Source organism: Streptomyces sp. NPDC029956, assembly GCF_055574655.1.
The window spans coordinates 60,779-174,025 of record NZ_JBVHZJ010000006.1; the positions used below are offsets into that span (position 1 = coordinate 60,779).

Annotated in this window: 103 protein-coding genes, 4 tRNA genes, 1 pseudogene and 2 riboswitches (1 of these 110 running past the window's edge); of the genes and pseudogenes, 76 read left to right on the forward strand and 32 right to left on the reverse strand. The window is 72.2% G+C overall.

Annotation, left to right across the window (positions count from 1 at the left end):
* Positions 1–106: 106 nt before the first annotated feature.
* Complete coding sequence (murA, locus tag ACZ4XX_RS06435; RefSeq protein ID WP_073913346.1) at positions 107–1,453, reverse strand: UDP-N-acetylglucosamine 1-carboxyvinyltransferase; 1,347 nt, start codon at positions 1,451–1,453, stop codon at positions 107–109.
* Between the two features lie 290 nt (positions 1,454–1,743).
* Between murA and ACZ4XX_RS06440 the strand changes: the two genes are divergently transcribed.
* From ACZ4XX_RS06440 to mycP, 12 genes are all read left to right on the forward strand, one after another.
* The gene (locus ACZ4XX_RS06440; RefSeq protein WP_030324470.1) at positions 1,744–2,304 is read left to right on the forward strand and encodes a YqgE/AlgH family protein; all 561 of its coding nucleotides are present in this window, start codon (positions 1,744–1,746) and stop codon (positions 2,302–2,304) included.
* A 30-nt stretch (positions 2,305–2,334) separates the two neighbouring features.
* Positions 2,335–2,622, forward strand: coding sequence for a DUF3039 domain-containing protein (locus ACZ4XX_RS06445; RefSeq protein WP_024761666.1), 288 nt, complete (start codon positions 2,335–2,337; stop codon positions 2,620–2,622).
* Positions 2,623–2,870: 248 nt separating this feature from the next.
* Positions 2,871–4,226 carry an extracellular solute-binding protein gene (locus ACZ4XX_RS06450; protein ID WP_468506818.1) on the forward strand — a complete coding sequence of 452 codons (1,356 nt, stop codon included), beginning with the start codon at positions 2,871–2,873 and terminating at the stop codon, positions 4,224–4,226.
* A 5-nt stretch (positions 4,227–4,231) separates the two neighbouring features.
* Positions 4,232–5,194, forward strand: a complete 963-nt coding sequence (locus ACZ4XX_RS06455; protein ID WP_468506819.1) for a carbohydrate ABC transporter permease — start codon at positions 4,232–4,234, stop codon at positions 5,192–5,194.
* Positions 5,191–6,039 carry a carbohydrate ABC transporter permease gene (locus ACZ4XX_RS06460; protein WP_468506820.1) on the forward strand — a complete coding sequence of 283 codons (849 nt, stop codon included), beginning with the start codon at positions 5,191–5,193 and terminating at the stop codon, positions 6,037–6,039. The genes ACZ4XX_RS06455 and ACZ4XX_RS06460 overlap by 4 nt, the downstream gene beginning before the upstream one ends.
* Positions 6,040–6,044: 5 nt before the next feature.
* Positions 6,045–7,709 carry a beta-N-acetylhexosaminidase gene (locus tag ACZ4XX_RS06465; protein ID WP_468506821.1) on the forward strand — a complete coding sequence of 555 codons (1,665 nt, stop codon included), beginning with the start codon at positions 6,045–6,047 and terminating at the stop codon, positions 7,707–7,709.
* A gap of 225 nt (positions 7,710–7,934) precedes the next feature.
* The gene (locus ACZ4XX_RS06470) at positions 7,935–8,810 is read left to right on the forward strand and encodes an FAD binding domain-containing protein (RefSeq protein ID WP_030324484.1); all 876 of its coding nucleotides are present in this window, start codon (positions 7,935–7,937) and stop codon (positions 8,808–8,810) included.
* Positions 8,807–10,294 (forward strand): (2Fe-2S)-binding protein, encoded by a 1,488-nt coding sequence (locus ACZ4XX_RS06475; RefSeq protein WP_468506822.1) that lies wholly within the window; start codon positions 8,807–8,809, stop codon positions 10,292–10,294. The genes ACZ4XX_RS06470 and ACZ4XX_RS06475 overlap by 4 nt, the downstream gene beginning before the upstream one ends.
* Entirely contained in the window at positions 10,291–12,615 is a 2,325-nt protein-coding gene (locus ACZ4XX_RS06480) for a xanthine dehydrogenase family protein molybdopterin-binding subunit (protein ID WP_468506823.1), read from the forward strand. Before ACZ4XX_RS06475 ends, ACZ4XX_RS06480 begins: the two co-directional genes overlap by 4 nt.
* 119 nt (positions 12,616–12,734) lie before the next feature.
* Entirely contained in the window at positions 12,735–13,211 is a 477-nt protein-coding gene (locus ACZ4XX_RS06485; RefSeq protein ID WP_468506824.1) for a hypothetical protein, read from the forward strand.
* A 44-nt stretch (positions 13,212–13,255) separates the two neighbouring features.
* Complete coding sequence (locus ACZ4XX_RS06490) at positions 13,256–14,797, forward strand: hypothetical protein (protein WP_468506825.1); 1,542 nt, start codon at positions 13,256–13,258, stop codon at positions 14,795–14,797.
* Between the two features lie 17 nt (positions 14,798–14,814).
* Entirely contained in the window at positions 14,815–16,050 is a 1,236-nt protein-coding gene (gene mycP, locus ACZ4XX_RS06495) for a type VII secretion-associated serine protease mycosin (RefSeq protein WP_468506826.1), read from the forward strand.
* A 132-nt stretch (positions 16,051–16,182) separates the two neighbouring features.
* Here the strand turns inward: mycP and ACZ4XX_RS06500 are convergent, their stop codons facing one another.
* The 4 genes from ACZ4XX_RS06500 to ACZ4XX_RS06515 form a co-directional block, all read right to left on the reverse strand.
* A complete protein-coding gene (locus ACZ4XX_RS06500) occupies positions 16,183–18,282 on the reverse strand; it encodes a serine/threonine-protein kinase (protein WP_468506827.1) in 2,100 nt (699 codons plus the stop codon).
* Between the two features lie 81 nt (positions 18,283–18,363).
* The gene (locus ACZ4XX_RS06505) at positions 18,364–20,550 is read right to left on the reverse strand and encodes a protein kinase domain-containing protein (protein WP_468506828.1); all 2,187 of its coding nucleotides are present in this window, start codon (positions 20,548–20,550) and stop codon (positions 18,364–18,366) included.
* Positions 20,551–20,625: 75 nt separating this feature from the next.
* Positions 20,626–21,477, reverse strand: coding sequence for a protein kinase family protein (locus ACZ4XX_RS06510; RefSeq protein ID WP_468506943.1), 852 nt, complete (start codon positions 21,475–21,477; stop codon positions 20,626–20,628).
* A gap of 486 nt (positions 21,478–21,963) precedes the next feature.
* Positions 21,964–22,038, reverse strand: a tRNA-Cys gene (locus ACZ4XX_RS06515).
* 291 nt (positions 22,039–22,329) lie between these two features.
* Here ACZ4XX_RS06515 and ACZ4XX_RS06520 point away from each other — a divergent pair.
* From ACZ4XX_RS06520 to ACZ4XX_RS06550, 7 genes are all read left to right on the forward strand, one after another.
* A complete protein-coding gene (locus tag ACZ4XX_RS06520; RefSeq protein ID WP_468506829.1) occupies positions 22,330–23,892 on the forward strand; it encodes an MFS transporter in 1,563 nt (520 codons plus the stop codon).
* Positions 23,893–23,943: 51 nt separating this feature from the next.
* The gene (locus tag ACZ4XX_RS06525) at positions 23,944–24,141 is read left to right on the forward strand and encodes an Arc family DNA-binding protein (RefSeq protein ID WP_037639729.1); all 198 of its coding nucleotides are present in this window, start codon (positions 23,944–23,946) and stop codon (positions 24,139–24,141) included.
* The gene (locus ACZ4XX_RS06530) at positions 24,142–24,525 is read left to right on the forward strand and encodes a type II toxin-antitoxin system death-on-curing family toxin (protein ID WP_468506830.1); all 384 of its coding nucleotides are present in this window, start codon (positions 24,142–24,144) and stop codon (positions 24,523–24,525) included.
* A 106-nt stretch (positions 24,526–24,631) separates the two neighbouring features.
* Positions 24,632–26,425 carry a DEAD/DEAH box helicase gene (locus ACZ4XX_RS06535; RefSeq protein WP_030324967.1) on the forward strand — a complete coding sequence of 598 codons (1,794 nt, stop codon included), beginning with the start codon at positions 24,632–24,634 and terminating at the stop codon, positions 26,423–26,425.
* Between the two features lie 444 nt (positions 26,426–26,869).
* On the forward strand, positions 26,870–27,511 hold the full coding sequence (locus ACZ4XX_RS06540; RefSeq protein ID WP_468506831.1) for an IclR family transcriptional regulator: 642 nt from the start codon (positions 26,870–26,872) through the stop codon (positions 27,509–27,511).
* 314 nt (positions 27,512–27,825) lie between these two features.
* Positions 27,826–29,007, forward strand: a complete 1,182-nt coding sequence (locus ACZ4XX_RS06545) for an alpha/beta fold hydrolase (RefSeq protein WP_468506944.1) — start codon at positions 27,826–27,828, stop codon at positions 29,005–29,007.
* Positions 29,008–29,016: 9 nt separating this feature from the next.
* On the forward strand, positions 29,017–29,811 hold the full coding sequence (locus ACZ4XX_RS06550) for a S16 family serine protease (protein ID WP_468506832.1): 795 nt from the start codon (positions 29,017–29,019) through the stop codon (positions 29,809–29,811).
* On the opposite strand, the gene ACZ4XX_RS06555 is transcribed toward ACZ4XX_RS06550, so the two are convergent.
* From ACZ4XX_RS06555 to ACZ4XX_RS06570, 4 genes are all read right to left on the reverse strand, one after another.
* Complete coding sequence (locus ACZ4XX_RS06555) at positions 29,744–31,147, reverse strand: MFS transporter (protein WP_468506833.1); 1,404 nt, start codon at positions 31,145–31,147, stop codon at positions 29,744–29,746. The genes ACZ4XX_RS06550 and ACZ4XX_RS06555 overlap by 68 nt on opposite strands.
* A complete protein-coding gene (locus ACZ4XX_RS06560) occupies positions 31,144–31,329 on the reverse strand; it encodes a hypothetical protein (RefSeq protein WP_468506834.1) in 186 nt (61 codons plus the stop codon). The genes ACZ4XX_RS06555 and ACZ4XX_RS06560 overlap by 4 nt, the downstream gene beginning before the upstream one ends.
* A 19-nt stretch (positions 31,330–31,348) precedes the next feature.
* On the reverse strand, positions 31,349–31,930 hold the full coding sequence (locus tag ACZ4XX_RS06565; RefSeq protein ID WP_468506835.1) for a helix-turn-helix domain-containing protein: 582 nt from the start codon (positions 31,928–31,930) through the stop codon (positions 31,349–31,351).
* Between the two features lie 173 nt (positions 31,931–32,103).
* Complete coding sequence (locus ACZ4XX_RS06570) at positions 32,104–32,571, reverse strand: Lrp/AsnC family transcriptional regulator (RefSeq protein ID WP_030324955.1); 468 nt, start codon at positions 32,569–32,571, stop codon at positions 32,104–32,106.
* Positions 32,572–32,692: 121 nt separating this feature from the next.
* Here ACZ4XX_RS06570 and hppD point away from each other — a divergent pair, with 121 nt between their 5' ends.
* Positions 32,693–33,838, forward strand: a complete 1,146-nt coding sequence (hppD, locus tag ACZ4XX_RS06575; RefSeq protein ID WP_073913408.1) for a 4-hydroxyphenylpyruvate dioxygenase — start codon at positions 32,693–32,695, stop codon at positions 33,836–33,838.
* Positions 33,839–34,052: 214 nt separating this feature from the next.
* Here hppD and ACZ4XX_RS06580 read toward each other — a convergent pair whose 3' ends face one another.
* The gene (locus ACZ4XX_RS06580; protein ID WP_468506836.1) at positions 34,053–35,552 is read right to left on the reverse strand and encodes a tetratricopeptide repeat protein; all 1,500 of its coding nucleotides are present in this window, start codon (positions 35,550–35,552) and stop codon (positions 34,053–34,055) included.
* 97 nt (positions 35,553–35,649) lie between these two features.
* Between ACZ4XX_RS06580 and ACZ4XX_RS06585 the strand changes: the two genes are divergently transcribed.
* Positions 35,650–37,017 (forward strand): FAD-binding oxidoreductase, encoded by a 1,368-nt coding sequence (locus ACZ4XX_RS06585; protein WP_468506837.1) that lies wholly within the window; start codon positions 35,650–35,652, stop codon positions 37,015–37,017.
* A 41-nt stretch (positions 37,018–37,058) separates the two neighbouring features.
* Here ACZ4XX_RS06585 and ACZ4XX_RS06590 read toward each other — a convergent pair whose 3' ends face one another.
* Positions 37,059–37,550 (reverse strand): SsgA family sporulation/cell division regulator, encoded by a 492-nt coding sequence (locus ACZ4XX_RS06590; protein WP_468506838.1) that lies wholly within the window; start codon positions 37,548–37,550, stop codon positions 37,059–37,061.
* 312 nt (positions 37,551–37,862) lie between these two features.
* On the opposite strand from ACZ4XX_RS06590, the gene ACZ4XX_RS06595 reads away from it, so the two are divergent.
* Together ACZ4XX_RS06595 and ACZ4XX_RS06600 are read left to right on the forward strand one after the other, a co-directional pair.
* Positions 37,863–39,548, forward strand: coding sequence for an RDD family protein (locus tag ACZ4XX_RS06595; protein WP_468506839.1), 1,686 nt, complete (start codon positions 37,863–37,865; stop codon positions 39,546–39,548).
* A 110-nt stretch (positions 39,549–39,658) separates the two neighbouring features.
* A complete protein-coding gene (locus ACZ4XX_RS06600; protein ID WP_468506840.1) occupies positions 39,659–40,441 on the forward strand; it encodes an RDD family protein in 783 nt (260 codons plus the stop codon).
* 55 nt (positions 40,442–40,496) lie between these two features.
* On the opposite strand, the gene ACZ4XX_RS06605 is transcribed toward ACZ4XX_RS06600, so the two are convergent.
* A complete protein-coding gene (locus tag ACZ4XX_RS06605; protein WP_468506841.1) occupies positions 40,497–40,775 on the reverse strand; it encodes a hypothetical protein in 279 nt (92 codons plus the stop codon).
* Positions 40,776–41,108: 333 nt separating this feature from the next.
* Between ACZ4XX_RS06605 and ACZ4XX_RS06610 the strand changes: the two genes are divergently transcribed.
* Positions 41,109–43,547 (forward strand): immune inhibitor A domain-containing protein, encoded by a 2,439-nt coding sequence (locus ACZ4XX_RS06610; protein WP_468506842.1) that lies wholly within the window; start codon positions 41,109–41,111, stop codon positions 43,545–43,547.
* A 133-nt stretch (positions 43,548–43,680) separates the two neighbouring features.
* Positions 43,681–43,992 (forward strand): hypothetical protein, encoded by a 312-nt coding sequence (locus tag ACZ4XX_RS06615; RefSeq protein ID WP_229313964.1) that lies wholly within the window; start codon positions 43,681–43,683, stop codon positions 43,990–43,992.
* 73 nt (positions 43,993–44,065) lie between these two features.
* Here the strand turns inward: ACZ4XX_RS06615 and ACZ4XX_RS06620 are convergent, their stop codons facing one another.
* Positions 44,066–44,665, reverse strand: coding sequence for a nicotinamidase (locus ACZ4XX_RS06620; protein ID WP_468506843.1), 600 nt, complete (start codon positions 44,663–44,665; stop codon positions 44,066–44,068).
* A 123-nt stretch (positions 44,666–44,788) separates the two neighbouring features.
* Positions 44,789–46,117, reverse strand: a complete 1,329-nt coding sequence (locus tag ACZ4XX_RS06625) for a nicotinate phosphoribosyltransferase (RefSeq protein ID WP_468506844.1) — start codon at positions 46,115–46,117, stop codon at positions 44,789–44,791.
* A 111-nt stretch (positions 46,118–46,228) separates the two neighbouring features.
* Here ACZ4XX_RS06625 and clpS point away from each other — a divergent pair, with 111 nt between their 5' ends.
* From clpS to ACZ4XX_RS06675, 10 genes are all read left to right on the forward strand, one after another.
* Positions 46,229–46,534 carry an ATP-dependent Clp protease adapter ClpS gene (gene clpS, locus ACZ4XX_RS06630; RefSeq protein WP_030222252.1) on the forward strand — a complete coding sequence of 102 codons (306 nt, stop codon included), beginning with the start codon at positions 46,229–46,231 and terminating at the stop codon, positions 46,532–46,534.
* Positions 46,534–47,115: a DUF2017 domain-containing protein gene (locus ACZ4XX_RS06635; RefSeq protein ID WP_055599780.1), complete on the forward strand. Its 582-nt coding sequence runs from the start codon at positions 46,534–46,536 to the stop codon at positions 47,113–47,115. Before clpS ends, ACZ4XX_RS06635 begins: the two co-directional genes overlap by 1 nt.
* A gap of 335 nt (positions 47,116–47,450) precedes the next feature.
* Positions 47,451–48,878, forward strand: a complete 1,428-nt coding sequence (locus tag ACZ4XX_RS06640) for an amino acid permease (RefSeq protein ID WP_468506845.1) — start codon at positions 47,451–47,453, stop codon at positions 48,876–48,878.
* A gap of 123 nt (positions 48,879–49,001) precedes the next feature.
* Positions 49,002–49,430: a M67 family metallopeptidase gene (locus ACZ4XX_RS06645; protein ID WP_468506846.1), complete on the forward strand. Its 429-nt coding sequence runs from the start codon at positions 49,002–49,004 to the stop codon at positions 49,428–49,430.
* Positions 49,423–49,556: riboswitch (cobalamin riboswitch) on the forward strand. It overlaps the preceding gene by 8 nt.
* 42 nt (positions 49,557–49,598) lie before the next feature.
* Positions 49,599–50,588, forward strand: a complete 990-nt coding sequence (locus tag ACZ4XX_RS06650) for an ABC transporter substrate-binding protein (RefSeq protein ID WP_468506847.1) — start codon at positions 49,599–49,601, stop codon at positions 50,586–50,588.
* 203 nt (positions 50,589–50,791) lie between these two features.
* Entirely contained in the window at positions 50,792–51,835 is a 1,044-nt protein-coding gene (locus ACZ4XX_RS06655) for a FecCD family ABC transporter permease (RefSeq protein WP_468506945.1), read from the forward strand.
* Positions 51,832–52,617, forward strand: coding sequence for an ABC transporter ATP-binding protein (locus ACZ4XX_RS06660; protein ID WP_468506848.1), 786 nt, complete (start codon positions 51,832–51,834; stop codon positions 52,615–52,617). The genes ACZ4XX_RS06655 and ACZ4XX_RS06660 overlap by 4 nt, the downstream gene beginning before the upstream one ends.
* Positions 52,618–52,661: 44 nt before the next feature.
* The gene (locus ACZ4XX_RS06665; RefSeq protein ID WP_315986240.1) at positions 52,662–52,778 is read left to right on the forward strand and encodes a putative leader peptide; all 117 of its coding nucleotides are present in this window, start codon (positions 52,662–52,664) and stop codon (positions 52,776–52,778) included.
* 91 nt (positions 52,779–52,869) lie between these two features.
* Positions 52,870–53,148 (forward strand): MoaD/ThiS family protein, encoded by a 279-nt coding sequence (locus tag ACZ4XX_RS06670; RefSeq protein WP_266892320.1) that lies wholly within the window; start codon positions 52,870–52,872, stop codon positions 53,146–53,148.
* 5 nt (positions 53,149–53,153) lie between these two features.
* Positions 53,154–54,104: a PLP-dependent cysteine synthase family protein gene (locus ACZ4XX_RS06675; protein ID WP_329279207.1), complete on the forward strand. Its 951-nt coding sequence runs from the start codon at positions 53,154–53,156 to the stop codon at positions 54,102–54,104.
* Between the two features lie 70 nt (positions 54,105–54,174).
* On the opposite strand, the gene ACZ4XX_RS06680 is transcribed toward ACZ4XX_RS06675, so the two are convergent.
* Positions 54,175–54,660 (reverse strand): type II toxin-antitoxin system PemK/MazF family toxin, encoded by a 486-nt coding sequence (locus ACZ4XX_RS06680; RefSeq protein ID WP_468506849.1) that lies wholly within the window; start codon positions 54,658–54,660, stop codon positions 54,175–54,177.
* Positions 54,661–54,863: 203 nt separating this feature from the next.
* Here ACZ4XX_RS06680 and ACZ4XX_RS06685 point away from each other — a divergent pair, with 203 nt between their 5' ends.
* Positions 54,864–55,616: an MBL fold metallo-hydrolase gene (locus ACZ4XX_RS06685; RefSeq protein WP_468506850.1), complete on the forward strand. Its 753-nt coding sequence runs from the start codon at positions 54,864–54,866 to the stop codon at positions 55,614–55,616.
* A 100-nt stretch (positions 55,617–55,716) separates the two neighbouring features.
* Here the strand turns inward: ACZ4XX_RS06685 and ACZ4XX_RS06690 are convergent, their stop codons facing one another.
* Both ACZ4XX_RS06690 and ACZ4XX_RS06695 read right to left on the reverse strand, forming a co-directional pair.
* Entirely contained in the window at positions 55,717–56,982 is a 1,266-nt protein-coding gene (locus ACZ4XX_RS06690) for a PTS transporter subunit EIIC (protein ID WP_468506851.1), read from the reverse strand.
* Positions 56,983–57,269: 287 nt separating this feature from the next.
* Positions 57,270–58,568, reverse strand: a complete 1,299-nt coding sequence (locus ACZ4XX_RS06695) for a PTS transporter subunit EIIC (RefSeq protein WP_468506852.1) — start codon at positions 58,566–58,568, stop codon at positions 57,270–57,272.
* Between the two features lie 197 nt (positions 58,569–58,765).
* On the opposite strand from ACZ4XX_RS06695, the gene ACZ4XX_RS06700 reads away from it, so the two are divergent.
* From ACZ4XX_RS06700 to rdgB, 4 genes are all read left to right on the forward strand, one after another.
* Entirely contained in the window at positions 58,766–59,038 is a 273-nt protein-coding gene (locus tag ACZ4XX_RS06700) for a PTS sugar transporter subunit IIB (RefSeq protein WP_073914414.1), read from the forward strand.
* Positions 59,039–59,216: 178 nt separating this feature from the next.
* Positions 59,217–59,948 carry a ribonuclease PH gene (rph, locus tag ACZ4XX_RS06705; RefSeq protein WP_015033860.1) on the forward strand — a complete coding sequence of 244 codons (732 nt, stop codon included), beginning with the start codon at positions 59,217–59,219 and terminating at the stop codon, positions 59,946–59,948.
* Positions 59,949–60,036: 88 nt separating this feature from the next.
* Positions 60,037–60,417, forward strand: coding sequence for a hypothetical protein (locus ACZ4XX_RS06710; RefSeq protein ID WP_468506853.1), 381 nt, complete (start codon positions 60,037–60,039; stop codon positions 60,415–60,417).
* Between the two features lie 8 nt (positions 60,418–60,425).
* Positions 60,426–61,028, forward strand: coding sequence for an RdgB/HAM1 family non-canonical purine NTP pyrophosphatase (rdgB, locus tag ACZ4XX_RS06715; protein ID WP_468506854.1), 603 nt, complete (start codon positions 60,426–60,428; stop codon positions 61,026–61,028).
* 54 nt (positions 61,029–61,082) lie between these two features.
* Here rdgB and ACZ4XX_RS06720 read toward each other — a convergent pair.
* From ACZ4XX_RS06720 to bcp, 4 genes and pseudogenes are all read right to left on the reverse strand, one after another.
* Positions 61,083–61,158, reverse strand: a tRNA-Leu gene (locus ACZ4XX_RS06720).
* Between the two features lie 23 nt (positions 61,159–61,181).
* Positions 61,182–61,277: pseudogene (locus ACZ4XX_RS06725) on the reverse strand (zinc finger domain-containing protein); the annotation flags it as partial.
* Positions 61,278–61,340: 63 nt separating this feature from the next.
* A complete protein-coding gene (gene proP / locus ACZ4XX_RS06730) occupies positions 61,341–62,840 on the reverse strand; it encodes a glycine betaine/L-proline transporter ProP (RefSeq protein ID WP_468506855.1) in 1,500 nt (499 codons plus the stop codon).
* A 131-nt stretch (positions 62,841–62,971) separates the two neighbouring features.
* Positions 62,972–63,445, reverse strand: coding sequence for a thioredoxin-dependent thiol peroxidase (gene bcp, locus ACZ4XX_RS06735; protein WP_030324905.1), 474 nt, complete (start codon positions 63,443–63,445; stop codon positions 62,972–62,974).
* A 152-nt stretch (positions 63,446–63,597) separates the two neighbouring features.
* Here bcp and ACZ4XX_RS06740 point away from each other — a divergent pair, with 152 nt between their 5' ends.
* From ACZ4XX_RS06740 to ACZ4XX_RS06750, 3 genes are all read left to right on the forward strand, one after another.
* Positions 63,598–63,918 carry a DUF3618 domain-containing protein gene (locus ACZ4XX_RS06740; RefSeq protein WP_266966323.1) on the forward strand — a complete coding sequence of 107 codons (321 nt, stop codon included), beginning with the start codon at positions 63,598–63,600 and terminating at the stop codon, positions 63,916–63,918.
* 46 nt (positions 63,919–63,964) lie between these two features.
* On the forward strand, positions 63,965–64,303 hold the full coding sequence (locus ACZ4XX_RS06745) for a GroES family chaperonin (protein WP_468506856.1): 339 nt from the start codon (positions 63,965–63,967) through the stop codon (positions 64,301–64,303).
* Between the two features lie 49 nt (positions 64,304–64,352).
* Positions 64,353–64,422: riboswitch (guanidine-III (ykkC-III) riboswitch) on the forward strand.
* 33 nt (positions 64,423–64,455) lie between these two features.
* Positions 64,456–64,776 (forward strand): DMT family transporter, encoded by a 321-nt coding sequence (locus ACZ4XX_RS06750; protein ID WP_093800677.1) that lies wholly within the window; start codon positions 64,456–64,458, stop codon positions 64,774–64,776.
* Here the strand turns inward: ACZ4XX_RS06750 and ACZ4XX_RS06755 are convergent.
* Positions 64,770–67,043, reverse strand: a complete 2,274-nt coding sequence (locus ACZ4XX_RS06755) for a transglycosylase domain-containing protein (RefSeq protein ID WP_468506857.1) — start codon at positions 67,041–67,043, stop codon at positions 64,770–64,772. The genes ACZ4XX_RS06750 and ACZ4XX_RS06755 overlap by 7 nt on opposite strands.
* A gap of 151 nt (positions 67,044–67,194) precedes the next feature.
* On the opposite strand from ACZ4XX_RS06755, the gene ACZ4XX_RS06760 reads away from it, so the two are divergent.
* The 4 genes from ACZ4XX_RS06760 (at position 67,195) to ACZ4XX_RS06775 (ending at position 71,185) form a co-directional block, all read left to right on the forward strand.
* Positions 67,195–67,995 carry an ABC transporter permease gene (locus tag ACZ4XX_RS06760; RefSeq protein ID WP_468506946.1) on the forward strand — a complete coding sequence of 267 codons (801 nt, stop codon included), beginning with the start codon at positions 67,195–67,197 and terminating at the stop codon, positions 67,993–67,995.
* 88 nt (positions 67,996–68,083) lie between these two features.
* The gene (locus ACZ4XX_RS06765; protein WP_468506947.1) at positions 68,084–68,860 is read left to right on the forward strand and encodes an ABC transporter permease; all 777 of its coding nucleotides are present in this window, start codon (positions 68,084–68,086) and stop codon (positions 68,858–68,860) included.
* Positions 68,861–68,881: 21 nt separating this feature from the next.
* Positions 68,882–69,904, forward strand: coding sequence for an ABC transporter ATP-binding protein (locus tag ACZ4XX_RS06770; RefSeq protein WP_468506858.1), 1,023 nt, complete (start codon positions 68,882–68,884; stop codon positions 69,902–69,904).
* A gap of 12 nt (positions 69,905–69,916) precedes the next feature.
* The gene (locus ACZ4XX_RS06775) at positions 69,917–71,185 is read left to right on the forward strand and encodes a DUF445 domain-containing protein (RefSeq protein WP_468506859.1); all 1,269 of its coding nucleotides are present in this window, start codon (positions 69,917–69,919) and stop codon (positions 71,183–71,185) included.
* A gap of 81 nt (positions 71,186–71,266) precedes the next feature.
* Here ACZ4XX_RS06775 and ACZ4XX_RS06780 read toward each other — a convergent pair whose 3' ends face one another.
* Positions 71,267–71,569: a hypothetical protein gene (locus tag ACZ4XX_RS06780; protein ID WP_468506860.1), complete on the reverse strand. Its 303-nt coding sequence runs from the start codon at positions 71,567–71,569 to the stop codon at positions 71,267–71,269.
* A gap of 256 nt (positions 71,570–71,825) precedes the next feature.
* On the opposite strand from ACZ4XX_RS06780, the gene ACZ4XX_RS06785 reads away from it, so the two are divergent.
* Positions 71,826–72,524: an aspartate/glutamate racemase family protein gene (locus ACZ4XX_RS06785; RefSeq protein WP_468506948.1), complete on the forward strand. Its 699-nt coding sequence runs from the start codon at positions 71,826–71,828 to the stop codon at positions 72,522–72,524.
* A 954-nt stretch (positions 72,525–73,478) separates the two neighbouring features.
* Here ACZ4XX_RS06785 and ACZ4XX_RS06790 read toward each other — a convergent pair.
* Together ACZ4XX_RS06790 and ACZ4XX_RS06795 are read right to left on the reverse strand one after the other, a co-directional pair.
* Complete coding sequence (locus tag ACZ4XX_RS06790; protein ID WP_468506861.1) at positions 73,479–73,694, reverse strand: hypothetical protein; 216 nt, start codon at positions 73,692–73,694, stop codon at positions 73,479–73,481.
* A gap of 99 nt (positions 73,695–73,793) precedes the next feature.
* Complete coding sequence (locus ACZ4XX_RS06795) at positions 73,794–74,798, reverse strand: SEC-C domain-containing protein (RefSeq protein ID WP_468506862.1); 1,005 nt, start codon at positions 74,796–74,798, stop codon at positions 73,794–73,796.
* Between the two features lie 63 nt (positions 74,799–74,861).
* On the opposite strand from ACZ4XX_RS06795, the gene ACZ4XX_RS06800 reads away from it, so the two are divergent.
* On the forward strand, positions 74,862–75,677 hold the full coding sequence (locus ACZ4XX_RS06800; RefSeq protein WP_468506863.1) for a class E sortase: 816 nt from the start codon (positions 74,862–74,864) through the stop codon (positions 75,675–75,677).
* An 87-nt stretch (positions 75,678–75,764) separates the two neighbouring features.
* On the opposite strand, the gene ACZ4XX_RS06805 is transcribed toward ACZ4XX_RS06800, so the two are convergent.
* Entirely contained in the window at positions 75,765–77,249 is a 1,485-nt protein-coding gene (locus tag ACZ4XX_RS06805; RefSeq protein ID WP_468506864.1) for an MFS transporter, read from the reverse strand.
* Positions 77,250–77,353: 104 nt separating this feature from the next.
* Between ACZ4XX_RS06805 and ACZ4XX_RS06810 the strand changes: the two genes are divergently transcribed.
* From ACZ4XX_RS06810 to ACZ4XX_RS06830, 5 genes are all read left to right on the forward strand, one after another.
* The gene (locus ACZ4XX_RS06810) at positions 77,354–77,884 is read left to right on the forward strand and encodes a winged helix-turn-helix transcriptional regulator (RefSeq protein ID WP_468506865.1); all 531 of its coding nucleotides are present in this window, start codon (positions 77,354–77,356) and stop codon (positions 77,882–77,884) included.
* A 76-nt stretch (positions 77,885–77,960) separates the two neighbouring features.
* Positions 77,961–78,257: a DUF6412 domain-containing protein gene (locus ACZ4XX_RS06815; RefSeq protein ID WP_329279154.1), complete on the forward strand. Its 297-nt coding sequence runs from the start codon at positions 77,961–77,963 to the stop codon at positions 78,255–78,257.
* A 128-nt stretch (positions 78,258–78,385) separates the two neighbouring features.
* Complete coding sequence (locus tag ACZ4XX_RS06820; protein ID WP_468506866.1) at positions 78,386–79,096, forward strand: YidC/Oxa1 family membrane protein insertase; 711 nt, start codon at positions 78,386–78,388, stop codon at positions 79,094–79,096.
* 156 nt (positions 79,097–79,252) lie between these two features.
* On the forward strand, positions 79,253–79,696 hold the full coding sequence (locus tag ACZ4XX_RS06825; protein WP_468506867.1) for a hypothetical protein: 444 nt from the start codon (positions 79,253–79,255) through the stop codon (positions 79,694–79,696).
* Between the two features lie 218 nt (positions 79,697–79,914).
* Complete coding sequence (locus tag ACZ4XX_RS06830; protein ID WP_030324860.1) at positions 79,915–80,772, forward strand: fumarylacetoacetate hydrolase family protein; 858 nt, start codon at positions 79,915–79,917, stop codon at positions 80,770–80,772.
* A 189-nt stretch (positions 80,773–80,961) separates the two neighbouring features.
* On the opposite strand, the gene ACZ4XX_RS06835 is transcribed toward ACZ4XX_RS06830, so the two are convergent.
* Together ACZ4XX_RS06835 and ACZ4XX_RS06840 are read right to left on the reverse strand one after the other, a co-directional pair.
* Positions 80,962–81,444, reverse strand: a complete 483-nt coding sequence (locus ACZ4XX_RS06835) for a heme-degrading domain-containing protein (protein ID WP_468506868.1) — start codon at positions 81,442–81,444, stop codon at positions 80,962–80,964.
* Positions 81,441–82,529 (reverse strand): Gfo/Idh/MocA family oxidoreductase, encoded by a 1,089-nt coding sequence (locus ACZ4XX_RS06840; protein ID WP_468506869.1) that lies wholly within the window; start codon positions 82,527–82,529, stop codon positions 81,441–81,443. The genes ACZ4XX_RS06835 and ACZ4XX_RS06840 overlap by 4 nt, the downstream gene beginning before the upstream one ends.
* Before the next feature lie 85 nt (positions 82,530–82,614).
* Here ACZ4XX_RS06840 and ACZ4XX_RS06845 point away from each other — a divergent pair, with 85 nt between their 5' ends.
* From ACZ4XX_RS06845 to ACZ4XX_RS06905, 13 genes are all read left to right on the forward strand, one after another.
* The gene (locus ACZ4XX_RS06845) at positions 82,615–83,913 is read left to right on the forward strand and encodes an ROK family protein (protein WP_468506870.1); all 1,299 of its coding nucleotides are present in this window, start codon (positions 82,615–82,617) and stop codon (positions 83,911–83,913) included.
* Between the two features lie 157 nt (positions 83,914–84,070).
* Complete coding sequence (locus ACZ4XX_RS06850; protein WP_468506871.1) at positions 84,071–85,072, forward strand: hypothetical protein; 1,002 nt, start codon at positions 84,071–84,073, stop codon at positions 85,070–85,072.
* Positions 85,073–85,122: 50 nt separating this feature from the next.
* The gene (locus ACZ4XX_RS06855; protein ID WP_468506872.1) at positions 85,123–85,890 is read left to right on the forward strand and encodes a GntR family transcriptional regulator; all 768 of its coding nucleotides are present in this window, start codon (positions 85,123–85,125) and stop codon (positions 85,888–85,890) included.
* Between the two features lie 272 nt (positions 85,891–86,162).
* Positions 86,163–87,284 (forward strand): TIGR03364 family FAD-dependent oxidoreductase, encoded by a 1,122-nt coding sequence (locus tag ACZ4XX_RS06860; protein WP_468506873.1) that lies wholly within the window; start codon positions 86,163–86,165, stop codon positions 87,282–87,284.
* A 5-nt stretch (positions 87,285–87,289) separates the two neighbouring features.
* The gene (locus tag ACZ4XX_RS06865; RefSeq protein ID WP_468506874.1) at positions 87,290–87,982 is read left to right on the forward strand and encodes a phosphonatase-like hydrolase; all 693 of its coding nucleotides are present in this window, start codon (positions 87,290–87,292) and stop codon (positions 87,980–87,982) included.
* Positions 87,979–89,040, forward strand: coding sequence for an ABC transporter ATP-binding protein (locus ACZ4XX_RS06870; RefSeq protein ID WP_468506875.1), 1,062 nt, complete (start codon positions 87,979–87,981; stop codon positions 89,038–89,040). Before ACZ4XX_RS06865 ends, ACZ4XX_RS06870 begins: the two co-directional genes overlap by 4 nt.
* Positions 89,033–89,887: a 2-aminoethylphosphonate ABC transporter permease subunit gene (locus ACZ4XX_RS06875; RefSeq protein WP_468506876.1), complete on the forward strand. Its 855-nt coding sequence runs from the start codon at positions 89,033–89,035 to the stop codon at positions 89,885–89,887. The genes ACZ4XX_RS06870 and ACZ4XX_RS06875 overlap by 8 nt, the downstream gene beginning before the upstream one ends.
* Positions 89,874–90,671 (forward strand): ABC transporter permease, encoded by a 798-nt coding sequence (locus ACZ4XX_RS06880; RefSeq protein WP_468506877.1) that lies wholly within the window; start codon positions 89,874–89,876, stop codon positions 90,669–90,671. Before ACZ4XX_RS06875 ends, ACZ4XX_RS06880 begins: the two co-directional genes overlap by 14 nt.
* A 37-nt stretch (positions 90,672–90,708) precedes the next feature.
* A complete protein-coding gene (locus ACZ4XX_RS06885) occupies positions 90,709–91,767 on the forward strand; it encodes a 2-aminoethylphosphonate ABC transporter substrate-binding protein (RefSeq protein ID WP_468506878.1) in 1,059 nt (352 codons plus the stop codon).
* A 212-nt stretch (positions 91,768–91,979) separates the two neighbouring features.
* A complete protein-coding gene (locus ACZ4XX_RS06890) occupies positions 91,980–93,518 on the forward strand; it encodes an alkaline phosphatase family protein (protein WP_468506879.1) in 1,539 nt (512 codons plus the stop codon).
* A gap of 79 nt (positions 93,519–93,597) precedes the next feature.
* Positions 93,598–94,377 (forward strand): HAD-IIA family hydrolase, encoded by a 780-nt coding sequence (locus ACZ4XX_RS06895; protein ID WP_468506880.1) that lies wholly within the window; start codon positions 93,598–93,600, stop codon positions 94,375–94,377.
* 74 nt (positions 94,378–94,451) lie between these two features.
* On the forward strand, positions 94,452–95,150 hold the full coding sequence (locus tag ACZ4XX_RS06900) for a PT domain-containing protein (RefSeq protein ID WP_468506881.1): 699 nt from the start codon (positions 94,452–94,454) through the stop codon (positions 95,148–95,150).
* Complete coding sequence (locus ACZ4XX_RS06905; protein WP_468506882.1) at positions 95,147–95,821, forward strand: class F sortase; 675 nt, start codon at positions 95,147–95,149, stop codon at positions 95,819–95,821. The genes ACZ4XX_RS06900 and ACZ4XX_RS06905 overlap by 4 nt, the downstream gene beginning before the upstream one ends.
* 683 nt (positions 95,822–96,504) lie before the next feature.
* Here the strand turns inward: ACZ4XX_RS06905 and ACZ4XX_RS06910 are convergent.
* A tRNA-Lys gene (locus tag ACZ4XX_RS06910) sits at positions 96,505–96,578 on the reverse strand.
* Between the two features lie 184 nt (positions 96,579–96,762).
* Between ACZ4XX_RS06910 and ACZ4XX_RS06915 the strand changes: the two genes are divergently transcribed.
* The 7 genes from ACZ4XX_RS06915 to ACZ4XX_RS06945 all read left to right on the forward strand — a co-directional run bounded on the left by ACZ4XX_RS06915 (position 96,763) and on the right by ACZ4XX_RS06945 (position 107,041).
* On the forward strand, positions 96,763–98,145 hold the full coding sequence (locus ACZ4XX_RS06915; protein WP_468506883.1) for a peptidoglycan-binding protein: 1,383 nt from the start codon (positions 96,763–96,765) through the stop codon (positions 98,143–98,145).
* Positions 98,146–98,992: 847 nt separating this feature from the next.
* Positions 98,993–100,735, forward strand: a complete 1,743-nt coding sequence (locus tag ACZ4XX_RS06920) for an SPFH domain-containing protein (RefSeq protein ID WP_468506884.1) — start codon at positions 98,993–98,995, stop codon at positions 100,733–100,735.
* Positions 100,736–100,863: 128 nt separating this feature from the next.
* Positions 100,864–101,457 (forward strand): lytic polysaccharide monooxygenase auxiliary activity family 9 protein, encoded by a 594-nt coding sequence (locus ACZ4XX_RS06925; protein ID WP_468506885.1) that lies wholly within the window; start codon positions 100,864–100,866, stop codon positions 101,455–101,457.
* A gap of 140 nt (positions 101,458–101,597) precedes the next feature.
* Positions 101,598–103,274, forward strand: a complete 1,677-nt coding sequence (locus tag ACZ4XX_RS06930) for an AMP-binding protein (protein WP_468506886.1) — start codon at positions 101,598–101,600, stop codon at positions 103,272–103,274.
* Between the two features lie 151 nt (positions 103,275–103,425).
* Entirely contained in the window at positions 103,426–105,048 is a 1,623-nt protein-coding gene (locus tag ACZ4XX_RS06935; protein WP_468506887.1) for a serine/threonine-protein kinase, read from the forward strand.
* 95 nt (positions 105,049–105,143) lie between these two features.
* Positions 105,144–106,448: a sensor histidine kinase gene (locus ACZ4XX_RS06940; protein WP_468506888.1), complete on the forward strand. Its 1,305-nt coding sequence runs from the start codon at positions 105,144–105,146 to the stop codon at positions 106,446–106,448.
* Entirely contained in the window at positions 106,379–107,041 is a 663-nt protein-coding gene (locus ACZ4XX_RS06945; protein ID WP_468506889.1) for a response regulator, read from the forward strand. The genes ACZ4XX_RS06940 and ACZ4XX_RS06945 overlap by 70 nt, the downstream gene beginning before the upstream one ends.
* Positions 107,042–107,198: 157 nt before the next feature.
* On the opposite strand, the gene ACZ4XX_RS06950 is transcribed toward ACZ4XX_RS06945, so the two are convergent.
* Positions 107,199–107,272 (reverse strand) — tRNA-Lys (locus ACZ4XX_RS06950).
* Positions 107,273–107,398: 126 nt separating this feature from the next.
* Positions 107,399–108,157: an IclR family transcriptional regulator gene (locus ACZ4XX_RS06955; protein WP_468506890.1), complete on the reverse strand. Its 759-nt coding sequence runs from the start codon at positions 108,155–108,157 to the stop codon at positions 107,399–107,401.
* 434 nt (positions 108,158–108,591) lie between these two features.
* On the opposite strand from ACZ4XX_RS06955, the gene ACZ4XX_RS06960 reads away from it, so the two are divergent.
* Together ACZ4XX_RS06960 and ACZ4XX_RS06965 are read left to right on the forward strand one after the other, a co-directional pair.
* A complete protein-coding gene (locus ACZ4XX_RS06960; protein WP_468506891.1) occupies positions 108,592–109,665 on the forward strand; it encodes an LLM class flavin-dependent oxidoreductase in 1,074 nt (357 codons plus the stop codon).
* A gap of 297 nt (positions 109,666–109,962) precedes the next feature.
* On the forward strand, positions 109,963–111,657 hold the full coding sequence (locus ACZ4XX_RS06965; RefSeq protein WP_468506892.1) for a glycosyl hydrolase family 18 protein: 1,695 nt from the start codon (positions 109,963–109,965) through the stop codon (positions 111,655–111,657).
* A gap of 211 nt (positions 111,658–111,868) precedes the next feature.
* Here the strand turns inward: ACZ4XX_RS06965 and ACZ4XX_RS06970 are convergent, their stop codons facing one another.
* Positions 111,869–113,247 carry the 3' portion of a putative bifunctional diguanylate cyclase/phosphodiesterase gene (locus ACZ4XX_RS06970; RefSeq protein WP_468506893.1) on the reverse strand. The gene runs 604 nt beyond the window's last position, so 1,379 of the gene's 1,983 nt are visible here — the last part of the coding sequence; its start codon lies beyond the right edge, outside the window; its stop codon occupies positions 111,869–111,871.

Consider the following 113,247-nt stretch of genomic DNA (forward strand, 5'->3'; position numbering starts at 1 on the left):
CTCCCCCGTCTCCTCCTGGCCTGCCTCTGGTGTCTCCCCCCCCCCCCCCCTCCCCCCCCCCCCCCCCCCCCCCCCCCCCCCCCCACGGCCGGTCGGACCGGGCCGGTCAGACCAGCGCGCTGCCCGGGAGTTCGACCTTGGCGCCGAGCTCGACGAGCTTCTCCATGAAGTTCTCGTAGCCGCGGTTGATCAGCTCGATGCCGTGCACCCGGGAGGTGCCCTGGGCCGCGAGCGCCGCGATCAGGTACGAGAAGCCGCCGCGCAGGTCGGGGATGACCAGATCGGCGCCCTGGAGCTTCGTCGGGCCGGACACGACCGCCGAGTGCAGGAAGTTGCGCTGGCCGAAGCGGCAGTCGGAGCCGCCGAGGCACTCGCGGTACAGCTGGATGTGAGCGCCCATCTGGTTGAGCGCGGAGGTGAAGCCGAGCCGGGACTCGTACACCGTCTCGTGGACGATGGAGAGGCCGGAGGCCTGCGTCAGGGCCACGACCAGCGGCTGCTGCCAGTCCGTCTGGAAGCCGGGGTGCACGTCCGTCTCCAGGTGGATCGCGTTGAGCGAGCCGCCCGGGTGCCAGAAGCGGATGCCCTCGTCGTCGATCTCGAAGGCGCCACCCACCTTCCGGTAGGTGTTGAGGAAGGTCATCATCGAGCGCTGCTGGGCGCCGCGCACGTAGATGTTGCCCTCGGTCGCGAGCGCCGCGGACGCCCAGGAGGCCGCCTCCAGGCGGTCCGGGAGCGCCCGGTGGGTGTAGCCGTCGAGGCGGTCGACACCGGTGATCCGGATGGTCCGGTCGGTGTCCATGGAGATGATCGCGCCCATCTTCTGCAGCACGCAGATGAGGTCCTCGATCTCGGGCTCCACGGCGGCGTTCGACAGCTCGGTGACGCCCTCGGCGAGCACCGCCGTCAGCAGCACCTGCTCGGTCGAACCGACCGAGGGGTACGGCAGCCGGATCTTGCAACCGCGAAGACGCTGCGGGGCCTCCAGGTACTGCCCGTCGTCCCGCTTCTCGATGGTGGCGCCGAACTGGCGCAGCACGTCGAAGTGGAAGTCGATGGGCCGGCCGCCGATGTCGCAGCCGCCGAGGCCCGGGATGAAGGCGTGGCCGAGGCGGTGCAGCAGCGGGCCGCAGAAGAGGATCGGGATGCGGGACGATCCGGCGTGGGCATCGATGTCGGCGACGTTCGCCGACTCGACGTGCGTCGGGTCGAGGACGAGCTCGCCGGGCTCCTCGCCCGGACGGACCGTCACACCGTGCAGCTGGAGCAGCCCGCGGACCACCCGGACGTCACGGATGTCGGGCACATTGCGCAGGCGGCTGGGGCCGCTGCCGAGCAGCGCGGCGACCATCGCCTTGGGCACGAGGTTCTTCGCGCCGCGGACGCGGATCTCGCCCTCCAGCGGGGTTCCGCCATGGACGAGCAGTACATCGTGGCTGTCTGTGCCGGTCATGAATCTCGCGTTCCGGAGTGGGGTCGGTCGGGTGGCCAGTGAAAAGGGTAAGGGTCCATGAGACCTCTCCTGGGTGTCTCGGGGGGCCTGTCAGATGTAATGAATTCGGCACAACACCCTCTGTTCCCATGATCTTGCGGAGCGTCACCGTCCGCTTGTGTCGCCCGGGCGCCGCCGCGGGCCCGCCCCGTCCCCTCTGAACTGCGACGGTCGGCGAGTTCCGGACATCGCGCCCTTCCGTACCGTCCGAGACCGCCCGCGAACGCCGAAGATGCGGGATCATGTGTCGCATGACCGAGGTGTCCTCGCTCACAGGACGGCTGCTCGTCGCCACCCCCGCCCTCGCGGACCCGAATTTCGACCGCGCGGTCGTGCTGTTGCTCGACCACGACGACGAGGGCTCGCTCGGTGTCGTCCTCAACCGGCCGACACCGGTGACCGTCGGCGACATCCTCGCCCCCTGGGCGGGCCTCGCCGGCGAACCCGGGGTGGTCTTCCAGGGCGGCCCCGTCTCCCTCGACGCCGCGCTCGGCGTCGCCGTCATCCCCGGCGACGAGGGGCCGCTCGGCTGGCGCCGGGTGTACGGGGCGATCGGACTGGTCGACCTGGAGACCCCGCCCGAGCTGCTCGGACCGGCCCTCGGCTCGCTGCGGATCTTCGCCGGATACGCGGGCTGGGGCCCCGGCCAGCTGGAGACCGAGCTCGGCGACGGAGCCTGGTACGTGGTCGAGTCGGAGCCCGGTGACGTCTCCTCTCCGCAGCCGGAGACGCTCTGGCGGCAGGTCCTCCGGAGGCAGCGCGGCGAGCTCGCGATGATCGCGACGTACCCGGACGATCCCTCCCTCAACTGAAGGCCCCGGCTTTCAGTACCCTTGGCCCTTATGAGCACTCTCGAGCCCGAGCGCGGGGCAGGTACGGGAACCCTCGTCGAGCCGACGCCGCAGGTGTCCCACGGTGACGGCGACCACGAGCGCTACGCCCATTACGTCCAGAAGGACAAGATCATGGCGAGCGCCCTCGACGGCACGCCCGTCGTGGCGCTGTGCGGAAAGGTCTGGGTGCCGGGGCGCGACCCCAAGAAGTACCCGGTCTGTCCGATGTGCAAGGAGATCTACGAGTCCATGGGCGCCGGCGGTGGCGACAAGGACAAGGGCGGCAAGGACAAGTAGAGGTGTCCTGACGTCCGGGAATGTCGGGGGCGGCCCCCGTCGCGCGTACTTCGGTACGGGTGACGGGGGCCGTTTCGTGTTCCGGCGCCCGGAGCCGTTGCGCAGGATGCATCCGCCGGTCACGGAGTGGTTGAGGTGGTCGAGACCTCTTGTCGGCTCACCGGAGGCGCGCCTAACCTCACGCGTGTTGTGCAGAACGAAACGCGCATTGCGCATGTTGCAACGCACGCATCCGGAGGGGATCCGTCATGAAGCTTCCTGCCCTCCCCCGAGCTCTCGGCTTCGCTCGAGCAGGGGGGACCCCCATCACCGCCCGCGGCACCGCCGCGGCCGCCGCACTCCTGCTGGCCGGCCTCACCGCCACGGCCTGCGCGCCCCAGACGTCCGACGGCAAGGCCACGGCGGACGAGAAGACCGGCACCCTGCGGGTCTGGCTCTTCCAGGAGGTGAGCAACAAGCCCAAGGAGCAGGTCGTCACGCAGGCCGTCGCCGCCTTCGAGAAGAAGCACCAGGGCGCGAAGGTCGAGGTCGAGTACATACCCGTCGAGACCCGCGCCCAGCGCGTCAAGGCCGCCTTCAACGACCCCGGGTCGGCCCCCGACCTCATCGAGTACGGCAACACCGACACCGCCGGATACGTCAAGGACGGCGGACTCGCCGACATCAGCACCGAGTTCGGCGCCTGGGACGAGGCCAAGGACACCGACCCCACCGCCAGGCAGTCCGTCACCGTCGGCGGAAAGATCTACGGCGCCCCGCTGTTCGTCGGCCTCCGCGCCCTCTACTACCGCACCGACGTGTTCGAGGAACTCGGCCTCACCGCCCCCAAGAGCCAGGCCGAACTCGTCTCCACCGCCAAGAAGATCCGCAAGGCGAAGCCCGAGCTGTACGGCATCGCCGTCGGCGGCGCCTACACCTACGGCGCCATGCCCTTCGTCTGGGCGGCCGGCGGCGAACTCGCCACCGAGAACGGCGACTCGTACACGTCGGCCATCAACAGCGAGGCCGCCCGCAAGGGCATCAGCACCTACACCTCGCTCTTCGGCGACGACAACTGCCCCGCCGCCAAGTGCGCCCAGATGGGCGGCAACGCCACCGTCACCGCCTTCGCCTCCGGCAAGGCCGCCATGGCCATCGGCGGCGACTTCAGCCACGCCGCCGTCGAGGCCGGCACCGTGAAGGGCAAGTACGCCGTCGTCCCGCTGCCCGGCACCACCCCCGGCTCCATCGCCCCGGCCTTCGCCGGCGGCAACAACATCGGCGTCCTCAAGAGCACCTCCCACCGCAGCCTCGCCGTCGAGCTCCTCAAGTCCCTCACCGGCAAGGAGACCCAGGGCAGGCTCTTCGACGCGATGGGCTTCCTCCCCACGTACACCGACGTCCGGACCGCCGCCGCCCGACGGCAGCCCTTCGTGAAGCCCTTCATCGACACCCTCGGCGCCGGCACCAGGTTCGTCCCCGCGTCCCCGGGCTGGGGCCAGATCGACGCCTCCCTCGTCCTGCCCACGATGTTCCAGGAGGTCGTCAGCGGCCGTAAGGACGTCAAGGCGGCGGCCGACGACGCCGCGAAGAAGATGGACGCGGCCTTCGCGCCGGCGGGCTGAGCCGCATGACGACCCAGCTCACCGTCGCCGAGAAGCGGCCGGGGGCGACCACGCCCCCGCCCCCCCGGCCGGCCGGGCGCGGCGGCCCCAGGGGCCACCGCCCCTGGACCCCCTGGCTGTATCTGCTGCCCGCCCTCGCCGTCCTCGGCGGACTCCTCGTCTACCCCGTCTACCAGCTCGGCCTGATCTCCTTCCTGGAGTACACCCAGGCCCAGGTCAGCGGCGGCGAACCGACCTCCTTCAAGGGCTTCGGCAACTACACGACCCTCTTCGCCGACCCCCAGTTCTGGCAGGTCCTCCTCGCCACCGTCCTCTTCGCCGGCGCGTGCGTCGTCACCACGCTCGCCGTCGGCTGCGCCCTCGCCGTACTCCTCACGCGCGTGCGTGCCCTGCCGCGGTTCGTCCTGATGATGGCCGCGCTCGGCGCCTGGGCCACGCCCGCGATCACCGGCTCCACGGTCTGGGTCTTCCTCTTCGACCCCGACTTCGGCCCCGTCAACAAGCTGCTCGGGCTCGGCGACTTCTCCTGGACGTACGGGCGGTACAGCGCCTTCGCCCTCGTCCTCCTCGAAGTCGTCTGGTGCTCCTTCCCGTTCGTGATGGTCACCGTCTACGCCGGCATCAAAGCCATCCCGTCCGAGGTCCTGGAGGCCGCCGCCCTCGACGGCGCCTCGCAGTGGCGGATCTGGCGCTCGGTCATGGCACCGGTGCTCCGGCCGATCCTGGTCGTCGTCACGATCCAGTCGATCATCTGGGACTTCAAGGTCTTCACCCAGATCTACGTGATGACGAACGGCGGCGGCATCGCCGGCCAGAACCTCGTCCTCAACGTGTACGCCTACCAGAAGGCCTTCGCCTCGTCCCAGTACAGCCTGGGCTCGGCGATCGGCGTCGTCATGCTGCTGATCCTGCTGGCCGTGACCCTGGTCTACCTGCGCCTGCTGCGACGCCAGGGAGAAGAACTTTGAGCGCCCCGACCGCCTTCCGCATCCGCCGCCCCGGACGCCTGGCCGCCGAGGCCGTCACGCTGCTCGTCGCGGCCGCCGTCGCCTTCCCGCTGTACTGGATGGTCCTCTCGGCCTTCAAGCCCGCCGGTGAGATCCAGTCCACCGAGCCCCGGCCGTGGACGCTCTCCCCGTCCCTCGACTCGTTCCGGCGGGTCTTCGAACAGCAGGAGTTCGGCCGCTACTTCCTGAACTCGCTGATCGTGGCGGGCACGGTCGTCCTCGCCTCCGCCCTGATCGCCTTCCTCGCGGCGACGGCCGTCACCCGGTTCCGCTTCAGGTTCCGGACGACGCTCCTCATCATGTTCCTGGTCGCCCAGATGGTGCCGGTCGAGGCCCTCACCATCCCGTTGTTCTTCCTCATGCGGGACGCCGGCCAGCTCAACACCCTCGGCTCGCTGATCCTCCCGCACATCGCGTTCTCGCTGCCGTTCGCGATCTGGATGCTGCGGGGCTTCGTCAAGGCGGTTCCGGAGGCCCTGGAGGAGCAGGCCCAGATCGACGGGGCGAGCCGCACGCGGTTCCTGTGGCAGATCCTCTTCCCACTGGTCTTCCCCGGCCTCGTCGCCACCAGCGTCTTCTCGTTCATCTCCACCTGGAACGACTTCCTCTTCGCGAAGTCGTTCATCATCAGCGACACCTCGCAGTCGACCCTCCCCATGGCGCTGCTCGTCTTCTTCAAGCCCGACGAGAACGACTGGGGAGGCATCATGGCCGGCTCGACCGTGATGACCGTCCCCGTCCTCGTCTTCTTCGTACTCGTACAGCGCCGCCTGGTCTCGGGACTGGGCGGGGCGGTGAAGGACTGACGCGAATGACCACCGACCCGTACCCCGGCACGGACCTGATCCCGGCACCGCTCCTCCAGGAGGTCCGCGGGGACTCCCCGGGCCGCTTCCCGCTCGACGAGCGGACCACCCTCGACGCCGGACCCGGCACCGGGTCCACCGCCCGCTGGCTCCGCACCGTCCTCGGCGCCGCCACCGGCCTGCCGCTCGCCGACGGCCCCGGCCCGCACGCGGTCCGGCTGCGCGTCAGCGAGGACGTGGAGCGGGAGTACGGCCCCGAGGGCTACCGCCTCACCACGGAGGACCCCGACGCCGCCGTCGTCATCGAGGGCGGCGGCCCCGCCGGGGTGTTCTGGGGCGCCCAGACCCTCCGCCAGCTGCTCGGCCCCGAGGCGTACCGCAGGGCGCCCGTGGGCGGCGGCCCCCGGGACCTCCCGTACGTCACCGTCGAGGACCGGCCGCGCTTCGGCTGGCGCGGCATGATGCTCGACGTCTCCCGGCACTTCATGCCCAAGGACGACGTCCTGCGCTACCTCGACCTGCTCGCCGCCCACAAGCTCAACGTCTTCCACTTCCACCTCACCGACGACCAGGGCTGGCGCATCGAGATCAAGCGCCACCCCCGGCTCACCGAGGTCGGCTCCTGGCGGGCCCGCAGCAAGTGGGGCCACCGCGCCTCGCCGCTCTGGGACGACACCCCGCACGGCGGGTACTACACCCAGGACGACATCCGCGAGATCGTCGCGTACGCCGCCGAGCGGCACATCACCGTCGTCCCCGAGATCGACCTCCCCGGCCACTCGCAGGCCGCGATCTCCGCGTACCCCGAACTCGGCAACACCGACGTCGTCGACACCGCCGCCCTCACCGTCTGGGACACCTGGGGCGTCAACCCCAACGTCCTCGCCCCCACCGAGACCGTCCTGCGCTTCTACGAGGGCGTCTTCGAGGAGATCCTCGACCTCTTCCCGGCGGCCACGTCCCCCTTCGTCCACGTCGGCGGCGACGAGTGCCCCAAGGACCAGTGGAAGGCCTCCCCGGCCGCCCAGGCCCGCATCGAGGAGCTCGGCCTCGCCGACGAGGACGAGCTCCAGTCCTGGTTCATCCGCCACTTCGACCGCTGGCTCGCCGCCCGCGGCCGGCGGCTCATCGGCTGGGACGAGATCCTGGAGGGCGGCCTCGCCGACGGCGCCGCCGTGTCGTCCTGGCGGGGGTACGCGGGCGGGATCGCCGCCGCCGAGGCCGGCCACGACGTCGTCATGTGCCCCGAGCAGCAGGTGTACCTGGACCACCGTCAGGCACCGGGCGAGGACGAACCGATGCCCATCGGCTACGTCCGCACCCTGGAGGACGTCTACCGCTTCGAGCCCGTCCCGCCGGGCCTCTCACCGGAGGCCGCCGCCCACATCCTGGGAACCCAGGCCAACGTCTGGACCGAGGTGATGGAGAACCGGTCCCGCGTCGACTACCAGGTCTTCCCGCGCCTCGCCGCCTTCGCCGAGGTCGCCTGGTCCGCGCTGCCCGCACCGGAGGCGCGCGACTACCCGGCCTTCGAGCACCGGATGCACACCCACTACGGGCGTCTGGACGCCCTCGGCGTGGACTACCGCCCGCCCGCCGGGCCCCACCCCCGGCAGCAGCGCCCCGGGGTCCTGGGACGCCCACTGGAGGGGACGCCCCCGATCGTGTGAGGGACCCGACATCCCCCTTCACCCAAGAGCGGCGAAACGGAAGTTACCGTCACTCGACGGGGCGTCCCGGACGGAACAGTCCTTCGCGGGCCCTCGCGCCGGACCGCTCGGAAGATGTGCCAGAGTTGCCACGTCCGGCCTGTGAGCACGTACGGTACGCCCACACGCAGGCGCGACCGCCGGGCACATTCGGGGACCACCGGGACACCGGGAAGGGGCAGCGGGTTGACCACGCACGCACCACAGACGGCGCAGTCCGTGACGCTGCCCGCCTCGCTCGACGAGGCCGTGGCGGCGCTCACGGCCATGCCGGCCGCCGTCCCCGTCGCCGGTGGCACCGACCTGATGGCAGCCGTCAACAAGGGGCAGCTCCGCCCCGCCGGACTGGTCGGCCTGAGCCGCATCAACGAGATCCGCGGCTGGCAGTACCAGGACGGCCACGCACTGCTCGGCGCGGGCCTCACCCACGCGCGCATGGGCCGCCCCGACTTCGCCGCCCTCATCCCCGCCCTGGCCGCCGCCTCCCGCGCCGCCGGACCGCCCCAGATCCGCAACGCGGGCACCCTCGGCGGCAACGTCGTCACCGCCGCGCCCACCGGCGACTCGCTGCCCGTCCTCGCCGCCCTTGAGGCCGACCTGGTCGTCCTCGGGCCGCTCGGCAGCCGCGAGATCCCCGTCTCCCACCTGTTGGCCGGCCGCGACCTGCTGGCCCCCGGCGAACTCGTCGCCTTCGTCCGCGTCCCCCTGCTCCACGCCCCCCAGGTCTTCGTCAAGGCCACCGGCCGGACCGGCCCGGCCCGTGCCACCGCCTCCGTCGCCGTCGTCCTCGACCCGGCCCGGCGCGGCGTGCGCTGCGCGGTCGGCGCCGTCGCGCCGATGCCGCTGCGGCCGCTGGAGGCCGAGCGCTGGATCGCCTCGCTGGTCGACTGGGACAACGACCGGGGGCTCGCCCCCGAGGCGCTCGCGGCGTTCGGCGAGTACGTCGCCGCCGCGTGCATCCCGGACCCGCCGGGCGACGAAGTGTTGCCCCCGGCCGTACTGCACCTGCGGCGCACCGTCGCCGCACTCGCCCGACGGGCACTGGGGAGGGCACTGTCGTGAGCAACGAACAGCAGCGTGAGCAGCAGCATTCCGGCGGCTGGGAGCCGATCCCGCAGAGCGAGGGGTACGACGGGGACGCCACCGCGTTCGTCCAGCTGCCGCCCGACTTCATGCTGGACGGCGTCCCCCTGGAGGCGCCCGGCCACGGCTACGTGCCGCCGATGATCACCCCGCTGCAGCCCCTCACCCCTGCCGTGACCGACCCGTCGGCGACGGGCACGTGGAACGTCCACCTGCCGACGCAGGCGGAGCAGACGCAGTACTTCGACGGCACGGAGTACGCGGAGCAGGGCGGCTACGGCGAACGGGCCGGCCAGGGCGGTTACGCCGACGGCCGGGGCGGGTACGGCGACCAGGCCGGTCAGGGCGGCTACGCCGACGACCGTGCCGGGCACGCGGAGTACGCCGAGCACTTCGAGCAGGACCCGCACGCGACGTCCGAGTGGCGCTTCACGGAGGTGCCGGAGACGGCGCCGCCCGCCGCCTCCGGCAGCACGGGGCAGTGGGATATTCCGGTCGTACCGGACATGTCCGAGGTGGCCGAAGAGGCGGGCCGGTCCGCGGAGTCGGGCGACTTCGCCGCCTCGGCCGTCAGGCCGTACGCGGAGGCCCCGGCGACCCTGCCGGGCGGCGCCCCGGCCCCGTGGGCGCTGCCCGAGGAGCCGGCGACCGAACCGGCCGCGGAGGCCGTGGCGCACACCGCCGAGACCGACGGCGCAGCGGCCGAGGAGCCGGGCGAGGGCGCGGAGCCCCCGTCGGCCGAGGCCGAGGCGCGGGAGACGGACGGCGAGCCGGACACGGCCGACCCGTCCGGCCGGACGCCGGAGGCGGACGCCGCCCCCGAGTCCGCCGCGGCGATCCCCGCCCCCACCGCACCCGCCACGTCCGGCGCGAGCCTCGCCGCCTCCACCGACAGCGACGAACACCCCCACACCTCGTACACCCTCCGGGTCAACGGCGCCGACCGGCCCGTCACCGGCTCCTGGATCGGCGAGTCGCTGCTCTACGTCCTGCGCGAGCGCCTCGGCCTCGCCGGGGCGAAGGACGGCTGCTCGCAGGGCGAGTGCGGCGCGTGCAACGTGCAGGTCGACGGCCGGCTCGTCGCCTCCTGCCTGGTCCCCGCGGCGACCGCCGCCGGCAGCGAGGTGCGGACGGTCGAGGGCCTCGCGGTCGACGGGGAGCCGTCGGACGTGCAGCGGGCCATGGCCGCGTGCGGCACCGTCCAGTGCGGCTTCTGCATCCCCGGCATGTGCATGACCGTGCATGACCTCCTCGAGGGCAACCACGCCCCCACCGAACTCGAGACCCGCCAGGCGCTCGCGGGCAACCTGTGCCGCTGCTCCGGCTACCGGGGCATCCTCGAAGCCGTACGGGACGTCGTGTCCGAGCGCGAGGCGAGCGCCGCGGCCACCGCGTCCGAGGCCTCCGACGAGACCCGGGTCCCGCACCAGATCCCCCACCCGCACGACGGAGGCATGGCGTGAGCGACGCGATCACCGCCGTTCCCACGATCCCGGTCCTGGACACCCCCGGGACCCTGGGCCAGGAGCCGGCCGCGCACGGCCTCGGCACCTCGCTTCCGCAGGCCGAGGCGAGGGCGAAGACCGAGGGCACCTTCCCGTACGCCTCCGACCTGTGGGCCGAGGGGCTGCTCTGGGCCGCGATCCTGCGCTCCCCGCACCCGCACGCGCGCATCGTCTCCGTCGACACGAGCGCCGCCACCGCCATGGCGGGCGTACGGGCCGTGGTGACGGCCGCGGACGTGCCGGGCGCGGCGACGTACGGCCGACGGGTCGCCGACCGGCCCGTGTTCGCCGCCGACCTGGTCCGGCACCACGGCGAGGCGATCGCCGCCGTCGCCGCCGACCACCCCGACACCGCCCGGCTCGCGGCCGCCGCGATCGCCGTCGAGTACGAGGTCCTCGACCCGGTGACGGACCCGGAGAAGGCGTTCGCGGCCGAGGCGCTGCACCCCGACGGGAACCTGATCCGGCACATCCCGCTGCGCTTCGGCGACCCGGACGTGACGGGCGAGGTCGTCGTCGAGGGCCTGTACCGGATCGGGCGCCAGGACCCGGCGCCGATCGGCGCCGAGGCGGGCCTCGCCGTACCGCGTCCGGACGGCGGGGTCGAGCTCTACACCGCCTCGACCGACCCCCACACCGACCGGGACCTGGCCGCCGCCTGCTTCGGCCTTCCGCCCGAGCAGGTCAAGCTGGTGGTGACCGGCGTCCCCGGCGCCACCGGCGACCGCGAGGACCCGGGCTTCCAGATCCCGCTCGGCCTGCTGGCGCTGCGCACCGGCTGCCCGGTCAAGCTCACCGCCACGCGCGAGGAGTCCTTCCTCGGCCACGCCCACCGGCACCCCACCCTGCTGCGCTACCGCCACCACGCGGACGCGGAGGGACGCCTGGTGAAGGTGGAGGCCCAGATCCTGCTCGACGCGGGCGCGTACGCCGACTCCTCGTCCGAGTCCCTCGCGGCGGCCGTGGCCTTCGCCTGCGGCCCGTACGTCGTCCCGCACGCCTTCGTCGAGGGCTGGGCGGTCCGTACGAACAACCCGCCGTCCGGCCATGTGCGGGGCGAGGGCGCGATGCAGGTGTGCGCGGCGTACGAGGCGCAGATGGACAAGATCGCGGCGAAGCTGGGCGTGGACCCGGCGGAACTGCGCATGCGGAACGTGATGTCGACCGGCGACATCCTGCCGACGGGCCAGACGGTGACCTGCCCGGCCCCGGTGGCCGAACTCCTCGCCGCCGTACGCGACTTCCCGCTTCCCCAGCTCCCCAAGGACACCCCCGAGGGCGAGTGGCTGCTGCCCGGCGGCCCCGAGGGCGCGGGCGAACCGGGCGCGGTGCGACGGGGCGTGGGCTACGCGCTGGGCATGGTGCACATGCTGGGCGCGGAGGGGACCGACGAGGTCTCGACGGCGACCGTGCGGGTCCAGGACGGGGTGGCGACCGTCATCTGCTCGGCCGTGGACACCGGTTCGGGCTTCTCGACGCTCGCCCGCCAGATCGTGCAGGACACGCTCGGCATCGACGAGGTCCACGTGGCTCCGGTGGACACCGACCAGCCGCCGGCGGGACCCGCGGCCCACGGCCGCCACACCTGGGTCTCCGGCGGGGCCGTGGAGCGGGCCGCGAAGATGGTCCGCACCCAGCTTCTCCAGCCGTTGGCCCACCAGTTCGGCATGTCGACGGAGCTCCTCCAGATCACCGACGGCAAGATCACCTCGTACGACGGGGTGCTGTCGACGACCGTCACGGAGGCGATGGACGGCAAGGAACTCTGGGCCACCGCCCAGTGCCGCCCGCACCCGACGGAGCCGCTCGACGAGGCGGGCCAGGGCGACGCGTTCGTCGGCCTCGCGTTCTGCGCGATCCGCGCGGTGGTCGACGTGGACATCGAACTCGGCGCCGTACGCGTCGTGGAGATGGCCGTCGCCCAGGACGTCGGCCGCATCCTCAACCCGGCCCAGCTCGCGACCCGCATCGAGGCGGGCGTCACGCAGGGCGTCGGCGCGGCCCTCACGGAGAACCTCCGCACCGCCCGGGGCATCGTCAGGCACCCGGACTTCACCGGGTACGCACTCCCGACATCCCTGGACGCCCCGGACATTCGCATCGTGAAACTCGTCGAAGAGCGGGACGTCGTCGCGCCGTTCGGTGCGAAGGCGGCGAGCGCGATCCCGGTCGTCACCTCACCCGCCGCAGTGGCCTCAGCGGTGCGCGCGGCGACGGGCCGCCCGGTCAACCGCCTCCCGATCCGCCCCCAGGCAGCGGTGGCCGTGCCCAATTCGTAACTCTGTGATGTCCGTTGCTTGTGCAACCCGGAGGTGCGCGGTGTCGTCCTTCCTGGCTACAGTGAACTTCTGGACTTTGTAGGGCACGCAGGGTTGTCCAACGGGGGAGGAGCGCGGGCATGGAAGCCTACGCGGACGGGGGCGGGTACGGAATGCAGGCGATGAGCGCCGATGCGGTGCGCTACAACACCGAGACGATGACCGAGTTCAAGGCGAGCATCGACGGTCTGATCGACACGCTCACCTCCTCGGCAGCCGACAAGGGCAAGTTGAACGCCGAGCCGATGGTGCGCGCCCAGTTCGGCGGAGGCGGCGCGTCCTGGAGCGAGGCGCACGGCGTCCACACGTCGTACACGACCGTCCTCAAGCAGCTGACGGACCTCTCCGGCCTGTTGCAGGACTGCCTGGAGGGCCTCGGTATCGCGGTCGTCGCGTCCAAGGACGGCTTCGAGCAGATGGACGACGACATCAAGCAGAAGATGATCCGCATCCATCAGCGGACCGAGGACGCCAAGGCGACGGCCGACCGTGAAGCAGGTCGTGTTCCGGAAGGCCAGGGCAGCCAGGGCACCGAGAGCGACAGCCCCTTCAAGTAGGGCGGCGCGGACAGATCACAGGGGACACGGGGAAGAGGCGAAAGATGAGTCGTGCACACGAAGGCGGAGGCGGCGGAGGCGGCACCACCGACTTCCAGTCCATGACGCACCAGCAGATGCTGGACTGGCTGGACGAAGCCAGCGAGCCGGGTGTGAGGCTCGCGGGCGACCGCTTGAAGGAAGCGGCCGAGCAGCTGCACAAGATCGCCGACCAGCTCAAGAACCGGACCGGCCGGGTCGACTGGAAGGGCGAGGCGGAGAAGGCGTTCACCGAATGGGCTGAGAGCGTGGTGAGCTCGACGCGCTCGCTCGGCGACTACAGCTCCCACTCGGCCGAGTGGATGCACCGCACGGCACAGGCCATCGCCAGCGCCAAGAGCGCCACGCCGCGCTACACCTCCCACGAGTCGGCCAAGGCGAACCTGGAAGCGGCACAGAAGTACCGCAACGACCCCGACTCGGCGACGGTCGCCCGGAACGCCCAGAGCTCGATGTCCGCCAGCGAGGACCTCCAGGCCATTCTGGACAAGGAGAGGGCGAACAAGCAGGCGGCGGCGGACGAGATGAAGAAGCTCTCGTCCACGTACCAGTGGTCGAGCTTCCAGATGACGAACGTCCAACCGCCGACGTTCCCGCCGCCGCCGGGGGAGTTCGTGCCGGCGCAGGACGATGTCCGGCGTGGCGAGACCGGCGTCGGATCGTCCCCGCAGAGCGACCGCTCCACCGCGACGAACACCGGAACGACGCACATCGCGCGTCCGCAGCAGCAGGACACCCGGACCGGCACCCCCGACACGAACGTCGTCCAGCCCACTGACGACCCGACCAGGCCCACGCAGCCCCCGCACGTCACGCGCCCCGACGTCCGACCCGACGTGCCCGTGGACCTCGGCATCGACAGCGTCGACACCAAGACGCCGCCGACCACACTGCCGGGACCCACGACGCAGACCCCGGGCACGCCGCCCCCGATCACGAAGCCGGACGGCAGCGCGCCTCCGTTCGTGCCCACGACCGGCCTGCCCCCGGTCACGTCGAAGGGCGGCCCGGGAACGCTGCCTCCCACCGGTCCCGTCACCGGCGGCACGCGCAACCCGATGACCAGCACCGGCCCGCGCGGACTGCCGACCGGCCCCGGGCCCATGGGCGGTACCCGCGAGGGCATCAGCGGCGGCAAGGCCGTGCCCCACACCAACGGACGTCCCCAGACCGGACTCCCGCGCAGCACCGTCATCGGCACCGAGCCCGGCGGCCGCAACGGCACGGGCATGGGCCGCGCGCCCATGGGCGGCGGCATGGGCGGCCCGATGGGCGGCGGCATGGGTGCCGGTCAGAACGGCATCACCGGCGGACGCCGTCTCGCCGGCGAGACCGGCGGAACCGTCGGCGGCAAGGCGCAGCGCGCCAGTGCCACCGGCGGCGGCGCGCGTCCCTTCACGCCCGGCGGCTCCGGCCTCGTGCGCGGAGGCTCCACGCAGAAGCCCGGCGACCGCGAGGAGACGAACGGAGAGCGTCCCGACTACCTGGTCGAGGACGAAGAGACCTGGCAGCAGGGGCGCCGCGTGGCGCCGCCCGTCATCGACTGATCAGCGCGAGGAAGCAGATGCGTACCAGCAGTATTCGTCGGAGCCGTGCCCGAGCCACCGCCTCGGCCGCCTTGGGGATGCTGCTGGTGGGCATCGCTTCCGTTCCCGCTCACGCGGCGGGTGTCAGGGACCGGCAGTGGCACCTGGACGCCTTCGGCGCCGAAGAGATCTGGCAGGTCAGCACCGGTAAGGGCATCACGGTCGCCGTGATCGACAGCGGTGTGGAGCAAGGGAACCCCGACCTGAAGGGCCAGATCCTCAAGGGCAAGGACTTCGCCCCGGACGAGGAGGGCGACGAGTTCACCGACTACACCGGACACGGCACGGGCATGGCCGCTCTCATCGCGGGCACAGGGGCCTCGAGCGGAGCCTTCGGCCTGGCCCCCGGTGCCAAGATCCTTCCGGTGCGCGTTCCCCGACTTGGCGCCGGGGACGGCACCATGGCGCAGAGCGAGAAGGACTTCAACCGCGACGTTCCCCCGGCGATCAGGTACGCGGCTGATGCCGGTGCCAAGGTCATCAACGTCTCTCTCGGCACGACGGCGGGTTCGCAGGCACTCACCGACTCGGTGAAGCACGCCCTGGACAAGGGAGCGCTGGTCTTCGCCTCGGTCGGCAACACCGGCGACAAGGCCAACAAGCTGGAGTACCCGGGGGCGACCCCCGGTGTCGTCGGGGTCGGCGCCGTGGACAAGAAGGCGACCCGCATCCCGATGTCCCAGTACGGCTCCCAGGTCGACATCGTGGCCCCCGGCAAGGACATGGTCGCGGCCTGCAGCGGTGGCCGGGTCTGCACGACGACCGGTACCAGTGACTCCACCGCCCTCGCCTCCGCGGCCGCCGCGCTGATCTGGTCGAAGCACCCCGACTGGACCAACAACCAGGTCCTGAAGGTCATGCTCAACACCATCGCCAAGCCCTCCGGGGGCGAGGCGCGCAGCGACTTCATCGGCTACGGCGCCGTCCGGCCGCTGCGGGCGCTGAAGACCCCCGGCGATCCCGGTCCGGCCGACGTCCGGCCCATCAAGGACCTTGAGGAGACCTTGACGGCCACGCCCTCCGCGTCGGCGTCCGCCTCGGCGGACTCGACGACTTCCGCACCCTCCACCCCCGCGCCCGCGCCCGCCCCGGGGACCCAGGCGTCGAGCGACGACGGCGGCGACACCGGCCTCTGGATCGGCCTCGGGATCGGCGCGGTCGTGTTGATCGGTGCCGCGATCGCCGTGCCCGTACTCCGTTCGCGGCGCGGCTGAACCGACCCGTACGGGAAGGGCCGAGAGGCGGTCCGCACCGGCCACCACGGCGGCGCGGCCGCCGTGGTCGCTCTCCCCTCCAGCGGCTGCCGCCGGTGAAGGAGCGGTCGTGACGAGGGTGAGGGCGTCGGCTCAGGTGCCGAAGACCGGCATGGCCGCGATCATTCCCCCACGGGCGACGAAGACGCGGTGGGCGTCACTCACGAGCTGGTAGGGGCCCTGGCGCTCCATCTGCAAGGTGAACAGATGGTCGCCGGTGGTCTTGTTGACCACCGTGACGGTGCTGTCGTCCGCCTCCGGGAGCCAGACGGTCACCCCTTCCACGGCGGGCGCGGTGATGGTGGTGCCCTGGTGGTCCATGATCTGGGTCCAATCGGGGCTCGCGACCGGGTAGCCGGGCACGGCACGGAGAAGGCGGGCGTTGTACCCGTTGACCGCGATGACGGAATCGCCGTCGGCGGTCGGATTGCCCCAGCCCACCTCCCGCCCGCTGATGCCGGAAGCCTCCTCCTTCCAGAGGAAGTCGCCGCCGTCGAGGCGCCTGGCCATCAGGTTGGGGCCGCCGAGGTACACGGTGTCGCCGCTGATCGAGGGGGCCTGGCCGTGGGTGCCCTGGCCTTTGAGCTGCCAGGCCGTCTCGCCGGTGGCGGTGTCGAGGACGGCGACGTGTCCGTCCCTGCCGTGGATCACGAGCCGCTTCCTGCCGACGGCCGCCTTCGCGGGACCGGAGGCGGACCGGGGGGACGTCATGGGGCGTGTCCAGGTCGTGGCGAGCGTCCAGGCGTCGACGGCGCAGAGCTCGTTGTCCTTCGTCACCAGATAGACGTGGGTGTCGTCGGCGGCGAGGACGGCTTCGACGTCGGACCGGGTCTCCCAGACGTGGCTGCCGGTGGAGGCGACGAAGGCGTGCAGGACGCCGTTCCCGTCGGCGCCGACGACGAGCCGGTCGGCGACGGAGACATGACCGGCGTCCGCGTCGATCTCCTCGGCCCGCCACCGCTCTTTCCCGTCCGTGACGGAGAGGGCGAGCAGCCCGCCCGTCTTCGCGTGCATCAGCACCACGTCCCTCACCGGGAGCAGCGTCCTGCCCTCGGGGGCGGCGACGTCGAGAGGGCCCCACAGCGTCTTCGGGGCCTTGCCCTGCGTGCTGTCGATGATCGAGATGAAAGCGGCCTCGGGAGCCGCCGCGGCCGGGGGCACGTCAGCGGTCGGGGACTTCACTCCGTCCCGGCTCAGCCACCAGGCCCCCGCTCCGCCGCCCGCACCCAGCACAGCCACGCCCGCCACCGCAGCGGTGAGGAAGCGGCGCCGGGACGGTGCGGCGGGTACGGCGGTGTCCGCGGGTGCCGTGAGGCGCCTCGTGGCCGTCTCCCGCCGTTTGATGTCGTCGGCGAGCGGACCCTTGCGCCAGGCGCGGTCGGCGCCCTTCGGCGGGGCGAAGGCCTCCGCGACCTGCGGGGGCGCGGGGCGGTACGCCGGGTCCTTCGCCAGGCACGGGCCGATCAGGTCCTGAAGCTCCGGCGGGACCAGGCTCAGGTCCGGTGCCCCGTGCACGACCTCGTACTGGACGGCCGGCACGTGAGCGCCGTCGAAGGCGCGACGACCGCTCGCCGCGTAGGCGAGCACCGCGCCGAGGGAGAAGACGTCCGAGGCCGGGCCGACCCGCTGGCCGAGGACCTGCTCCGGAGCCCCGTACCCCGGGGTGACCGGGATCTGGCCCGTCGTCGTCAGGGTGAGGCCGTGCTCGGGGCGGGCGATGCCGAAGTCGATGATCCGCGGGCCGGTCGAGGTGAGCACGATGTTCGCGGGCTTCAGGTCGCGGTGGACGAGGCCGGCCGCGTGGATGTCGTGCAGGGTGCGGGCGAGCTGGGCGGCGAGGGCGCGGACCGCCGGCACGTCCATGGGGCCGTACGCCCGGACCGCCTCGTCGAGCGTCGGCCCGGCGAGGAACTCCGCGGCGATCCACGGCCGTCCGCTTTCGGTCTGCGCCCCGAGGACCCGGGCCACGCCCTTGCTGGTGACCGCCCGCGCCATGTCGGCCTCGCGGACGAAGCGCTGGGCCAGGTGCTGGTCGTGGGCGAGTTCGGGGCGGAGGACCTTGACGGCGGCGGGCGTTCCGTCGCCGTCCCGGCCGACGTACACCTTGCCCATGCCGCCCTCGCCGAGGACACCGAGGAGGCGGTACGGGCCGAGCCGGAGCGGGTCACCGGTGGCGAGGGGCTGAGTGGTCACGTGAGCTTCCAGATCGGTGGGAAGGGCTGGACGGCGGGGCGGGACTGAAGGGCAGGGCGGGGCGGGGCGGTGGAAGGTGGATCAGGCGAAGGGGATGGCGACGACGGACGACGCCCCGGCCCCGACGATCCGGGTGCGCGTCTTGTCGACGACGTACCGGGTGGCATCCGTCGAGAACACCCAGGCCGATCTGCGGGTCGTCCGGTCGATCGCGCTCAGACCGCCCCGGACGGGCGCGTACACGTACTTCGTCCCGACCACCGGGACCATGAGGAGCTCCGGGGTCAGGCTGCGGCCCGAGGAGGATTCCGTCCAGCGCTTGTCGCCCTTGTCGGCGCCGACGACCACGAGTCCGCGGCCGGCTTCGTTCGCGTGGACGAGGCCGTCGGCGACGGCCGGCAGCCCGTAGAGGGAGCCACCGCCGTACTCCCAGGCAATTTCGCCGTCGGTGAGGCGCAGCGCCCGCAGGCGGTCGCCGCCGAGGTAGAGGTGCCGGTCGTCGGTCGCGAGCTGGCCGGGCCTGAAGCTCTGGGATTCCTCCATGGGGAGGGATCGCTGCCACAGTTTTCTGCCGGTCCGCGCATCCCGCACCTGGACGACGAAGGACTCCAGGTCGCCGCTGTTCTTGCCGAGGACCAGCCGGTCACCGACGATCTGGGAGAGCCAGGGACGGACGCCGTCCCACGCGTAGGGGTGGCGCCATGCCTCCTTGCCCGTGCGGAGATCGACGGCGATCAGGTGCCAGCCGGTCTCCCGCTGCTCCAGGGTGTCCGACTGCGTACCGAGCCGTGAGGCGGCGAAGAGCCGTCCGCCGGAGGCCGTGAGGAGATCCGTGCCGAACTGCGAACCGTCGAAGCCCTTGAGCTCGATCGTCCGGGCGGCCTCCTTGCCCGTGCGGGGTGCGATCGTCCGGATGCGCAGGACGCCCGGACCGTCGTTGGGGCCGTCGGACATGTAGAAGTACGTGCCGTCCGTGGCGACCTGCTGGGGGTCCACCATCGAGTCGGTCCACAGCTCGGCGCCGTTCCGCGGGTCGAGGGCACGGAAGGAGACGGTCTCGGTGAACCCGACGACGTCCCCGGCGAGCAGCTGCGTCGTGTTCTCCTCACGGTCGAGGGACTCTCCCCGCCAGACGGGCGCAGGCGCGCCGTCCGAGGCCGTCTTGGCGGGGATCGCGGTGGGGCCGGCGGGAGCGGGGGCGCCGGTGGACGGGGTGTCGCCGTCCCGCGATCCCAGCCACGCCCACACGCCACCCCCCGCACCCGCCACTCCGAGCAGTGCCCCGCCGCCCACCGAGAACAGTCGTCGCCGGGAGATCGCCGCACCGGCCACCGTCTCCGCCACCGCCGGACCCTCCGAGCCCGCCGGGGCCGGCAGGCGGTGGGGGGCGTGGAGCCAGACGTCCGTGGCCCGGCGGGCGATGTCGGTCAGGAGCAGGGGCGGGAGGTGGTCGGCGAACTCGCCGTGGCCGTCGTGGAGTCGGTCGACCAGGGTGCCGGTGGTGGGGCGGGCCGAGGGGTCCTTCGACAGGCAGGCCGTCAGCAGGGGGAGCAGTGCCTCCGGTACGCCGGTGAGGTCGGGCTCCGCGTAGCGGACGCGGTACAGGAGGTCGGCGGCGGAACCCGTGCCGAAGGGGCCGTGGCCGGTCGCGGCGAAGACGAGGACGCCCGCGAGCGCGAACACATCGCCGGCGGGCGGGTGTTCCTGCCCGCTCGCCTGCTCAGGCGACATGAAAGCGGGCGTGCCCGCCGCCGCTCCCGTACGGGTCAGATGGTCGTCGCCGGCCGCCCGCGCGATGCCGAAGTCGATGATCTTCGGGCCGTACGCGGTGACGAGGACGTTCGAGGGCTTGAGGTCCCGGTGGACCACGTCCGAGGAGTGCAGCTGGGCCAGCGCCCCGGCGAGCGCCGCGCCGAGGGCGCGGACCGTCGGCTCGGGGAGCGGGCCGCCGAGCGCCACCGCGTCTTCGAGCGGCGGGCCGAGGACGTACTCGGTGGCCAGCCACGGCGTCTCGGCCAGCGGGTCCGCGTCGACCACGGCCGCGCCGTGACGTGCGCCGATGATCCGCGCCGCGTCCGTCTCCAGGCGGAAACGGGCCCGGAACGCCGGGTCGGTGGCGAGCCGCGCGTGCACGGTCTTCAGGGCGACGGTACGGCCGCCGGGCGTGCGCGCCAGATAGACCGTGCCCATGCCGCCGGAGCCGAGGCGGGCGATGAGTCGGTACGTGGCGACCGCGGCCGGGTCGTCGTGGGTCAGGGGCGACAGCATGGATGACGTCCGTCAGGTCCGGGGGAGGGCGGGAGGAGGGGGAGGGAAGAGGGGGCGAGGGGGCGCGGTCGGGCTTCAGGCCCTTGCCGGTGCCGGGAGTTCGGCGGCGAGGAGTTCCGAGGACTGGCGGGCCAGTGCCGCCACCACCCGGCCCGGAAGCCAGCCCGGGGCGAGGAGCGAGCCGGCCGAGTTCAGGACCGTCCCGTGCGCCGTCGGCGGGGCGAGTGCGGTCATCAGGGCGGCCGCCGTCGGCCGGTCGGCCGGGTCGCGGGCCAGGCAGGACGCGATCACCGGGCGCAGGGCGGACGGGAGTTCGTCCCGTTCGGGCACGGTGTGACCGGTGGCGGCGTACGCGAGGACCGCGCCGAGCGCGAAGACGTCGCCCGGCGGGCGCGGGCGGCCTCCCGAGGCCTGTTCGGGGGCGAGTGCCCCCGGGTCGAGGCCGGGCAGGCCGGTGCGCGGCTCGCCGTCGGCCGAGGCGGCCCGTACCGCGCCGAAGCAGGTCAGCCGGGGCCCGTCCGCGGTGAGCAGGACGGCGGCCGGGGACACCCCGGCGTGGGTGAGGCCCTGGCCGTGCGCGGCGGCCAGCGCCTCGGCGAGGGTGGCGCCGAGGGCGCGGACGGTGGCCTCGGGCAGCGGGCCGCCGTGGACGGCGAGTGCCACGGGCAGCGGGAGCGCCGGCACGTACGGGCTCGCGTACCAGGGGGCTTCGCCGGGGCCGGCCAGGTTCGTCACCGGGGCGATCCACGGGCCGAGGAGGCGCCGGGCGGCGTCGGCCTCCGCCGCGAACCGGGCGGGATCGGTGCCGGGGAGCGGGGCGCTGAGCAGCACGGTGTGCTCGCCGTCCTCGGTGCGGGCCACGAACCGGCGGCAGGGCAGGGCGGTCCGGGGCGGATCGAGGCGGGTGATCAGCCGGTACGGGCCGATCCGTCGTGCGGAGTCCTGGCGCGCGGATGCCTGCGACGCCGGCTCCTGCCGTACGGAGTCCTGCCGTACGGGCTCGTCCCGCGCCGGTTCGTGCAGCGCCGGTTCGTGCTGTGCGCGCGACTGTTCCACCGTTCGTGCCCCCCGTCGTCCGTGCGCCCGTGGTGACGGGGCGGGGACGAGCCTATCGAGGCGCGGGGGCGAGGCCGAGGCGAGGGGAGCGCTCGGGAGGTGCGGTGGAGGCGGGCCGTGGAGGCCGGGCGTCCGGGAAGTCCGGGCTGTCCTGATTGCGAACGTGAAGTGGGTGCGCGAGCAGGGGAAGATCCCGCACGAGCGGGTGATTCCCGGCGGGCAGCGCTCCCGCGCGGAGGCGGAGGGCCGCGGTCGGCGCGTTCCGTGGGGGCGGAACTTGCTGGGGTGAATCCGGAGCGAGCGCTGTCGCGGGGGTGCGGGTGCACGTCTTCGGGCTCCGCCGGGACAGCGGATCAGTGGAGACCGTGATCGGATTCGAACCGACGTAACCGGCTTTGCAGGCCGGCCCCTCAACCACTCGGGCACACGGTCGTGTGGTGCAACGAGTACGACCGTAGGCGGGGGGCGGGAGGGGCTCAAGGGGTTCCGGGGCCGTGCCATGCGACTGCAACGGCACAGCCACACGGCGTTCACACTCGGGCGTCCGCCGCGCCTCCGTGGTGCCGTCCAGGGCGCCGCGGCGGTGCGTCCGTCGCGCGTTCGCGGTGTGTCCGCCGCGCCTCCGTGGTGCGCCCGCCGTACATCCGTCGTACGTCCAAGGACCGAGTCCCTCCGGGACTCCTGACAGGGGTCATTTGCTTCTTCACCTCTTACTCTGGGGGAATGAGCGCCCTCGAACCCCGTGACGCCGAGGCGGACGCAGACATAGCCGCCGACGCCGCCCGGAGACCCGGACCCCTTGCCCCGCACGACGTCGGCACCGTCGGCACCGTCGACACGGTCGACGCCATCGACACCGTCGTCACCCAGGGGTCCGTCCTCGACACCAAGGGGTCCGTCCTCGATCCGGCCCACCGGGCGCTCAGCATCGGCATGGTCTCCGTCGTCCTGCTCATCGCCTTCGAGGCGACCGCCGTCGGCACGGCCATGCCCGTGGCCGCCCGCGAGCTGAACGGCATCCCCCTCTACGCCTTCGCCTTCTCCGCCTACTTCACCACCAGCCTCTTCGCCATGGTCCTGGCCGGACAGTGGTCCGACCGCCTCGGGCCGCTCGCGCCGCTCACCGCAGGCATCAGCGCCTTCGCCGCCGGGCTGCTGCTCTCCGGGACCGCCGGCGCCATGTGGATGTTCATCCTCGGGCGGGCCGTCCAGGGCCTCGGCGGGGGGCTCGTCATCGTCGCGTTGTACGTGGTCGTCGGCCGGGCCTACGCCGAGCACCTCAGACCCGCGATCATGGCCGCGTTCGCCGCGAGCTGGGTCGTCCCCTCCGTCGTCGGACCGCTCGCCGCCGGAACGATCACCGAGCACCTCGGCTGGCGCTGGGTCTTCGTCGGCATCCCCGCCCTCGTCGTCTTCCCGCTGGCCCTCGCGCTCCCCGCGATCCGCCGCACCGCCTCGGGACCGGCCGACCCGACCGCGCCCGTCGCGCCCTGGGACCGGCGCCGGATCAGGCTCGCGCTCGGCATCTCGGCGGGTGCGGCGCTCCTCCAGTACGCGGGCCAGGAGCTGCGCTGGCTGTCCCTGCTGCCGGCGGCGGCCGGCATCGCGTTCCTCGTGCCCGCGGTCCGCGGGCTCCTTCCGCACGGCACCTACCGGGCGGCCCGCGGACTGCCGTCCGTCGTCCTGCTTCGCGGCATCGCCGCGGGTGCCTTCATCGCGGCCGAGTCCTTCGTGCCGCTGATGCTGGTCACCCAGCGGGGCCTGAGCCCCACCCTGGCCGGGCTCTCCCTGGCCGCGGGCGGCCTCACCTGGGCCCTCGGCTCCTGGATCCAGGCCCGGCCGTGGACGGAACCGTACCGGGAACGGCTCGTCGTCCTCGGCATGGTCCTGGTCGCGATCGCCATCGCGGCGGCGCCGAGCGTGCTGATCACCGCGGTGCCGGTCTGGGTGGTCGCGGCGGCCTGGGGGCTCGGCTGCCTCGGCATGGGGGCGGTGATCGCCTCGACGAGCGTGCTGCTCATGAAGCTGTCGGCGCCCGAGGAGGTCGGCGCGAACTCCGCCGCCCTGCAGATCTCCGACGGCCTCTCGAACGTCCTGCTCCTCGCCGCGGGCGGCGCGGCCTTCGCCGCGCTCGGCGGCGGCGCGGTCGGCCACGCCGTCACGTCGTCCGCGTCCACGGGCTCCCACCCGGGGGCCTTCGCGGCGGTCTTCCTGCCGATGGCGGGGGTCGCGGCGGTGGGGGCGTGGGTGGCGACGCGGCTGCACGCGGCGCCGGTGCGGGCCTGACGCGATTCGGTACCACTCTGGCCCCATTCTTGATACCTTTGCGGTATGGCAATGAACCTGCGTCTCCGCGACGACCAGCAAGAGGCACTCAAGCTCCGCGCTGAGGAGGAGGGCCGCAGCATGCACGCCATAGTGCTTCAGGCGATCGACCGCTACCTGGAACAGGAGGTCGATCGGGAGGCTGTGCGCAAGCTCGGCGCCAAATACGCGCTGCGCCACGCGGAGCTGCTGAAGCGGTTGGGGGAGTAGATGAAGTACCTGACGGCCGAAGAGGTCCTCGAACTGGCGGACCTCGCCTGCGCCGGGCAGCAGATCGCGGTGCGCGATCTCGGCCTGCTCAAGTCGGCGGTACACCGCCCCCAGTCGCAGATGTACGGGATCGAGGCGTACACCGACCTCTTCGAGAAGGCCGCCTCGCTGCTCCAGTCGCTCGCCGTGAACCACCCCCTGGTGGACGGCAACAAGCGCATGGCGTGGATGTGCACGGTCGTCTTCCTCGACCTCAACGGCCGGGAGATGGTCGACGTCGACCAGGAAGAGGCGTACAAGCTGGTCATCGAAGTGGCCTCCGGCGAGCTGGAGGATGTGACCCTCATCGCGCGGCGGCTGCGCGGCCTCCACGAGGCGACGTGAGCTGAATCGCAACCGGGCCCCACCGGCCCGGTTTCATACGACGTTCCGGCCGGGCCGCCGGTAAGGTGGCCCGGTTGTCATATCTGGACGAGCGTCGAACCCGGAGATCGTGACTACTACCACCACCTCCTCCCATCACCTTTCTCCCGCCTTCCCAGGACGGGCCCCGTGGGGTACCGCCGGCAAGCTGCGCGCCTGGCAGCAGGGCGCGATGGAGAGATACATCCAGGAGCAGCCCCGTGACTTCCTCGCCGTCGCCACACCCGGCGCCGGCAAGACCACCTTCGCGCTGACCCTCGCGTCATGGCTGCTGCACCACCACGTCGTGCAGCAGATCACCGTCGTCGCGCCCACCGAGCACCTGAAGAAGCAGTGGGCCGCCGCCGCCGCGCGGATAGGGATCAAGCTGGACCCGGACTACAGCGCCGGGCCGCTCAGCAAGGAGTACGACGGGGTCGCCATCACCTACGCCGGTGTCGGTGTCCGCCCGATGCTGCACCGCAACCGGTCCGAGCAGCGCAAGACCCTCGTCATCCTCGACGAGATCCACCACGCCGGAGACTCCAAGTCCTGGGGCGAGGCATGCCTGGAGGCCTTCGAGCCCGCCACGCGGCGCCTCGCGCTGACCGGCACCCCGTTCCGTTCCGACACCAACCCCATCCCCTTCGTCACGTACGAGGAGGGGAACGACGGCATCCGGCGGTCCTCCGCCGACTACACCTACGGCTACGGCAACGCCCTCGGCGACGGCGTCGTCCGGCCCGTCATCTTCCTCTCCTACAGCGGCAACATGCGCTGGCGCACCAAGGCCGGCGACGAGATCGCCGCCCGTCTCGGCGAGCCGATGACGAAGGACGCCGTCTCGCAGGCCTGGCGGACCGCCCTGGACGCCAAGGGCGACTGGATGCCGAACGTCCTGCGCGCCGCCGACCAGCGGCTCACCGAGGTCCGCAAGTCCATCCCCGACGCGGGCGGCCTCGTCATCGCCTCCGACCAGGACTCGGCCCGCTCGTACGCCAAGCTGATCCGTGAGATCACCGGCACCAAGGCCACCGTCGTGCTGTCCGACGACACCGGCGCCTCGAACCGCATCGACGAGTTCAGCGAGAACAACGACCGCTGGATGGTCGCCGTCCGCATGGTGTCCGAGGGCGTCGACGTGCCCCGCCTGGCCGTCGGCGTGTACGCGACGACGATCTCGACCCCCCTGTTCTTCGCGCAGGCCGTCGGCCGTTTCGTGCGTTCGCGCAGGCGCGGCGAGACCGCCTCGGTGTTCCTTCCCACGATCCCCAGCCTCCTCGGTTTCGCCAACGAGATGGAGGTCGAGCGCGACCACGTCCTCGACAAGCCCAAGAAGCAGGGCGAGGAGGACCCGTACGCCGAGTCCGAGAAGGAACTCGCCGAGGCGGAGCGCCAGCAGGACGAGGACACCGGCGAGCAGGACATGCTGCCCTTCGAGGCGCTGGAGTCCGACGCCGTCTTCGACCGCGTCCTCTACAACAGCGCCGAGTTCGGCATGCAGGCCCACCCCGGCAGCGCCGAGGAGCAGGACTACCTCGGCATCCCGGGCCTCCTCGAACCCGACCAGGTCCAGCTGCTCCTGCAGAAGCGCCAGGCCCGGCAGATCGCGCACAGCCGCAAGAAGCCGGACGACGAGGCGGACCTGCTCGAACTCCCCGCCGAGCGACGCCCTGTCGTTTCCCACAAGGAGCTCCTCGAGCTGCGCAAGCAGCTCAACACCATGGTCGGCGCGTACGTCCACCAGACCGGCAAGCCCCACGGTGTGATCCACACGGAGCTCCGCCGGGTCTGCGGCGGGCCCCCGAGCGCGGAGGCCACCGCCGGGCAGATCCGCGAGCGGATCAAGAAGGTGCAGGAGTGGGCCACCCGGATGCGGTGACCCCGTTCCGTGCCCCCTGAGCGTGGCTGAGGCCCGTACGACGGCGTTCGTACGGGCCTCACTCGTCCCACGGCGGCGGAACCGGTGAAGGAACCGCGGCAGGACCGGCGTCGGAGACCGGCCCCCACGGTCGGCCTCCGGGCCCTTCCACGCTACGTGCACGACAAAGCCGATCTTGTCCGCCAAAGTCCCGCATGCGACCGACGAAGGTCCCGAACCGTCTCTATTCGCTCGTCGGCGCCCGGATTCTGGACGAGGTCTTCCGCTGAGCGGAGCGGGTCGCTACTGTCCCGGCTCAAAAGCAATCGCCCCGTGGCAGCGCCGCCGCGGAGCGCAGCCGGTGTACCCCTTCCTGCCGGCGGCCTCTGACGTGCGTCGCCGACGGGACCGGTGACGCGACCCCCGTGAGAGCCCGCCGCCACTCACTCCGAAGGAGAGGGCGTCGTGACCGCGGAGACCTCCCAGACGCTCGACCGGGGACTCAGAGTCCTCAAACTGCTCGCCGACACCGACCACGGCCTGACCGTCACCGAGTTGTCCAACAAACTCGGTGTCAACAGGACCGTCGTCTACCGTCTGCTCGCCACCCTGGAGCAGCACGCCCTCGTCCGCCGCGACCTCGGCGGACGCGCCCGCGTCGGCCTCGGCGTGCTCCGGCTCGGCCGCCAGGTCCACCCCCTCGTGCGGGAGGCCGCGCTCCCCGCGCTGCGCTCGCTCGCCGAGGACATCGGGGCGACCGCCCACCTGACACTCGTCGACGGCGCGGAGGCACTCGCGGTCGCGGTCGTCGAACCGACCTGGACCGACTACCACGTCGCCTACCGGGCCGGATTCCGCCATCCGCTCGACCGTGGCGCGGCCGGCCGCGCCATCCTCGCCGCCCGGCAGGGCGGCCTGATCGAACCGGGCTACACGCTCACCCACGGCGAGCTGGAGGCGGGTGCGAGCGGCGCGGCCGCCCCGCTCGTCGGCGTGACGGGTGTCGAGGGCAGCGTCGGCGTCGTGATGCTCGCGGACGCGGTGCCGGAGCGGGTCGGGCCCCGGGTGGTGGACGCGGCCCGGGAGGTCGCGGACGCGCTGCGCTAGGGCGCGCGGCGGCCGGGAGCACGGCGGCCGGGCGCGCGGCCCGAGGGCGGGGCCGTCAGTCGTCGGTGCCGCCCTACGGCGTCGTGCCGACGACGAGCATGCCCAAGGGGCTTTGTCCGTGGTGGACCGATCGGCCTGTTCTCGTTGTCGTGATCAGGCCTGCCGCTCTCAAGGCCGCCGCCAGACCCCCGGCCCCGGCGCTTCCCGGGATCCGGGGATGGGCGACGCCCAAGACACCCGATCACCTGCTCGGTGGCCACGCACCCGCCCGCCGTACCGTCGCCAAGGGAGCCCTCGCCGGGGCCGCCGCCCTGCTGCTCGGCACCGGCACCGCCTCGGCCACCCCCGCCCCGCGAAGCCTCGTCCTCCGGCTGCCCGCCCCCACCGGCCCCCACGCCGTAGGCGCCACCGTCCGGCACCTCGTCGACCCCTCCCGCAACGACCCGTGGGCGCCCGCCATCGGTGTGCGGGAGCTGATGGTCACCGTGTTCCGGCCGGCCGCCTCCGGCCGGGGTCTCCCGCGACTGCCGCACCTCACCCCCGATGCCGCCGACGTGTTCACCTTCCTCGCCCATCTGGTCCGCCCGGCCCTGCCAGAGGCCGGGGTCGACTGGGCGGCCACCCTCACCCACGCCCGGACCGGCGCCCCGCCGCTGCCCGGCCGGCGCCCGGTGCTGGTGTACAGCCCCGGCGGCGGGGACTCCCGCGCCCTTGGCAGCTCCCTCGCGATCGACCTCGCATCGCACGGCTGGACCGTCGTCACCGTCGACCATCCCGGTGACGCGTCCGAGGTGGAGTTCCCCGACGAGCGGCCGGGGCGCGATCGGATCCGGACCACCGTCCTCCGCCCCGATCTCGACGCCGGGACCTTCCGCACCATGATCGACACCAGGGTCGCCGACCTCCGCTTCGTCCTCGACGCCCTCGGCCTCGACCGGGTCGGGCTCTACGGGCACTCCGCGGGCGGCACGGCCGTCGCCCAGGCGCTCCACGAGGACCCGAGAGTCGCCGCCGCCGTGAACCCGGAGGGGTACCTGGACCTGATGGACGGCGCGCTCCTCCCCGTCGCCCGCGAGGGCACGGACCGGGCGCTGCTCCTCGCCGGCACCGACGGCTTCCGCGACGCGCGCCTCGACCGCTCCTGGTCGGCGCTGCTCGCCCACGGCGGACCCGTCGCCCGCCGGCAGCTCGCCGACAGCCACCACTGGGTCTTCACCGACTACGCGGCCCTGGTGCCACAGCTTCGGGCCGCCGGTCTGACGACCGCCGCCGGGCGCGCCGAGATGGTCGGCACCGTCGACCCCCGGGTCTCGGTGCCCGCCGTACGGAAGCTCGTACGGTCCTTCTTCGCCCGCCACCTGCCCGTGCCCGGGTCCAGGCCCGTGCCCGGGTCCAGGCCCGTGCCCGGGGCCGGGGCTGGGGTCGTGCCGGGGTCCGGCCACGGGCACGCGCCCGGCTCCGCGCCCCCGGCCCGGTGGGGGCGGTCGCCCCAGTAGATTGGAGGCGTGCTCTCCAGTCTCTCCCGTCCCAAGGCGCTCGCGGTCTGCGCGCTGCCCGTCGTCGCGCTCTTCGCCGTCGTCGGGCTGGCGCCGCTGCCCTTTGCCATCGCGCAGCCCGGTACGACCGCCGATGTGCTCGGCAAGGACAAGGGGCAGGAGGTCATCACGATCACCGGCGCCCCGGTCCGGCCCTCCGAGGGGCAGCTGCGGATGACGACGATCGTCGCGACCGGGCCGTCCACGGACGTGGACCTCGGGGACGTGACCGACGCCTGGTTCCGTGCGGACCGGGCCGTCCTGCCGCGCGACTCCGTCTACCCCCCGGGGAAGTCCGACGCCGAGGTCGAGAAGCACAACCTCGGCCAGATGAAGGAGTCGCAGGACGCGGCCACGCTGGCCGCCCTCGACCACCTCGGCGAGGACCCCGACAAGGTGAAGGTCACGCTGCACCTCGCCGACATCGGCGGGCCCAGCGCCGGGCTGCTGTTCTCCCTCGGCATCGTCGAGAAGCTCGACGGCGACGGCGCCGGCGGTGACCTCACCGGGGGCCGGATCATCGCCGGTACGGGGACCATCGACCCGGACGGCACGGTCGGCGCCGTCGGCGGGGTCTCGCTGAAGACCCAGGCCGCCGCGCGGGACGGGGCCACCGTCTTCCTCGTACCGAAGGCCGAGTGCTCGGACGCCCGGGCCGAGCAGCCGGAGGGGCTGCGGCTCATCCCCGTCACCGCGCTCAGCGACGCGGTGGCGTCCCTGAAGGCCCTGGAACAGGGGCAGGAGTCGAAGGTTCCGTCCTGCTGACCGCGTCGCCACGGGAAGGCGGGCCGTCCTCGGGTGTGCGCTCCGGCGGCGGGGCGTTCATGGCCCGCCAGGCCGGGAAGACCAGCGGGGAGAGCGTGGCGAGGAAGTAGAGCCCGCCGATTCCCAGCAGCGTCGCCGTCAGGCCGGCGCGCTCGACGAGGAAGCCGGCCGTCAGACCGCCCAGCGGCGTCGTCAGGAGCACCCCCGCGGTGCTCGCGCCCATGACGCGGCTGCGCAGGGCGTCGGGGACCTGCTCGTACATCACCGTGGTCAGGATCGGGTTGAGGACGCCGACGCCGAATCCGGCCGCCGCGAGCGTCACGAGCAGGGGCGCGGTGGTGTCGGTGAGCGCGGCCACCACGTACGGCGGGGCGCCGCCGAGCAGGAAGCCCGCCGTGAAGACGGCCCGGCGCGGGAAGCGCTGCCCGACCGCCCCGTAGAGCAGGGCACCGGCCAGGGCGCAGCCGCCGAAGACCGACACGAGCAGGCCCTGGGTGGCCGGACCGCCCAGCTCCTGGCGGGCGTGGACCGGAAGCAGCACCGAACTCCAGCTCTGGCTCAGGCCGTTGGTGACCATCACCATGACCGTGATGCCGAGCAGCAGCCGCGCGCGGAACAGGAAGGCGTACCCCTCGCGGAGATCGGACCGGTAGCGGGCCGGGGAGAGGCGGGGGCCGTCCCGCACCGGTTCCGCCGAGGGCACTCCGCGCAGGCCCGCGGTGACGAGCAGCGCGGAGAGGCCGAAGGTCGCCGCGTCGAGGACCAGGACCGTGTCGGCGCCCATGAACGCCACGAGGAGTCCGGCGATCGCGGCGCCCGTCATCCGGGCCCCCCGCGCCACGGCGTCGTACAGGCTGGCGGCCCGGGGGAGCGAGGTCCCGGCGCGCCGGGCGAGATCGGGGACCAGGACGTGCCGGGCCATCTCCCCGGGAGCGTGGAAGAGGCCGGTGACGGCCATCAGGGCGCACAGCATCCAGAACTCCAGGACTCCGGCGCGGTGCAGCAGCGGGATCGCGGCGAGCGCGAGCCCGCAGACCAGGTCGGAGGCGATGCTGACCCGGCGGCGGCCGATCCGGTCGATGACCGGGCCTCCGGCGATCGCGGAGACGAGGACGGGCAGGGCCGCGCAGAAGGCGACGAAGCCCGCTTTGCCGGGGCTTCCCGTGGTGTCGAGGGCGAACCACGGGACGCCGATGAGCGTGAGCGAATTCCCTGTGATGGATACGGCGTTGGCGGTGAGGACGGTCGTGAGGGGGGCCCGGTCCCGCGTCGTGGTGCTGGCCCTCCCCGTATCCGGCTCCGTCGTGTCCGCGTCTTGTCCCCCCGGAGTGGTCATGCGGCCAGGGTGACCGGGCGGTGGTGTGCGGGTGTGGCCAGGCGCAGGCCCAACTCGACGAGGCACCAGCCGAGTTGGACGCGGAGGGCGGGGCCGGGGACGCGCGGGGCGGTGGTGGCGGCCTCGCGGTGGAGTTCGGTGGCGCGCAGCCGGTGGAGCTGGAGGTGAATGTCGGCGTGCATGGCTCCGTGGTTCCTTCCGTCAGTTCTCGTACTGCGGGAACGCGTGCAGATGGATCCGTACGCGCTTGGCGTCGGGCGCGTCGGCTTCCTCGATGTCCCGGTAGCTCGCGATGAGCGCGTGCATCCTCTGGTCGAGCTCGCGGAGCTTCTCGGGGGGCAGGCGCAGGGTGAAGTCGCTCATGTCGGACACACCGAGCCAGGCGTCGTCCCAGTCGTGCCGAGTGCCGAGGTAGGTGCTCAGCTCCTGGGTGTGGATGGTCGCGATCTCGTGGACGTAGAGGTCGAGGGCGCCGCGGACCTCGGGGTCCGGGTTCCGGGAGAGCGTCTCGTCGACCGTCACGCCCTGCTGGGCGGCCTTCCACCACCGCTCCCGTCCCTTGCCGCGCGTCGGGTCGTCCTCGACGAAGCCGTGGGCCGCGAGCTGGCGCAGGTGGTAGCTGGTCGCGCCGCTGGACTCGCCCAGTCGCTCGGCGAGCCCGGAGGCGGTGGCGGGGCCGTGGGCGCGCAGGGCCCGCAGCAGCCGGATGCGGAGGGGATGGGCGAGCCCGCGCAGGGTGCGCGGGTCCAGGGGGCGGGTCGGGAACGCTTCGGGCTCGGGCATGGTCCGAGCGTAGAGTTGCAAAGGACTGGTTGCAAGGGATTCTTTGCAACCAGTCCTTTGCAGTCGCTTCCTCGTGTCCGGCCGCCCTGCTCCTGCGCGGCCGTGCGTCTGCGGCTCGTGCGCCACCTGCTCCCGAGCCGCCGTGCTCCCGAGCCGCCCTACTCCTGCACCGCCTACTCCTGCGCCGCCTGCTCCACCAGCGGGATGATCCGCAGCGGCACCGGGTTCTCCATCACGATCGCCGTCGACGCCCGCATGATCCCCTCGAACGCCACCACCTTGTCGATCACCCGCTGGAGGTCCGCGTTCGAGCGGGCGACGAGGCGGCAGAGCATGTCGCCGTGGCCCGTCGTCGTGTGCAGCTCCAGGACCTCCGGCACCGTCGCCAGATGCCCCCGGACGTCCGCTCCCTGCCCCTGCTTGATCTCCAGGGTCGCGAACGCCGTCACCGGATAGCCGAGCGCCGCCGGGTCCACCTGCGGCCCGAAACCCCTGATCACCCCGCTCGCCTGGAGCCGGTCGAGCCGAGCCTGCACCGTCCCCCGGGCCACCCCGAGCCGCCGGGAGGCCTCCAGGACCCCGATGCGCGGCTCGCGCGCGAGGAGCGTGATGAGCCGGCCGTCCAGATGATCGATCGCCACAGCGGTCTCCCCATGGTCAGGATGTACAAGTCGCACGGCCATACTCGCCCGTCACTGTGCAACATGACCAGTAGATCAGCGAACTCTTGCGCACCTTGCAGAACGGCGGGACATTGCTGCCATGACTGAGACCATCGATCACACCCCCTCCACCGCGCGGCAGGCCGATCCCTTCCCCGTGAAGGGAATGGACGCGGTCGTCTTCGCCGTCGGCAACGCCAAGCAGGCCGCGCACTACTACTCCACGGCCTTCGGCATGAAGCTCGTCGCCTACTCCGGACCGGAGAACGGCACCCGCGAGACCGCCAGCTACGTCCTCACCAACGGCGCCGCCCGGTTCGTGTTCACCTCCGTCATCAAGGTCACGACCGACCGGGGCCGCTTCCTCGCCGATCACGTCGCCGAGCACGGCGACGGCGTCGTCGACCTGGCCATCGAGGTGCCGGACGCCCGCGCCGCGTACGCCTACGCCGTCGAGCACGGCGCCACCGGCCTCACCGAGCCGCACGAGGTCAAGGACGAGCACGGCACCGTCGTCCTCGCCGCCATCGCCACGTACGGCAAGACCCGCCACACCCTCGTCGAGCGCTCCGGCTACGACGGCCCCTACCTGCCGGGCTTCGTCGCCGCCAAGCCGATCGTCGAGCCGCCGGCCAAGCGCACCTTCCAGGCCATCGACCACTGCGTCGGCAACGTCGAGCTCGGCAAGATGAACGACTGGGTCGGCTTCTACAACAAGGTCATGGGCTTCACGAACATGAAGGAGTTCGTGGGCGACGACATCGCCACCGAGTACTCCGCCCTCATGTCGAAGGTCGTCGCGGACGGCACCCTCAAGGTGAAGTTCCCGATCAACGAGCCCGCGATCGCGAAGAAGAAGTCGCAGATCGACGAGTACCTGGAGTTCTACGGCGGCGCCGGCGTCCAGCACATCGCCCTCGCCACCAACGACATCGTCGCCACCGTGCGCGCGATGCGGGCCGCCGGTGTCTCCTTCCTCGACACCCCCGACTCGTACTACGACACCCTCGGCGAGTGGGCCGGCGAGACCCGTGTGCCCGTCGAGACCCTGCGCGAGCTGAAGATCCTCGTCGACCGCGACGAGGACGGCTACCTGCTGCAGATCTTCACCAAGCCGGTCCAGGACCGCCCGACCGTCTTCTTCGAGATGATCGAGCGCCACGGCTCCATGGGCTTCGGCAAGGGCAACTTCAAGGCGCTGTTCGAGGCCATCGAGCGCGAGCAGGAGAAGCGCGGCAACCTCTGACACCCGTTCGCACGGTGAGGGGCCCGGGGCCACGCCCCGGGCCCCTCACCGTGCGCCACCGACCGGGCCGTCCCGGGCACGCGGCCGACGCTGTGTCCGGACGGCGGCCCTCGGCGTCCCGGCGGGACACGGGGCCTGCCCGGGACGCCGTAAATCCTTCCCGCCCGCCGGCCCCCGCGCGGGTTTCGCCGCCGAGGCCCGCGCGTGCGGACCCCTACGCGGGCTTGCCCGCCTGCGCGGGTTCGGCGGGCGCCGCGGGTTCGGCGGGCTTCACGGGCTGTGCAGGCTTCGCGGGCTTCTCCGGGGTGCGTGACCCCTCCCGCCGCGGCTTCTCCGGCTCCGGCTCCGGCTCCGGGCGGAGTTCCCTCGGGAGTTCGTCCGACGGCTCGCCGAGCGCCGCCACCGCCTCCTCCGCCCTCGGCGCGAGCAGCGGCGAGAAGTGCGGGTTGATCCGCAGCGCCTCCGCCAGGTGCCGCCGGGCGGGGCCGTGCTCCTCCAGGGCCCGCTCGATCTCGCCCCGGTGGTACGAGAAGAGGGCGCTCCGCAGGCCCTCCTCCGTGGCCCGTGTCGCGTACCCCAGCGCCTCCTTGGGCGCACCCGCCCGGTACAGCGCCCACCCCAGCGCGTCCGCGACCCGCACCGAGCGGTGCCCGCGCGCCCACTCCGCCCGCATCCGGGCGACCGCGGCCGCCGCGTTCCCGTGGTCCGCGTCGAGCAGCGCCAGGGTCACCTCCCCGCCCGCCCACGTGCCGGTCCGCAGCCGCTCGTACAGCGCCCGCGCGTCCCCGTTCAGGCCCAGCGACTCGGACAGCTCGCCGGCCTCCAGGACGTACTCCGGCAGCGGCAGCCGGGCCAGCGCCGCCCGCCAGTCCCGCAGTGCCTCGTCGGTGCGGCCCAGCGCCGTCAGCGCCCGCGCCCGGCCCGCGAGCGAGGGCCCGTGGTCCCGTACCTGCGTCAGCGCCTCCCCGAACCGCGCGAGCGCCTCGTCCGGTTCGCCGCGCTCCCACGCCAGGTCCCCGACCCGTGCCAGCGCGGCCGCCTTGTCCGGGGCCGTCTCCGCGAGCGCCACCGCGTCGAGGGCCGCCGCGTCGGCGTCCTCGCGCCAGCCCCGGTCGCGGAAGGTCTGCGCGGCCCGGGCCCGCACCACCGCGCCCGCGTGGAGCCCCTCCAGGGTCTCCATCGCCTTCCGGGCCGCCTGGTAGTTCCCGAGACCGTTGTACGCGTCCATCAGGACCGGGTACGCGGGCCAGCGGCGCGGATCCGCCTTCCGGACCTTCTCGCCCCATTCCACGGCCGACTTCCAGTCGCCGCGCGCCCCCGCGAGCGCCCCCAGGCCCAGCTGGGCCGCCGTGTTGCCGCGCGCGGCGGGCCGTTCGGCCAGCGAGCGCCGCAGCGCCTGCTCGGCGCGCGGATAGTCCCGTACGTCGCCGAGGCGCGCGCCCCGCTCCGTGTACGCCGCGCCGAGCTCCGCCCAGGACGCGTCGTCGTCCGGGTGGCCGCGCAGCCACTTCTCCCGGTCGGTGATCAGCGCGGCCAGGTCCGGGAGCGCGGCCTGCGCGCCCGCGTGGGCCGCGATCGTCGCCCGCTCGGCCGGACCGGGCGGGGGCGGCGGCCCCTGGTCGAGGAGCTCGGGGACGTAAAGGAGTGCCGTCGCCGCGAGCACCGCGCCCACTCCGGCCGCGAGGACCGTCCTCGACACGTTCTGCGTCTTCATGGCGCTCACTGTGGCCCGCGCGTGCCTGTACGAAGAGCACACGAAGCGCCTGCCCCGGCGGGTTCACACCGATGGCCCCGGGTGCCACGCTGGAGTCATGGACGATCTTCTGACGCGGCTGCGCGCCGGGCTGCCCGCCGAGGCGCTGCTCACCGATCCGGACGTGACCGCCTCCTACGCGAACGACATGGCGAGCTTCTGCGAGGCCGGCGTTCCGGCGGTCGTCGTGCTCCCGCGCACCGTCGAGCAGGTGCAGCACGTCATGCGGACCGCGACCGAACTCCGCGTCCCCGTCGTCCCGCAGGGAGCCCGCACGGGCCTCTCCGGCGGCGCCAACGCCTCCGAGGGCTGCATCGTGCTCTCCCTGGTCAAGATGGACCGCATCCTGGAGATCAACCCGGTCGACCGGATCGCCGTCGTCGAACCGGGTGTCGTCAACGCGGTGCTGTCACGGGCCGTCGCCGAGCACGGCCTCTCCTACCCGCCGGACCCGTCCAGCTGGGAGACGTGCACCATCGGCGGAAACATCGGCACGGCCTCCGGCGGTCTGTGCTGTGTGAAGTACGGGGTGACGGCCGAGTACGTCCTCGGCCTCGACGTCGTGCTCGCCGACGGCCGGCTCCTGTCCACCGGCCGCCGCACCGCCAAGGGCGTCGCCGGCTATGACCTCACCAGGCTCTTCGTCGGCTCGGAGGGCAGTCTCGGCATCGTCGTCCGGGCCGTGCTCCAGCTGAAGCCGCAGCCTCCGGCGCAGCTCGTGCTGGCCGCCGAGTTCCCCTCCGCGGCCGCCGCCTGTGCGGCCGTCTGCACGATCATGGAGCGCGGGCACACCCCGTCGCTGCTCGAACTCATGGACCGCACCACCGTCCAGGCCGTCAACAGGATGGCGCGCATGGGTCTGCCCGACACCACCGAGGCGCTGCTGCTGTGCGCCTTCGACACCCCCGACCCGGCCGCCGATCTGGCCGCCGTGGGGGAGCTGTGCGCGGCTGCGGGCGCCACCGAGGTCGTCCCGGCCGCCGACACCGCCGAGTCCGAACTCCTCCTCCAGGCACGCCGGCTCTCCCTCACGGCCCTGGAGACGATCAAGTCGGCGACGATGATCGACGACGTGTGCGTGCCGCGGACGCGGCTCGCCGAGATGCTCGCCGGCACGGCGGCGGTCGCGGAGAAGTACGACCTGACCATCGGGGTCTGCGCGCACGCCGGCGACGGCAACACCCATCCCGTCGTCTGCTTCGACCACACCGACGAGGACGAGTCGCGGCGCGCGCGGGAGTCCTTCGACGAGATCATGGCGCTCGGGCTCGCGCTCGGCGGCACGATCACCGGCGAGCACGGCGTGGGCGTCCTCAAGAAGGAGTGGCTGGCCCGGGAGCTGGGGCCGGTCGGCATCGAGCTGCAGCGCGGGATCAAGGCCACCTTCGACCCGTTGGGGCTGCTCAACCCCGGAAAGCTGTTCTGACGCGGCGGCCCCGTGAGGTCGCGGTCGCACGGGTGCCGGGCTCACTGCTCGCCGTCCTGCGACTCGTCCGAAGGCCACGGGTCGCGCAGCCACAGCTCGTCGGCGATCACGGTGGTCGCCAGGAGTTCGGCGAGTCCGTCGTCGATGCCGAGGCGCTCGGACTCGGTGCCCGGCGGCACCGCGCGCAGGGTCCGCTCCAGCCAGGCGGACACCTGCGCGGAGGGCGCCTCCAGCAGGGCGTCGCCGTCGGGGGAGGAGAGCGCCATCAGGATGACACTGCGGCCGTCGACCTTCGTGGGCCAGATGCGCACGTCGCCGTGCCCGCAGGCCCGGAACACGCCCTCGACCAGGAGTTCGCGCGCGAACGTCCAGTTGACCGGGTGGTCGGTGCCGATGTGGAACGTGATGTGGACGGCGTACGGGTCGTCCGTGCGGTAGGCGAGCCGGGCGGGGACGGGGACGGCACGCTCGGGCGAGAGCACCAGCTTCAGCTCCAGCTCGCGCTCGACGGTGTTGTTGTCGGTGTTCTGCATGGTCGTACTCCCTCTCGCCGGCCGGCCCCGTGCGGGCCTTCGTCTGGAGAGAGCGGCGTACCCGCGGCTCATTACGCGACTTCGGGAAGTTTTCTCGGGAAGTTTTTTCCGGGCAGGGGTACGGGGAGCATGTACCGGCCCGAACATCACCGGGAGTGATCGATTCCGGTATGCGTCCTCCTCGAAGGCGGGCTTTCTCACGGGCTCTTTGTTCCCTCGGGGGCGTTCTTCGTTACTGTCCTCCTTGGGCGCGGCACGCCCGGCACGCGGCCGCGCGGATCAAGGGCGTTGTGACTGAACGGAGTCGGGGCAGTGGCTACTCCTCCTGGAGGCGGCGGAGAGGTACCGCAGGCGGGGTACTACCCGGACCCGTCCATTCCCGGGTACATCCGGTACTGGAACGGGGGCGCCTGGGTTCCCGGCACGAGCAGGCCCGCGCCCACGGACGGTGAGGTTCCGGCCGGTCCGCCGGCCTCGGCGATCCCGGACGGCCCGATCCTGGCCTCCGGCCCGGCGCCCGCACCGGTCGCCGCGCAGCCGGCCCGGCCCGAACCGGAACCGGTCCAGCCGCACCAGCCCGCGCAGCACCGGCCGCAGCCGTTCCAGGACGAGCCGGCGCAGCAGCCGCAGCCGTTCCAGGACGAGCAGCAGCACCGGCCGCAGCAGCCGCAGCAGTTCAGGGACGAGCAGCCGCAGCCGCAGTCGCAGCAGCCGTACGAGCAGCAGTCTCAGCAGCCGTACGAGCGGCAGCTTCAGCCGCAGCGGCACCAGCTCCCCGAGCAGCCGTACCAGCCGCAGCCGGCTCCCGAGCCGGAGCCCGCGCGTCCCGCCGCATCCGTACCGGCACAGTCCCAGGCGCCCGCGCAGCAGCTTCCCGCGCAGGACCGGTCACCCGCCCTGGCCCCCGTACCCACCGTGGAGGAGACGGGGCCCGTCTTCTTCGACGAGGAGCCGGCTCCCGCGGAACCCGCCTCGGCCTGGCAGGCGGACACCTCCCGCCAGACCGGCTTCGGCGGCGACCTCGACCAGAAGGTCTCCTGGGGCGCGCCCCGGACCCCCGACCCGCGCACCCCGGCCGACTGGCCGGTCGCCGGTGCGGGCGAACCCGAGCCCGAGAACGCGGCGCGGTCCGCCGCCCCGGCGGCGGACCCCCGGGCCACCGGGGGAGCGGCGCGCCTCGGCGGGATGCCGGTCACGCCGATCCCCGCGCCCGCGCCCGCCGCGGCGCCTCAGCAGCCGCAGCCGGCCCCGCAGGCACCCCGGCCCCGGCCGGCGGCTCCCCGGCCGGCCCCCGAGCCTGCCGCGGCCGCCGCCCCGGCGCCCGCGCCCGCCCCCGTACAGCAGGCGTCCGTCCCGGCCCCGGCGCCCGCGACCCCCTCCTGGGCCCAGCAGGCGCAGCCGCAGGCCCAGGCGCAACAGCCGCAGCCCCAGACCGCCCAGGACCCGCAGCAGCCCGTCGTCCCCTGGAAGCCGCCCGTCGACGACCTGTTCGTGCAGGCGGCCCGCGCGCAGGCCTCCGCGCGCCCCGCCGGGCTCGGCCGGAGGCTGATCGCCCGGTTGATCGACACCCTCGTCCTGGGCGCGCTCGTCGGCGCCGCCGCCTTCCCGTTCGTGACCGCCGCCCTCGACCACATCAACGGCAAGATCGAGGCGGCGAAGCAGTCCGGCGTCACCGTCCAGGTGTGGCTCGTCGACGGCACGACCTCCGTGCAGTTCGGCATCGCGCTGGCCGCGTTCTTCGTCATCGGCGTCCTGTACGAGGCGCTGCCCACCGCCAAGTGGGGGCGCACGCTCGGCAAGAGGCTGTGCGGGATCGAGGTGCGGGACATCGAGGCGCACCAGCCGCCGCGGTTCGGGGCGGCCCTGCGCCGCTGGCTCGTCTACAGCGTCCTGGGGCTGCTGGCCATCGGCGTCCTCAACGTCCTGTGGTGCCTCTTCGACCGCCCCTGGCGGCAGTGCTGGCACGACAAGGCCGCCCGTACGTTCGTGGCCCGCTGATCCGCGGGCCGCTGGCCCCCGGCCGGACCGGGTGACCCCCGGCGGCCTGGGGTCCCCCGAACGGGCGGTGATTCCTTGCGGGGGCGCCCGGCCCGGGATGCACTGCCCCCATGAGCACCGATCAGCCGCCGCCCGGCCAGCCGCCCGAGGAGGACCCGTTCCTCAAGAGGCCGCAGGAGCCTCCGCCGCCCTCCGCCGGCCAGCCGCCGCCGTCCGGACCGCCCCCGGAAGGGCCGCCGCCGGGGGGCCCGCCCCCGGAAGGGCCGCCGCCGGGAGGTCCGCCGCCCGGGAGTCCGTACGGACCCACGGGCGGTTCGCCGTACGGTTCCTCGGGCGGCTCGCCGTACGACAACGCGCCGCCGCCGCCCCCGTACGGCGGCTACGGCGCCGGGTACGGAGGGACCGATCCGCTCTCCGGGATGCCGCCGCTCGCCGAGTCGGGCAAGCGCATCATCGCCCGTGTCATCGACTGGCTGATCATCGCGATCCCGCTGGCGATCATCGGCATCCCGTTCAAGATCTACTCGCGGGCGACCGAGGACGGCAGCGACTTCGGCGACACGGTCAACAGCCTCAACGGCGGTAGCCAGCTGGTCTTCCAGCTGATCACGATCGTCGCGTACGTCGCGTACGACACGGTGATGGTCGCCAAGAACGGCCAGACCCTCGGCAAGAAGTGGATGAAGCTGCGGGTCGCGATGCTCAACGACGGCTCGACGCCGCCGATGAGCCAGTCGCTGCTGCGCGCGATCGTGCTGTGGCTGCCGGCCCTGGTCTGCTGTGCCTGCCTGTGGCCGCTGCTCCTGCTGATCCTGATCCTGGTCGACAAGCCCTACAAGCAGGGTCTGCACGACAAGGCGGCGAAGACGGTGGTGGTCTCCGTCCCGCAGTAGCCGGACCGACGTCGTCCGCGTGAGCCCGGCGGAGGCGACGTATGACGGACGAGGGTCACGAACCGGTCCGGGTGTCGACTCCCGCGCCCACGCGCGCGGTCGGTACCCGGACCTCTTCGTGTGCGGCGGGTGCCGGAGTCGGTGCGGCGGTCTTGACGCCCGCCGTCCGCAGGGGCATCGTCACCGCCACGAGCAGTCCGAGCAGCAGGCCGGCGAGACAGATCACCGTGATCCCGAGCGTGTTCGTCGTGCCGGAGAGCAGCAGCAGGGCGACGGTCGCGAGAACGACGGTGGCCGAACCGTAGGTGAGTTGCGCGGCGTTCGGACGCTGCATGACACGTACCGCCCTCTCAGGACAACGGTTCGACTCTAAGACCGTGGATGCCCGGGCGGAACCGAAGTAAGCGTGACCTCACCCACGATGCGGGGGCACGGGGTGCACGGGGGGCGCACGGAGTCACGGGTCGTGTGATTTTTCCCCGCGGGGCGCCTGCCGATCGTCCGATAATCGGAATTCCACTCCCGCATAGTGCAGTTGGTATGTGCAAGTCAAGATCTGTCTTTTCTTGCTTCCCTCCGGTCGAATGTCGTCACTTGTGACGCGCGACCCGCCGGACGGACACCCCACCTTCGGTCCGTAGCGCGGGCGCCGGGGAGGACATATCAAGTGACCAACAGACGACGGGCGATCAGAACGTCCGCAGTTGTTGTGGCGCTCGCGGCCACCGCCGCCACCGCCTCGACCTTCACCACCGCATGGGCCGACAATCACAGCAGTGTGAACCCGGCCGATGTCCGTCACGACCCGGCGCCCGGCGCCGGGATCGACAAGACGGCGGTCGACCACGACCTCGAGGGTCCCTTCAGCGAGCAGCAGGAGCAGCAGCGCAAGGCTGCCCTGGAGCAGGTGCTGAGTGGCGAGTCGAAGGTGGAGCGCCGAAACGGCTCCCAGGTCGTCAAGCTCGACGACAAGAAGTTCGTCGAGCTCGGCCGTGAGAAGACCGACAAGATCTTCACGATCCTCGTCGAGTTCGGCGACAAGGTGGACACCACCACCCTGGTCGACCGTGCGGACGACGAGACGACCGAGCCGAAGCCGAAGTTCGGCGGCACGCCCGGTCCCCTGCACAACCAGATAGCCAAGCCGGACCGTGCGCACGACAACTCCACGGACTGGAAGGCCGACTACAACCAGCAGCACTTCCAGGACCTGTACTTCGGCACCGGCAAGGACGCCAAGGGTCAGGCCAAGCAGTCGCTGAAGACCTACTACGAGAAGACCTCGTCCGGCCGTTACTCGGTCGACGGCAACGTCTCCGACTGGGTCAAGGTCGAGTACAACGAGGCCCGTTACGGCTCGAACTACTGCGGCAACAGCAACTGCTCCAACGTCTGGGACGCGGTCCGCGACGGCGTCACCGCCTTCGTGGCCGACCAGAAGGCCAAGGGCCGCACCGACGCCCAGATCAAGGCCGACATGGCCCAGTACGACCTCTGGGACCGGTACGACTTCGACGGCGACGGCAACTTCAACGAGCCCGACGGGTACATCGACCACTTCCAGATCGTCCACGCGGGCGAGGACGAGTCGGCGGGCGGCGGCGCCCAGGGCGGCGACGCCCTGTGGGCCCACCGCTGGTACGCCTACGGCACCAACGCGGGCAAGACCGGCCCGGCGAACAACAAGGCCGGCGGCACGCAGATCGGTGACTCCGGCATCTGGGTCGGCGACTACACGATGCAGCCGGAGAACGGCGGCCTCGGCGTCTTCGCGCACGAGTACGGCCACGACCTCGGTCTGCCGGACCTGTACGACACCTCCGGCCGTCCCGGCGCCGAGAACTCGACCGGCTTCTGGTCGCTCATGTCCTCCGGCTCCTGGCTCGGCCGCGGCAAGGACGCCATCGGCGACCTGCCCGGCGACATGAACGCCTGGGACAAGCTGCAGCTCGGCTGGCTGAACTACACCAAGGTCGCCAACGAGGCCCGCAAGTGGAACTCCACCCACAAGCTGGGCGTCGCCGAGTACAACACCAAGAACCCCCAGGCGCTCGTCGTCGAGCTGCCGAAGAAGGCCGTCACCACCGATGTCGTCGCGCCCGCCGAGGGTGCCACGCAGTGGTGGAGCAACATGGGTGACGACCTCAAGAACACCCTGACCCGCTCCGTCGACCTGACGGGCAAGACGTCCGCCTCCCTGAAGCTCAAGGGCTGGTACGACATCGAGCTCGACTACGACTACCTCTACACCGAGGTGTCGACCGACGGCGGCGCCAACTGGACGGCCCTGGACGGCACCGCCGACGGCAAGGCGCTCCCGCGCGACGCCAGCGGCGCCCCGGCGCTGACCGACGTCTCGGGCACGCACAAGGAGCTCGTCTACGGCCTCGACGCCTACGCGGGCAAGAAGTTCGACCTCCGCTTCCGCTACCAGACGGACGGCGGCGCCGGCGGCAAGGGCTTCACGGCCGACGCCATCACGCTGACCGCCGACGGTGCCACCGTCTTCTCGGACGGCGCCGAGAACGGTGACAACGGCTGGGCGGCCAAGGGCTTCTCGCGGGTCGGCAAGGGCTTCACGAAGGAGTACGAGCAGTACTACATCGCGGAGAACCGCCAGTACGTCTCGTACGACGCCACCCTCAAGGTCGGCCCGTACAACTTCGGGTTCACCGGTGACAAGGCGAGCTGGGTCGAGCACTACCCGTACCAGAACGGCCTGCTCATCTGGAAGTGGGACCTCTCCCAGAAGGACAACAACACCGCGGTCCACCCGGGCCAGGGTCTGATCCTTCCGGTCGACTCCCACCCGACCCCGCTGAAGTGGAAGGACGGCACCCTGATGCGCAACCGCGTCCAGGCGTACGACTCCACCTTCGGCACGTACAAGACCGACGGCCTCCTGCTCCACAAGGCCGACGTCGCGGCGTTCGTCCCGTCGCTGCCGGGCAACCCGGTCTTCGACGACCGCAAGGGCACGTACTGGCTCCAGGAGACGGCGCGCGCCGGTGTCCAGGTAACTGACACCAACACCAAGATCCAGGTCGTCAAGGAGCCGAAGAACGGCGAGACGATCACGGTCCGCGTGGGTCCGTCCACGAAGTAATCGGTAAAACCGCAGGTCAAAGCGTGATCGGCCGTCGCCCCTCTAGCGGGCGACGGCCGATCGTGTTTAGGTGCGTCTGACGCTTCAGACCGATGTTCTTATTGACAGTCGATCCACGGGGGAGTGGTTCCGCATGCCCAACGGAGGGTTCTGCAAGTTGCCGGGAGGCAGCGTGGTCGTCGCGATAGGGCTGCCCAGCCCGGCCCGCGACGGCGCCAGCGTCCGCTTCCTGGTCCACGCCGCGAACCGTGCCCGCGCCCTGACCCGGCTGCGGAACCTCGGGCTGCGGGCGGTCTACCTCCGGGGCAACAGCGAACCGCCCACCCCGGACGAGATCACTGCCGTCCTCCACCACCCCGACGGCCTGCTGTGGAGATCCGCGCCCGGCGCCGCCCAGGAGCTCTGGCACCCCGTACGGTCCCTCCCCAGGGAACCGGCGGCCTGAGCCCCCGACCGTTCCCCCGCGGGGCCGCCCTCAGGGCCCCCGCGGGCTGCCGGCCGGACCCTCGCGCGACCGTTCAGGCCACCACGGGCTTGCCGGTCAGCACCACGCCCGCCGCCCGCAGCTCCTCCAGGGCCCGGTCCGTCGTCTCCTTCGCGACGCCGGCCGTCAGGTCGAGCAGCACATGGGTGCGGAAGCCCTCACGGGCGGCGTCCAGGGCCGTCGCCCGCACGCAGTGGTCGGTGGCGATGCCCACCACGTCGACCTCGGCGACCTCCCGCTCACGGAGCCACTCCGCGAGCGTCCGCCCGTTCTCGTCGTGCCCCTCGAAGCCGCTGTACGCCGCGTCGTAGGCGCCCTTGTCGAAGACGGCGTCGATCGCCCCGCTGGCGACGGCCGGCGCGAAGTTCGGATGGAAGCCGACCCCCTCCGTGCCGGCCACGCAGTGCACCGGCCAGGAGGTGACGTAGTCCGGCTCCTCACCGGCCGGCGCGAAGTGCGCGCCCGGGTCGACGTGGTGGTCGCGGGTGGCGACCACGTGCCGGTAGGCGCTGCCCGCCGTCTGGCCGACCAGGTCGGTGATGGCGGCGGCGACGTCCGCGCCGCCGGTCACCGCGAGGCTGCCGCCCTCGCAGAAGTCGTTCTGAACGTCCACAACGATCAATGCGCGGTGCATGGCGGGTGTCCTTAGCGCGTCGGGGAGGGGTGGGACCGAGCCTAGAGACTCGGCCCGCCCACCGGGAGGGGGCGGGTCCGGTCTCCGTGGGGCTCCGGGACCTGTGCGGCTCTAGGCCAGGGCCTAGATGTACTCCGTCGGCAGCACCGGCTCGCCCCGGGAGAGCTGGATCGCCGACATCGGCAGCCCGGTGCGGGCCGCGATGTGCCGGGACCGCGCGGCCTCCAGGGGTTCCCGGGCCACCACGTCGCCGCCCTTGACCAGCTCGACCAGGAGCTGGTGGTCGGCGAGCTCCGGCGGCACCGGGCCGACGCCCACGACCTCCGCCTCCGCGACGCCGTACGCGTCGGGCCGGCGGGCCGCCCACTTGCGCCCGCCGACCGAGGCCTTGCCGCCGAGGGACTTCTTGGCGACCGGGGTGAGCGGGGCCCTGAGGTCGGCCGAGGAGGCACGGGCGACCAGCTTGTAGACCATGGAGCAGGTCGGGTGGCCGCTGCCGGTGACCAGCTGGGTGCCCACCCCGTACGCGTCGACCGGGGCCGCCGCGAGAGAGGCGATGGCGTACTCGTCGAGGTCCGAGGTGACGACGATCTTCGTGTCCCGCGCGCCCAGCTCGTCGAGCTGCTGCCGCACCCGGTGGGCGACGAGCAGCAGGTCGCCGGAGTCGATCCGGACGGCGCCGAGCTCGGGCCCCGCCACCTCGACGGCGGTACGCACGGCCTCGGCGACGTCGTAGGTGTCGACGAGCAGGGTCGTACCGCGGCCGAGGCTCTCGACCTGGGCGCGGAAGGCGTCCCGCTCGCTGTCGTGGAGGAGGGTGAAGGCGTGGGCGGAGGTGCCGACGGTCGGGATGCCGTAGCGGAAGCCGGCCGCGAGGTCCGAGGTGGAGTCGAAGCCGCCGACGTACGCGGCGCGGGAGGCGGCGACGGCCGCCAGCTCGTGGGTGCGCCGGGCGCCCATCTCGATCAGGCGGCGCCCGCCGGCCGCGGCCGACATGCGGGAGGCGGCGGCGGCGATGGCGGAGTCGTGGTTGAGGATGGAGAGGATCACCGTCTCCAGGAGCACGCACTCGGCGAAGGAGCCCTCGACCCGCAGGACGGGTGAGCCGGGGAAGTACACCTCGCCCTCGGGGTAGCCCCAGATGTCGCCGGTGAAGCGGTAGCGGGCGAGCCATTCCAGGGTCGGCTCGTCGACGATGGCGCGCTCGCGCAGGAAGCCCAGGACGGCGGGGTCGAACCGGAAGTTCTCGACGGCGTCGAGGACCCGGCCGACGCCCGCGAGGACGCCGTAGCGCCGGCCCTCGGGCAGTCGCCGGGTGAAGACCTCGAAGACCGAGCGTCGGTCGGCGGTGCCGCCCCGGAGGGCTGCCTGGAGCATGGTCAGCTCGTACTGATCGGTGAAGAGCGCGGTCGACGGCACGTCCACCGGCAGCCCAAGGTCCGCAGCGTTCATGTCAGCGATGCTAGCGCAGAAATCGTCAGAGTGACGAATAGTGGGGCGGGCGAGTGACGGGCGGGTGACCCGTTTGTGCGACGGGCCCTCCGGGGTGGCAGCATGGGGTGAGTGAGCGTCGCGCCAATTGAGATCGAACGTACGGAATCGGCCGAGGAGGTCTCCGCGGTCGTCGAACCCGACGTGCCCTGGGTGACCCTCGTGCACAACGATCCGGTCAACCTGATGAGCTACGTGACCTACGTCTTCCAGGCGTACTTCGGCTATTCCAAGGACAAGGCGCACAAGCTGATGCTCGACGTGCACCACAAGGGCCGCGCGGTGGTCTCCAGCGGCACCCGCGAGGAGATGGAGCGCGACGTGCAGGCGATGCACGGCTACGGGCTCTGGGCGACCCTCACCCAGGACCGCGGCTGATGGCCGGCCACTTCGAGACCCTGCCCGGCGGCGGCGCGGCCGTCGCCCTCGACGACGTCGAGATCTCCATCCTCCGCTCCCTCGCCGTCCAGCTCATGGAGCTGATCGGACCGGGCGACGAGCCCGCCAAGGACGCCGACCCACTGGCCGCGCTCTTCGCCGAGGGCCCCAGCAAGCCGCCGTCCGACCCCGCCCTCAAGCGCCTCTTCCCCGACGCGTACGGGGACGACAGCGAGGAGCTGCGGGCCGCCGCCTCCGACTTCCGCCGCTTCACCGAGAACGACCTGCGGGCCCGCAAGCGCGAGGACGCCCTCGTCGTCGTCCGCGCCCTCGACGCGCTCTCCGCCGACGCGGCGGGCGAGGGCGGCGCCGTCCTGAAGCTGACCCCGGACGAGTCCCGCGCCTGGCTCGGCGCGCTCAACGACCTCCGGCTGACCATCGGCACCCGCCTGGAGGTCACCGACGACGAGGGCGAGCAGCTGTACCGGCTGCCGGACTCCGACCCGCGCAAGCCGATGGTGATGGCCTACCTCTGGCTGGGGGCGCTCCAGGAGTCCCTCGTCGAGACCCTGATGTCCTGACGACACCCCCCTCCGGACATCCCGCGGTGACGGGATGTTCGCTCAGCGGACGCTCAAATCCGGATAACGAATGCGTTATCAGAGCGTCCGCTTCGGCGTCTTGAGTCCCTTTCGCCCGCCGCATTTCGTGGCGTGCGCCACACCCGACTCCCTCGATCGCGTCCCACCCCGTGATAAATCTTCACGACCGCTCGGGGACGCCACCCCTGTTCCCGAGGGCGCTTGGACCGGCTGACCGCCGGTAGCACTCCATCCACATCCGGGGGGATCAGGATCTGATCCGCGGCAGACGCACTCGCAGTCGCGCGGATCAGCATGGAGAAAGGCGCACCACCATGACCTCTGTGCAGGTCGACAAGCAGCACGACGGCACCGACGGGGCCGTGGACGGCGGCGAGGGCTACCAGCGTGGCCTCGGCGCACGACAGATCCAGATGATCGCGATCGGCGGTGCCATCGGCACCGGCCTCTTCCTCGGCGCCGGCAAGGCCATCGCCAAGGCGGGACCCAGCCTGATCCTCGCGTACGCCATCGCGGGCCTGGTCATCTTCTTCATCATGCGCGCCCTCGGCGAGCTCCTCATGTACCGCCCCGTGTCCGGCTCCTTCGCGGAGTACGCACGGGAGTTCGTCGGTCCGTTCTGGGGCTTCGTGACCGGCTGGACGTACTGGCTCTTCTGGGTCGTCACCGGCATCACCGAAGTCACCGCCGCAGCCACCTATATGACGTACTGGTGGGACATCCCGCAGTGGATCTCCGCACTGGTCTTCACCGTGATCCTCTACGGCGCCAACCTGATCTCCGTGAAGCTCTTCGGTGAGCTGGAGTTCTGGTTCTCCATGGTCAAGGTCACCGCCATCATCGGCATGATCCTGATCTGCGCCGGCATCCTCACCATCGGCTTCTCCGACGCCGGCGACACCGCCTCCGTCACCCACCTGTGGGACCAGGGCGGCTTCTTCCCCACCGGCATCGGCAACACGCTGATGACCCTGCAGATCGTGATGTTCGCGTTCCTCGCCGTCGAGCTGGTCGGCGTCACCGCCGGCGAGTCCAAGGACCCGAAGACCGTCCTGCCCAAGGCCATCAACACCGTGCCGTGGCGCATCGCCGTCTTCTACGTCGGCGCGCTCATCATGATCCTGTCGGTCGTCCCGTGGACCGAGTTCCAGCCGGGCGTCTCCCCGTTCGTCGCCGCCTTCCAGAAGATGGGCCTCGGCGTCGGCGCCGCCATCGTCAACTTCGTGGTGCTGACCGCCGCCCTCTCCTCCTGCAACTCGGGCATGTACTCCACCGGCCGCATGCTGCGCGACCTCGCGCTCAACGGCCAGGGCCCGAAGGTCTTCACGAAGCTCACCAAGAGCGGCACCCCGCTGCTCGGCCTGACCTTCTCGGCCTCGCTGATGCTGGTCGGCGTCTGGATCAACTACGTCGCCCCGGGCAAGGCCTTCGAGTACGTCGTCTCCTTCGCCACCATCTCCGGCATGTGGGCCTGGATCATGATCCTGGTCTGCCAGATCCGCTACCGGGCCAAGGCCAACCGCGGCGAGCTCCCCGAGTCCACCTTCAAGGCCCCGGGAGCCCCGTACACCAGCTGGTTCGCGCTCCTCTTCATCGGCATGGTCATCGTGATGATGGGCATCGACGAGGGCGCCCGCGTCTCGCTGTACGCCGCCCCGGTCTGGGGTCTGATCCTCGGCGTCTCCTACCTGGTCCTGAAGTCCCGCAACCCCGAGGGCGCAGCCTTCGCCAAGCGGTCCTGACCGGACCCCACGGGCGGTCGCCCCGGGTCGTCCCCAAACGACCCTGACCTCGATCGTCTCGGCATACGGGCCGTTCCGTACCACTCCCCGGTACGGAACGGCCCGTCGGCTTATCCTGTCGCCATGCTGACCATCACCCGGGCCCTGTACGACCAGATCGTGGACCACTCCCGCGCGGACCACCCCGACGAGGCCTGCGGCGTGGTCGCGGGACCGGTCGGCACCGGCCGCCCCGAGCGGTTCATCCCCATGCTCAACGCCGCCCGCTCGCCCACCTTCTACGAGTTCGACTCCGCGGACCTGCTCAAGCTCTACCGCGAGATGGACGACCGGGACGAGGAGCCCGTCATCGTCTACCACTCGCACACCGCGACCGAGGCCTACCCGTCCCGCACGGACATCTCGTACGCCAACGAGCCCCAGGCCCACTACGTCCTCGTCTCCACCGCGGACAGCGACGGCGCCGGCCCCTTCCAGTTCCGCTCCTTCACGATCGTCGAGGGCGTCGTGACCGAGGAGGAGGTCAAGGTCGTCGAGGAGTACGACGCCTGAGACACTGGCCGGGACCTACGGGCGGCAGGACCCAGGAAGCCGGTGCGAATCCGGCACGGTCCCGCCACTGTGACCGCCTCCTCCGGGAGACGGAAGCCAGGAACTGACCTGCCGCCTTCTCACCACCGATCGGGGACGTGGAAATCCCCGGAGGAGGCACGTTCCGTCATGTCCTGGCCCCGCCGTACCCGGCTGCCCCTGGCGCCCCTGCTGTCCGCCGCCGCCCTGCTCCCGATGCTCGCCGCCTGCTCGGCCCCCGCGGCGGAGACCCCCGCCGCCAAGGCCGGCCCGGGATTCCCGTACACCGTCTCCAACTGCGGTGTGAAGACGACGTTCGAGACCCCGCCGAAGCGCGCCGTCACCATGAACCAGCACGTCACCGAGGTCATGCTCGCCCTCGGCCTGGAGAAGTCCCTCGTCGGCACCGCCTACCTCGACGACGCGGTCCTCCCCGCCTACAAGAAGGCGTACGACTCCGTCCCCGTCCTCGCGAAGGAGTACCCCTCCAAGGAGGCCCTGCTCGCCGCCGACCCCGACTTCGTGTACGGCGGCTACTCCTCCGCCTTCGCGAGCAAGGACGGCCGGAGCCGCGACGACCTGAAGCGCGCGGGCATCGACACCCGGCTCAACACCGAGTACTGCCCTTCCGGTTCGCCCTCCGTCGACGACCTCTACCGCGAAGTCGACGAGATCGGCCGCACGTTCGGCGTCCGCGACCGGGCCGAGAAGTGGGTCCGGGAGGCGAGGACCACCGTCGCCGCCACCGAGAAGCGCCTCAAGGGCACGGCACCCGTCTCCGTCTTCGTCTACGACAGCGGCGACAAGACCGCCTTCACCGCGGGCGGCAAGGGCATCGGCAACGAACTCATCACCCGCGCCGGCGGCCGCAACGTCTTCGCCGACCTCGACAAGCCCTTCGGCGACGCCACCTGGGAACAGGTCGTCGCCCGCCGGCCCGAGGTCGTCGTCATCTACGACTACGGCTCCACCACCGTCGAACAGAAGAAGAAGCGGCTCCTCGACGACCCGGCACTCAAGGACGTCCCGGCGATCAAGAACCGCCGGTTCGCCGTGATGCCGCTCTCCGACACCGTCCTCGGCGTCCGCGTCCCCGCGGCCGTCGACAAGCTGGCGGCCCAGCTCCACCCGGCCCGATGAGCGCGGGGGCCCGCGCCGCGGGCACATCACCGGGAGAGCGGCCCGCGCCGCCGTCGGGAGAACCGTCCGTGCCGCCGCCGGGGGAACCGCCCGCGCCGCCGCGGATCCCGCCGCGCCCCGAACCACCGGACGAGCCCGCCGCCAAGCCCGCCCAGCCGGCCAAGCCCGCCGGGCGGGCCGGTGCCGGGCGCTCCGGCCCGGCCGTGCGGGCGGGCGGCGGGCCCCTGCGGTACACGGCCGTGGTCGCCGGGCTGGTCCTCGCCCTCGCCGCCGCGGCCCTCGCCTCGCTCGCCCTCGGCTCCGTCCGCATCCCGCCCGGCCAGGTCCTCGACGCCCTCACCGGACGCGCCGCCGACCCCTCCCCGTACCGCACGATCGTCCTCGACGTACGACTGCCCCGGGTCCTGCTCGGGGCGGTCGTCGGCGCCGGACTCGCGGTCGTCGGCGCCGTCCTCCAGGCCCTCGTCCGCAACCGGCTCGCCGACCCCTTCCTCCTCGGGATCTCCTCCGGCGCCTCCGCCGGAGCCGTCCTCGTCCTCGTCGCCGGCGGGGGAGCGGGCCTCGTCGGAGGCGTGACCACCACCCTCGCCCTGCCCGCCGGCGCCTTCGCGGGCGCTCTGCTCGCCCTCGTCCTCGTCTACGGGCTCGCCCGCCGCGGCGGCACGCTGACCAGCACCCGGCTCGTCCTCGCCGGGGTCGCCGTCTCCTACATCCTGTCCGCCCTCGCCACCCTGCTCCTGGTCGTCGCCGGACGCCCCGAGCAGTTCCAGGAGGCCATGTACTGGTCCCTCGGCGGCCTCGGCAGCGCCCGCTGGGACACCCTGGCCCTGCCCGCTGCCGTCCTCGCCGTCGGCGTCGGCGCCCTCCTCGCCCTGGCCCGCCCGCTCGACCTGCTCCTCGTCGGCGAGGAGGGCGCCACCGTCCTCGGCCTGGACACCGCCCGCTTCCGCGCCGCCGTCTTCGTCCTCGCCTCCCTCGTCACCGCCGTCATGGTCGCCGCCAGCGGAGCCGTCGGCTTCGTCGGCCTGATGGCCCCGCACGCCGCCCGGCTCGCCGTCGGCGCCCCGCACCGCAGGCTCCTCCCGGTCGCCGCGCTCGGCGGAGCGCTCGCCCTGGTCCTCGCCGACCTCGGCGCCCGGACCGTCGCCGCACCCCAGGACATCCCCGTCGGCGTCCTCACCGCCCTCACCGGCGGCCCGTTCTTCCTCTGGCTGATGCGCCGTCGCCCGGAAGGGGCACCGCAGTGACCGAACTGAGCCTGCACGGCCTCTCGTACGAGAACCGCCTCCGCTCCGTCGACCTCACCGTCCGCCCCGGCGAGACCGTCGGCCTCATCGGACCCAACGGCAGCGGCAAGACCACCCTCCTGCGCTGCGTCTACGGCACCCTCACCCCCACGGCGGGCCGCGCCCTCCTCGACGGCGACGACCTCCACACCCTGGGCCCCAAGGCCCGCGCCCGCCGCATCGCCACCGTCCCCCAGGACAGCGCCCTCGAGTTCGAACTCACCGTCGCCGAACTCGTCGCCCTCGGCCGCTCCCCGCACAAACGGTTCTGGGAGGGCGACACCGGCGCCGACCGGGAGCGTGCCGAGGAAGCCCTCGCCCGGGTCGGCCTCGCGGACCTCGCCGACCGGCCGTACCCCACCCTCTCCGGCGGCGAGCGCCAGCGGGCCCTGGTCGCCCGCGCACTCGTCCAGGACCCGGCCCTCCTCGTCCTCGACGAACCCACCAACCACCTGGACATCCGCCACCAGCTGGACGTCCTCGCCCTCGTCCGTACCCTGGGCACCACCAACCTGCTCGCCCTGCACGACCTCAACCTGGCGGGGGCGTACTGCGACCGGATCTACGTCCTGGAGCGCGGAAGGCTCGTCACCGGCGGCACCCCCGCCGAGGTCCTCACCCCCGCCCTGCTCGCAGCCGTCTACGGGGTGGATGCCGAGGTCATCCCGCATCCGAGGACGGGGAGCCCCACCGTCCTCTTCCAGCACCGTCCGGCAGGCGGGCAGGAATCATCCACCATGTGAGATCACATTCCGAAACCCGGACCGGGAATCGATACGATGAGCCCATGGTTTCCCACGACGTGAGCGAAGAGACTCCGGGCACCGTGCTGCTCGTCGCGCGCCTGCACGTCGACCTGTGCCGCCTCGCCAGCGCGATCTGTTCGTCCCGCGCTGCGCTCTGAGCGACCGGCCGAGCGCACTTACGTACGACCCCCTCCGCGCGGGGGCCCCAGCAGCGCGCCCATCACGCCACTTCCGACAGGAGCCCACGCCATGGCCATCGAGGTCCGCATCCCGACCATCCTCCGCACCTACACCGACGGCCAGAAGGCCGTCGAGGGCAGCGGCGGCACCCTCGCCGAGCTCTTCGCCGACCTGGAGTCCCGCCACACCGGGATCGAGGCCCGCATCGTCGACGACGGCAAGCTCCGCCGCTTCGTCAACGTCTACCTCAACGACGAGGACGTCCGCTTCCTCGACGGCATCGACACCAAGCTCACCGACGGCGACAACGTCACGATCCTGCCGGCCGTCGCCGGTGGCATGGTCTGATCCACATGCGCTACGACTCCTCGCTGGCGGCGGTCGGCAACACGCCGCTCGTCCGCCTCCCCCGGCTCTCGCCCTCGGACGACGTCCGCATCTGGGCGAAGCTGGAGGACCGCAACCCGACCGGCTCGGTCAAGGACCGCCCCGCGCTCCACATGATCGAGCAGGCGGAGAAGGACGGCCGCCTCACCCCCGGCTGCACCATCCTGGAGCCGACCAGCGGCAACACCGGCATCTCCCTGGCCATGGCCGCCAAGCTCAAGGGCTACCGCATCGTCTGCGTCATGCCCGAGAACACCAGCGAAGAGCGCCGCCAGCTGCTCTCCATGTGGGGCGCGGAGATCATCTCGTCCCCCGCGGCGGGCGGATCGAACACGGCGGTGCGCGTCGCCAAGGAGATCGCGGCCGAGAACCCGACCTGGGTGATGCTCTACCAGTACGGCAACCCGCACAACGCGGGCGCCCACTACGCCACCACCGGTCCCGAGATCCTCGCCGACCTGCCCTCCATCACCCACTTCGTGGCGGGCCTCGGCACCACCGGCACCCTCATGGGCGTCGGCCGCTACCTGCGCGAGCAGAAGCCCGACGTCAAGATCGTCGCCGCCGAGCCGCGCTACGACGACCTCGTCTACGGCCTCCGGAACCTCGACGAGGGCTTCGTACCGGAGCTGTACGACGCCTCCGTCCTCACCACCCGCTTCTCCGTCGGCTCCGCCGACGCCGTCACCCGCACCCGCGAACTCCTCCAGCAGGAGGGCATCTTCGCGGGCGTGTCGACGGGCGCCGCCCTGCACGCGGCCATCGGCGTCGGCAACAAGGCGGTGAAGGCGGGCGAGAGCGCGGACATCGCCTTCGTCGTCGCCGACGGCGGCTGGAAGTACCTCTCGACCGGCCTCTACACGGCGGCCACCACGGAAGAGGCGATCGAGGCGGTCCAGGGCCAGCTCTGGGCGTAGGCCCTCGCGCCCCGAGCCCAGCCGCGCCCGGGCCTCCGTGCCCGCACCCGGCAGCCGGCCCCGCACAGCGCTAACGCGCCAGATGGCGGACCTGGTCCCACAGGACCGGGTCCGCCGTTCCCGCTCTCCGCCGGAAATCCGAGACCGGCACCTCGCGCAGCTCGTCCGTCTCCAGGAAGCTCGGCCGCCCCTGCGCGTCACCCACCGCGCCCGGCGGCAGTGCGATCACACCCGGCCGCTCGTCGTGGTACCTGCTGGTGATCTTGGCGACGAGCGCGCTGTCCCCCCGTACCGACAGCACGAGACAGGGCCGGTCCTTCGACCCGGGCCCGTCCTCGAAGGGCACGTCCGCCCACCAGATCTCCGCGGCCCGCGGCAACCGCGAGGGAGCCTTCCGCGGCCCGGTGGGCCGACCGGGCGGCCTGGTCGGCGGCCGCCGCTGTCCCGACGGACGTCCCGAAGGGCGGCGCGACGACCGCCGCCACCCGTCGGCGAGCGCCACCACCAGTGCGATCACCACGACCGCGACCAGCGCGGGCCACCACGACGTGTCCATACCTCAAGACGGTACCGGCGCGCGGCTCACTCCGCCGACGCGGCCCACCATCCATCCGAACCGGTGACAGAGCCCGTGAGTTCGCCCACAACGGGCCACCGCAAAGGAGCGACAGGCCCTGGAGCGCCTTACGCTCGACAGACCGCACAGCCTCCCCCTTCCTCAGCGCGCTTTCCGTATCCGTCCACGGAGGTTCACGCTCCATGAAGCTCACCGTCGTCGGCTGCTCCGGGTCGTTCCCGTCCGCGGATTCGGCCTGTTCGAGCTACCTCGTCGAGGCCGACGGCTTCCGGTTGCTCCTCGACATGGGCAACGGCGCCCTGGGCGAGCTGCAGCGACACATCGGTCTGTACGACCTCGACGCGATCTTCCTCAGCCATCTGCACGCGGACCACTGCATCGACATGTGCGGGTACTTCGTCGCCCGCTACTACCGGCACGAGGGGGGACGCTGCGACGCGATCCCCGTCTACGCCCCGGAGGGCGCCGAGCAGCGCCTGACCACGGCGTACGCGGACACCCCCTCGCCCAGCTCGATGAGCGAGGTCTTCGACTTCCGCACCCTGAAGTCGGAGGCGTTCGAGATCGGTCCGTTCTCCGTCCGTACGGAGAAGGTGTGCCATCCGGTCGAGGCGTACGGCATCCGGGTCGAGCACGGCGGCCGCTCGCTGACGTACTCCGGGGACACCGGGGTCTGCGAGTCGCTGCACAAGCTCGCCGAGGGCACCGACCTCTTCCTCTGCGAGGCCTCCTTCACCCACGGCAAGGAGGACATCCCGGCCCTCCACCTCAACGGCCGCGAGGCGGGCGCCGAGGCGACCCGCTCGTCGGTGGGCCGGCTCGTCCTGACCCACATCCCGCCGTGGACGGACGGCGAGCAGAACCTGGCGGACGCCCGCCAGGTCTACTCGGGCCCGTCCGAGCTGGCACGACCGGGCGCGGTCTACGAGGTCTGAGCGCCGTCCCCTTCCCCGTGACGTGAAGGGGACGGCGCGACAACGGGAAGGGCCCCGGAACCTGGGGGTTCCGGGGCCCTTCCGTGCTGCGGGGTGAGGCTCACGCCTTGGTGAGGTCCTCGATCTCCTCCTCGGGCTCGCGGCCCGGGGTCATGATGTTGAACTTGGTGATCGCGAAGCGGAAGACCACGTAGTAGATCGCCGCGAAGGCCAGACCGATCGGGATGATCAGCCACGGCTTGGTGGCGTACGTCCAGTTGAGGAAGTAGTCCAGCGCGCCGGCGGAGAAGGTGAAGCCGTGGTGGACGCCGAGGGCCGAGGTGATGACCATCGAGGCGGCCGTGAGCACCGCGTGGATCACGTACAGCAGCGGCGCCAGGAACATGAACGCGAACTCGATGGGCTCGGTGATGCCCGTGACGAACGAGGTCAGGGCGAGCGAGAACATCATGCCGCCGACGACCTTGCGGCGCTCGGGGCGGGCCGTGTGGGTGATCGCGAGGGCGACGGCCGGGAGCGCGAACATCATGATCGGGAAGAAGCCGGACATGAACTGGCCGGCGGACGGGTCGCCGTGGAAGAAGCGGGGCAGGTCGCCGTGCCAGGCGGCGCCGGTGGAGTCGGTGAAGGTGCCGATCTCCTGCCAGGCCACGGTGTTCACGAACTGGTGCATGCCGACCGGGAGCAGACCGCGGTTGATCGCGCCGAAGATGCCGGAGCCGAGGGCGCCGAGGCTGGTCATCCAGTTGCCGAAGTCGGTGATGACGTTGCCGACGGGCTCCCAGAGGAGACCGAAGAGCACACCCATGATGGTGCCGACGAAGGCCATGAGGATCGGGACGAGGCGGCGGCCGTTGAAGAAGCCGAGCCAGTCGACCAGCTTGGTGCGGTGGAACCGCTGCCAGACGATGGCGCCGAGGAGACCCATGATGATGCCGCCGAAGACCTTGGGGTCGTTGTACGTCGCAGCGACGTCGACACCCTTGTTCGCGGTCGTGTTGACCACGGCCTCGGAGACCGGGAAGGCCTTCAGGACGCTCGAGTAGACGAGGAAGCCGACGAGGGCGGCGAGGGCGGTGGAGCCGTCGGCCTTCTTGGCGAAGCCGATCGCGATGCCGACGCAGAACAGCAGCGGCATGTTGGCGAAGACCGCGTCTCCGGCGGAGGCGAAGACCGTGGCGACCTTGCCCCAGCCGAGGCCTTCGGCGCCGAACACGTCGGGCTGGCCGAGACGGAGCAAGATACCCGCGGCCGGCAGAACGGCGATCGGCAGCTGCAGGCTGCGACCGACCTTCTGCAGGCCCTGGAACAGGCCGGATCCGCGCTTCTTCGCGGGAGCGGCGGCCTGGGCGGTGGCCGTACTCATCAACTTCCTCCAGTAAGGCAAGGCGCCGCCAGAGGACAGTGAAAAGGGGGACGGCGACGTCTCGTGGAACGCGGTGGTCTGGACCGCGTGGTCTACACCAATGAGTGGTGTAGACCAGTTGTAGCACGTGAGACTTAGATAAGGAACCTGCGAATTTTGTGTGCTCAGCCATAGCTGGAAATGCACGACATAAGGCCCCCGGACCGTCAGGTCCAGGGGCCTTGCGCGGGTCTTACGGGAGGGGCGAAAGCCTCGAAACGGTCAGGCTCTGCGGGGTGACCGCAGCGCTACTTGACGTTCTCCCGCTCCATCTCGTCCCCCACCTCGTCCGGCTCGCGGCCGGGGGTCTGGAGGTCGAACTTGGTGATCGCGAACCGGAAGATCGCGTAGTAGACGATCGCGAACCCGAGGCCGATCGGAATGATCAGCCACGGCTTCGTCGCCAGGTTCCAGTTGATCACGTAGTCGATCAGTCCCGCCGAGAAGCTGAAGCCGTCCTTCACCCCGAGCGCCCACGTCACCGCCATCGACACACCCGTCAGCACCGCGTGGACCGCGTACAGCAGCGGCGCGATGAAGAGGAACGAGTACTCCAGCGGCTCCGTGATACCGGTGACGAACGAGGTCAGCGCCACCGACAGCATCAGACCGCCGACCTCCTTGCGGCGATGCGGCTTCGCACAGTGGGTGATCGCCAGCGCCGCCGCCGGCAGCGCGAACATCATGATCGGGAAGAAGCCCGTCAGGAACTGGCCGGCGTTCGGGTCGCCCGCGAGGAACATCGGGATGTCACCGTGGACCACCGTGCCGTCCGGCTTCTCGTACGTGCCGAACTGGAACCAGATGGGCACGTTCAGGAACTGGTGCAGACCGATCACGAGCAGCGCCCGGTTCGCCACGCCGAAGATGCCCGCACCCCACTCGTCGAGCCCGACCAGCCAGTCGCTGAAGCTCTCCAGGGCGTCGCCGATCGGCGGCCAGATCCACAGACAGATCGCGGCGAAGGCGATCGCCACGAACGTCATGATGATCGGGACGAGACGGCGGCCGTTGAAGAAGCCCAGCCAGTCGACCAGCTTCGTCCGGTGGTAGCGCTGCCACAGGTACGCGGTGAGCAGGCCCATCACGATGCCGCCGAAGACACCGGGGTTCTGGTACGTGTAGCCGGCGAAGGAGTCGTCGACACCGAGGCAGCCGCCGCCGATGTCCTTCGTGCCCGTCGGGCAGTCCTTCGGGAACTGGCGCAGCACCGTGTAGTAGACGAGGAAGCCCACCACGGCCGCGAGCGCGGTCGAGCCGTCCGACTTCTTCGCCATGCCGATCGCGACACCGATGCAGAACAGCAGCGGCAGACCGAGGCTCCCGTCGAGAAGCGCACCGCCCGCGCCCGCCATCACCTTGGCGACGTTGTCCCAGCCGAGACCTTCCGCACCGAACACGTCCGGCTGCCCGAGCCGGTTGATGATGCCCGCGGCCGGGAGGACGGCGATGGGGAGCTGGAGGCTGCGGCCCATCTTCTGGAGCCCCTGGAAGAGTCCGCCCCACACGGACTTCTTCGGCTGCGCCGCAGCGCTGTCGGTACTCATCGGCGTCCTCCCTGCCCGGAACGACCCGGGTCCGCGTCTCGTTGCACACTGGTGTAGACCAGTTGCGATAGGCTCCCCGGAGCCCACTGAGGACAGGCCGCCGGTGATCGTCATCTTTCGACAGAACGGCGGCACTCGCTCGCGAAGTTGGGCCAACCGTGGGTTACCGTGACAAAGCGGACCACAGGTGCGCCGAGATTCGCGTACGCGCGAACGGAACGGACAGGGAGAAACACATGGCCAGCAAGGCTGAGAAGATCGTCGCCGGGCTCGGCGGCATCGAGAACATCGAAGAGGTCGAAGGCTGCATCACCCGCCTGCGCACCGAGGTCGTGGACCCGTCCAAGGTCGACGAGGCCGCCCTCAAGGCCGCAGGCGCCCACGGCGTCGTCAAGATGGGCACCGCGATCCAGGTCGTCATCGGCACCGACGCCGACCCGATCGCCGCCGACATCGAAGACATGATGTAAGCAGCCGCATCAGCTGAAGGGCCCGTTCCGGCAGGGGAACGGGCCCTTCGTCATGCCCGCCGCCGCGCCGCCCGCCGGCCGCCGGGTGACCGCCGCCACCGACCATGACCAGCCATCACCGCCACCGGCGGAACGGACCCTTCACCCCGACGGGTCCCGACGCGGCTAGGCTCGCCCCATGTCTCGTATCGACGGCCGTACCCCCGAACAGCTCCGCCCCGTCACCATCGAACGCGGATGGAGCAAGCACGCCGAGGGCTCCGTCCTCATCTCCTTCGGCGACACCAAGGTCTTCTGCACCGCCTCCGTCACCGAAGGCGTCCCGCGCTGGCGCAAGGGCAGCGGCGAAGGCTGGGTCACCGGCGAGTACTCCATGCTCCCGCGCGCCACCAACACCCGCGGCGACCGCGAATCCGTCCGCGGCAAGATCGGCGGCCGCACCCACGAGATCTCCCGCCTCATCGGCCGCTCCCTGCGCGCCGTCATCGACTACAAGGCGCTCGGCGAGAACACCATCGTCCTCGACTGCGACGTCCTCCAGGCCGACGGCGGCACCCGCACCGCCGCCATCACCGGCGCCTACGTCGCCCTCGCCGACGCCGTCGCCTGGGCCCAGACCAAGAAGCTCGTCAAGGCCGGCCGCAAGCCCCTCACCGGCACCGTCGGCGCCGTCTCCGTCGGCATCGTCGACGGCGTCCCCCTCCTCGACCTCTGCTACGAGGAGGACGTCCGCGCCGACACCGACATGAACGTCGTCTGCACCGGCGACGGCCGCTTCGTCGAGGTCCAGGGCACCGCCGAGGCCGAGCCCTTCGACCGCAAGGAGCTCAACGCCCTCCTCGACCTCGCGTCCGGCGGCTGCGCCGAGCTCGCCGAGATCCAGCGCAAGGCACTCGAAGGAACCCTCTGACCCCGCACTGCGTCCTGACGGGCGGGCACCCGGGTACGATCCCGTGCGCCCGCCCGTCCGCACGTACGTACCTGGGGGAGGACCCGCCTTGAAGCGCCGTCTCGCACTCGCCGTGGCCGCGGCCGCCGCACTCACCACCGTCCTGAGCGGCTGCGGAGCCCTCGACAAAGCAATGGACTGCGTCAAGACCGCCGACGCGATAGCCACCTCGGTGAGCAACCTTCAGCAGGCGGTCTCCAACGCCTCGAACGACGCCACCCAGATCGAAGAATCCCTCAACTCCATCTCCACGGAACTGGGCAACCTCAAGAACACCACGGACAACGCCGACCTCTCCAAGGCCGTCGACGACCTCACCAAGGGCGTCGACACCGTCCGCACCGCCGTCAAGAACGGCGACACCACACCGGACATCACCCCCGTCACCGACGCGGCCACCGAGATCGGCAAGGTCTGCACCCCGGGATAATCGGTGGCATGACCCGTCTGATCCTCGCCACCCGCAACGCGGGCAAGATCACCGAACTCCACGCGATCCTCGCCGACGCAGGTCTCGACCTGGAACTCGTCGGCGCGGACGCGTACCCGGAGATCCCCGACGTCAAGGAAACCGGCGTCACCTTCGCCGAGAACGCCCTCCTCAAAGCCCACGCCCTCGCCCAGGCCACCGGCCTGCCCGCCGTCGCCGACGACTCCGGACTCTGCGTCGACGTCCTCAACGGCGCCCCCGGCATCTTCTCCGCCCGCTGGTCCGGCACCCACGGCGACGACCGCGCCAACCTCGACCTCCTCCTGGCCCAGCTGTCCGACATCGCTGACGAACACCGAGGCGCCCACTTCGCCTGCGCCGCGGCCCTGGCCCTCCCCGACGGCACGGAGCGCGTCGTCGAAGGCACGATGCCGGGCACCCTCCGCCACGCCCCCGTGGGCACGAACGGCTTCGGCTACGACCCGATCCTCCAGCCGAAGGGCCACGAGGTGACCTGCGCGGAACTGACCCCGGCGGAGAAGAACGCGATCAGCCACCGAGGCAAGGCGTTCCGGGCGCTGGTACCGGTGGTGAGGGAGCTGCTGGGCTGAGCCCAAGCGGAAGGGCCTGCTGCCTTCGATTCCCAGGCAGCAGGCCCCTTCTACTGGTACGCCCGGTCGGATTCGAACCGACAACACATGGCACCTAAAGCCATTCTCTCTTCCATTGGAGTACGGGCGCGGGCCATCCTGCTCACTGTACCGCTACCCTCCACGACACCAGGTGTCGGCGGTTGCATGGCAGTTGGGGCACGGCAGGCGCAGGTTCTCGCGCCGGTCGTCACTCCGGTCGCCGTTGATGCGGCCGAACGGAACGGCCCGCACCGGGACGTTCGGTGCGGGCCGTTCCGGCGGGCGGCGGGGTCAGAACCTCGGTTCCGGGGCCTGGGCCATCACCAGTTCCGCCGCTTCCTCCGGGGTCTCCACCGACGGCGGGGAGCCTTCCAGGGGCTGCCGGGCCGTCTCCTTCATGCAGGCGACCGCGACCACTCCGACGAGCGCCGCGCCCATCGCGTAGTACGCGGGCATCAGATTGCTGCCGGTCGCGCCGATGAGGGCCGTGATCACCAGCGGGGTCGTGCCGCCGAACAGCGACGCCGACAGGTTGTAGCCCACGGAGAGGGAGCCGTAGCGGACGTCCGTCGGGAAGAGCGCCGGGAGCGCCGCCGACATCGTGCCGAGCATGCAGACCAGCGACAGGCCGAGCATCAGCATGCCCGCCGTGATCGCCGGGACGCCGCCCTGGCGAATCAGCAGGAAGGCGGGAAGCGACAGGAAGAGGAAGCCCAGCATGCCCGCCATCAGCACCGGCTTGCGTCCGAAGCGGTCGTTCAGGCGGCCGACCTGAGTGATGATCAGCATCAGCAGGACCATCACGAGGAGCAGGATCAGCAGGCCGTGCGTCTCGCTGTAGCCGAGTTCGTCGGAGAGGTACGTCGGCATGTACGACAGCAGCATGTAGTCGGTGATGTTGTACGCGCCGACCAGTGCGATGCACAGGATCAGCGTGGGCCACTGCTGCCGGAAGATCTTCGCCAGGTCACCCTTGGTCGAGGTCTCCACGGTGTCCGCCGCCTCGGAGGCGCGCGCCGACTCGTTCTCCAGCTTCTGGAAGGCGGGCGTCTCGTCGAGCCGCAGCCGCAGGTAGAGGCCGACGAGGCCCAGCGGTCCGGCCACCAGGAACGGCACGCGCCAGCCCCATGCCTCCATGGTGTCGGTGCCGAGCCAGGTGGTGAGCGCGGTGACGAGGCCTGCCGCGCCGACGTAGCCCGCGAGGGTGCCGAACTCCAGGAAGCTGCCGAAGTAGCCCCGGCGGCGGTCGGGCGCGTATTCGGCGATGAAGGTCGAGGCGCCGCCGTACTCGCCGCCGGTGGAGAAGCCCTGGAGCATCCGGAAGAGGACGAGGAGGGCCGGTGCCCAGAAGCCGATGGAGGCGTACGACGGGATCAGGCCGATCGCGAAGGTACCGACGGCCATGAGGATCATCGTCAGGGCGAGGACCTTCTTACGGCCCAGTCGGTCACCCATCGGGCCGAACACCATGCCGCCGAGCGGGCGGACCAGGAAGGCGACCGCGAAGGTCGCGAAGGACGACAGCAGCTGGACGGTGTCGTTGCCCGACGGGAAGAAGACATGGCCGAGGGTGACGGCGAGGTAGGCGTAGATGCCGAAGTCGAACCACTCCATGGCATTGCCCAGCGAGGCCGCCTTCACCGCCCGCTTGACGGCCGCCTCGTCGGTGACCGTGATGTCGGTGCGCCGCAGTCTCGGCTGCCGTCGCCGGGTGACGGCCTTGAACAGCTGCGGGTGGCGCTTCTGGGCCTCGGGATCAGCGACGGGGCCGTCTCGGTCTGTGGCCGGCATGGCCGTACGTCCTCTCTCCGGGAAAACTCCAGAGGACCTTCTGCACGGTCATGCCGTTCACAAACGGGAGTCGCCCCGGATTGGGACGTCCGTCACGTTCCCGGGGCGGCGGTTCGGGCCTCGTCGGCGGTTCAGGCCTCGATCGAGAGGTCCCTGAGGATCTTGGCCACGTGGCCCGTCGCCTTCACGTTGTAGAAGGCGTGCTCGACCTTGCCGTCCTCGTCGACGACGACCGTCGAGCGGATCACGCCCGTGACGACCTTGCCGTACAGCTTCTTCTCGCCGAAGGCGCCGTAGGCCTCGAGGATCTCCTTCGACGGGTCGCCGACCAGGGTGACCTTCAGGTTCTCCTTCTCGCGGAACTTCGCCAGCTTCTCCGGCTTGTCCGGCGAGACGCCGATGACGTCGTAGCCGGCCGCCGCGAGCACGTCGAGGTTGTCCGTGAAGTCGCACGCCTGCTTGGTGCAGCCGGGCGTCAGGGCGGCGGGGTAGAAGTAGACGATGACCTTGCGGCCCTTGTGGTCCGCGAGGGAGACCTCGTTGCCGTCCGCGTCGGGCAGGGTGAAGGCGGGTGCGGTGTCGCCGGGCTGCAGTCGCTCGCTCATGGCTGGCTCTCCTCGGGATGGTTCGCGTACGCATTCAGAGCCTAATGGGGGTCGGGGACAGCCCGGCGGCGGCAGAGCTGACAGACTGTCCACAAGGACCGATCAACGACCGGATCACGACCCACCCGGATCACGACTACGGAGGCAGCGCGGTGTCGGAGGCCAGGACCCCTGCGCAGATCGAGGCGGACATCGTCCGCCGGCGCGAGCAGCTCGCCGTCACTCTCGACGAGATCGGCATTCGGATGCACCCGAAGACGATCATCGGGGACGCGAAGGCCAAGGTCGCCTCGACGGTCGACCAGACCGCCGGACGCGCCTTCGTCGCCGTCAACCGGGTCGTCTCGGACGTGAAGGCACGTTTCACCCATGAGGACGGCGCTCCCCGACTGGAGCGTGTGGTGCCGGCGGCGCTCGTCGCCGTCGCGGTCATCGGGCTGCTCGCCGCCTCCTCCCGCAAGGGCCGGGGATGACCCCTCCCGGCCTCGGGTGCCGTACCGGGGCGGGTAGGTTCACCCCGTGAGCGAGAACACGCACGACAAGCTGCCCATCCGGATGCTCCACGACCGCGTTCTGGTGCGCACCGACTCCCCGGAGGGGGAGCGGCGCTCCGGCGGCGGCATCCTGATTCCGGCGACCGCCGCAGTCGGCCGTCGCCTCGCCTGGGCCGAGGTGGTCGCGGTGGGTCAGAACGTCCGGACCGTCGAGATCGGCGACCGGGTGCTGTACGACCCCGAGGACCGTGCCGAGGTCGAGGTGCGGGGCGTGGCGTACATCCTGATGCGGGAGCGTGATCTGCACGCGGTGGCCGCGGACCGTTTCCAGGGGGCGACGGACTCGACCGGGCTGTATCTCTGAGCCTTTGTGCCTCGGAAGGCCTTGGTGACCATGGTCACCAAGGCCTTCCGCCGTTTTTTGCTAGCCTGGAGACACCCGACGAGACGCGCCGTACCGGGATTCCGACAAGACGACGCACCCCTGTTGTTCCGTCTCGCGGAGGTGTTGTCGTCATGGCCTGGGTTCTTCTTGTCGTCGCGGGTCTGCTGGAAGTCGGCTGGTCGATCGGGATGAAGTACACCGACGGTTTCACGCGACTCTGGCCCAGCGTGTTCACCGGCGCCGGGATCGTCGCCTCGATGGTGCTGCTCTCGCACGCGGCGAAGACCCTGCCGATCGGTACGGCGTACGGCGTGTGGGTGGGTATCGGTGCGGCCGGTGCGGCGGTGCTCGGCATGGTGGTGCTGGGTGAGCCGGCGACCGCCGCCCGGATCTTCTTCGTCTGTCTGCTGCTGGTCGCCGTCGTGGGTCTGAAGGCGACCTCGGGTCACTGACCGGGGGTGCCGCGAGGCGGCCGGGGGCCGCGTGTCGCCGCTCCCGGGCCCGCCTCGCCCAGCTCGTACGACTCCTCGGGGGCCTCAGGAGCGGCGGAGGCCTCAGGGGCACCAGAGGCGTCAGGGGCGGCCGAGGTGTCGGGAGCGCCGGAGGCGTCGGGGGCTGCGGAGGCGGCGGCTGCATCAGGGGTGTCGGGTGCCGGCGGGACCGGCGGCAGTTCCTCCGCCCCCGGCATCAGCTGGAGTTCGAAGTCCCGCGGTGCCGTTCCCGCCAGTGCCTCGCGGGTGAACCGGGCCCAGATCTCGGCGGGCGCTCCGCCGCCGCTGAGCCGGGACTGTCCGAGCGCGCCGTACAGGGATTCCTGTCGGCCGGATTCGGGGTCCTGGCCCATCAGGGCGACGACCGTGGCGAGTTCCGGGGTGTAGCCGGCGAACCAGGCGGCCTTGTCGTCCTCCGCCGTGCCCGTCTTGCCCGCGGCCGGGCGTCCGGCGGCCTGTGCGGCCGTTCCGGTACCCGTCTCGACGACGCTCCGCAGGATGGCGGTCGTGGTGTCGGCGGCCTCCCGGCTCACCGCCTGCCGGGATTCCGGGGTCGGTACGGCCATCCCCTGGCCGTCCCTGCTGAGGCCCTCGACGAGGGAGTAGGACCCGTGGCGGCCGTGGGCGGCGAGGGTCGCGTACGCCGTCGCCATGTCCAGGACGCTCGCCGTGGCGGGGCCGAGCGCGATGGAGGGGGAGGCGGTGAGGTCGGGGGTGGAGCCGGGCAGGCCGAGGGCGACGGCGGTGCGCCGTACGTGTCCGGGGCCGACGTCGACGGCCATCTGGGCGTACACGGCGTTCACCGACAGGTCGGTCGCGGCGCCGACGGGGATCTCGCCGTAGTTCTCGTCGTCCTCGTTGGCGGGGTCGTACGGGGTGCCGTCCCAGCCTTCGACCGGGCGCCGGTTGCTTCCGTCGTACACGGTGTACGGGGTGATCGGTTCGCCCTGCTGGGTCTGGGCTCCGCTCTGGACGGCGGCGGTGAAGACGAAGGGTTTGAAGGTGGAGCCGACCTGGTAGTCGCGCCGGGTGGCGTTGCTGACGTACTGCTGCGTGTAGTCGACACCGCCGTACAGGGCGAGGACCTTGCCGGTGGCCGGGTCGACGGCGGCGGCGCCGACGCGTACGTACCGGTCGGCGGGGGTCCTCGCCGGGTCGAGCCGGGACGTGACGTGCTCCTCGACGGCCTGGACGAGTGCGTCCTGCTTGGCGGGTTCGAGGGTGGTGGTGATGCGGAAGCCGCCGCCGGCGAGGGTCTTCTCGTCGACGACCCCGTGCTCGGTCAGGTACTCCTCGACGGCCTGGACGAGGTAGCCGCGCTGTCCGGAGAGGCCGGTCGCGGGGCGGGCGGTCTGGGGGGTCGGGAAGCGGGCGGCGGCGCGGTCGGCGCGGGTGAGCCAGCCCTCGGTGACCATGCCGTCGAGGACGTAGTTCCAGCGTGCGACGGCCTTGGCGCGGTTCTCGGGGTGGGTGGTGACGTCGTAGGCGCTGGGGGCCTTGAGCACGGAGGCGAGGTACGCGCCCTCGGCGGTGTCGAGGTCCTCGACGTCCTTGCCGTAGTAGGCGCGGGCGGCGGCCTGGAGGCCGTAGGCGTTGCGCCCGAAGTAGCTGGTGTTCAGGTAGCCCTGGAGGATGTCCTCCTTGCTCTTCTCGCGGCCGAGCTTGATCGCGATGAAGAACTCCTTCGCCTTGCGGGAGAGCGTCTGTTCCTGGCCCAGGTAGTAGTTCTTGACGTACTGCTGGGTGATGGTGGAACCGGACTGGCGGCCCTTGCCGGTGACGGTGTTCCAGGCGGCGCGGACCATGGCCTTGGGGTCGACGGCGCGTGAGGTGTGGAAGTCACGGTCCTCGGCGGCGAGGACGGCCTGCCGGACGGTGAGGGGGACGCGGTCGAGCCGGACGTTCTCGCGGTTGACCTCGCCGTCGCGGGCGAGGGTGCTGCCGTCGCGGTAGAGGTAGACGTTGGACTGGGCGAGGGCGGCGGAGTTCGCGGGTGGGATCTCCACCAGCAGGTACCCGGCGGCGAAGGCGCCGGCGAGGAGCAGGGTGCCGAGGAGCAGAAGTCCGAAGAGGGTGCGCAGGAGGCGGCGGGGACGCCGCTGCGGTGTGCTCGGTGTGCTCGGTGTGCTCGGTGGGGGAGTGGAGAGGGTGGGGTCCCTCGGCTCCCAGCCCGTGGGGCGGGCCGGCCGGGGGGCGTCGGAGTCGCTCGTACCGGAGGAAGGGGGCATGGCAAGTCATATTGCCCCTTAGGGGACGAAACTCCTGAACGCGACCCGAAGGTGACGGGAAATCCGGTCGCGGCGCGCTGCCGCCCTTCGCTAGGGTCGTGCGCTTCGGCGTTTTTCGGTGCGTTACGGACCAGGGAGGAGAAGCCGCATGCTGCGGCTGTACGCGACGGTGGCCGTGGGCGGCTTCCGGCGCCACGCCACCTACCGGGTGGCGACGGCGGCGGGGGTGTTCACCAACACCGTCTTCGGCTTCGTCCTGTCGTACACGTACATCGCCCTCTGGGACGAGCGCCCGCACCTCGGCGGCTACTCGATGGACGACGCGCTCGCGTACGTGTGGATCGGGCAGGCGCTGCTCACGGTCTGCGGGATGATGGGCGGCGGCTTCGAGAACGAGCTGATCGAACGGATCAGGACCGGCGACATCGCGGTCGACCTCTACCGCCCGGCCGACCTCCAGACCTGGTGGTTCTCGGCGAATCTGGGCAGGTCCGGCTACCAGCTGCTCGGCCGGGGGATCGCCCCGATGGCGGTCGGCTGGCTGGCCTTCCGCTTCACCCTGCCGGCCGGACCGGGCTCGTGGCTCGCCTTCCTGGTGGCGGTGGCGCTCGGTTCGACGGTCGGTTTCGCGCTCTGGTACGTGGTGGCGATGAGCGCGTTCTGGCTGCTCGACGGCCAGGGCATGGTGCAGGTGGCCTGGCTGGGCGGCCTGTTCTTCTCGGGGATGCTGCTCCCGCTGAACGTCTTCCCGGGCGCGCTCGGCGAGGTCGCGCGGGCACTGCCGTGGGCGTCCCTGCTGCAGGTGCCGGCCGATGTCTACCTCGGGACGTACCAGGGCTGGGGCCTGGCGGGGGCGTACGCCTTCCAGGGCGGCTGGGCGCTGGTGCTGCTGGCCCTCGGCCGGGCGGCGCAGGCGGCGGCGACGCGGAAGGTGGTGGTGCAGGGTGGCTGAGCTGACACGTACGCGCGTGCGGACCGGCGACGCGTACGTCCCGGGTCCCGCCCCCGGCGGCCTCGGCGACGCCTGGCGGACGTACCGGATGGTCGCGGGGATGTGGATCCGCTCGACGATGGCGTACCGGGCGTCCTTCCTGATCGCGCTCCTCACGAACTTCTGCGTCACCTTCTTCGACTTCGTCGCGATCCTGCTGATGTTCGGTCAGGTGAAGGGCCTGGGCGGCTTCACCTTCGCGGAAGTCGCCCTGCTGTACGGGACGGCGGGCACGGCGTTCGGGATCGCGGACCTCGCGATGGGCTCGCTGCAGCGGATGGGCGCGCGGGTCAGGGACGGCTCGCTGGACACGTTCCTGATGCGCCCGGCGCCGCTGCTCGCGCAGATCGCGGGGGACAAGTTCGCGCTGAAGCGGTTCGGCCGGGTCGTGCAGGGCCTGCTGGTCCTGATCTGGAGCCTGTGCCTGCTGGACGTGGCGTGGACGCCGCTGAAGGTGCTGCTGCTGCCCGTGGCGGTGCTGAGCGGGGCGGTGATCTTCGGGGCGGTGATGGTCGTCGGCGCGTCGGTGCTGTTCTGGATGCAGGACGCGGCGGAGGTGACGAACTCGTTCACGTACGGCGGGAACACCCTCCTCCAGTACCCGCCGACGATCTTCGCGCAGGACCTGGTGCGCGGTGTGGTGTACGTCGTACCGCTGGCGTTCGTGAACTGGCTGCCGGCGCTGTACGTGCTGGACCGGCCGGCCCCGGCGGGGGTGCCGGAGTGGACGGCGTTCGCGTCGCCGCTGGTGGCGGCGGTGTGCTGCGGGGTGGCGGGGCTGGCGTGGCGGGCCGGGGTCCGCGCGTACCGATCGACGGGAAGCTGAGGGCGGAAGGTGGGACAGACGGTGGGGCAGACGGCGGCGACGGACGCGGCGACGCGCGCGACGACGGATCCGTTCATCGAACTGGAGAACCTGGAGAAGGTCTTCACGGTCCGCAGAAAGGCGGGCCTCCTCCGCCGTGAGAAGAAGGAGGTCAGGGCGGTCGACGGCATCAGCTTCGCGGTCGAACGCGGGGAGATGGTCGGCTACATCGGCCCGAACGGCGCGGGGAAGTCGACGACGATCAAGATGCTGACGGGCATCCTGACCCCCAGCGGCGGCCGGCTGAGGGTCGCGGGCATCGACCCGGCGCGCGAGCGCACCCGACTGGCCCAACGGATCGGGGTGGTCTTCGGCCAGCGGACGACGCTCTGGTGGGACCTGCCGCTGAAGGACTCGTACCGGCTGATGCACCGGATGTACCGCATCCCCGACGCCCGCTTCCGGGAGAACCTGGACCGGTGCGTGGAGCTCCTGGAACTGGGGGAACTCCTCGACGTGCCGGTACGGCAGCTGTCGCTGGGCCAGCGGATGCGCGGGGACATCGCGGCGGCGCTGCTGCACGACCCGGAGGTCCTGTACCTGGACGAGCCGACGATCGGCCTGGACGTGGTGTCGAAGGCGAGGGTGCGGGAGTTCCTGCGCCACCTGAACACCGCCCAGGGCACGACGGTCCTCCTGACCACCCACGACCTCACGGACATCGAGCAGCTGTGCTCGCGGGTGATGGTGATCGACCACGGGCGCCTGATGTACGACGGGGAACTGTCGGGCCTGCACGCGGTGGGCGAGAGCGAGCGGCTCCTGGTGGTGGACCTGGAGCGGGAACTGCCGCCCATCGACGTCCCCGGCGCCCGCTTCGTACGGTCGGAGGGCCCCCGTCAGTGGCTCGCCTTCCCGGCCACCGCATCGGCGGCCCCCCTGGTGGCTGCGGTGGCCGCGACGTATCCCCTCCTGGACCTCTCGGTGCGGGAGCCGGACATCGAGACGGTGATCGCGAAGATGTACGGGGGAACTCGGGAAGAGCGCCGGGAGTCCCTGATGTAGGAGGTCGGGCCCATGGTGAGTTTTTCGTACACGGCGGCGGACGAGGAGAAGAGCAGAGGCGTCCGCCGCATGAAGTCGCTGGCGACGGCGCTGCTCCTCGTCGTGGCGGTGATCTACGCCCTGGCGACCTGGGCGGAGAACGCGGGCTGGGGGGCCTGGACGGGCTATGTCGCGGCGGCGGCGGAGGCCGGCATGGTCGGCGCGCTGGCGGACTGGTTCGCGGTGACGGCCCTCTTCAGGCGCCCCCTGGGCCTGCCGATCCCGCACACGGCGATCATCCCGACGAAGAAGGACCAGCTGGGAGCGTCACTGGGCCAGTTCGTCGGCGAGAACTTCCTGTCGGCCGACGTCGTACGCGGCAGGCTGGCCGCGCTCTCCGTCGGGCGCAGGCTGGGCGACTGGCTGGCGGACCCGGCGCACGCGGACCGGGTGACGGCGGAGGCGTCCACCGCCCTCAGGGGCGCGCTCACCGTCCTGCGCGACTCCGACGTGCAGGCGGTCGTGGGGGAGGCGATCACCCGGCGGGCGGAGGCGGCGGAGATCGCGCCGGGCCTGGGCAAGACGCTGGAGAAGATCGTCGCGGACGGGGCGCACCGCCGGGCCGTGGACCTCGTGTGCACCAGGGCTCACGACTGGCTGGTCACCCACGGCGAGTCGGTGATGGACGCCGTCCAGGGCGGCGCCCCTGGCTGGACGCCCCGCTTCGTGGACAGGCGCATCGGCGAACGCGTCTACAAGGAGCTCCTCCGCTTCGTCACGGAGATGCGGGACATGCCGGGCCACCCGGCGCGCGGCGCGATCGACCGTTTCCTGAGCGACTTCGCGGCCGACCTCCAGGCGGACACGGACACCCGGGCCCGTGTGGAACGCCTGAAGTCGGACCTCCTGGCCCGCCCCGAGGTCCAGGACATCATCGCCTCGGCCTGGTCCTCGGTCCGCAACCTGATCATCGCGGCGGCGGAGGACGACCGGAGCCAACTCCGGCTCCGCGCCCGCGCCTCCCTGATCTCCCTGGGCAACCGCCTGTCGACGGACACCCGCCTCCAGAAGAAGGTGGAGGGCTGGGCGGAGGACGCGGCGGCCTACGTGGTCACGACGTACCGGCACGAGATCACGTCCCTGATCACGGACACGGTCGCGGGCTGGGACGCCACCCAGACGTCGAAGAAGATCGAGGCGAACATCGGCCGCGACCTCCAGTTCATCCGCATCAACGGCACGGTGGTGGGCGCACTGGCGGGGCTGCTGATCTACACGGTGAGCCATGGGGTGGGCGGCTGAGGGAGCCGACCCGGCGCAACCCTGCTCGCGGCCGCCGGCCACCCCCGGCGAGGGGTCGGCTCCGGCGGCCGCTCCCGAGCCTCAGCCGCGGTCGCGGGTGACGGCCCAGGAGGCGGCGGCCATGCCTCCGGCGACGGAGAACACGGCGGGCCAGGCCCCGATCTTCTTGGCGAGCGGATGGGACCCGGCGAAGGCGGCGACGTACGCGGTACCGAGCCCGGCGGCCACCTTGGCCCCACCGACCTGCTGCCACTCCCGCGCGGCGACCCCGCCGGCCACGGCGAGCACCGCACCCCCGAGGGGCCGCTTCTTGGTCCACCGGGCAACGGCATAACCACCGACGAGCCCGGCGGCGGCCACGACGGGGGAGGGGATGCGGGGCATGAGGGGGCCTTTCGGTCGGGGAGTCGTCCTTCGAGCCTACGAGGGAGGGGGGACCCGCTCCCAGCCGGGCACTGATTGCGGCTCGTCGGGGCGATGGCGGACGAGTCCGCCGGGTCGGAGAACGGGCGTTCCGGCGCCGGGCAGGCCGCTCGGAGGGACTGTTTTGCGGTTCAACGGCCGCTGACTCCAACTGAGGCTTATGGGTGGGGGTCTGTCATGCTCAACTCCTTATGCGGGAAAGGGGCGTGACGTGGCGATGAAGACGATCGGGCTGATCGGCGGGATGAGCTGGGAGTCGACAGCGGAGTACTACCGGTTGTTGAACGAGTTCACGCGTGATCGCCTCGGTGGGCTCCACTCGGCGCGGTGCGTGCTCTACTCGGTGGACTTCGCGGAGATCGAGAAGCTGCAGGTCCAGGACCGTTGGACGGAAGCGGGCGAGATCCTGGCCGAGGCCGCGCAGGCTCTCGAAGCGGCCGGCGCGGAGATGATCCTGATCTGCACCAACACCATGCACAAGGTTGCCGACCAGGTCGAGACGGCGGTTTCGGTCCCGCTGCTGCACCTGGCCGATGCCACCGCCGAGGCGGTAAGGGCGTCGGGCCTGCACCGAGTCGGTCTGCTGGGCACGGCGTTCACGATGGAGCAGGATTTCTACCGAGGCCGCCTCGAAGCAGGCGGACTTGATGTACGAATCCCGGAGGCTGACGGGCGAGCGATCGTTCACCGAGTGATCTACGAGGAACTCTGCCTGGGTGTCGTACGGGAAGCGTCACGCGCCGCGTATCAGAAGGTCATCGCGGACCTGGTGGCCCGCGGTGCGGAGGGCATCATCTTGGGCTGCACCGAAATCGAGCTTCTCATCGGCTCCGAGGACAGCCCCGTACCGGTCTTCCCCACGGCAAGGCTCCACGCCGCGGCTGCGGTGCGCGCAGCTCTTTCCGGCAAGGGGTAACGGGGGACGGGGGCTTCGCAGGGCTGCGGTACAGGTCTACCTCGGGTGCGGCCGCCCTCTTTCCGAGTGTGGCGTCCTCCGTCACCGCGTCAAGGGCGCCTTCGGCGTCGCTGCGCGATGGGCTGCGCCCACCCTTGACCCGGCGGCGGAGGCCGCCTTTTCACACTCGGAGGGCGCCCGGGGGGCGTGGCCACGCGGGGCTTCGGGCAGTGGCCACTCGCCGCCTGCGCATGCCGGCCGGTGGGTGGGGGCTTGGTTTGTGGTCGGGGTCGGTGGGCTGGTGTCGGTGGGTTCGGGGTGCGCGGTCGTTGAATGGGGCGGCTGGGCGGCGCTTAGCGGCCGGCCGAAGTCCTCGGGTGGGGATTCAGGCCCCGCTGGTCGCTGTTGGTGGGTGGTGGGAGCCGGTCGGGGGAGTTTCCTGCACTTTCACCGCCCGAAAAGGGCGATTAGCCTCGTCTGTCCTCATATCCCAGGGTGTATTACTCGGAGTAATGCGCAGTTACTCACGCCCCACCCACCAGGAGTGACCAGCGGGGCCTGAAGCCCCACCCCGGACAACCGAAACTCGCTGAACCGAGCCCGGCCGCCCCATCCAACAACCGCGCACCCCGAAGCAAGGGGGAGGCGCCCCTCACCCCCGCCGCAAACCAAGCCCCCACCCACCGACCGGCACACGCCCTCCCACGCCGACCACTGCCCGAAGCCCGGCGTGGACCCCGCCCCCCGGACCGCCCTCCGAGAGTGTCTTCGCTCCTGGAGGTGGTGGGTCAAGGGTGGGCGCAGCCCATCGCGCAGCGACGCGACCGCAGGGAGCGCCCTTGACGCACCACCGGAAGGAGCGACTCTCGAAAAGAGGGCGGTCCCACCAGAAGCCCCCACACCCGGCCCACCCCAAGGGCCGACCTCGCCCGAAGCCAGGTGGATGCCGGGCCACTTGCCTCCCGCTTCCCCACCTCAGCGCTCGCCTTCGGGCAGGCCCTCCAGGATCCGACGCACTGTGTCAGACACGTGCGTGGCGAGCACCCGAGGCGAGGACGCAGGGCCGACGACATCGTCGATGGCATGCCAACCACGATCCGTGAGCCCCTTGAGCTGCGCTTCAAGCCGGAGCGTTATCAACTGCTCGTAGAGACCCGAAATCGGCTCGCTGGAATGCGACAGCTCACCCAACGTCTTCCCCTCCCCTGATCGACCTCCCCATTGGTATCAGGCGTCACAGAGATGGTGATCGCGATGCGTCGATTAAGTGCCCGGTGCGGAGAACTTCCCTCACCCCTGCTCCGCGCCCCCGTGGCACTCCCCATACGCGTTCCCCGACCCGCACCAGCACCCCTCGCCCCGCGCCGGCGGCCACCCCGTCGCTCTGCCCCGGGCTGCCAGGGTCGTCGCGTACTGGGGCAGCAGGTCCGCGTTCGACGGGGGAGTGGATTCCGAGGCTGCGAAGGCTTCGTACGAGGGGACCGTCGCGCGGACGATGCCCAGGTTCGGGGTGCCCGCCTGGGCGAGTTCGCGGAGGGAGGCCTCGATGTCCGTCAGGTGGGCGCGGTACGTGGGGTACTCCGCCTCCAGTTCCGGGTACGCCGCCAGCAGCTCGTCCAGTTCCGGTTCCGGCCAGTGCAGGACCGCGACCGGGAACGGGCGGGAGAGGGCCGTCCGGTACGTGCCCAGTTCCGAGCGGAGGCGGGCGATCTCCGCCTGGAGTTCCACCGGGTCCGAGGAGCCGAGCGACCACAGGCGCTTCGGGTCGTGGAGTTCGTCCAGGGGGACCGACGCGGTGTGGAGCAGGTCCGCCCGGTCGTCCCAGTCGTCGTGGGGAAGCGCCAGCATGCGGCGGATGCGGTGCCGGGTCGTGAGGAGGGACTGCGTCGCGTGGGGGAGGTCCTGCGCCGTGACCAGCAGCGCCGCCGCTTCCGTCAGCGTCTGCTCCGCCGCCTCCAGTTCGTCGTGCGCCTCCAGCGTCTCCGCCGTGATCTCCCAGGGAGCCGCCTCGTCCGGCCTGGCCCGTCGCACGCCTTCGATGATCGCGCGGGCCTCGGCCTCGTGGCCGTACTCCCACAGGTTCGCCGCCTTGAGCGCCCTGATGAGGAGCGGGTTCACGGGAGAGGAGGAGAGCAGCGTGTCGTAGAGGGCCGTCGCTGCCTGGCGGTCGCCCGCCAGTTCCAGGTGTGCCGCGGCCTGGAGGTACAGGGGTTCCCGGTCTCCCGGGTACTGCGCTGCCGTGCGCAGCAGGCGCTCGGCTTCGGTGGTGTGGGCGGCAGGCGTGTCGGGGCGCATGCTGTCCACCGTACTGCTGTACGGGCCTGGAGAGTTGGCGCCTCAGCGCTTATCGTGCCCCGCGTGCGGGCCAGGGTGGGGCAGCGGGTGCCGGTCGTCGTCCAGTCGCGAGGGCGGCGCCGTAACGGTGCGCGTGTGCTGTGGGTGTGTGCCGAGACCGTCGTCACCTGTGGCGTTGTCGTCCTGCTTCTCGTGGTGCACCAGCTCTGGTGGACCAACCGGCAGGCCCGCGCCGAGGCCCTTCAGCAGGTACGGGTCCTGGAGCGGGAGTGGGACATCTCTCCCCCTGTCCCCGACGCCACCACGGGGGCCGGTGGTCCCGCCCGTACCTCTGATCCCTCGTCCCGTACCGGCGTTCCCCCCGTCGAATCCGTCGCCCCCTCCGCCGAGCCGGACCGTCCCACCGCCGATCCCGTCCCGGGCGGACCCGGCACGGCCGCCTCCGCCGCCTTCGCCGTGCTCCGTATTCCCCGCCTCGGCCTCACCGTCCCCGTCGCCCACGGCGTCTCCAAGCGGTCCGTCCTCGACAAGGGGTACGTCGGGCACTATCCCGGCACCGCCGCCCCCGGCCGTACCGGGAACTTCGCTCTCGCCGGGCATCGCAACACCCATGGCGAGCCGTTCCGGTACATCAACCGGCTCGTCGAGGGGGACGTCGTCTCCGTGCGGACCCGGGGTGCCACGTACACGTACCGCGTGGACCGGATCCTGCCCCGGACCGCCCCGCGTGACGTGGGGGTCGTCCGGGCCGTGCCCCGGTCGATCGTCAAGCCCTCGTACGGGTACGAAGCCCCCGGCGCCTATCTCACCCTCACCACCTGCACCCCCGAGTTCAGCAGTGCCTACCGGCTCGTCGTCTGGGCGAAGTTGGTCCCGTAGTCAGGCTCGGCCGGGTGATCGGACGCCGGCCCCACCTGCCGTGGCTTCTCCTCCGTACCGATCGCGCCCAACCCCCTCTGGAGGAGTTCACCGACGCTGCCGTCGGCCGAGCGTCAGCGTGAGTCCCGCGCCCGCCAGGGCCAGGGCCGCCGCCACCACGACCGCCGTGTCCGGGCCCGCCGTCGCCAGTGCCAGCATCAGGGCCACGCCCGCGGAGGAGCCGATGTAGCGGGCGGTGTTGTTGGCGCCCGAGCCCATCGCCGCGCGTTCCGGCGGTACGGAGTCGACCGCGAGGCGCGGCAGGGCGGCGTTCAGGAGGCCGCTGCCCGCGCCCGCCACGAGGAGGCCCGGGAGCAGACGGGGCCAGGAGCCGGCCGGGCCCTCCAGGCCGCCGAGCAGGGCCAGCACCCCCACCGCCGACAGGAAGAACCCCAGGGCCAGCTGGTACGGGGCGGAGAGACGGCTCGCGAGCCGGCGGGTCTGCAGCGCCACGACGAACGCCGTGCCCGACCAGAGCACGAACAGCCACGCCGCGCCCAGGGGGGACATCCCGGCACCGGACCCGTTCCCCGTCCCGTCGCCCTGGAGCAGCGCGGGCACCACGCTGAACAGGCCGATCACCGCCAGGCCCGTGAACAGCGCCCCCAGCGTCGACGCCAGGAACGCCGGCCGCCGCAGCAGCGTCAGATCCACCATGGGCGTACGGTTCCGCCGCTCGACCCGCACGAACAGCGCCGTCAGGGCGAGGGAGGCGAGCAGCAGGAGGCCCACCGGGGGGCGCAGCCAGCCGTCCCGGCCGAGGGTGAGCGCGGTGAGCAGCGCCGCCAGGGCCAGGCCGAGGGCCGTCGCGCCCGCGATGTCGGGGCGGGCGGGCGAACCGCCGGACTTCTCCGCCGCGCGGGCGCCCGAACCGCCGGACTTCTCCGCCGGCCTGTCGGTCGGCAGCAGGCGCGACCCCGCTGCCGCGATCACCAGCGCCGCCCCGCCCGGGACCCCGTACGCGAGCCGCCAGTCCACCAGGCTCAGCGCGCCCGCGAGGAGCGGGCCCAGTGCGATGCCGGCGCTGACGGACGCGCCCCAGATCCCGGTCGCCCTGATCCGGTCCCGGCCGGCCGGGTACGCCTGGGCCAGCAGGCCCAGGCTGCCCGCGAGGACGGCCGCGCTCGCCGCGCCCTGGGCGATCCGGGCCGCGGTGAAGGTGGCCGTGGAGCCCGCGAAGGCACCGAGGGCGGTGGTGAGGCCGAGGGCGAGGGTGCCGAGGAGGAAGACCCGGCGGCGGCCGTGCGCGTCGGCGAGGCTGCCGGCCACCAGGAGGAGGACGGCGAGGCCGAGCGGGGTGCCGTTGAGCAGCCAGGCCCGGGCGGAGTGCGGGGTCCCGAACGCGGCGGCCATGTCGGGGAGGGTGAGCATCGGGGCCGTGTAGTTCATCAGCGCGACGGCGGTTGCCGCGGCGGTGACGGCGAGCGTGGCCCCGGGACGGGTGCGGGTGGTGGTGTGGGGGCTGGTGTGGGTGTCGGTGCGGAGGTCCTGGGGTGGGGCGGGGGTGTGGCCGGTGGACGCGGGCTGCGGCATGGCGGGACCTTTCCACCTGTCGGTTCGGTGAACGAACTAAGTGCTGGACCTCCAAGGTAACAGGAAGGTTCGGTCAATGAACCTGCAAGGGTTACGATGGCCCCATGGCTCTCGGCAAGGACTACTCCCACCAGCAGTGCTCCATCGCCCGCGCCCTCGAAGTCATCGGTGAGCGCTGGACCCTGCTCGTCGTGCGCGACGCCTTCTACGGCATCCGCCGCTACAACGACTTCCTCGTGCACCTCGGCGCGCCCCGCGCCGTCCTCGCCGCCCGCCTCCAGGCCCTCGTCGAGGCCGGCGTCCTCGAACGGCGGCGCTACCAGGACTCGCCGCCGCGCGACGAGTACGTGCTCACCGACCGCGGTCTCGCCCTCTGGCCCGTCCTGCGCTCACTCGGCGCCTGGGGTCGGGCCGAGGTGCCCGGAGCCGTCGCGGTACGTCACTTCCACCACGCCGACTGCGGCACCGAACTCGGCCCGTACGGCGAGTGCCCGGCCTGCCGGGTCCCCGTATCGCCCGCCGACGTCGAGATGCGGCCCGGTGCCGGTCTCGACCGGGATCCGGCGGACCCGGTCAGTCGCGCCCTGCTGGCACCCCGTCGGCTCCTCGTCGCCCTGGACCACACGAAGGGCTGAGTCGGGGAACTCCCGGTGCGCCTCGCACGTCCTCTCGGTGGGAAAGCGTTGAGCGACGAGAGGAAGGAGGCACGGAATGACGACCAGGAGCCTGGCTCTGCGGGTCCTCGCGCCGCTGTTCTTCCTGCTCGCCCTCGCCGATCTGCTGCTCTCCGACGGTGGTGGCGTCTCCGCCGCCGTCGCGCTCGCCGCGACCACCGTCGTCTGCGCCCTGTTCGGAGCCCGGACGGCCCCGGCCGTGCCGCCGACCGCCGTGCGCACCGCCATCCGCGACCGCGAGCGGCGCACCGCCTTCCTGCCCCAGCGCGATCCCGACGCCGCGGGGCGTCGCAGACCCCGCGCTCCCGGCCGTCCCCTCCTGACGGCCGCGTAGGGAGCCCCCGCACCACATCACCCCGGACACGCTCGCCCGGACCTGCTCATCGGGCATCCCCCACGCGGATCCGTCATGCCGAGACCCACATCTCCCCGGCACGACGAGACCCCACGGAGGGCTCCCCCATGTCCGTCTTCGCTTCCCTGGTCGAGCGGCTCGCCGCCCTGCTCGAACCGCTCTTCGCCACCACCGCCACGGCCGCCGCGATCGTCCTCTTCACGATGCTCGTACGGCTCGCGGTCCACCCGTTGTCCCGGGCCTCCGCCCGCGGGCAGAAGGCGCGCACCCGGATCGCGCCGGAGCTCGCCGCGCTCCGCAAGAAGCACGCCAAGAACCCCGAGCGGCTGCGGAAGGCGGTGACGGAGCTGCACGCACGGGAGAAGGTCTCGCCGTTCGCCGGGATCCTGCCCAGCCTGCTCCAGGCGCCCGCGTTCCTGCTGATGTACCACCTGTTCTCCGGTGACCGGATGTCCGGGCACACCCTGCTCGCCGCCCCGCTCGGCGACCACTGGGCCGACGCCCTCGCGCACGGCGGCCCCTTCGGCCCGGCCGGCCGGGTCTACCTGGTGCTCTTCGCGCTGGTCGCCGCCGTCGCCACGTACACGTACCGGCGCACGAAGGCGCAGCTCGCCGCCCAGCCCCTGGACCTGGGCCAGCCCACGCCGGGCGCGGGCGCCATCGCCAAGGTGATGCCGCTGCTCTCGTTCGCCACCCTGATCACGGTCGCCGTGGTCCCCCTCGCCGCCGCCCTCTACGTCGTCACGAGCACCACCTGGACGGCCGTCGAACGCACCCTTCTCTTCCGGGAGAAGGAAGCCCGGCTGGTGACCGCCTGAGCGGTGCGGCGGGGAAATCGGATCGCACGACCCCAGCTCCGCGGGCGAGGATGCGACGGGGCCGGCCCTGCAGTACCCCCGCCGCCCCGCAGTACCGCGCCCCTGCGGTACTGCGTCCCTGCGAGGGCCACCCTCACACCGCCCGGAGGTCCGACCGTGGGTTCCAGAGACGCCGGCATCGACTTCACCTTCACTCGGCCGACCACCGCCCGCGCCGTCGTCGGCGCCCTGGCGGCGGAGGGGTGGCGCGCGGAGGAGGTGGACGGCCATGTCCCGTACATGGTCAACGACGCAGACGGCATGTACGAGTGGTTCGACGGCACGCCCGACCGTCTCGACGAGGTGCTCACGGCGCTGGACGCGCCCGAGAGCGTGCCGTACGCCGTTGCCCTCAACGTCCTCCACGGGGAGGCGGAGACGGGCGGCCTGCTCCTGTTCCATCCCCGTCGCACCGACGTCTCCTTCAGCCCCACCATCGACCGCCGGAGCCTTCCCGCGGCGCCGTGGTTCACGGACCTCGCCTGGTACCTGCGGGCGCTCGTGCCCGCCCTCGTATCCGTGGGGCTCCGGGGGTACGAGGCCCGCGAGGTTCGGTACTGACCGCGGTGGACGGCGACCGGGGAAGCAGGCCCACGCAGCCCTTCGCGGAGCCCTCCGCGCCGCTTGCTACTCGTGCGTAAGGGTCCAGTGGCTGAACGGGGTCTTGCAGAGTGACCCGTTGTCTTGGAGGATCGACCAATCCTCCGATGGCCGCACTCCATCGGCCGGGGTACCTCAGGGCCCTTTCCCGGGCCCGCCTCGACCACAGGGAGAAGTCCATGAAGCTGCTGCGTGTCGGCCCGCCGGGAGCCGAGCGTCCCGCCCTGCTCGACCAGGACGGGACGCTCCGTGACCTGTCCGCGCTGGTCGACGACATCGACGGCAGTCTGCTCGCCGACGCCTCCGCCCTCGACCGGGTGCGGGCCGCCGCCGGTGCCGGAGTGCTGCCCGCGCTCGACGCGACCGGGCTGCGCGTCGGCCCGCCCGTCGGTCGGATCGGCAAGGTCGTGTGCATCGGGCTGAACTACCACGGCCACGCCGCCGAGACGGGCCAGGCCACTCCGGCGGAGCCCGTGGTCTTCCTCAAGGCCGCCGACACCGTCGTCGGCCCGGACGACACCGTGCTCGTACCGCGCGGCTCGGTGAAGACCGACTGGGAGGTGGAGCTCGCGATCGTCATCGGCCGCACCGCCCGCTACCTGGAGACCGACGAGGAGGCCCTCGCGCACGTCGCCGGGTACGCCGTCGCCCACGACGTCTCCGAGCGCGAGTTCCAGATCGAGCGCGGCGGCACCTGGGACAAGGGCAAGAACTGCGAGACGTTCAACCCGCTCGGCCCCTGGCTCGTCACCGCCGACGAGGTGCCGGACCCGCAGGCGCTCGGCCTGCGTCTCTGGGTCAACGGCGAGCTCAAGCAGGACGGCCACACCTCGGACCAGATCTTCCCCGTCGCCGAGGTCGTCCGGTACGTCAGCCGGTTCATGACCCTCTACCCGGGCGACATCATCAACACCGGCACCCCCGCGGGCGTCGCCATGGGACAGCCGGAGCCCAAGCCGTACCTGCGCCCCGGTGACGTCGTCGAGCTGGAGGTCGACGGCCTGGGCCGGCAGCGGCAGGAGCTCAAGAGCGCCTGACCGCCGACGGCGTCGTTCCTTCGGGAAGACGGCGGCGTCCCGCGTGGAGCGCCGCCGTCTTCGGCTCCTGGAGCGGTGGCCACCACCGCCCCGCCGGCGAGCTCTCCGAGACCGGTGCCGGCACCGGGAAGATCGTCACGGGCGCCACCGCCGTCGGTCTCGCCCTCGGCGGCGGCGCGCTCGTCCTCGTCAGCCGGCGGCGGAGGCGTACGAGCCGAGCAGGCGTTCCAACGCCTCGACGACCATGGCGTGGTCCTCCGCCTGCGGCAGCCCCGAGACCGTGACCGAGCCGATCACACCCGCGCCCTCGACGGCGACCGGGAACGCGCCGCCGTGCGCCGCGTACCGGTCGGGGTCGAGGCGCGAGGACGCCTCGAAGGTCGTCCCCTTGGCGCGGAACCGCGCGCCGACCAGGAACGAGCTCACGCCGTACCGCTCGACGACCCGGCGCTTGCGGTCGATCCAGGCGTCGTTGTCCGCGCTCGACCCCCGCAGCGCGCAGTGGAAGAGCTGCTGCGGTCCGCGCCGGATGTCGATCGCCACCGGCGCCTCGCGCTGGCGTGCCATGCCGACGAGCAGGCTGCCGAGCGTCCAGGCGTCCTCGTACGTGAACCGGGGGAGGACCAGCCGGGCCTCCTGCGCCTCCAGCTCGCTCACCTCCTGGGCGCTCACAGCGTCACCGTGGTTCCCTCGCGGGCCGACCGCTTCGCCGCCTCCAGGACGTCGAGCGCGGCCGCGGCCTCGTGGGCCGTCACCGGGTTCTCGCCGGTGCCGCGCAGGGCGGCGGCGACGGCCGCGTAGTACGCCGGGTAGTCGCCCGGCACCGACTCGACCGGGGTCCCGCCACCGGTCAGCGGCGACTCGCCGGAGCCGAGCCGGCCCCACAGTTCCTCCGGCTCCGCGCCCCACACCGAGCCCGGCGCCGGGCGCAGCCCCTCGCGGAGGGCCGCCTCCTGCGGGTCGAGGCCGTACTTCACGAAGCCCGCGCGCTGCCCGAGCACCCGGAAGCGGGGGCCCAGCTGGGCGGTGGTGGCGCTCACGTACAGGTGCGAGCGGACGCCGTTCGCGTGGGTGAGCGCGAGGAAGGTGTCGTCGTCGGCCTCGGCGCCCGGCCGGCGGACGTCCGACTCGGCGTACACGGAGACCACCGGGCCGAAGAGGACCAGGGCCTGGTCGACGACGTGGCTGCCCAGGTCGTAGAGCAGGCCGCCGATCTCCGACGGCGCGCCGGACTCGCGCCAGCCGCCCTTGGGCAGCGGGCGCCAGCGCTCGAAGCGGGACTCGAAGCGCTGGACCTCGCCGAGCGCCTTCTCGTCGAGGAGCCGGCGGAGGGTCAGGAAGTCGTTGTCCCAGCGGCGGTTCTGGAAGACGGAGAGCAGCAGTCCCCGCTCCTCGGCGAGGGCCGCGAGGGTGCGGGCCTCGGCGGCGGTCCCGGCCAGCGGCTTGTCGACGACGACCGGCAGGCCCGCCTCCAGGGCGGCCGTGGCGATCGCGACGTGCGTCTTGTTGGGGGAGGCGACGACGACCAGGTCGAGCTCGTCCGCCGCCCCGTCCGCCCACAGCTCCTCGGGTGTGGCCACGACCCGGACGCCCGGGTACGCGGCGCGGGCCTCGGCGGCCCGTTCGGGGTTGCCGGTGGTGACGGCGGCGAGGACGAGGTCCTCGGACGCGGCGATCAGCGGGGCGTGGAAGACGGAGCCCGCGAGGCCGTAGCCGACGAGGCCGACGCGGAGGGGAGTGCGGGGGGTGCCAGTCATGCCCCTCACTTAAGCAACGGTGTTGCCAAAGTGCAAGCGACAGCGACAATGGGCAGGTGGAGACGGACCTGATCGGAGTGATGGAGTGAACGTGCCGGCCCTGCGCAGCCCCAACGCGGCGCTCGTGCTCGACCTGCTGCGCACCGCGGGCGGGACCGGCATCAGCCGCCTCGAGCTGGCCGAGCGGACCGGTCTCACCCCGCAGGCCGTCAGCAAGATCACCGCACGGCTCCGGTCCGAGGGCCTCGCCACGGAGGCCGGCCACCGCGCCTCGACCGGCGGCAAACCCCGCACGGTCCTGCGGCTCGTCCCCACCGCCGGGTACGCCGTCGGCGTCCACCTCGACCGCGACGAGCTGACCACGCTCCTCACCGACCTCGCGGGTGCGGTCGTGGCCCGGCGCACGCGCGCCCTGGACCTGGGGGCGGGGGCGGGGCCCGTCCTGGACGCGGTGACGGAGGAGGTACGAGCCGTGTCGGCCGGCCTCACCGTCCGGGCCGACGCCCCCGAACCGGCCCCGGCCCGCGCTCAGGGGGGACATCCCGCCCTCGCACCCGAACCCACCCTCGCACCCGGACCCGAACTCGCACCCGAACCCGAACCCGGACCCGCCCTCGCACCCGAACCCGAACCCGCACCCGGACCCGGACCCGCCCTCGCACCCGAACCCGGACCCGCCCTCGCACCCGAACCCGGACCCGGACCCGCCCTCGCACCCGCACCTGCTCCCACCTCCGCCCCCGCCCCGACCCCCGTGCTCGGCGTCGGCGTCGCCATGCCCGGGCCGCTCGACCATCGCGCGGGAGTCCCCGGCCGCGTGACCGGTTTCCCCGAGTGGGAGGGGCACCCCGTCCGCGAGGAACTGGCCCGGCGCCTCGGACTGCCCGTCGTCCTCGACAAGGACACCAACGCCGCCGCCCTGGGCCTCGCCGTCCGCCCCGCCGCCCCCGACTCCTTCGCGTACGTCCACCTGGGTACGGGGCTCGGCGCCGGCCTCGTCCTCGGCGGGGCGCCGCTCCGGGGGGACAGGACGGGCGCCGGGGAGCTCGGCCATCAGACCGTCCAGCTCGACGGGCCTCCGTGCGGCTGCGGCGGGCGCGGCTGTCTGGAGGTGCTGTGCCTCGCGGCGGTCGCGCGCGGCGACGACGCCGGGGCCGCGCGCATCCTCGGTGCGGGCGCGGCCAACGTCGTACGGCTCCTCGACATCGACCAGGTCCTGCTCGGCGGCCGACTGGTCCTCGCCGCGCCGGAGGTGTTCGCGGGCGGCGTGCGGGAGGTCCTCGCCGGGCTCGGCCTGGTGGCCCCGGTGCGCGTGGCGGGGGAGCGGGACGCGGTGGCGGAAGGGGCCGCGTGGCTGGTCCTCGCCCCGATCTTCGGTAAGTAGGCGGAGAGGTAAAGCGGAACGTACGACAGTAGGCCGATCGGGCGGATCGGCCGGGCCGTCCGGGGGCGGACCCGGTGTCGCTCCCCGGCCCCCGCCCCCGCGGCATGGCAGCGTCGCGGCCGACCCGTACGTCCGCGAGCAGCAAAGGCCCGGCCCCATGGCATCCGCCCCCCTGCGACCGCGCAGCCCCCGCGCCCTCACCGCGGCAGCCGCACTGGCGGTCACCGCGACGGCCCACCTGGCCCTGGCGTCCCCCGCCCTGGCCGCACCGCCCCCCTCGGTGCCCCCGGCGACGTCTCCCGCCCCGGCGCAGGCCGCCCCCGACATCCCCGCTCCCGATCCCCCCGCCCCCACCTGCGGCACCCCCTCCGGCTCGGCCTTCCCGCTCGACACCCGGATCCACGGCGGTCCGGAGGAGTACCCTGCCGGCGGCCGACTCCAGGAGTGGAAGCTCGACCTCACCAACACCACCGACGCCACCTGCTCGGGCATCCACCCCGTGCTCGTCCTCACCGACGAGCGGCGGGTGCTGCGGCCCGAGCAGATCCGGTTCGAGTTCTACGACGAGGGGGCCGCGCGCTGGCGGCCGGTGACCTTCGAGACGACCGACCAGGCCGAGAACGTCGGCGTGTTCACCGGCTCGAACGGCTCAGGCATCTCGGGCGGCTCAGGCGCCTCGGAGGGTCCCGGCAGCTCCGGCGACTTCGGCGGCTTCATGGTGTCCGCGGGCCGGACCCTCACCATCCCCGTTCGGCTCGGCTTCCGCGCGGAGGCCGCCCCCGACGAGGTCGTCGTGAACGCCGCGGTCGTCCAGCGCCGGGGCGTCGACGGCGACTGGGTCGGCGAGTCCGGCGACTACCGCCTGAGCGTGGTGCCCGCCGCCCCGGACCGCTCCACCGGACCCGACGAGCCCGCACCTGACACATCCGGCACCTCCGAACCGACCGCCCCCTCCCGGTCGCCCGGGGCGACACCCCGTCCGCCGGGTTCCACCGTCGAGGACCCGGAAGGCCTCGTACTCGCCGGCCCGGACCGCGAACTCGCCGACACCGGAAGGGAGTCGGAGGAGTACGCCGTGCTCCTCGCCCCTCTCGCCGCGGTCCTCGTCCTCCTCGGTGCCGTCCTCGTCCGTGCCGTCCGCCGGTCCCGGCACCGGTGAGTCATGCCCCGTACACCTTCCCGTTCACCCCCGTCTGCGACCATCCCCCGGTGAGCTACCAGAACACCCCCGGCACTCCGGGCGCCCCCGTGAACTCCGGCGTCCCGGAGCACGGCCGCGTGCCCAAGTACTACGCCGTCAAGGCCAAACTCGCCCTGATGGTGGACGAGTTGGGGGAAGGCGGGTTGCTGCCCACTGAGCGCGACCTCGCCGTCCGGTACGAGGTGTCCCGCGAGACCGTCCGGCAGGCGCTGCGTGAACTCCTCCTGGAGGGAAGGCTGCGCCGCCAGGGCCGGGGCACGGTCGTCGCGGGCCCCAAGCTCGAACAGCCCCTCTCGCTCGCGAGCTACACGGAGGGCGTCCGCAGGCAGGGCCTCCGGCCCGGCCGCAGCCTCATCTCGCTCGACCGGTTCCCCTGCCCGGAGGCGCTCGCCCCCGAGGTCGGTGCCGAACGCGGCGATCCCGTCTGGCACATGGAGCGCGTGCTCCTCGCCGACGACGAGCGCGTCGGTCTGGAGAGCACGTACGTCTCCGAGGCCCGCGCCCCGCACCTGGACACCGAGTTCGACCCGGACTCCTCCTTCTACTCCTACCTCCACGACCGCCTGGGCATCTCGTTCGGCGACGCCGACGAGCGCATCGAGACGGTGCTCGCGACGCCCCGCGAGGCGCTCCTCATCGGCACCCCGCCGGCGCTGCCGATGCTGCTGCTCCACCGCGTCTCCCGGGACACCGCCGGGCGGCCCCTGGAGCGGGTCCGCACCCTCTACCGCGGTGACCGGTTCAGCTTCACCGCCCACCTGGGACGGCAGGGCTGACCGACGGGGTGACCGACGGGCCGAGCGGTGCGCCGAACACGCCGAACACGCCGAACACGCCGAACACGCCGAACACGCCGAACACGCCGAACCCCGAGCGGCGCGCCCGGCGCGTAGACCCGAGCGGCGCGCGTCGAACGCCGAGACCACCACAACCCACCCCTCTTTCATCACGGGAAGGTAACGGGTCTGGTCCAAGCTTGTCGGGCCGTTCACCGTCCCGTCGCCCACCGGCCCCGTCCGGGTCACCCGTTCCCAGGACCGTCGACGGCATGAAGGTGATCGTCGTAGGAGCCGGCGTGGTGGGAACCATGCACGCCTGGCACGCAGTGGAACGCGGCCATGAGGTCGTACACATCGAGCGCGAGGCCGAGGCGCGCGGAGCGTCCCTCCGCAACTTCGGCCAGATCTGGGTGAGCGGACGGGCGGGCGGAGAGGAGCTGGACACCGCCCTGCGCGCCCGGGATCTCTGGGAGGGCATCGGCGCCCGGGTCCCCGGGCTCGGCTTCCGCGCCATCGGCTCGCTCACCCCCGTACGGAACGAGCTGGAGCTCGCCGTCGCCGAGGCCGCCGTGGCCCGCCCCGACGCCGCCGCCCGCGGCTACAAGCTGCTGACGGCCGACGAGGCCCGCGCGGTCAACCCGGCCCTGCGCGGCGCGTTCGAGGCGGCGCTCTGGTGCGAGCGGGACGCGGCCGTCGAGCCGCGCCTCGCGCAGCTCGCCCTCCGTGAGGCCCTCCTGGCCACCGGGAAGTACACCTTCCTGCCGAACCGCGAGGTCCGGGACGTCGTGGGGGAGAACGCGGTCCGCGACGACCGAGGCGACGTGCACCGGGGCGACGCCGTCGTCCTGTGCACCGGCGCCTCGCTCTCCGGCCTCGTCCGCGAGGTCGCCGGCGAGATACCCGTCCGCCGCGTCCGGCTCCAGATGATGCAGACCGAGCCCCTCGGCGAGGCGCTCACCACCTCCGTCGCCGACGCCGACTCCTTCCGCTACTACCCGGCCTACGCCTCCGAGGCCCTGGACTCCCTCCGGGCCGCGCAGCCGCAGGACCCGACCGCCGCCGCCCACAGGATGCAGCTCCTGATGGTGCAGCGCCTCGACGGCGGACTGACCATCGGCGACACCCACGAGTACGAGCACCCCTTCGCCTTCGACACCCTCGAAGACCCCTACGAGCACCTCACCCGCGTCGTCGAGTCCTTCCTCGGCCGTCCGCTGCCGAAGATCGAGCGGCGCTGGGCCGGGGTGTACGCGCAGTGCGTCGACACCAGCCGGGTCGTGCACCGCCAGCGGGTCCGCGACGGCGTGTGGCTGGTGACCGGGCCCGGTGGCCGCGGCATGACCTGCTCACCAGCCATCGCCGAGACGACCGCAGACGAACTGGGCTGGTGAACCACATGAGCACGCTGAACAACCGCACGCACGACCTCGTCGTCCTCGACATGGCCGGCACCACCGTCGCCGACGGCGGCCTCGTCGAGCAGGCCTTCACCGCCGCCGCCAAGCGCCTCGGCGAAGACCCGGCCACGATGATCGACCATGTCCGCGCCACCATGGGCGAGTCCAAGATCTCCGTCTTCCGCCACCTCTTCGGCGGCGACGAGACCCGCGCCCGGCAGGCCTGCCTCGCCTTCGAGGAGGCGTACGGCGAGCTGGTCTCCGGCGGCCGCATCGCCCCGATACCCGGCGCGGCCGAGGCCGTCGCCGAGCTCAAGGACCAGGGCCGCACGGTGGTCCTCACCACCGGCTTCGCCCGGGTCACCCAGGACGCGATCCTCGACGCGCTCGGCTGGCGGGACCTGGTCGGGCTCACCCTCTGCCCGGCGGACGCCGGCGGCCGCGGACGCCCGTACCCGGACATGGTCCTCGCGGCCCTCCTCCGCACCGGAGCCGTGGACGACGTCCGCCGGATCGTGGTCGCGGGCGACACCTCGTACGACATGCTCAGCGGCGTCCGCTCCGGCGCCGGGCTCGTCGCGGGCGTCCTGACGGGCGCGCACGACGAGGCGGCGCTCAGGGAGCACGGCGCGACGCACGTCCTCGCCTCGGTCGCCGGACTTCCCGCGCTGATCGGGGAGTCGGAAGCGTGACCAGCGGCATCCGCTTCGACGCCGTGTCCGTCGCGTACGGCGGCACCACCGTGCTCGACCGGCTCGACCTGACCGTCGAGCCCGGCGAGGTCATGGCCCTCCTCGGGCCCTCGGGTTCCGGCAAGACCACCGCGCTGCGGGCCGTCGCCGGGTTCGTGCGGCCGGCCTCCGGGCGGGTGCTCATCGGCGACCGTGACGTGACCGGCCTCCCGCCGTACAAGCGGGGGATCGGCATGGTCGTCCAGCAGTACGCCCTCTTCCCGCACCTGCGGGTCGACGCCAACGTCGCCTTCGGCCTGAAGGCCCGGAAGGCACCCAAGGGCGAGATCCCCGGCCGGGTCGCCGAGGCCCTGGAGATGACCGGCATGGCGGCCTACGCCCACCGGTACCCCCGGGAGCTCTCCGGCGGCCAGCAGCAGCGCGTCGCGATCGCCCGCGCGCTCGCCATCCGGCCCCAGGTCCTCCTCCTCGACGAGCCTCTCTCCGCGCTCGACGCCCAGCTGCGCTCCGGAATGCTGGCCGAACTGGCCAGGCTCCACCGCGAGTTGCCGGACGTGTCGATCCTGTACGTCACCCACGACCAGGTCGAGGCGCTCACCCTCGCGGACCGGATCGCCGTCATGGACAAGGCCCGGCTCCAGGACTGCGGCACCCCGCAGGACCTGTACCGCAGGCCGCGTACGGAGTTCACGGCCTCGTTCGTCGGCAACGCCAACCTGCTGCCGGTGACGGTCGGCAGGGACGGCGTCGTCTTCGACGGGACCGAGCTGAAGGTCTCCACCGAGGGCATGGCCGGTCCGGTCCCCGGCGCGGCCGCCACCCTCTGCGTCCGGCCCCACCTGGTCGGCCTCGGGGACGGGCCGAACGCACTGCGCGGCCGGATCGGCGAGGTCCAGTGGCGCGGCTCCACGCACCGGCTGTACGTCGAGGTGGGCGGGCACCGGGTGAAGGCGGACGTCCGGGAGCTGCGGGAGACGCCCCTGCTCGGGACCGAGGTGACGCTGCACTTCGCGCCCGAGGACGCGGTGCTCCTCGGGGCGGGGGTGTCGGATGGCTAGCGCCGTGAGCCCCGCCGCCCCGGCGACGGCGGACGCGCGGACGCGCCGCGCCACCCCCGTCTGGGTCTGGGCGCTCCCGCCCGTCGCCGTGCTCGCCGTCGTCTTCCTCTACCCCCTCGCGCTCGTCGTCCAGGAGTCCCTGGCCCCCGGCGCGTACGGTGACGTCTTCGCCTCCGCGTCCTTCCGCGACGCCCTCGTCACCACCGTGTGGCTGGCCGTCGCCTCCACCGTCGGGTGTCTCGTCCTCGGCTTCGTGCTCGCCGTCGTGATCGCGTTCGTCCCGTTCCCCGGCGGGAAGGCGGTGTCGAAGTTCATCGACGTCTTCCTCTCCTTCCCGTCCTTCCTGATCACGCTCGCCCTGCTGTTCCTCTACGGCACGGTCGGCATGGCCAACGGCGTCTGGACCGACGTCACCGGGGACCCTTCGGGCCCCTTCCGGTTCCTGACCACCCCGTGGGGCGTCCTGCTCGCCGAGATCACGTACTTCACCCCGTTCGTGATGCGGCCGCTGCTCGCCGCCTTCTCGCAGATGGAGACGGCTCAGCTGGAGGTCGCGTCCTCGCTCGGGGCCCGGCCGCTGCGGATCGTCCGGCAGGTGATCCTGCCCGAGGCAGTCCCGGCGCTCGCGGCCGGCGGCAGCCTCGTCCTCGTCATGTGCCTGAACGAGTTCGGGATCGTGCTCTTCACCGGCGCCAAGGGCGTCACGACCCTCCCGATGCTCGTCTACAGCAAGGCGATCCTCGAATCCGACTACGCCGCCGCCTGTGTCGTCGCCGTCGTCAACGTCGCCCTCTCCGTGGGCCTCTACGTCCTCTACCGGGGGGTGAGCCGCCGTGCTGGTGCATAGCCGTACGGGCAGGTGGACGGCCTGGGCCGCGTTCGCCGTGCTGTTCGTCCCGCTCTTCGCCCTCCCGCTCCTGGTCATCGTCGCCGCCTCGTTCGCCACGAACTGGTCCGGCGCCTTCCCCTCCGGGCCGACCACCGAGCACTACGCGGCCGCCGTCCGCGGGGAGTCCCTCCAGGCCCTCACGACCAGCCTGATCACCGCCGTCACGGCGAGCCTGATCGCGCTGACCGTCGGCACCTGGGCCGCGCTCGCCGGAGCCGCGCTCGGCAGGAAGGGGAAGAGGGTCCTCGACGCGCTGTTCATGCTGCCGGTCGCCGTGCCGTCCGTGGTCGTCGGCCTCGCCGTCCTCGTCGCCTTCTCGCGGCCGCCGGTGCTCCTCAACGGCACCCGATGGATCGTGATCCTCGCGCACACCGTGCTCGTCACGGCCTTCGCCCACCAGTCGGTCTCGGCCGCGATCCAGCGGCTCGACCCCGCCTACGAGCAGGCGGCGGCCAGTCTCGGCGCCCGCCCCTCGTACGTCCTGTTCCGCGTGAGGCTGCCGCTCCTGCTGCCGTCCCTGAACGCGGCCGCCGGACTCTGCTTCGCGCTGTCCATGGGCGAGCTGAGCGCCACGATGATGCTCTACCCGCCGGACTGGATGCCGCTCCCGGTGCTCGTCTTCACCGCCACCGACCGCGGTTCCCTCTTCACCGGCTCGGCGCTGGCCGTGGTCCTCATGACCGCGACCCTGCTCGCCCTGCTCGCCGTCTCCCGCATCCGTACCAAGGCCTCCTTCCGCTAGCCACGCCCCGTCACCGTCAACAGGAGAACACGACGTCATGCGTACGTACGCCAAGCCGATCGCCGCCGTCACCGGCTCCCTCGTCCTCGCCGCGGGCCTCACCGCCTGCGGGGGTTCCACCGCCGCATCCGACGAGAAGACCGTCACCGTCTACAGCGCCGACGGCCTCAAGGGCGAGGCGGGCGACGGCTGGTACGACAAGGTCTTCGCCGACTTCGAGAAGAAGACCGGCATCAAGGTCGAGTACGTCGAGGGAGGCTCCGGGGAGATGGTGCAGCGCGCCCTCCGTGAGAGGAGCAACACCCAGGCCGACGTCCTCGTGACCCTGCCGCCGTTCATCCAGCAGGCCGGCTCCAAGGGCCTGCTCCAGAAGTACACCCCGCAGGGCGCCGACCAGGTCGGCGGCGGCGACAAGGCGAGCGACGGCACCTGGACCTCGGTCGTCAACAACTACTTCGGCTTCATCCACAACACGAGGGAGCTCCCCGCCGCCCCGAAGAGCTGGGAGGAGCTGCTCGACGCGAAGTTCGAGAACAGGCTCCAGTACTCCACCCCGGGCGTCGCGGGCGACGGAACCGCCGTCCTCATCAAGGCGATGCACGACTTCGGCGGCCAGGAGCCGGCCATGGAGTACCTGAAGAAGCTCCAGGCCAACAACGTCGGTCCGTCCTCGTCCACCTCCAAGCTCGCCCCCAAGGTCGACAAGGGCGAACTCCTCGTCGCCAACGGGGATGTGCAGATGAACTTCGCCCAGTCCAAGTCCATGCCGAACCTCGGCATCTGGTTCCCGGCCAAGGGCGCGGGCAGGCCCACCACCTTCGCCCTGCCCTACGCGGCCGGCCTGGTGGACAAGGCCCCGCACACCGAGAACGGCAGGAAGCTCCTCGACTTCATGCTCACCGAGGGCGCCCAGCGCGAGGTCAGCGCGGTCGGCGGCGGCTTCCCGGCCCGCAAGGACGTCAAGGCCACCGACGCCAACGCCATCGAACTGGCCAAGCTGATGGAGGGCGTCGAGGTCTTCGAGCCGGACTGGGCCGACATCGACAAGAACCTCAAGACGTACGTCGACGCGTGGAAGTCGGCGACCGGCAGCTGACTGGCGCCCGTCGCCCGTCGCCGCCCGTCGCCCGTCGCCGCGTGTCGCCACCGTCGCCGCGTGTCGCCACCAAGAGTTCACCGCACGACCCTGGAACGCCCCCGTACATCGCGGAAGGATAACGGGTACGGACCGACGATCAACGCCCCTGAGAAATCAGGGGCGTTGGCGCATGGCCGTACCCATCGACCCCGCTCACGGAGGACTCCGACATGCCGATCACCGGCATCTCCCGCCGCACCGTGCTCGCCGCCGCCGGTGCCACCGCGGCGGCCGCCGCCACCGGCCTCGCCGCCGCCCCCGCCGCCCGGGCCGCCGCCGCGCCCACGCTTCCCGACGGCACCAGCAAGGACAAGGTGCTCGTCGTCGGCATGGACGGCCTGCGGTACGACCGGATCGACGCCGCCAAGGCCCCGCACCTCAAGTCCCTGATGACCAACGGCACATACGGCCGTTCCCTGCTCTACGCCAACCCGATGGCCGCGACCTCCTCCGGCCCCGGCTGGTCGACGATCTCCACCGGCGTCTGGCCCGACAAGCACGGCGTCAAGGACAACACCTTCACCGGCAAGAACTACGGCCGCTACCCCGGCTTCCTCGCCCGCCTCCACCAGGTCCGCCCCGACCTCTCCCTCTTCGCCGCCGTCGACTGGCCCGAGCTGGACACCCACGGCACCGTCACCCCCGGCGCCGACGCCAAGCTCGTCTACGACAACGACTACGCCGTCAACGACCTCGTGATCACCGACATCACCGAGGACATCCTGCGCAACCAGAACCCCGACGTCCTCTTCGTCTACTTCGGCGAGACCGACGAGATCGGCCACAACAACGGCGCCGCCAGCCCCAGGTACCTCGACGCGATCGACGTCCAGGACGGCTACCTCGGCCGGCTGCTCACCGCGATCAAGGCCCGCCCGGCGTACGCCACCGAGCGCTGGACGGTCATCGTCACCACCGACCACGGCCACACCGACGGCGGCGGCCACGGCGGCTCCTCCATCGAGGAGCGCCGCACCTTCGTCCTCGCCCAGGGCCCCGGCATCGCCGCCGGCGCCCGCCCCGTCGACACCCGGCTCGTCGACGTCGCCGCCACCGTCTTCCGCCAGCTCGGCATCACCCCGGCGGCCTCCTGGGGCCTCGACGGCAAGCCGATCCAGGACCGCTCCACCGACCCCTTCGACAGCCTGTACGGGTCGCTGACCGGCCGCGTCGACGAGACCGGCATCCCCGCCGGGGTCCTCGGCTTCACCCGCACCGCGCCCAGCGGCTGGTCCGTCATCGACAACGCCATGGGCACCGGCGGCGTGACCGAGTGGCGCGGCTGGTCCTTCGCCACCGACGAGTTCTGGTCCCGCTCCCAGCGCGACCAGTCCCGCGAGCTGAACGTCCGGGCCCGGGGCGTCTTCGCCGTCGCCGACTCCGACGAGTGGGCCGACAGGGCCTTCTCCGGTACGTACGACTCGACCCTGGTCACCCCGGCGTACAGCGTCTCCGGCGCGACCGGGGCCACCCTGGACTTCACGACCCACTACCGCCAGGAGGGCAGCCAGACCGCGCAGGTCCAGGCCGTCTTCAACGGCGGCACCCCGACCGTCGTGAAGAGCTACACCGCCGACGTGATCTCCCAGCCCCAGTCCCTCACGGTCGCCGTCCCGTCCGGCGCGTCCAGCGTGAGCTTCCGCTTCCGCTACACCGGTTCCAACAACTGGTACTGGGTGATCGACGGGGTCAAGGTGACGGCTTCCTGATTAGGCTGGGGGCGTCGCCACAGCGCTGTCGCGGCGCCCCCAGCACACCGCACGTCTGTACGGCAGGAGTCCCGCACCCATGGCAGAGCGCAAGCCGATCGAATCCTGGCTGACCGACATGGACGGCGTCCTCATCCACGAGGGCGTGCCGATCCCCGGCGCCGACGCGTTCATCAGGAAGCTGCGGGAGACCGGGAAGCCCTTCCTGGTCCTCACCAACAACTCGATCTACACGGCCCGCGACCTGCACGCCCGCCTCGCCCGGATGGGCCTGGAGGTCCCCGTCGAGAACATCTGGACCTCGGCGCTCGCCACCGCCAAGTTCCTCGACGACCAGCGCCCCGGCGGCACCGCGTACGTGATCGGCGAGGCGGGACTCACGACCGCCCTCCACGACATCGGCTACGTCCTCACCGACCACGACCCGGACTACGTGGTGCTCGGCGAGACCCGTACGTACTCCTTCGAGGCGATGACCAAGGCCGTCCGGCTCATCAACGCCGGCGCCCGCTTCATCTGCACCAACCCCGACGAGACCGGCCCCTCCCTCGAAGGCCCGCTGCCGGCCACCGGCTCCGTCGCCGCGCTCATCACGAAGGCCACCGGCAAGGACCCGTACTTCGCCGGCAAGCCGAACCCGCTCATGATGCGCACCGGCCTGAACGCCATCGGCGCCCACTCCGAGACGAGCGCCATGATCGGCGACCGGATGGACACCGACATCCTGGCGGGCCTGGAGGCGGGCATGCAGACCTTCCTGGTCCTCACGGGCCTGACCGGCGAGGCCGAGATCGACCGCTTCCCGTTCCGCCCGTCCAAGATCGTGAAGTCGATCGCGGACATCGTCGACCGGGTGTAGCGGCCGCGCGCCGGCGCCCCTGCGGATGCGAGAAGCCCCGATCCGGGTGACCCTGCCAGTATCAGGAGGTCACGATGCGTTCAGGTCCCATTGCTCTCCGTGCCGCAGGGGCGGCCCTGGTACTCGTGCTGGCACCCACGGCCGGCAGCGCGTACGCCCACGACGGGGTGAAGGTCACCGTCACCCCGTCCACCGCCTCGCCCGGCGCCGACATCGACGTCCGCGTCCAGGGCTGCAAGGGCACGACGGGTGCCGCGAAGTCCCCGGCGTTCGTCGCCGACGCCGCACTCACCGGCCGGGACGGCGGCGGCGCCCCGCTGTTCGGCGACACCACGATCAAGACCCGGCTCGAGAACGGCACGTACAAGGTCAGCGTGACCTGCGACGGCCACGACCACCCGGACGTCGGCACGGTGCGCGTCGAGCGCCACAAGCCCACGCACGAGCCGACCCGCAAGCCCACGCACGAGCCGACCCGCAAGCCCACGCACGAGCCGACCCGCGAGCCCACGCACGAGCCGACCCGCGAGCCGACCCACCACGCGAGCCCGATCGCCCCGGTCCGCGCGGGCGGCGGCGGCACCGCCGCCTTCGCCGCCCCGGCCGCCCCCGGCGTCGCCCAGACCACCAGCGAGAGCGGCCTCGGCACCCCGTACACCCTGCTCGGCCTCGGTCTTGCGGCCGTCGCCGCCGTGGCCGTCGCCTTCCGCAGCTCCCGCCGCCGCGACGCGGAAACCGGTACGGGCACGGGCTCGGGGCCGGGTACGGAATGACGGCGCCGTCCGGCTCCCGCCCGGCGGGCACCGGGCGACTCGTCACCGGCGTGGCCTGGGCGCTGCTCCTGCTCGGGCTCTGGCTCTGGGGCCGCGAGGTCACCGAAGGACCCGGGGGCAGCTCCGCGCCGACCACCGGCGACATCGCCGCCGTCGGCCGCCCGCTCGGCGTCGCCCTGCCCCCGGCGCGCGACCCCCTCACGCCCGTCACGCCCCAGCGGGTCGAGGTCCCGTCCCTCGGCATCGCCGCGCCCGTCGTGGCACGCGGCCTCGACAGCACGGGAGCGATCGACCCGCCGCCGTACGAGATGCCGCACACGGTCGGCTGGTTCGGCTCCGGCACCCGGCCGGGCGCCGCGGGCCCGGCCCTCCTCGTCGGCCACGTCGACACGGAGACCCGGCCGGCGGTCTTCTACGGGCTGAGCGCGGCCCGCCCCGGCGCGAAGGTCCGCATCACCCGTACGGACGGATCGGTCGCCGAATTCACGGTGGACGACGTCCAGGTCTACCCGCGGGAAGACTTCGACGCGAGCAAGGTCTACGGGGCGCGGGTCCCGCACCGTGCGGAACTGCGCCTGATCACCTGCGGCGGCACGTTCGACCGGAGCGCCAACGCCTACACGGCCAATGTGGTGGTCTCGGCCTACCTGACGGCAGCGACAACCACCTGACCCCACGGCCCCCGCGCGCCCATGCCGTGGTCGTCCACCTGGTCCGCCGCCCCGAGCTGTCCGGGGGGACCCCCAGCGGGACGATCGCCCGCACAGCGGTGGGGTGGGGTGCGGGTCCGCACGGGGGCGGGTGGGGCGAAGCCCAGTGGCGCCGCCCGCATGGGGGTGGCACGGGGGGCCTCGCCCTGTCGGGCGCGGGTTCGTACGGGGGCGGCGAGGCGCGGGTCCGTACGGTCGGGGCGAGGCGCTCCCTGAGCGGCCGCGCCGCGGACCCGGTCCCGGTCGGCGGCGCGCGTCCCGCAACCGCCGCCGACCGGTCCGGTCCTCCACCGCAGGGCTCACGGACGCGGGAGGAGTCCGGTGCCGCCGCGGGAGGTCGAGGTTCCGGACACTGTAGAGGCCCCGCCCCGCCCGGCCCAGAGGGCCGTCGCGTCCCGATGCTCACGACCGCTCGCCACGCGCCGTGAGAAGAGCCGGGTTCCCGCTCCAGGCCCTCGCGCGTCGCGGCGTCCTCCCGGCCGGCCTGCCAGGCCCCGGGGCATCCGCCCCGCCCGCGCCCGACGCACCCCCCGGTCGAGTCCCACCCCGGGAACTGACCCACCCCGCCCAGCAGTTCGCGGAGTGAGAAGGGTCGGGAACGACCAAGACCCCCTCACCATCGGTGAGGGGGTCTTGACTCTGCGTGCGCCGCCAGGGACTCGAACCCCGGACCCGCTGATTAAGAGTCAGCTGCTCTAACCAACTGAGCTAGCGGCGCCTGCTGACAGAGAGAACTCTACCTGACGTCCGGGTGTGCTCCTGACCAATAACGGTCGCCTCCGGCCTGTCGGATGGTCGTATCAGGCCTTCGAACCGTCAAAATGCGATTTGTCCAGACAGTTGAGACACTGACGCCCAAAACCAAGGGTCAAAAGATCTTGACGAGTGTGGAGGGGAATCGCATGAGCGTGCCGGTCTTCGAGGAGTTCGAACCCGCGGTCGACTGCGGCTGCCCGGGGTGCGTCCGGCAGCGGCGTGACCTCGCGCTTCGTCCGCCCGTCAGGGCGGGCGGGCATCCGGCGGCGCACGGCGCGCGCCGCGCCCTGGTCCTGGTGACGGCCGCGGGCGTGGTCCTCGGCGGTGGTGGGGCCGCCGAGGCGACGGCCCCACCACCGCCCTCGGCCCCGTTCGTCCCGGCGGACCTCGCAGAGGCGCCGGCGGACGCGTCCGCGCGGGTCGCCCATCCCGAGCCCGACACCCCGCAGGGCGGCCGCGGGCCGCTGCACGGAGCGCCGGGTCCCGGCGGCCAGCCCTCCCCGAACGCGAATCCGACGCCCAGTCAGGTCTCGACGGGCACCCTGCGGAAGTCGACCCGGGCGGAGATCATCAACCGCGCCAAGCTGTGGGTGACCGCCCAGGTCCCGTACTCCATGGAGAAGTACTGGTCGGACGGCTACCGCCAGGACTGCTCGGGCTACATCTCGATGGCCTGGAACCTCCGCAGCAACGAGTGGACCGGCAGCCTCGACCGTTTCGCCGACCGCGTCGACCGCACCGAGCTCCAGCCCGGCGACATCCTGCTCTTCCACAACCCGGCCAACCCGACGCGCGGCTCGCACGTCACGATCTTCGGCGGCTGGACCGACTACACCCACACGTCCTACGTCGCGTACGAGCAGACCAAGCCGCGGACGCGGAAACAGGCGACGCCGATGGCGTACTGGGAGAACTCCCCCCGCTACGTGGGCTACCGCTACAAGGGCGTGGTCAGCGCCGGCGGCACCGGGGGCACCGCGGGCGGGGCGGCCTCGACGGCGACGCCGTACCCCGGCACGGCGATGTTCGGCACCGGTGCGAACAACGCGTACGTCACCCAGCTCGGACGGCTCCTCGTCGACCGCGGCGGCAAGAAGTACTACAGCAAGGGGCCCGGTCCGAAGTGGGGAGCGGCGGACCGTCGCGCGACCCAGGCCTTCCAGCTGGCGCAGGGCTGGAAGGGCAAGGAGGCGGACGGCCTGCCGGGCCCGGACACCTGGAAGCTCCTCGTGACCGGCGGGGGCAAGAGCATCGGCGGTTCGAGTGGTTCGAGCGGGTCGAGTTCGAATGCGACGGGATTTCCCGGGCGTGGCTCCTTCCGTCCGGGCCAATCCAACGCATATGTGGAGAAGCTGGGCAAACAACTGGTGAAGCGGGGCTTCGGCAAGCACTACCTGTCGGGACCCGGTCCGCGCTGGACGGAGGCGGACCGCCGCAACGTCGAGGCGTTCCAGCGGGCACAGGGCTGGCGCGGCGCAGCGGCCGACGGCTACCCGGGCCCGGAGACCTGGCGGCGCTTGTTCCGATGACCCCGAGAGCATGAGGTGGACCCGAATGACGGCATCGACCCCCAACCCCGCGGATTCCGGCGCGGCGGCCTCACGTGACGCGGCCCGCACCGCCCGCCGCCTGACGGACGGCACCCTCCCGCGGACGTCCCCTCCCCAGGGCGCACCCCCGGGCACCCCGGGCACCCCGTCGACCCGACGGGAGACGCCGACGGAGCCGGGGCGGTCGACGCAGCCGGCACCGCCGGGGGAGCAGGGGGAGGGCGCGCCGGTGGCCGGCGCACCGGTGGAGGGCGGCGCCCCCTCGGCGAGCGTCGAGGCGGCGGGTGCGGTGAACCCTCCGGCGGCGGACGCCGGTGCCGCGTCGACACCGGCCGGGGGTGACGCGGCACCGGCGTCCCCATCGGACGGTGCGCCGGAAGCCCCTGTGGCGGACGCGTCGGGTCCGTCGGCGTCTCCCGCCGCCGGAGCACCTCCGGCCGCCGATGAGCCGGGGACCTCGCGGCGCAGGGTTCCGGTGTGGCCCGAGCCGGGGGCGAGAGGTGGCGCCGCGGCGGAGGCGGCGGCGAGGCCGGACGCCCCGGCCAGCCCGGTCGGCACGGCACCGGGGCACGGGACGGGGCAGGTCGGTACGACGCCGCCCGGTGACGGCGTGAGGACTTCCGGCGCGCTCCCGGTCCGCCCGGCCGGCTCCGAGCTCCCGGCCGGCTCCCCGCTCCCCACCGGCTCCCGGCTTCCGACGGGCTCCGCGCTTCCGGCCGGCTCCGCGCTTCCGGGCAGGTCCGCTTCCGGTACGGCGACGGGGGCGCCGGCCGCCCCGGGAACCGCCCCGGGCGCAGCCCCGGAAACCGCCTCCGGACCCGCACCAGTGGTCTCGCGAGTCCAGCCCGTCCCGCCCGCCTACCCCGGCACCACGCCCTCCGGGGCGGGCAAGCACGCCCGCCCCGCATCGCCCGTCACCTTGAAGGCCGTCGTCACCGTGCGGTCCGGTGGTCCTTCGCCGGTCCCTGTCGCTGTCCCCGCTGCTGTCCCTGCTGCTCCCGTCGCGGTCGCCGCGCCGACCGCCGCACCCGGCACCGAGCCCGGCCGTTCCGACCGTCCCGCCGGCCGCCCCGTCACACCCGACTTCGGGCGGATCGCCGGGGCCGGTGTCGGTGCCGTCGCCGTGCCCGTCGCCGCCGTCGTGCGGGTCGCGCGGCGGAAGAACGTGATCGGGGCCGAGACCACCGGGTCGATCCCGGTGCACCTCCTCTTCCGCGACGAGCCGGGGAACGCCGTGCCCTTCGCGGCCGGTGAGGACGACGGCGGTCCCGACACCGTCGCCATGGCCGCGCCCACCCCCTCCCGGACGGGTACGGGCCCCGCCATCCCCGGCCCGTCGAAGGTCCAGGCCGAAGGCCAGGCGCAGCCTCAGGCGGACGCCGCCGGGACCAGGGCGGCGAACCAGGGCACGTCCCGGCAGAAGCCGAAGTTCCGGCTGAACGCGAAGCGCGACGCGACGCCCGGCGCGCAACCCGACGTCCGGCTCGACGCGCCCCCCGGGGATCGCCCCAGGACCCGGGCCGCCAAGGCATCCGCCACCAACGCCACCAACGCCACCACCGCCGCCAAGGCATCCACCGCCAAGGCCGCCCCCGCCACCAAGGCCCACGCCTCCGCCGAAGCCCCCGCCCGGGCCTCCGCCTCCCGGCCCGCGCCCACCGCCGACCCCGCTCTCGTCGAGCGCCCCGGGCCGGTGCTGCCCGGGTGGGTCGGGGTCGTCGGCGGCGCCCTCGCGCTCGCCGCGTGCGCGGCGGTCGTGTGGTGGACCGGGGCCGTTCCCGCGGAGGCGGCCCGGATGCTGCGGCTGCCGGAACGCCCGTACAACGGGATCCATCTCGGCCAGTGGGCGCTCCTCGCGCTCGGCGTCGTCCTCACCCTGTTCGCGCTCGGCGGGCTCGGCCGGGGCCGGGTCGGCTACGCCTGGGTGCTGACCCTGTTCGGCGACTACCGCGGCACGGTCCGCCGTACCGGTCTGGTCTGGGTCAGCCCGCTCCTGCTGCGCCGCCGCGTCGACGTACGGCTCCGGCACTGGCGCAGTGAGCCGCTGTCGGCGGTGGACGCCAAGGGCACCGCGCTCGATGTCACCGTGCTCGTGGTGTGGCGGGTGCGGGACACCGTCCGGGCGGCGCTCGGTGTCGACGGGCACGAGGACTACCTGCGGGAGCAGGTGGAGGCGGCCATGGCCCGGGTGCTGTCGCAGCTTCCGGCGGACGCCTTCCACGAGGACGCTCCCACGCTCCGGGACGCGGAGGCCGTCGGTGAGGCGCTGACGCGGATGCTGTCGGCGGAGTGCGCTCCGGTGGGTGTGGACGTGTTCTCGGCGCAGCCGACGCGGATCGAGTACGCGCCGGACGTGGCGGCGGCGATGCGCAGGCGCCGGATCGCGGCGATCGACGCGAAGCACCGGGACAGCGTGCTGACCTCGGTGGTGGACGCGGTGGACGACGTGGTCCACCGGCTGACCAGTCGTGGTCTGGTGGAGCTCGACGACTACGAGCGCAAGGCGCTGGTCAAGGACCTGACGGTGGCGTTCTACACGGGTCGGACGGGTCCTGTAGAGGGGGCGTGAAGGGATGGACATGTTCAACTTCCGTCCATACCTTGGTACTTGGTCCAGACCAAAATCGGTACGACGTACCACCGCACGCGTGCGCGCACGGCCCAACGGAACTCCCCCACGTTCTCCTGGAGCGAAGCATGCGCAAAAAGTCAGTCGGGGCGGCGGTGGTGGCGCTCGGCGTCGCCGGCGTCACCCTGTTCGCCACCGGTAGTGCCGGCAGTCACGGCTACACCGACTCGCCGATCAGCCGCCAGAAGCTCTGCGCCAACGGCACCGTGACCAACTGCGGCTCCATACAGTGGGAGCCCCAGTCGGTCGAGGGCCTCAAGGGCTTCCCCTCCGCCGGTCCCGCCGACGGCAAGATCTGTTCCGCCGGGCTCACGCAGTTCGCCCAGCTGGACGACCCCCGGGGCGGTGCGTGGCCCGCGACGCAGCTCTCGGCGGGCCAGAGCTACAGCTTCCGCTGGCAGTTCACGGCCCGGCACCGCACCACGGACTTCAAGTACTACATCACCAAGAACGGCTGGAACCCGAGTCAGAAGCTGACCCGGGCCATGCTGGACCCCCAGCCGTTCCTGACCGTCCCCTACAACAACCAGCAGCCGCCGGCGACCCTCTCGCACTCCGGGACGATCCCGGCGGGCAAGACGGGCCGCCATCTGATCCTGGCGGTGTGGACGATCGCGGACACGGCGAACGCGTTCTACGCGTGCTCGGACGTCAAGTTCTGACGCCCGGGCGGCTCGGTGACCGTTCCTGACGGTCACCGAGCGGCCGCTCCCGACGGCCGCCGAGCGACCGTTGCCGGCGGTCGTCGAGGGGTCGTTCCCGCCCGTTCATTTCTGATGGATCGTCAGCTACAGTCCGGCCCATGAGGGGTGCGGACACCGTCGCGGAACTCGTACGGCGCCAGTGGGGCGACCACCGGATCGGGCTGAGGGACGAGCACCACACCCTCACCCACCACCAGGTCGCCGCCGGCGCCGCCGCGCGGGCCGCACTGCTCGTGGACCTGATGCCACCCCTGCCGGGGGGCGAGCCGCACCTCGGCATCCTGCTCGACAACACGCCGGAGTACCCGCTCTGGCTCAGCGCGGCGGCCCTCGCGGGGGCCGCCGTCGCCGGGATCAACCCCACCCGGCGCGGCGCCGAACTCGCCCGGGACATCCGGCACACCGCGTGCCGGGTCCTGGTCACCCAGCGCGCCCACCTGCCGCTCCTCGACGGTCTCCCGCTGCCCGGCGTGCGGATCCTGGTCACGGACACCGACGCGTACCGGGAACTCCTCGCGCCGTACGGGTCCGCCCGCCCGGGCGACGCGCGCCTCGGCCCCGTGCGCCCCGACAGCCGCTTCCTGCTCTCCTTCACGTCCGGCTCGACGGGAGCGCCGAAGGCGGCGCTCTGCAGCCAGGGCCGACTTGCGGCGGCCGGTGCCTCGCTCGCGGCCCACTTCTCCGTCGGGCAGGACGACGTCCACTACGTCTGCATGCCGATGTTCCACGGGAACGCGGTGATCGCGGACTGGGCGCCGGCACTGGCCGCCGGGGCGGGGGTGGCCTTGAGGGCCCGCTTCTCGGCCTCCCGTTTCCTCTCGGACGTACGAGACTTCGACGCCACCTACTTCACCTATGTCGGCCGGGCGGTGCAGTACCTCCTGGCGACCCCGCCCACCCCCGAGGACCACGCGCACCGGCTCCGCCTCGGCTTCGGCACGGAGGCGGGGGCGGTGGACGCGGCGCGCTTCCGGGAGCGCTTCGGGGTGCCGCTCGTGGAGGGGTACGGCTCCTCGGAGGGCGGCGCGTCGATCCAGCGGACCCCGGACACGCCGACCGGCGCGGTGGGCCGGGCGGCACCGACGGACGACCTGCTGGTGGTGGACGCGGAGACGGGCCGGGAGTGCGAGCCGGCCCGTTTCTCCCCGACGGGCCGGCTCCTCAACGCCGCCGAGGCGGTCGGAGAACTCGTCAACCGGGGCCGCAGCGCCTTCGAGGGCTACTGGCGCAACCCCGACGCGGAGGCGGCCCGGCTGCGCGACGGCTGGTACTGGACGGGAGACCTCTTCTACCGGGACGCGGACGGTTACCTCTACTTCGCGGGCCGTACGGACGACCGGCTGCGGGTCGACAGCGAGAACCTGGCGGCCGCGATGATCGAACACATCCTGGCCCGCTGGGACCGGGCCGCGGGGGTCGCGGTCTACGCGATACCCGACCCCGTGGCGGGGGACCAGGTGATGGCGGCGCTGGCGCTGCGGGAGGGAGAGGTCTTCGATCCGGCGGAGTTCGCCGCGTTCCTCGCGGCGCAGCAGGACCTCGGGACGAAGATGCCGCCGCGCTTCGTCCGGGTGATGCCAGGACTCCCCCTCACGGCGACGAACAAGATCCACCGGGTGGCACTCCGCCGCGCCGCCTTCCTCTGCCCGGACCCCGTCTGGTGGCGCCCCACCCCGACCGCCCCGTACGAACCCCTGACCGACGCGGCCGCCGCCACCCTCCGGGCCGAGTACGCCCTCCACGACCGCGCCCCGTCCCCTGACCACCACCGCTGAACCACCGGGCGCGCCGCCGGTCTTCGGCGCTGCGCGCGCCCGGAATCGAGAACCCTGACGGCGGGTCCCGGAGCCCCTCCGCCTACGCTGCTGCCATCGGCCGGCGCCGCCGCCGGTCGCGGGATACGGGGGACCGGTGCAGAGGGACGACATGACCGAGGTGTTCCAGCCACTCCAGGCGGACGATCCGCCCGTGGTGGCGGGCTACCGCCTCGCCGCCCGGCTCGGCGCGGGCGGCATGGGCCGGGTCTACCTCTCGCACACACCGGGCGGCCGTCCGGTGGCGATCAAGGTCGTCCGGCCGGAACTGACCGACTCCCCGGCCTTCCGGCACCGGTTCGGCCGGGAGATCAAGGCGGCCCGGCGCGTCCGGGGCGCGTACACCGCCGAGCTGATCGACGCCGACGCGGACGGCGTACCGCCCTGGCTTGCGACGCTGTACGTGCCAGGCCCGTCCCTGTCCGAGGCCGTCGCCCGGCGCGGGCCGCTGCCCGTGCCGGCGGTGCTGTGGCTGATGGCGGGGGTCGCCGAGGCGCTGCAAGCCATCCACGGCGCGGGAATCGTGCACCGTGACCTGAAGCCGTCGAACGTACTGCTGGCCGCCGACGGCCCACGAGTGATCGACTTCGGCATCTCGCTCGCCTCCGACATCTCCTCGCACACGGCGACCGGCACCACGATGGGCACGCCCGCGTACATGGCCCCCGAGCAGGCGTCCGCGGGTGAACTCACGCCGGCGACGGACATCTTCGCGCTGGGTCAGACGGCGGCCTTCGCGGCGCTGGGAGAACCGCTGTACGGCGAGGGCCCGTCCGTCGGCGTGCTCTACCGCATCGTGCACTCCGCACCCGACCTGTCCCTCCTTCCCCCGCAGCTCCGTCCACTGATCGCCCGATGCCTGGCCGCCGCTCCGGAGGAGCGGGCCACCCCGGCCGAGGTCGTCGAGTGGTGCAGGCAACGACTCGGGCGGGACGCCGACGCGGGCGCGGGCCCGGCCGTCTGGCGGGAGGTCACCGGACCCGAGCCCACGGTGCCGGATCCGGTCCCCGACCCCACCCCGGTGCACACGCTGCCGCTGGTCCCGCGGCCACGGCCGGGGACGTGGCCGCCCGCGCCGGACGAGCGGCCGACGGGACCGGACGAACGACGGTCCCGGAGGCGGCGCACCGCGCTCGTCACGGCCGCCGCCGTCACGGCGGGCGCCCTCCTCCTGACCGGCCTGACCTGGACGGTCATGGACGCCGCGGAGCGGATCCGCGACCGCGGGGCGTCCGCGAGCACGACTCCCCCCGGCGCGACGGAGCCGTCCGGTACGCCGAAGAAGGACGGTCCCGCCGCGAAGGACGGCGGCCGGACCCACGAGGCGTCGCGGCCCTCCCCGACCACCCCCGAGGCGCCGCAGGCCGTCCCCTACCCGTTCCGGATGCTGACCGAGGAGAACTCGATGAGCATCAAGGAGCCGGTCGAGCGCACGAACCGCAAGGGGGACATCCGCCTCGTCTGCAAGGACTCCTGCGCTCTGGAGAGCAGCGCCAGCCGCATGCAACTGCGGGCGAGCAAGCCGGGGGCCGGTCTCGAAGAGTGCCGCACCACCCTCGACTCCGAGCCGACCCGCAGTCTCGAGCTGTCATGGGCGGCGGCCGGCAGTGAGATCTGCATCGAGCACCCCTCGGGAGACATCGCCCTGTTCGTCATCCAGGTGAAGTCGACGGCGCTTCCGCAGCGCGGGATCAACTTCGTGACCGGTGACCTGACGGTCTGGCGCGCGCCCTGAGCCTCGGGCCGGGGGCATCCTGAGAAGAGCGTCCCGCCCCCGTGGCCCGCCCCCCGGTCCCGCCGCCTAGGCCCTGTCGGCCTAGCGTGGGCCTCATGGACCCCCGTACCCCCTGGCAGGCGCTCACCCGGCCCCGGTTCCCTCTCGGCCCCTGGCCCTGGCGAGCCGTCGTGTACCTGGCGACCGGCGCGCTCCTCGGGGCCGCCGTGTGCGCCGTGTTCGTACTGCTCGGGCTGTTCTCCGTCCTCCTCGTGGGGCTGCCGCCGCTCCTCCTCTCCGGCCTCGCGCTCGGCGGCATCGAGCGCCGCCGCCTCCGGCTCGTCGACCTCGACCCCGTATCCGACCCGCACCGGGTCCCCACCGCCCCCGGCCTCGCCGCCTGGCTCCGGCTCCGGGCGGGGGAGCAGGCGACCTGGCGGGAGTTCGCGTACGCCCTGCTCCTCGCCACCGTCCTGTGGCCGCTCGACCTCCTCGCCGTCGCCGTCGGCATCGGCCTGCCCGTGCTGCTCCTCGGCGCTCCCGTCCAGCTGGCCGTGAACGGCGAGGAGGCCAAGGTCGTCAAGGCGTACCTGGTGTCCTCCTATCCGGAGGCCTTCGCCGCCGCCCTCCTCGGCGCCCTGCTCCTCGTCGCCCTCGCCTACCCGCTCGCCGCCGTCGCCGGGGCCCGCGCCGCCCTCGCCCGTGCCCTGCTGACCCCTCGCGAGTCCACGGAGCGGGGGGCGATCGGCGAGGTCATCGCCTCCCGCGCCCGGCTCGTCGACGCCTTCGAGGCCGAGCGGCGCAGGATCGAGCGCGATCTGCACGACGGCGCCCAGCAGCGCCTGGTCGCCCTCACGATGACCCTCGGGCTCGCCCGGCTCGACGCCCCGCCGGGCGGTCCGCTCGCCGACCAGCTGGCGAAGGCGCACGCGGAGGCCGGGCAGGTCCTGACCGAGCTGCGCGAGCTGATCCACGGCATCCACCCGCAGGTCCTCGCCGACTACGGTCTCGGTCCGGCCCTCGCCGACGCCGCCGACCGGTCCGCCGTGCCCGTCGCCACGGACGTCGTACTGCCCCGGCTGCCGGAGTCCGTCGAGAGCGCCGGCTACTTCGCCGGCTGTGAGGCCCTCGCCAACATCGGCAAGCACAGCGGGGCGAGCCGGGCCTCGATCACCGCCCGGCACACCGACGGTGTCCTCCGGATCGACGTCGAGGACGACGGGCGCGGCGCCGCGGACCCGGCCGGGGGGACCGGTCTCACCGGCCTGGCCGACCGGATCGCCGTCCTCGATGGCACACTGACGATCATGAGCCCGCCGGGCGGGCCGACCCTCCTCCGAGTGGAGATCCCATGCCCCGCACTGAGCGAACGCTCCGCGTCGTCCTCGCCGAGGACAGCGTCCTCCTCCGGGAGGGACTGATCGGGCTGCTGGCCCGTTTCGGCCACGAGGTCGTCGCCGCCGTCGGGGACGCGGACGCGCTGCGCGAGGCGGTCGCCGCCCACGACCCGGACATCGTCGTGACCGATGTCCGGATGCCGCCCGGCTTCCAGGACGAGGGGCTGCGCGCCGCGGTCGCGCTCCGCGCCGCGCGTCCCGCCCTGCCGGTCCTCGTCCTCAGCCAGTACGTGCAGCGCAGCTACGCCGCCGATCTCCTCGACGCGGGCGACGGCACGGGCGTCGGCTATCTGCTCAAGGACCGGGTGGGCCAGGTGGAGGAGTTCCTGGACGCGCTGGCCCGGGTCGCGGACGGCGGGACGGTCGTCGATCCCGAGGTCGTACGGCAGCTGCTCCGCCGGCACCGCGATCCGCTGGAGGCGCTGACCCCGCGCGAGCGCGAGGTCCTGGGACTGGTCGCGGAGGGCCATTCGAACGGCGCGATCGCCCGCCGTCTGGTCGTGACCGAGGCCGCCGTCGGCAAGCACATCGGCAACATCCTGGCGAAGCTGGATCTGCCGCCGGCCGAGGACACCCACCGCCGGGTCCTCGCCGTCCTGACCTACCTCCGGGCCTGAGGGCAGGGAAGCCGGGGGCCGGGCGGCCGGGCGGCCGAGGGAGGGGACCGGGGACCCGGATGCCTGGGGACCCCGGGACGACCGGGCCCACCGAAACCACCAGGACCACCGGGACACGAAGAAGCCCCCCGCTTTCGCGAGGGGCTTCTTCTGTCTGTGCGCCGCCAGGGACTCGAACCCCGGACCCGCTGATTAAGAGTCAGCTGCTCTAACCAACTGAGCTAGCGGCGCCTGCTGACAGAGAAAATACTACCTGGTCCCGCGGGGTGCTGATGACCACCCCGCGGGGCCGCGCCGCAGGGACCCCCGAATGGCCCGGTTGCCGCGGATCTCTCGGCTTCCCGGGTCCCGGGTCCCTCAGATCGCCAGTGCCATGACCACCGGCGCCGCCCGCCGGTTCAGCGTGTCCGCCGCCGAGCGCAGCCGGTGGGCGTGCTCGATCGGCAGGGAGAGGGCCAGGCAGCCCACGGCGGAGCCGGCCGTCAGCGGAACGGCCGCGCAGACCGTGCCCACCGCGTACTCCTGGAGGTCGAGCACCGGGACGGTCGGCGGCTGGCTGTCCAGCTTGGAGAAGAGGATCCGCTCGCTGGTGATCGTCCGGGAGGTCAGCCGGGCGATCTTGTGCCGGGACAGGTGGTCGCGGCGGCCGTTCTGGTCGAGCTGGGTGAGCAGGCACTTGCCGACCGCGCTGGCGTGCGCGGCCGAGCGGAAGTCGACCCACTCGTTGACCTTGGGAGTGCGCGGACCGTCGGCGAACTGGGTGATCTTCACCTCGCCGTCGATGTACCGGCTGATGTAGACCGCCGCGCCGACGGAGTCGCGCAGCTCGGTCAGGGTCTCCTGGAGCTTCGCCTCCAGGGCTTCGCGGCGGGTCAGACCGGAGCCGAGGAGGACGAGGGAGTCCCCGATGACGTACGCGCCGTCGGCGACCTGCTCGACGTACCCCTCACGGCGGAGCATGAGGAGCAGTGAGGAGAGGTGGGCCACGGGCAGGCCGGATTCGCGCGCGATCTGGACGTCCGTCACTCCGCCACCGTGCCGTGAGATCGTCTCGAGGACGCGCAAGGCGTATTGCACCGAGTGGAACGGCGCGGTGGGCTCGGGCTTCAGCGCCACGGTTTCCCCCTACCAGGTTGTGACCGCAAGCTTTCGTACCACGATAGCCGCCAAGCGCCGTTTGCGGGGCGGCTGTTGGCGAGAATGATGCGGAGCGTCCGGGCCCTGGTCTGGGGTGCACCACTCTGGCATATGCCTACGTCATGAGTGGTCCGGAGAGTCTCAGGTCAGGGCCGTGCGTGGAGGGGTTCGCCCATGCGTTCGGCCCTGGGAGAACGCGAGATTTTTTATGGGGAAACGGACGCGGTGGCGGTCGTTCCGGTCACCTTCCGGCCCCCTGCGGTGGCCGAGAAGCATCGGAAGGCACCCGTGGAGCCGGCGGAATAAACGGAGACACCCTCCTGTTGTCATCGGATCCAAGCCGATCCACGGGTCGTTCAGTCGATCCGCGGGTCGTTCACGAGTCCGTACGTCTGCCGAGGAGGGTCCCGAAGGTGACCGACGCTATTCGAGGAGAGGCGCGGGGCTCCGCGCCCGTGCCGCTGTCCGTGCTGGACCTGGTGACCGTCGGCAGCGGCAGGACCGCGAGCCAGGCGCTCGCCACCAGCGTCGAGCTGAGCAGGCTCGCCGAGCGGCGCGGCTTCCACCGGCACTGGGTGGCCGAACACCACTCCATGCCCGGCGTCGCCTCCTCCTCCCCGGCGGTGATCCTCGCCCACCTCGCCGCCCACACCCGGCGCATCCGCCTCGGCTCGGGCGGCGTCATGCTGCCCAACCACGCCCCGCTGGTCATCGCCGAGCAGTTCGGCACCCTGGAGGCCCTCGCCCCGGGCCGGGTCGACCTCGGTCTCGGGCGCGCGCCCGGCACCGACGGGGCGACCGCGGCCGCCCTGCGCCGCACCGCCACGCTGAACGAGGGCGCCGACGACTTCCCGGAGCAGCTCGCCGAGCTGACCCGGTTCCTGGACGACGACTTCCCGGACGGCCACCGGTACGCCCGGATCCATGCCGTGCCCGGCCCGGTGCAGGGCCCGAAGGGCCGGCCGCCGATCTGGCTGCTCGGCTCGTCCGGTTTCAGCGCACGTCTCGCCGGCCTGCTCGGCCTGCCCTTCGCGTTCGCCCATCACTTCTCGGCCAGGAACACGGTCCCGGCGCTCGACCTCTACCGGGAGTCCTTCCGGCCCTCCGAGGTGCTCGACGCGCCGTACGCGATGATCGGCGTCGCCGCGCTCGCCGCCGACGAGGCGGCGCAGGCGCACCGCCAGGTCCTCTCCGGCGCCCTCGCGATGCTGCGGCTGCGCACCGGCCGGCCCGGTCTCGTGCCGACGCCGGAGGAGGCGGAGACGTACGGGTACAGCCCCGCCGAACGGGAGTTCGTGAACGAGTGGCTGGCGAACGTCGTGTACGGCACCCCCGACGAGGTCCGTACCGGCCTGGACGACCTCGGGAAGCGGACGGGCGCGGACGAGCTGATGATCACGGCCAACGCGCACGGCGGGGAGGCGCGGCTGCGGAGCTACGAGCTCATCGCGGACGCGTACGAACTCCCCGAGCTGCCGGAGGAGTAGGGCGCGACACCTGTTCCGGGCCGGGGACGCCCGGGTAAAAACCCTGGTCGCCGCGGCCGGTTGGTTCCTGCACGGATCCGGCCCCGCTCCACCCCTAAGTGAACCTTAAACCGCTCGTCACCGATGGTGGCGGGCGGTTCCGTTTTGTGCTGCACGCCTCTGACGAGGCCTTTCTTCCTCGAATTGGTCTAGTCCTCAATCTGGTTCAGACCATTGACGCAGTGTTCACGTGCCGGTTATCACTGCTCCAGCTCCTGTACGGCACCACCCCCGCACTCCCCCCGATGGAGGCCGCACGTGCACCCCCGTAAGCCCTTGATCGCCGCGCTCCTCAGCACGGCCCTCGCCGCCGGCGCCCTCGCGGCGACCGTCGGCCTCGGCTCCGCCCAGGCGGCCGACACGACGACCACTGCCGCTGCGGGCGGTGTGCGCATCGCGTACTACGACCAGTGGAGCGTCTACGGCAACGCGTTCTACCCCAAGCACCTCGACACCCGGGGCATCGCGGGCCAGCTGGACGTCATCAACTACTCGTTCGGCAACATCCACCCCACCAACCTCACCTGTTTCATGGCCAACAAGGCCGCGGGTGACGACAACAACCCCAACGCGGGTGACGGTGCGGGCGACTCGTACGCCGACTACCAGAAGTCCTTCAGCGCGGCGGACAGCGTCGACGGCGTCGCCGACAAGTGGGACCAGCCGATCGTGGGCGTCTTCAACCAGTTCAAGGAACTGAAGGCGAAGTACCCCCACCTGAAGATCAACATCTCGCTCGGCGGCTGGACGTACTCCAAGTACTTCAGCGACGCGGCGAAGACGGACGCGAGCCGCAAGAAGCTCGTCTCCTCCTGCATCGACCAGTACATCAAGGGCAACCTGCCCGTCGAGGGCGGCTTCGGCGGTGCGGGCACGGCGGCCGGCATCTTCGACGGCATCGACATCGACTGGGAGTACCCCGGTTCCTCCGGCGGCCACCTGGGCAACCACTACGCCCCCGAGGACAAGCAGAACTTCACGCTGCTCCTCGCCGAGTTCCGCAAGCAGCTCGACGAGCACGGCGCGGCCAACGGCGGCAAGAAGTACATGCTGACCGCCGCCATGCCGGCCGGCCAGGACAAGATCAAGTACATCGAGACCGACAAGATCGGCCAGTACTTGGACTACGCCAACATCATGACGTACGACATGCACGGCGCCTGGGACGGCGACGGGCCGACGTACCACCAGTCCCCGCTGTACTCCGGCTCGAACGACCCGACCGACGTGATCGCGCCGGGCACCGAGAAGTACTCGATCGACAACGCCATCGACTCCTGGATCGACGGCAAGCCCGCCTACGGCATCGCCGGCGGCTTCCCCGCCAACAAGCTGACCCTGGGCTACGAGTTCTACTACCGCGGCTGGAAGGGCGTCCCGGCCGGCTCCGCCAACGGTCTCGCGGGCACCGCGACCGGCGGCTCCAACGTCCGCCCGCTCAGCCAGCAGGCCGGCATCGCGCACTACAAGGAGCTCGGCGGCATCGTCGACAACGCGGCGACGACCTTCTGGGACGACCAGGCGAAGTCCTCGTACTTCTACAAGGACGGCGAGTTCTTCACCGGCCTCAACCAGAAGTCCATCCAGGCCCGGGTGGACTACGCCAAGCAGCGCGGCCTGGGCGGCGCGATGATGTACTCGCTCCTCGGCCTGGACGAGAACGCCACCCTGCTGAAGCAGATCAACACGGCGCTCGGCTCCACCACCACCCCGCCGACCACCCCGCCGACGACGCCTCCGACCACCCCGCCCACCACGCCTCCGACCACCCCGCCGACGACCCCGCCCACGGGCTGCGGCTCGGTCCCGGCGTACGTGGCCGGCACGGTCTACAACGGCGGCACGGTCGTCTCGCACAACGGCCGCAAGTGGCTCGCCCAGTGGTGGACCCAGAACGAGGCCCCCGGCACCACCGGCGAGTGGGGTGTCTGGAAGGACCAGGGCGCCTGCTGAGGCCCTGACCGGGACCCGGGAAACCTCACGTGACCCGCTGAACCCCGCATGAACCGCTGCCCCCGCCCGGAATGTCCCTCCGGCCGGGGGCAGTTCCATGTCTCCGGCCGGAGCCGGGGGTGGTGCCACGCCTCGGGCCCGCGGGCGATGTCGTGCCCCCGGGCCCGTCGACACCTCGTGCCCCCGGGCCCGTCCGCACCACGTACGCGCCTCAGACCGGCAGCGGCTCCGTGCCGATCAACTCCGCGATGCGGTCCGGTGCCACCGCCCGCGAGTACAACCAGCCCTGCCCCGTGTCGCAGCCGATCCTGCGCAGCCGGCTCGCCTGCCCCGAGGTCTCGACGCACTCGGCGGTGACCGTCAGGCCCAGTCGGTGGGCCAGCTGCACCAGTGCCTCGACGATCAGTTCGTCGGCCGGGTTGGCGTGCTCCTCGTCCTGGAAGCCGCGGACGAAGGAACCGTCCAGCTTGAGCACGGAGACCGGAAGCCGGCTCAGATAGGCCAGGTTCGAGTAGCCGGTACCGAAGTCGTCGATCGCGATCCGCACGCCCATGTCGCTCAGCGCCTGGAGCGCCTGGAGCGGCCGGCCGGCGGAGCCCATCACGGCCGACTCGGTGAGCTCCAGCTGGAGCAGGTGCGGGGCGAGCCCCGTCTCCGCGAGGATGCCGGCCACGTCGGCGACCAGGTCGGAGTCCCAGACCTGACGCACCGCCACATTGACGCTGACGAAGATCGGACGCTCGCGCGGATGGTCCTTCTGCCACTGTCGGGCCTGTCGGCAGGCCGTGCGCAGCACCCAGCGGCCGAGCTCCACGATGGAGCCGTCCTCCTCGGCGATCCCGACGAACCGATTCGGCGGAAGGGCGCCGAACTGCGGGTGGTTCCAGCGCACCAGCGCCTCCACCCCGCGTACCGCCCCGTCCGCCAGATCCACCAGCGGCTGGTACTCCAGGGCGAACTCCCCGCGCTCCACGGCCGGGCGCAGGGTGGAAGAGAGCGCCTGCCGGGTCATCCGGTGCGCGTTGCGCTCCGGGTCGAAGAGGGTCCAGCGGGCCTTGCCGTCCGCCTTCGCCCAGTACAGCGTGGTGTCGGCGTCCTGCATCAGGGCCGTCGCCGTCGTGCCGGACCCGGCGCGCTCGACCACGCCGATCGAGGCGGAGACGGAGAGCCGCTGGCTGCCCAGGTCGAAGGGCTGCTGGAGCGCGCACAGCACCGAGCGGGCCAGATCGGCGAGTTGCTCCGTGCCGGCGGACTCCTCGACCAGGATCGCGAACTCGTCCCCGCCGAGTCGCGCCACGAGATGACCGCCGCTGCGGGTGTAGCCGTCGCTGTCCGCGCACTCCGTGAGGCGGGCGGCGACGGCGGCGAGGAGCCGGTCGCCGACGCGGTGGCCGAGGGTGTCGTTCACGGCCTTGAAGCCGTCGAGGTCGAGGTAGCAGAGGCCGATCCGCCCTGTTCTGCCATACCCGTAGGACTCGTACGAAGAGCTGATCGTCCCGCCAGGGCCCATCGGACCCGTCGGACCCGTCGCGCCGGGCGCCCCCGTCCTGCCCACGGTGGCCGAGGCGCTCGCGGTGCCCGCGACGGCCT

Excerpts from the sequence above, each read along its gene's own strand:
- ACZ4XX_RS06775 (WP_468506859.1), top strand. The coding sequence starts at position 69,917 with ATGGTGAGTTTTTCGTACACGGCGGCGGACGAGGAGAAGAGCAGAGGC.
- ACZ4XX_RS06520 (WP_468506829.1), top strand. The coding sequence starts at position 22,330 with ATGAGCGCCCTCGAACCCCGTGACGCCGAGGCGGACGCAGACATAGCC.
- ACZ4XX_RS06860 (WP_468506873.1), top strand. The coding sequence starts at position 86,163 with ATGAAGGTGATCGTCGTAGGAGCCGGCGTGGTGGGAACCATGCACGCC.
- ACZ4XX_RS06830 (WP_030324860.1), top strand. The coding sequence starts at position 79,915 with ATGAAGCTGCTGCGTGTCGGCCCGCCGGGAGCCGAGCGTCCCGCCCTG.
- ACZ4XX_RS06530 (WP_468506830.1), top strand. The coding sequence starts at position 24,142 with ATGAAGTACCTGACGGCCGAAGAGGTCCTCGAACTGGCGGACCTCGCC.
- ACZ4XX_RS06440 (WP_030324470.1), top strand. The coding sequence starts at position 1,744 with ATGACCGAGGTGTCCTCGCTCACAGGACGGCTGCTCGTCGCCACCCCC.
- ACZ4XX_RS06555 (WP_468506833.1), bottom strand. The coding sequence starts at position 31,147 with ATGACCACTCCGGGGGGACAAGACGCGGACACGACGGAGCCGGATACG.
- ACZ4XX_RS06445 (WP_024761666.1), top strand. The coding sequence starts at position 2,335 with ATGAGCACTCTCGAGCCCGAGCGCGGGGCAGGTACGGGAACCCTCGTC.
- ACZ4XX_RS06650 (WP_468506847.1), top strand. The coding sequence starts at position 49,599 with ATGTCCTGGCCCCGCCGTACCCGGCTGCCCCTGGCGCCCCTGCTGTCC.
- ACZ4XX_RS06930 (WP_468506886.1), top strand. The coding sequence starts at position 101,598 with ATGAGGGGTGCGGACACCGTCGCGGAACTCGTACGGCGCCAGTGGGGC.
- ACZ4XX_RS06850 (WP_468506871.1), top strand. The coding sequence starts at position 84,071 with ATGGCATCCGCCCCCCTGCGACCGCGCAGCCCCCGCGCCCTCACCGCG.
- proP (WP_468506855.1), bottom strand. The coding sequence starts at position 62,840 with ATGCCGGCCACAGACCGAGACGGCCCCGTCGCTGATCCCGAGGCCCAG.
- ACZ4XX_RS06665 (WP_315986240.1), top strand. The coding sequence starts at position 52,662 with ATGGTTTCCCACGACGTGAGCGAAGAGACTCCGGGCACCGTGCTGCTC.
- ACZ4XX_RS06890 (WP_468506879.1), top strand. The coding sequence starts at position 91,980 with ATGCCGATCACCGGCATCTCCCGCCGCACCGTGCTCGCCGCCGCCGGT.
- bcp (WP_030324905.1), bottom strand. The coding sequence starts at position 63,445 with ATGAGCGAGCGACTGCAGCCCGGCGACACCGCACCCGCCTTCACCCTG.
- ACZ4XX_RS06635 (WP_055599780.1), top strand. The coding sequence starts at position 46,534 with ATGGCCGGCCACTTCGAGACCCTGCCCGGCGGCGGCGCGGCCGTCGCC.
- ACZ4XX_RS06885 (WP_468506878.1), top strand. The coding sequence starts at position 90,709 with ATGCGTACGTACGCCAAGCCGATCGCCGCCGTCACCGGCTCCCTCGTC.
- ACZ4XX_RS06900 (WP_468506881.1), top strand. The coding sequence starts at position 94,452 with ATGCGTTCAGGTCCCATTGCTCTCCGTGCCGCAGGGGCGGCCCTGGTA.
- ACZ4XX_RS06485 (WP_468506824.1), top strand. The coding sequence starts at position 12,735 with ATGGAAGCCTACGCGGACGGGGGCGGGTACGGAATGCAGGCGATGAGC.
- ACZ4XX_RS06815 (WP_329279154.1), top strand. The coding sequence starts at position 77,961 with ATGACGACCAGGAGCCTGGCTCTGCGGGTCCTCGCGCCGCTGTTCTTC.
- ACZ4XX_RS06680 (WP_468506849.1), bottom strand. The coding sequence starts at position 54,660 with ATGGACACGTCGTGGTGGCCCGCGCTGGTCGCGGTCGTGGTGATCGCA.
- ACZ4XX_RS06785 (WP_468506948.1), top strand. The coding sequence starts at position 71,826 with ATGAAGACGATCGGGCTGATCGGCGGGATGAGCTGGGAGTCGACAGCG.
- ACZ4XX_RS06690 (WP_468506851.1), bottom strand. The coding sequence starts at position 56,982 with ATGAGTACGGCCACCGCCCAGGCCGCCGCTCCCGCGAAGAAGCGCGGA.
- ACZ4XX_RS06820 (WP_468506866.1), top strand. The coding sequence starts at position 78,386 with ATGTCCGTCTTCGCTTCCCTGGTCGAGCGGCTCGCCGCCCTGCTCGAA.
- ACZ4XX_RS06465 (WP_468506821.1), top strand. The coding sequence starts at position 6,045 with ATGACCACCGACCCGTACCCCGGCACGGACCTGATCCCGGCACCGCTC.
- ACZ4XX_RS06925 (WP_468506885.1), top strand. The coding sequence starts at position 100,864 with ATGCGCAAAAAGTCAGTCGGGGCGGCGGTGGTGGCGCTCGGCGTCGCC.
- murA (WP_073913346.1), bottom strand. The coding sequence starts at position 1,453 with ATGACCGGCACAGACAGCCACGATGTACTGCTCGTCCATGGCGGAACC.
- ACZ4XX_RS06750 (WP_093800677.1), top strand. The coding sequence starts at position 64,456 with ATGGCCTGGGTTCTTCTTGTCGTCGCGGGTCTGCTGGAAGTCGGCTGG.
- ACZ4XX_RS06905 (WP_468506882.1), top strand. The coding sequence starts at position 95,147 with ATGACGGCGCCGTCCGGCTCCCGCCCGGCGGGCACCGGGCGACTCGTC.
- ACZ4XX_RS06590 (WP_468506838.1), bottom strand. The coding sequence starts at position 37,550 with ATGCAGAACACCGACAACAACACCGTCGAGCGCGAGCTGGAGCTGAAG.
- hppD (WP_073913408.1), top strand. The coding sequence starts at position 32,693 with ATGACTGAGACCATCGATCACACCCCCTCCACCGCGCGGCAGGCCGAT.
- ACZ4XX_RS06840 (WP_468506869.1), bottom strand. The coding sequence starts at position 82,529 with ATGACTGGCACCCCCCGCACTCCCCTCCGCGTCGGCCTCGTCGGCTAC.
- ACZ4XX_RS06780 (WP_468506860.1), bottom strand. The coding sequence starts at position 71,569 with ATGCCCCGCATCCCCTCCCCCGTCGTGGCCGCCGCCGGGCTCGTCGGT.
- ACZ4XX_RS06945 (WP_468506889.1), top strand. The coding sequence starts at position 106,379 with ATGCCCCGCACTGAGCGAACGCTCCGCGTCGTCCTCGCCGAGGACAGC.
- ACZ4XX_RS06490 (WP_468506825.1), top strand. The coding sequence starts at position 13,256 with ATGAGTCGTGCACACGAAGGCGGAGGCGGCGGAGGCGGCACCACCGAC.
- ACZ4XX_RS06935 (WP_468506887.1), top strand. The coding sequence starts at position 103,426 with ATGACCGAGGTGTTCCAGCCACTCCAGGCGGACGATCCGCCCGTGGTG.
- ACZ4XX_RS06505 (WP_468506828.1), bottom strand. The coding sequence starts at position 20,550 with ATGCTGTCGCCCCTGACCCACGACGACCCGGCCGCGGTCGCCACGTAC.
- ACZ4XX_RS06560 (WP_468506834.1), bottom strand. The coding sequence starts at position 31,329 with ATGCACGCCGACATTCACCTCCAGCTCCACCGGCTGCGCGCCACCGAA.
- ACZ4XX_RS06455 (WP_468506819.1), top strand. The coding sequence starts at position 4,232 with ATGACGACCCAGCTCACCGTCGCCGAGAAGCGGCCGGGGGCGACCACG.
- ACZ4XX_RS06625 (WP_468506844.1), bottom strand. The coding sequence starts at position 46,117 with ATGAACGCTGCGGACCTTGGGCTGCCGGTGGACGTGCCGTCGACCGCG.
- ACZ4XX_RS06645 (WP_468506846.1), top strand. The coding sequence starts at position 49,002 with ATGCTGACCATCACCCGGGCCCTGTACGACCAGATCGTGGACCACTCC.
- ACZ4XX_RS06875 (WP_468506876.1), top strand. The coding sequence starts at position 89,033 with ATGGCTAGCGCCGTGAGCCCCGCCGCCCCGGCGACGGCGGACGCGCGG.
- mycP (WP_468506826.1), top strand. The coding sequence starts at position 14,815 with ATGCGTACCAGCAGTATTCGTCGGAGCCGTGCCCGAGCCACCGCCTCG.
- ACZ4XX_RS06915 (WP_468506883.1), top strand. The coding sequence starts at position 96,763 with ATGAGCGTGCCGGTCTTCGAGGAGTTCGAACCCGCGGTCGACTGCGGC.
- ACZ4XX_RS06940 (WP_468506888.1), top strand. The coding sequence starts at position 105,144 with ATGGACCCCCGTACCCCCTGGCAGGCGCTCACCCGGCCCCGGTTCCCT.
- ACZ4XX_RS06605 (WP_468506841.1), bottom strand. The coding sequence starts at position 40,775 with ATGCAGCGTCCGAACGCCGCGCAACTCACCTACGGTTCGGCCACCGTC.
- rph (WP_015033860.1), top strand. The coding sequence starts at position 59,217 with ATGTCTCGTATCGACGGCCGTACCCCCGAACAGCTCCGCCCCGTCACC.
- ACZ4XX_RS06755 (WP_468506857.1), bottom strand. The coding sequence starts at position 67,043 with ATGCCCCCTTCCTCCGGTACGAGCGACTCCGACGCCCCCCGGCCGGCC.
- ACZ4XX_RS06695 (WP_468506852.1), bottom strand. The coding sequence starts at position 58,568 with ATGAGTACCGACAGCGCTGCGGCGCAGCCGAAGAAGTCCGTGTGGGGC.
- ACZ4XX_RS06450 (WP_468506818.1), top strand. The coding sequence starts at position 2,871 with ATGAAGCTTCCTGCCCTCCCCCGAGCTCTCGGCTTCGCTCGAGCAGGG.
- ACZ4XX_RS06640 (WP_468506845.1), top strand. The coding sequence starts at position 47,451 with ATGACCTCTGTGCAGGTCGACAAGCAGCACGACGGCACCGACGGGGCC.
- ACZ4XX_RS06670 (WP_266892320.1), top strand. The coding sequence starts at position 52,870 with ATGGCCATCGAGGTCCGCATCCCGACCATCCTCCGCACCTACACCGAC.
- ACZ4XX_RS06895 (WP_468506880.1), top strand. The coding sequence starts at position 93,598 with ATGGCAGAGCGCAAGCCGATCGAATCCTGGCTGACCGACATGGACGGC.
- ACZ4XX_RS06580 (WP_468506836.1), bottom strand. The coding sequence starts at position 35,552 with ATGAAGACGCAGAACGTGTCGAGGACGGTCCTCGCGGCCGGAGTGGGC.
- ACZ4XX_RS06865 (WP_468506874.1), top strand. The coding sequence starts at position 87,290 with ATGAGCACGCTGAACAACCGCACGCACGACCTCGTCGTCCTCGACATG.
- ACZ4XX_RS06565 (WP_468506835.1), bottom strand. The coding sequence starts at position 31,930 with ATGCCCGAGCCCGAAGCGTTCCCGACCCGCCCCCTGGACCCGCGCACC.
- rdgB (WP_468506854.1), top strand. The coding sequence starts at position 60,426 with ATGACCCGTCTGATCCTCGCCACCCGCAACGCGGGCAAGATCACCGAA.
- ACZ4XX_RS06615 (WP_229313964.1), top strand. The coding sequence starts at position 43,681 with ATGCCCAACGGAGGGTTCTGCAAGTTGCCGGGAGGCAGCGTGGTCGTC.
- ACZ4XX_RS06765 (WP_468506947.1), top strand. The coding sequence starts at position 68,084 with ATGGTCGCGGGGATGTGGATCCGCTCGACGATGGCGTACCGGGCGTCC.
- ACZ4XX_RS06685 (WP_468506850.1), top strand. The coding sequence starts at position 54,864 with ATGAAGCTCACCGTCGTCGGCTGCTCCGGGTCGTTCCCGTCCGCGGAT.
- ACZ4XX_RS06805 (WP_468506864.1), bottom strand. The coding sequence starts at position 77,249 with ATGCCGCAGCCCGCGTCCACCGGCCACACCCCCGCCCCACCCCAGGAC.
- ACZ4XX_RS06795 (WP_468506862.1), bottom strand. The coding sequence starts at position 74,798 with ATGCGCCCCGACACGCCTGCCGCCCACACCACCGAAGCCGAGCGCCTG.
- ACZ4XX_RS06810 (WP_468506865.1), top strand. The coding sequence starts at position 77,354 with ATGGCTCTCGGCAAGGACTACTCCCACCAGCAGTGCTCCATCGCCCGC.
- ACZ4XX_RS06675 (WP_329279207.1), top strand. The coding sequence starts at position 53,154 with ATGCGCTACGACTCCTCGCTGGCGGCGGTCGGCAACACGCCGCTCGTC.
- ACZ4XX_RS06600 (WP_468506840.1), top strand. The coding sequence starts at position 39,659 with ATGAGCACCGATCAGCCGCCGCCCGGCCAGCCGCCCGAGGAGGACCCG.
- ACZ4XX_RS06525 (WP_037639729.1), top strand. The coding sequence starts at position 23,944 with ATGAACCTGCGTCTCCGCGACGACCAGCAAGAGGCACTCAAGCTCCGC.
- ACZ4XX_RS06585 (WP_468506837.1), top strand. The coding sequence starts at position 35,650 with ATGGACGATCTTCTGACGCGGCTGCGCGCCGGGCTGCCCGCCGAGGCG.
- ACZ4XX_RS06620 (WP_468506843.1), bottom strand. The coding sequence starts at position 44,665 with ATGCACCGCGCATTGATCGTTGTGGACGTTCAGAACGACTTCTGCGAG.